The sequence below is a fragment of the Mesorhizobium sp. M0701 genome (assembly GCF_040320365.1).
Classification (GTDB): Bacteria; Pseudomonadota; Alphaproteobacteria; order Rhizobiales; family Rhizobiaceae; genus Mesorhizobium.
In genome coordinates, this window is sequence record NZ_JAMYPO010000005.1 from 111,034 (window position 1) to 222,473 (window position 111,440).

The window sequence follows — 111,440 nt, forward strand, 5'->3', positions numbered from 1 at the left end:
AGTAACTATTCGTTTGAAAGGCTTTTTCGGCCGGGTATCCGCGAGGATGCCCGGCCGATTTCTTGCGCGGTGTCGATGAAGGCGCGGAGCTTCGGGGCCATCGAGGCGCGGCGCGGGAAATAGAGGAACAGTCCCGGTTCCTCGATCGATACCTCGCCAAGGACTTCGACCAACCGGCCTGCCTCGATGTCGGGCTTGACAAGCGGCTCGAACAGATAGGCGAGGCCGATACCGGCAAGCGCCATTTCCCTTGCCGACAGCGGATCGCTGACGACCACGCTGCCGCGTGTCTCGACGCTGATATCCTTGCCCTGATCGGACAGATCCCAGCGATAGAGCGCACGTGATCGCAGCAGCCGATAGCCGATGCAGTTGTGCGCGGCGAGATCGGCCAACGCCCATGGCCGCCCGCGCCGGGCGACATAGGCCGGCGAGGCAACGATGATGCTGCGGAAAGGCCCTGTCAGTCGCACCGTCACCATATCCTCGGCGATCATCTCGCCCAGCCGGATGCCGGCGTCAAAACCCTCGCCGACGATATCGCTCAGACGTTCGTCGGTGACGATCTCCACCGTCACGTCAGGGTAACGTTCCGCCATCGCCGTCAGGATGGGCATCAGCGCCAGAGGCAGCGCCAAACGCGGCGCGTTGATCCTGAGCAGTCCGCTTGCCCGGCCTTTGACAGAGCGGATACGTTCGATCCGGTCGGCAATGTCTTCCAGCGCCGGCTCCGCCGCAGCGACAAGCGCGGTGCCAGCCTCGGTCAGCGAGACGCTGCGCGTGGTGCGGGCAAACAACGGCTGGCCGATTCGCTCCTCTACCAGCCGAACCGCATGGCTGACCGCTGACGGGCTCATGCCGAGCTCGGCGGCTGCCGGCGCGAAGCCGCCACGCCGCGCGACGGCAACGATTATAGGTAGGTGGCTAAGCAGATCGCGGTCCATTCATGCATGATACCGCATAGTCCATTCGGATAATGCAAATCTTATCGGTGGGGAAAGGAGGGCGCATCTTTGGCTGCATCACACGGCAATCGCCGAGCAGCTAAGGAGACGTCTAATGACCGACCTCGATTCCGAACGAACCCGTAATCTCGAGACCGTGCGTAAATTCTTTGATCTGATGCACCGCAACGACATTGAGTCATGGGGCGACCTTTGGGCTGAAGATGGCCGTATACTTGTCTTCTACCCACCGGCAGGATTTGGAAACAGCATCGATGGTAAGGCCGCGATCCTGGCGGCCTTCCGAGGCCTCTTCGGTAATTTCGAATCCTTCGATTCGCAGCTGACAGCCATCTATCCGGCAGCGGATTCGGACGCGATCGTCGTTGAGTACAAGAACCGCGCGGTGCTGATCGGCGGCACTGAATACACCAACAGCAATATCGCGATTTTCCACTTCAAGAGCGGTCTGATCAGCGCCTACCACGATTATTTCGATCCGCGCCGCTTCCAGGTGGTGGTCGATGCGCTGGCCAAGGCCTGACTGCGTATCCCAGGCAAGACCTCAATCCCGCTTTTCAAACTTCAGGAGAAATCCATGACCATGTCCTACTACACGCTCGGCAACAGCGGGCTGCGTGTCACCCGCCTGGCGCTCGGCACCATGACGTTCGGCACGGAATGGGGCTGGGGCGCGGAGAAGGAGACCGCGCGCTCCTTGGTTGATGCCTATGTCGAAGCCGGTGGCAATTTCTTCGATACCGCCGATCTCTATACCGGTGGCACGGCCGAAACCTGGCTCGGCGAATTCATCGCCGAGCGTGGGCTGCGCGACAAGGCGGTGATCAGTACCAAATTCACCTACAACGCCGAACCGGGCAACCCGAACGCCGGGGGCAACGGCCGCAAGAACATCCTGCGGGCGATAGACGGTTCGCTGAAGCGGCTCGGCACCGACTACATCGACCTCTACATCCTCCATACCTGGGACAGGCTGACGCCGCCGGAGGAGGTGATGCGGACGCTGGACGATCTGGTGCGCGCCGGAAAGATCCGGCATGTCGGTCTGTCCGACGTGCCGGCCTGGTACGCAAGCCGGGCGCAGGCCGTCGCCGAGCATCGCGGCTATGAACCGGTTTCGGCGCTTCAGCTCGAATATTCGCTGGCCGAGCGCAACATCGAGCACGAGTTCGTGCCGTTCGGCACGCGCTATGGCGCCGGAATCATGGTCTGGAGTCCATTGGCCAGCGGCCTGCTCAGCGGAAAATACCGTTTCGATACAATCGTCGAGGATGGTGGCCGGCTGGAGACAATGCGTGGTTCGACCAATCCCGGTTTCCAGAAATTCACCGATCGCAACTGGCAAATCGTCGCCGAACTGGAGAGGGTTGCCGGCCAGCTCGGCCGCAGCATGGCCCAGGTCGCCCTGAACTGGACGGCAAACAGGCCAGGCATTGCGTCCGTCATCGTCGGCGCCACCAGGCTTGACCAGCTCAAGGACAATCTCGGCGCGCTTGATTTCGACATTCCCGAAGATCTTCGGGCACGGCTCGATGCGGTGAGCCGGCCGGTCACGCCCTTTCCGTATTCGTTCTTCGGCCCTGAAATACAAGCCGGCCTGACCGGTGGGCAGGCGGTTGGCGGTAAGCCGGCAAGCTATCTGCCGGATCTGCTCATGCGAGGCACTTTTGCCGGCGTGAGCTGACGGCTATCCCGGTCCACGATCTCAACTTTCCGGCTCGAGCGCCGCGTGACATCGCGGCGCCCTTCGTGTATCGGAACGCCCAGTGTTTCGGGGCGCACCGAAACGCGTCACACGCACGATGACGAGGACCAGATGACGGTGAAGCCCCTCTACCGACGTGTCTTGCTGAAAGCGTCGGGCGAAGCGTTGATGGGCGAGCAGCATTTCGGCATCGACGTATCGGTGGTCGACCGCATCGCCGCCGACATCGCCGAGGCCCGCGCATTGGGCATCGAAGTCGGTGTCGTCATAGGCGGCGGCAACATCTTCCGTGGCGTCGCGGTTGCGTCAAAAGGCGGAGACCGCGTCACCGGCGACCATATGGGCATGCTTGCCACGGTTATCAATTCGCTGGCGCTGCGCACCTCGCTCAACAAGATCGGCGTCGACGCCGTGGTGCTGTCGGCGATCGCCATGCCCGAGCTTTGCGAAAGTTTTTCGCAGCGTCAGGCGACCGCCTACATGAACCAGGGCAAGGTCGTCATCTTCGCCGGCGGCACCGGCAATCCGTTCTTCACCACCGATTCGGCTGCAGCCCTTCGCGCCGCCGAGATCGGCGCCGATGCTCTGTTCAAGGGCACCCAGGTCGATGGTGTCTATTCGGCTGATCCCAAGAAGGACCCGCATGCGACACGTTTCGAGCGGATCAGCCATGACGAAGTCATCAAACGCGGGCTTTCGATCATGGATACGGCGGCGATTGCACTTGCGCGCGAAAACAACATTCCGATAATCGTCTATTCGATCCACGAGAAGGGTGGCTTCGGCGATATCCTGAGGGGCGGCGGCCGTTGCACGGTTGTCGCAGACGATTGACCGGACCATGAACCCGAAAGGGACCGGTTGCGGATGAGGCTCGAACAGGGCCTAAGCAGTGAACCCGGGTTAACGGGTCGAGGAGACGATGATGAGTGGCGAGTACGACGATCTCAAACGGCGCATGGACGGGGCGATCGCCGCGTTCAAGCATGATCTGGCTTCGCTGCGCACCGGCCGCGCGTCGAGCAACCTGCTCGATGCCGTCCAGGTGCAGGCCTATGGCACCACCATGCCGATCAACCAGGTGGCAACAGTGTCGGTGCCGGAACCGCGCATGATTTCGGTTTCGGTCTGGGACAAGTCGATGGTCAGCGCAGTCGACCGCGCCATCCGTGAAGCCAATCTCGGCTTCAATCCTATCGTCGACGGTACCAATCTCAGGATTCCGCTGCCCGAGCTCAACGAACAGCGCCGCAAGGAGCTGGTCAAGATCTCGCACGGTTATGCCGAGAATGCCCGCGTCGCCGCACGCCACGTTCGCCGGGACGGCATGGACTTTCTGAAAAAGGCGGAAAAGGACGGCGACATCAGTGAGGACGACCATCGCAAACGGGCCGACCAGGTTCAGAAACTGACCGACGAGACAATCAGCACCATCGACCACCTGCTTTCCGACAAGGAAGCGGAAATCATGCAGGTCTAGGGTCTGGCCACGCCTGGCCCGGAAGCGAGAATATGGCAACGCCCGCGCATGTCGCGATCATCATGGACGGAAACGGACGCTGGGCCAAGGCGCGCGGCTTGCCGCGGCTGGCCGGTCACCGCGCCGGCGTCGAGGCGCTGCGCAAGACAGTGCGCGCCGCCCCCGGCCTCGGCATCTCCTTCCTGACCGTCTACGCTTTTTCGTCGGAAAACTGGTCACGGCCGAAATCCGAAGTCAGCGACCTCATGGGCCTGCTGAAGCTTTTCATCCGACGTGACCTCGCCGAGCTGCACCAGAGTGGGGTGCGGATCAGGGTCATCGGTGACAGGGCAGGGCTGCAGCCCGACATAAGGGGGCTGCTCGAGGAAGCCGAAACGCTCACTCTCGGCAACGAGGCGCTGACACTGGTCATTGCCTTCAATTACGGCGGGCGCGACGAGATCGTGCGCACCGCGCGCAAGCTCGCAGCGGCGGTGGCGCGCGGTGAGATCGAGAGCGAGGCGATCACGGCCGATTCCTTTGCCAGCTCGCTCGATACAGAGGGCATTCCGGACCCGGAACTGGTCATCCGCACCAGCGGCGAGCTTCGGCTGTCCAACTTCCTGTTATGGCAGGCCGCCTATAGCGAACTCGTTTTCCTGCCTTGCTACTGGCCCGACTTCAGTCGCGAGCACCTGTCCGATGCACTGCGCGATTTCGCCGGCCGTGAGCGCCGCTTCGGCGGACTTGCCGCCCAAGATGTCGCCTCAGGCTGAGGAATGAGCAACCTCCAACTCCGGGTCATTTCGGCCGTCGTGCTTGCCATCGTCACGCTTGCCCTGACCTGGCTCGGCGGACTGTCCTTCCGGTTGCTTTGCGCCGCCATGGCGGCGGTGATCTTCTACGAGTGGACGCGGATGAGCCGCCCCGTTGCCCCGGCAGGTGCTGGTGCTACGGCAGGTCTCGGCTTTCTGCCCGAGGCGCTGATCGTGGTCTTTATTGGTGCCCTCGTCGCCGGCCTGCCTGCGTCTTTGCTGCTGCCGCTCGTCGCGGCTCTGGTTGCTGTCACTGCCGTCGCTTCTTCCATGCGCAGGGCAGGACCGTGGGAAGCATCCGGCCTTGCCTATGCGGCCGTGTCCGGCTTGTCGCTGGCCTTCTTGCGTGACGGCGACCATTCAGGGCTGCTGGCCATTCTGTTCCTATTCGCCGTGGTTTGGGCGACCGATATCTTTGCCTATTTCGTCGGCCGCTCCATCGGTGGTCCAAGGCTGGCGCCGTCGATCTCGCCGGGCAAGACGCGGAGCGGGGCGCTCGGTGGGTTGGTCGGCGGCGTAGTGGCCGGGCTGCTTCTGGCCGCCGTAGCCGGAACGGGCAACCTCGTCGTGCTTGGCGTGGTCGCACTGGTGCTTTCGATTGTCGCGCAGGCCGGCGACCTGTTCGAATCATGGGTCAAGCGACGCCACGGCCGTAAAGATTCCGGCACGCTGATACCCGGCCATGGCGGCATCATGGATCGGGTAGATGGGCTTGTCGCGGCGGCTTTCGCCCTATACGTCATCGGCTGGATTTCCGCGACCGCCGACCATCCGGCACAGGGGCTGTTTCCGGTTTGAACGGCATCGTCGGTGGGCCGACGCGGGGCTGCGTCATGGATTCGCCTGGATTGATGTCACAGTCGCGGCGTGATCTGTGCCGTGGATGAATTTGAGGGCATGAATTGAACGAGATTTTTCACGCGGTTTTCAGCACAGAGGGCTTTGTCCTCGGCACGCTGGTGCCTTTCCTGTTCGTGCTGACCGTGGTCGTTTTTGTCCACGAAATGGGCCATTACCTCGTCGGGCGTTGGTGCGGTATCGGCGCAAAAGCCTTTTCCATCGGTTTCGGCCCAGAGATCATCGGCTTCAACGATAGCCGCGGCACGCGCTGGAAGCTTTGCGCCATACCGCTCGGCGGCTACGTCAAGTTCGTCGGCGACATGAATGCGACGTCGAGCCAGCCCAGCTCGGAGGAGATCGAGGCACTGAGCGACGAAGAACGCAAGGTGGCCTTCCACACGCAGCCGATCTGGAAGCGCGCGGCGACCGTCGTGGCGGGGCCGCTGTTCAACTTCCTGCTGACGATCGCCGTCTTTGCCGTGCTGTTTTCCGTCCATGGCCGGCCCGTGCTGGAGCCGATGGTGGCTGAGGTCACCGTCGGCAGTCCGGCCGCCGCGGCCGGCATCATGCCCGGCGACCGATTCGTCAGCGTCGACGGCAGCAAGGTCGAGACCTTTGCCGACGTCCAGCGTCTGGTCTCTGGCCGCGCCGGCGACAGCATCACCTTCGTCATGCTACGCGGCGGCAAGGAAATCACCGTCACGGCGACGCCGCGCTTGATGGAACAACAAGACGCACTGGGCAACAAGGTCCAGGTGGCCGTGATCGGCGTCGTCAACAACAAGGAACTCGGCCAGCCGCGGCTGATCACCTATAGTCCGGCCGGGGCGGTCGGGGCAGCGGTCCAGGAAACCGGACACGTCATCCAGCGTACCGGCCAGTTCCTGCAACGTTTCGTTGTCGGTCGCGAGGACAAGTGCCAGCTGGGCGGGCCCATCAAGATCGCCAAGATGTCGGGTCAGGCGGCAAAGCTCGGCTTTGAATGGCTCGTGCAGCTTGTTGCATTCCTGTCAGTCGGGATAGGGATTCTCAACCTTTTGCCGATTCCCCCCCTCGACGGAGGGCATCTTCTGTTCTACGGCGTGGAGGCTGTCATCCGGCGGCCGGTGTCCGAACGCATGATGGAAATGGCTTACCGAAGCGGACTCATATTGGTGCTCGGGTTCATGGGCTTTGTTTTCTGGAACGATCTGTTTGGGTGCTGAAATCATGAAGGAATTTGGCTTCGGCACGAGCAATGTTGAGACGCCGTTTACCATGCGTGGGGATATGCGTGACGCGAAAGCCACGCCGCAGGGTTAAGTAAATACAAATTAACCAGAAGCCTTGCGTGTAGGGAAAATCCGGTTAATACGGTAGGGGAAATTACCGCACGTCCGGTTTTCTCGCCGTGGGGACTTCGAGAAAAGGTACAAAAGCCCGATGAAGGCAGCATCCAAGTTTCTGAGCGCCGCGTCCGCGGTGGCTATGTCCGCCGCTCTGGTTGTACCAGGCGCGCTCGCAGTGCAGTTCGTTGCCACATCGGCCGCCGAGGCGGCTGTCGTCTCCAGAGTCGAAGTCACCGGCAATCAGCGTGTCGACGCGGACACCATCCGCAATTACGTGACGATCAAGCCCGGCAAGGCGTTTTCCAGTTCGGATATCGACGATGCGGTCAAGGCGCTGTTTGGCACCGGGCTGTTTTCGGATGTGCAGATCAACCAGGTCGGATCGACGCTGGTCATCAAGGTGTCGGAATACCAAGTCGTCAACCAGGTGCTGTTCCAGGGCAACAAGAAGCTCAAGGACAACGCGCTTGAGGCCGCGGTGCAATTGAAGCCGCGCGGCACCTTCTCGCAACAGCAACTCGATGCCGATGTCGAGGCGGTCAAGGCCGCATACCGGCGTATCGGCCGCGACGATGCCGCCGTGACCACCCAGATCATGGATCTCGGCGACAACCGGGTAAACGTGGTCTTCAACATCAACGAAGGCGGCCGCACCCAGATTGCCGCGATCAATTTCGTCGGCAACAGCGCCTATTCGAGCCGCCGGCTGTCGGACATCATCTCCACCAAGCGCTCGTCCTTCCTGTCGTTCGTGCTGCGCGACGATGTTTATGACGAGGACAAGCTGCGCGCCGACCAGGAGCTGCTGCGCCGCTTCTATTATAATCACGGCTATGCCGACTTCCAGGTCGTCTCGGCTGTCGGCGAACTCGACGACACAACCAACAAATACACCGTCACCATCACGGTGCAGGAGGGCGAGCGTTATACGTTCGGGGATGTCAGCGTCGAAAGCACGATCCCCGAGGTCGACGCCAAGTCGCTTGAATCGGTGGTCGAGACCCACAAGGGCGATGTCTACAACGCCAAGAACGTCGAGGACACGATCATCGCCTTGACCGAAAAGGTCGCTGGATCCGGCTATGCCTTCGCCCAGGTGACGCCGCGCGGCGACCGCAACTTCGAGAACCACACGATCTCGGTCGTCTATACGGTCGACCAGGGTACCAAGGCCTATATCGAGCGCATCGAGATTCGCGGCAACGATCGGACGCGCGACTACGTCATTCGCCGCGAGTTCGATGTCAGCGAAGGCGACGCTTTCAATCAGGTCCTCATCCAGCGCGCGAAGAGGCGGCTGGAAGCACTCGATTATTTTGAAAAAGTCGAAATTTCCACCGTTCCGGGTTCTGAGCCGGACCAGGTTGTGCTGGTGGTGGATGTGGTCGAGAAATCGACCGGTGAGTTCACGGTCGGCGCCGGTTATTCGAGCGGCGGTGAAACGTCAGGTCCGTCCGTCGAAGGCTCCATCAGTGAGCGCAACTTCCTCGGTCGCGGCCAATTCATCAAGGTGGCGGCGGGCGGTGGCAAGAACTCGCGCGACTACAGCTTCTCTTTCACCGAACCCTATTTCCTCGGCCGCCGCATCGCGGCCGGCTTCGACATCTACAAGCAGAGCCGAAACTACGACCATTACGACAGCGACACGACAGGCGCGACCGTTCGCTTCGGCCTGCCGATCACAGACAATATCTCGACGCAACTCGCTTATAATATTGCGCAAGAGAAGTACGAGTTCGATGAGGGCTGCGACCCAGCGGCCGGTTGCGACGTGTCCCAGGCGATCCAAAACGGCGTTAACGAGAGCCCATGGCTCAAGTCTTCGGTCAGTCTCGGCCTGATCTACAATACCATCGACGACATGAAGAACCCGCATGACGGTATTTATGCCAATGTCGGCACGGAAGTGGCCGGCCTCGGCGGCGACGCCAAGTTCATCAAGGTCACGGCGCGCGGCAGCATTTATCAGACGCTGTCCGAACAATTGGACCTGGTGGGCCTCATTTCGGGCGGCGCCGGCCATGTCCAAGGCTATGGCAACGGCGATCTGCGCGTCTTCGACCATTTCCAGAGCAGCGACCGTATGATCCGCGGTTTCGAATATGGCGGCATCGGCCCGGTTGCTTCGGACAACAGCAATGACCATCTCGGCGGCACCACCTACTTCAATGCCTCGGCGGAAGCGCAGTTCCCGCTGCCGGTCATCCCCGAAAGCTTCGGTTTGCGTGGCGCTGTGTTCGCCGATGCGGCAACGCTCTACGGCAGCAAAATCGCAAGTGGCCTTGTCAATTCTTCGACAACCGGCATGGAATGGCGCGCTTCCGTCGGTGTCGGTTTGATGTGGGCATCGCCTTTCGGCCCGATCCGCATTGACTATGCGATCCCGGTCAAGAAGGAAAAGACCGACGACGTGCAGGAATTCAACTTCGGCATATCGACCCGCTTCTGATGTGCGGGCAATGATGCTTCCGGCTCGTTTGGGTCCGGATGGCAGTGATCCGACACTACAGCGCAGCGCGTCCTATCGGACGCGCAAAGGACGTTGTAGCACTTTGATTTGCGCATGATCCTTTCCGAGGGTCGATTTCCGATTTTCGGGGTCATGCGCTAGCTGGATATTGCTTCTGGAATGACCGATCCGGTGTTCTTCGCGCCCTCACGCCGGTATACGGCCGGCGAAGTCGCGAATCTGACCGGCTCGACGCTTGTTGATTCCGGTCTCTCCGACGTATCGATCGAGGCTCTGGCGCCCGCCAACGAAGGCGGCGAGAACGCCCTTGTCTTCGTCGATGGCAGGCGCAATTTCGCCCTGATGCAGTCACTGCGGGCGGCGGCGGTTCTCTGCCCTGCCGAATTTGCCGGCAAGGCGCCGGCGGGCATCGCGGTGCTGGTGCATCCGCGCCCGCAGCAGGCCTTCGCAATGGTCGGGCGTCTGCTTTTTCCGGCGGCTGCAACGCCTGGACCGATGACCGGCGAAACCGGTATCTCGCCGCACGCCCATATCGATGCGACCGCCCATGTCGAGGCTGGCGCGATCATCGAAGCGGGTGCGATCATCGGACCTCGCGCTGCCATCGGCAGCGGGACCGTCATTGCCCCGCATGCGGTCATCGGTCCGTCTTCGCAGATTGGCCGCGACGGCTATGTCGGTCCAGGTGCCAGCGTGCAATATGCGTTGATTGGCAATCGCGTCATCATCCATGGCGGTGCCAGGATCGGCCAGGATGGCTTCGGTTTCGTGGCCGGCGCCAAGGGTCCGGAGCGGGTTCCGCAGATCGGCCGCGTCATCATCCAGGACGACGTCGAGATCGGGTCGAATACGACCGTCGATCGCGGCGCCATGTCCGACACGATCATCGGCCAGGGCACCAAGATCGACAATCTGGTGCAGATCGCGCACAACGTTCGCATCGGCCGCAATTGCATAATAGCCGGGCTTTCGGGTATTTCCGGTTCCGTGACGGTAGGCGACAACGTCACCATGGGTGGCGGTGTCGGCCTTGCGGATCATTTGACCATCGGGTCCGGGGCCAAGCTTGCGGCAAGAAGCGGGTTTATGAGCAATGTGCCTGCCGGTGAGATTTGGGGAGGATATCCGGCGCAGCCGATGGCGGAAGCCATGCGCGAGATAGCGGCCTTGCGCAGACTTGCACGGACGCGCAAACAGGGTGAGGGGGGAAATGGCTGACATCGCAGCGGCGACGCTCGAAGCGGTTGACATAATGCGGCTGATGAAGCTCCTGCCGCACCGCTATCCGTTCTTGATGATCGACCGTATTGTCGACATAGATGGCGACGAATCCGCCATCGGCATCAAGAACGTCACCATAAACGAGCCGCATTTCCAAGGTCATTTCCCCGACCAGCCGGTCATGCCCGGCGTGCTGATCATCGAGGCGATGGCGCAGACGGCCGGCGCCATCTGCATCCGCAGCCTTGGTACGGAAAAGCCGTCGCTGGTTTATTTCCTGACCATCGACAATGCCAAGTTCCGCAAGCCGGTCGTTCCAGGCGACCAGCTGAAAATTCATGTGAAGAAAATCAAGAAACGCGGCAATCTTCTCAAATTCGCTTGCGAGGCCCTCGTCGATGGCGCCAAGGCGGCGGAAGCCGAGATCTCGGCGATGATGGTCGCAAGCGGCTGACAAACGAATGCTAATGAAAATCCAGACAGTCATCCATCCATCGTCGGTCATCGAGGCAGGCGCCCAAATCGGCGAAGGCGCCCGCATCGGGCCCTTCTGTCACGTCGGCCCCGACGCCGTGATCGGCGACCGCGTCGAACTGGTCAGCCATGTCTCGGTGATTGGCGCGACCACCATCGGTGCATCGACCAAGGTCTATCCGATGGCGATACTGGGCGGGCCGCCGCAGAACACCAAGCACAAGGGCGGCCGTACCACGCTGGTGATCGGCGAGAACTGCACGATCCGCGAAGGTGTCACCATGCATGTCGGCACCGATTCCAGCCGCGGCGAGACGACGATCGGCGACAACGGCAATTTCCTTGCCTATGCCCATATTGCCCATGACTGCGTGGTCGGCAAGAACGCCACCTTCGCCAATCAAGCGACGTTAGGCGGGCATTGCGAAGTCGGTGACAATGTCTACATCGGCGGCCTTACCGCGGTTCATCAGTTTGTCCGCATCGGCGATAACGCCTTTCTCGGCGGTTGCTCGGCGATCGTCGGCGACGTCATTCCTTACGCCATCGCCGTTGGCAACCGTGCCAGCCTTCGCGGCCTCAACATCATTGGCCTGAAGCGCGCCGGCCTGCCGCGTTCGGAGATCCACTTGCTGCGCAAAGCCTACAAGACGATCTTCGATCGCTCCCGGACTGTCGGCGAAAACATCGAATTCGCCAAGGCGGAATTCGCCTCGTCACCGACTGCCATGAAGATCGTCGACTTCATCGCCGGTCGCGGCAAGCGGCACTACGCCGTGCCGTCGCTCAAGGGTAGCGACGGCGACGATACCGATGATGAAGACTGAGGGCAGATGACGAAAATTGAGGCTGCCGGAAAGGGCCTTGATCTCGCGCCAGATGCCAAGGTCGGCATCATCGCCGGCGGCGGCAGTCTCCCGGTCGAAATTGCCCGAGCGCTCGCCCGGCAAGGCAAATTGCCCTTCGTCGTGATGGCGGCCGGCGAGGTCGATCGCATAGCCGATTTCGAGCCCTATGAGCAGGCAACCTTGAGGCTGGAAGACGTCGGCTCGCTGCTGCCGATCCTTAAGCGGCATCACGTTACGCATCTCGTAACCGCGGGTCATATCACGCGACGCCCCAGGCTGAGCGCCATGCGCCTCAATTTGGGCCTGCTCGCGTGGCTACCCAGCCTCTTCGTCGGTGTAACGCGGGGGGACGATACGGTGCTGAAACTGTTCGTGCGCAGGATCGAGCGCAGCGGCATCAAGGTCGTCGGCGCTCACGAGATCGTGCCGGAGCTGGTCGCCGCCGAAGGCCTGCTGACCAAGGCGGCGCCACGCAAATCCGACTGGCGCGACATCGAGGCGGCGCACGCGGCGGCAAAAGCCATCGGCGCGCTGGATATCGGCCAAGCGGCTGTTGCGGTCGGCGGCCGCGCCATTGCGTTGGAAGGCGTCGAAGGCACCGACGGGCTGCTCGAGCGGACAAGGGAGTTGCGCGGGCACGGCAGGCTGGCCGGCGGGAGCCGCGGTGTTCTGGTCAAATGCGCCAAGCCCGGTCAGGAACTGCGTGCCGATCTGCCCTCCATCGGCCCGCTGACCGTCGAGGCGGCGCATGCCGCCGGACTGGCCGGCATTGCCGTCGAAGCCGGTCGCTCGCTAGTGCTCGAAGGTCCCGCCACCATCGGACGTGCCAATGCGCTCGGCCTGTTCGTAATCGGCCTGCCTGCTGCGGAGCCGGCGCATGGCGAATGAGCGGCCGTTGAAGATAGCCGTCGTCGCCGGCGAGGAGTCCGGCGACCTGCTTGGCGCCGACCTTGTGCAGGCGCTCAAGCGCATGACCGGGCGCGAAGTTCGGCTTGTCGGCATCGGCGGCCGCCATTTGCAGGCGCTCGGCCTGGCGCCATTGTTCGACGGCAGCGAGATCGCACTGATGGGGCTTAGCGCCATCCTGCACGACCTGCCGCGCCTGATGCGGCGGATCGGCCAGACGGCAAACGCGATTGGCGGTGATAAGCCCGATTGCCTTATCACCATCGACAGTCCGGATTTCTCGCTGCGCGTCGCCAAGAAGGTGCGTGCCGCCGATCCGACTATCCCGATCGTCCACTATGTCTGCCCGAGCGTGTGGGCTTGGCGGCCGGGCAGGGCGGCAGCGATGAAGCCATATGTCGATCACATTCTTTGCATCCTGCCGTTCGAGGTGAAGGAACTCGCTCGCCTGGGCGGGCCGCCCGGCACCTATGTGGGGCATCGCCTTGCACACGATCCGGGCATAATCAGTGCCGCCAGGGCGCAGGCGCAGCCGCGTGACCTGTCCGCAGATCACGTCAAAACGTTGCTTGTACTGCCTGGTTCGCGTCGTGGTGAGGTGCGACGCATGGTCGGGCCGTTCGGCGAGACGGTGTCGATCCTGCGGGCGCGCGGGCACCGCTTGCGCCTGCTGTTGCCGACGGTGCCGCACGTCGCCGATCTGGTCAGGACCTCGGTCGCGAGCTGGGACGAGAAGCCGGAGATCATACTCGATGCCGAACGCAAATGGCAGGCCTTCGGCAAGGCCGATGCGGCGCTGATCGCATCGGGGACAGTATCGCTGGAACTGGCACTGGCGAGTGTGCCGATGATCTCCTGCTACCGGCTCGATCCGGTCATGCGCATGGCGCAGCCGCTGATCAAAGTATGGAGCGCAGCCTTGCCCAATCTCATTGCCGACCGGCCCGTTGTGCCGGAACACTACAATCAATATGTGCGGCCGCATTATCTGGCGCGGCAGTTGGAAGCGCTGTTCTCCGATACCGCCTACCGCACCTGGCAGAAGCACGGTTTTGCCGACATTGCCGGGCGTATGGCAACCGCCAAGCCGTCAGGCGAGATTGCCGCGGGTGTGGTGATGGGGATGGGGAGGAAGTGAGTGAATTGTGAATAGTGAATTGTGAATAGTGGTTTCTATGGACAGGGAGCGACGCTTCGCTACTCCCATTCACCATTCACCATTCACCATTCACCATTCACCATTCACCACCTTCACCGCTTCGCGATTGGCACGTAGTCCCGTTCCGGCGCGCCGGTATAGAGCTGGCGCGGGCGACCGATCTTCTGGTGCGGGTCCTCGATCATCTCCTTCCACTGCGCGATCCAGCCGACGGTGCGGGCGACCGCGAACAGCACGGTGAACATGGTGGTGGGAAAGCCCAGCGCCTTCAGCGTGATGCCGGAATAGAAATCGACGTTCGGATAGAGCTTCTTCTCGATGAAATAGGAATCGGTCAGTGCGATCCTTTCCAGCTCCATGGCGATGTCGAGCAGTGGATCGTCCTTGATGCCGAGCTCGCCCAGGACCTCGTGCGCGGTCTTCTGCATGATCTTGGCGCGCGGATCGTAATTCTTGTAAACGCGGTGGCCAAATCCCATCAATCGGAACGGATCGTTCTTATCCTTGGCGCGCGCAATGAATTCCGGGATGTGATCGACATGACCGATCTCGCCCAGCATGTTCAGGGCTGCCTCGTTGGCGCCGCCATGTGCGGGACCCCACAGGCAGGCGATGCCGGCAGCGATACAGGCAAAAGGATTGGCGCCCGACGAGCCGGCCAGGCGGACGGTCGAAGTCGAGGCGTTCTGTTCGTGATCGGCGTGCAGGATGAAGATGCGCTCCATCGCGCGGGCCAGCACCGGATTGATCTTGTATTCCTCGCAAGGCACGGCGAAGCACATATGCAGGAAATTGGCTGCGAAATTCAGCTCGTTCTTCGGGTAAATGAATGGCTGGCCGATGTGGTATTTATAGGCCATCGCCGCGATCGTCGGCATCTTGGCGATCAGCCGCATTGACGCGACCATGCGTTGATAGGGGTCCGAGATATCGGTGGAATCGTGATAGAAGGCCGACAGCGCGCCGACCACGCCGCACATCACCGCCATCGGATGCGCATCACGGCGGAAGCCGGTGAAAAAGCGCGACATCTGCTCATGCACCATGGTGTGGCGCGTCACCCGGTAGTCGAAATCGTCCTTCTGCGCCTTGGTCGGGAGTTCACCATAGAGCAAGAGATAGCAGACTTCGAGGAAGTCGCCGTGCTCGGCCAATTGGTCGATCGGGTAGCCGCGGTGCAAAAGAATGCCGGCATCGCCATCGATGAAGGTGATTTCCGATTCGCAGCTCGCCGTCGACGTAAAACCGGGATCGTAGGTAAAGACGCCGGCGGTGTTGTAGAGCGAACCGATGTCGATGACGTCAGGTCCTACCGAACCACTTCGTATCTTGAATTCATGGGTTTTGCCGCCGAGTTCCAGCTTGGCCGTCGATGCCTGGGTTTTGCCGCCAAATTCCATTTTTGTCGCAGGTTCGGTCATAGCAAACTCCTTTTTGTTTCCTCAGGCCGGCAAAGGCAAAATATCTGAACCCAACACGTCAAAAGCATCGGAATACGCACATTTGCGCCCGCAATTGAATCTGCGCGGCAGATTAGGCCAAGACCCAATGTTGCACTGCGAAACACACCTTTCAATGCCAATCTTCTTGGGCCAGTTTGCTAATCGATTTGATCAGCGATCCGCGCCAGGCTTTCCTCGCGGCCAAGCACGGCAAGCACATCAAAGACACCTGGCGAGGTACTTTTGCCGGTGAGCGCGGCGCGCAAAGGTTGGGCCACGGCGCCGAGTTTATGGCTGGCGGCCTGCGCATAGTCGCGGATCGCGGCTTCGGCTGAGGCGGCAGACCACTCCGAAACCGTGGCTAGTGCCGCATGAGCGCCCCGCAGGATCGCGCGCGCCTCACCGCTGAGCAGCGCCGCCGCCTTCTCGTCGACCGGCAGCGGCCGCTCGACGAAAAGGAATGCAGCCCCTTCAACAAGTTCGACCAGCGTCTTGGCGCGCTCCTTCAGGCCCGGCAAAGCGGCAAGCAGTTGCGCCCTGCGTCTGTCGTCGAGGCGCGCGGCGATTGCCGGGCCGCCTTCAAGATAGGGCAGAGTGGCGATGAAGATGTCGAGCAGCGCCGCGTCGTTCATCCGGCGCATATGCACGCCGTTAAGCGCCTCGAGCTTGGCGAAGTCGAAACGGGCGGCGCCCTTGTTGACGTCGCCAATGTCGAACCATGCAATCATGTCGGCGATCGACATGATCTCATCGTCGCCGTGGCTCCAGCCAAGCCTCGCAAGATAGTTGAGCAGCGCCTCCGGCAGGTAGCCCATGGCGCGATAGGCTTCGACGCCAAGCGCACCGTGCCGCTTCGACAGCTTGGCGCCGTCGGCACCGTGGATCAGCGGGATATGCGACATCGACGGCACCTTCCAGCCCATGGCCTGATAGATTACGGTCTGGCGTGCGGCGTTGGTCAAATGATCGTCGCCGCGGATGATGTGGGTGATGCCCATGTCGTGATCGTCGACGACGACGGCATGCATGTAGGTGGGATTGCCGTCCGAGCGCAGAATAATGAAATCGTCGAGATCCTTGTTGGGAAAGCGCACGTCGCCCTGGACGCGGTCATGCACCACCGTCTCGCCGTCTGTCGGCGCCTTGATGCGGATCGCCCCCTTGGCGCCGGGCGGCGCCTCCGACGGGTCGCGGTCGCGCCAGCGTCCATCATAGCGGGGAGGCAGCCCCTTGGCCCGTGCGCTCTCGCGCATTGCCTCTAGCTCGGCAGGCGTCGCATAACAATAATAGGCCTTGCCCATACGAACGAGCTCCTCGGCCACCTCGCGATGGCGCGGCGCACGCTCGAACTGCGACACCGGCTCGCCGTCCCATGTCAGGCCAAGCCAGGAAAGCCCGTCGAGAATGGCCGCGCTTGCCGCATCGGTGGAGCGCTCGCGGTCGGTGTCCTCGATGCGCAGCAGCATCGTGCCGCCTGTGTGCTTGGCATACAGCCAGTTGAACAGCGCCGTCCGCGCGCCGCCGATGTGCAGGTAGCCGGTGGGCGAGGGGGCAAAACGGGTGACGACCTTATCGGGCATGGAACTCTCAGGCGGGCGAAGGAAGTGGGTTTGCGGACTTTCGCGCGTTGCGCGTTCATGTAGCATAGGAGGTCGAGGGCGCAAGGGGCAGACCCGATGGCTGTGCGAGGCCGTGGTACGGGCGAGGGCGAGGACGTTGGCAGCGGCGTCAGCGAACGCTTGCTGTTTGCCGCTCGCCCGCCTGTCCTGCCGGCACCGGCATTGCTACCTGCTCCGCGCTTCGATGCTCCGTCGCTGCCGGCCAGCGACCGAGCAGCGGTTCTCGTGCCCGCGGGCGAGCCCATCGTACGCCTGCCCAGGCGTTTCCGCCTCCCGTCACCGTCCCGTATCCGCAACAGCGTAACCACGGCAGCCGACCTGGAACTTGACCGCGGCATTGCCTTCCTGCTGGTGCCGGTGTTCCTCGCATGCGGGGTGGTCGTATATTTCGGGCTGTCGGTGGAGCCGGCCTTTCCACAGCCGATCGCAATCGCGCTCCTCGCGGCCCTTTGTGCCGTCGTCTCGCGGTCATGGCCCAGGACGCGCCTGTGCTTCATGGTGGCGCTGCTCTGCGCGCTTGGCGTACTTGCCGCCAAGTTCGAGACATGGCGTGTCGGAATGCATATGCTCGGCTCCGAAATCTCGACGCGGCTGACGGGTCGCGTCGTATCGTACGAGCCCATGGCAAGCGGCCGCATCAGGCTGACAATCGATGTGATCTCAACGGCCAGGCCGACACTGCGCTACATGCCGGAACGGGTCCGCGTTTCGGCGATGAAGATACCGGCTGAGCTGACCGCCGGTTCCGAGATCACCGGCTATGTGCGGCTGCTGCCGCCGACCGGCCCGGTGCGGCCCGACAGCTATGATTTCTCCTTCGACAGCTATTTCGCCGGTATCGGCGGCAGCGGCTTTTTTCTCGGCAATCCGAAAATCGTGTCGTCGGGCAGCATGCCGCTTGGCGCGCAGCTTTCTTCCGCGATCGAAGACGCGCGCGAATCCATCGCCGACCATATCCGCAGCCGCATCGGCGGTGCCGAGGGCGAGATTGCTGCTGCGCTGATCGTCGGCGTGCGCGCCGGCATTCCCGAGGAGATCAACGAAGCGATGCGGCGCACCGGCATCTACCACATCATCTCCATCTCGGGGCTGCATATGGCGTTGGTCGCCGGCACCATCATGGCGCTGCTGCGGGGTGCCTTTGCGCTGTTTCCCGATTTCTCATCGCGACGGCCGGTCAAGAAATATGCCGCGGCCGCCGCGCTTTTTTCGATTGCGGCCTACCTCGTCTTTTCCGGCATTGTCGTGGCGGCCGAACGCAGCTTCATCATGCTGGCGGTGATGCTTATCGCCGTGCTGTTCGACCGGGCCGCGCTCACCATGCGCAACCTGGCGATCTCGGCCATCGCGGTCATCCTGGTGTCGCCGCACGAGGTGGTCGGTCCGAGTTTCCAGATGTCCTTCGCCGCGACGGCGGCCCTTGTCGGCGCCTATGCAGGCTGGTCCGATTACCGCGCCGGCAGGGCCACCATGCCGCCGCCGCGGCTGTCGCCGCTACGCTTTGCCACTCGAAAGGTCCTGCTGGGCATGTGCGGTCTGGCGATGACCTCGATCATTGCAGGGAGCGCCACGGCGCTTTTCGCCATATGGCATTTCCAGCGCGTGGCGCCGCTCAGCCTGTTCGCCAATCTGGCCATCATGCCCATCGTGTCACTGGTCGTCATGCCCTTCGCCGTTCTCAGCGCGCTGGCGATGCCGTTCGGTGCGGATGGCCCTTTTCTCTATGTCATGGGCAAGGGGCTGACGGCGATGATCGCCCTGTCCGGGTGGATCTCGGAGCGCTCGCCGATCGATGCGGTCGGGCTGATTTCGCTGAGATCCGTCCTTCTGGTGACGATCGCCCTCGTCATTGCCAGCATGGCGACGACGTGGTTGCGGCTGGCGGCACTTCCTTTTGCGCTCGCCGGCTTGCTGACGACAACGCAGACACGCATACCCGACGTATTGGTCTCGGAGGACGCACGGCTGGTCGCGCTGCCGATCGGCAGCGGTGAACTCGCGGTCAACCGGGCACGCCCGAATGAGTTCACCATCGACAACTGGAAACGCGCGCTCACATCAGAGGCTATCGTCGCGCCGGAAACACCTGGAAAGAACGACCCGCAATTCGACATTGCCGATCCGGCCGACCTACCGCCGGGCATGCCGTTCATTTGCACGGACGGCCTCTGCCTTGCCAGGCATCCATCCGGCGCGATCATCGCGCAAGCCAAGGACCGCGATACTGCGCGGCCAGCCTGCGCCTTTGCCAGCTTGATCGTCATCGACGACGCCACCGCCCATAACCCCTGCTACTACGACCGGCTGGTCCTCGTCGTCACCAAACGGCAACTGGCGCGCGCGGGAAGTGCCGCCGTCTATTTCGATCCACAAGCGGCAACACGCGCCGAGATCCGCTTCGCCGTCGAAAAATCATACCGGCCCTGGCACGTGCAGCGGAAATTTTCACGCGCGGCACGGGGCCTGCCGCCATACCGCCGGGCCGACAACCCCAAAGCCGGCGCCAAGGGCGGAGCTCAGTAGCGGCGGATCAGTCCGACGAGCTTGCCCTGCACCTTGACCCTGTCTGGTCCGAAGATGCGCGTCTCGTAGGCCGGATTGGCGGCTTCCAGGGCGATCGAGGCGCCCTTGCGGCGGAACCGCTTCAGCGTCGCTTCCTCCTCGTCGACCAGTGCCACCACGATCTCACCGGGGCTCGCCGTATCGGCATTGCGGATGATCACCGTGTCGCCGTCGAAAATGCCGGCCTCGATCATCGAATCGCCTTTGACCTCAAGCGCATAATGCTCGCCGCCCATGATCATATCCGGCGGCACCGAAATCGAATGCGTCTGGTGCTGGATGGCGTCGATCGGCACACCGGCAGCGATGCGGCCCATCACCGGGATCGAAACGGCGGCGACGACATCGTCGTCATTTCCGGCTGCGGGCACGCGCGACGATGTCGGCTTGCCTTGCCGAGGGGCGCCTTGCCCAAGACTGCCCTGGATGACACTCGGCGAGAACTTGCGTGCCGCATTGAGGCCGGGGGCGATCGAGTCAGGCAGGCGTAGCACCTCCAGCGCACGGGCCCGGTTGGGCAAACGGCGAATGAAGCCGCGCTCCTCCAGCGCCGTAATCAGCCGGTGGATTCCGGATTTGGAAGCCAGGTCGAGCGCTTCCTTCATCTCGTCGAATGAAGGCGGGATACCGCTTTCCTTCAACCTTTCGTGGATGAACATAAGCAGTTCGTGTTGTTTGCGTGTCAGCATAGCGACCCCCAACAGAATCAGAAAAACAAACCCAGAACAAACACTATCTGTTCCAGTTGTGTTCCGCAACTGTTTAAAGTTTAATGAATGCGTTAAGGCTCGGGAAACAAACGACGTCCCCTACCGGCGTACCGCATTTTCACCGCCGCGAGCCTCATCGCCTTGATTCTGCTTTCGTTTGCGCCCTTCTGGCCTCCTAGAAGGCGGCACTGGCATCGGCCGTCGGTCGGCAAAAGGCACGGAATTGAACCCGTATCGACTGTGCGGTTTGGTCAATGCACCGTGAACGAAACGAACTCAAAACGCCAACCTCGGGTTAAGTCCCGGTTTCCACCGCCTGGTCAGGCTGCTTCTCGCCGGTGGAGCCTTGCTGCGCGCAACCAAGTAATGGAAGAACAGTCGATGCGTGTCCGGCGTTGCGTTGGATCTTGGGGGAGCAGACAAATCATGACAGGAATTCCCGATCTCGTGGCCATAAAGGCGATGGATGCCGCGGATCCGCTGCGCGCGATGCGCGACCGCTTTGTGTTGCCGCAAGGAGTGATCTATCTCGACGGCAATTCGCTAGGAGCTGCTTCACGTGCCGCTTTCGATGAACTGCACAAGGCCGCGACCGAAGAATGGTCGCATGATCTCATCCGCGCATGGAACACGGCCGGCTGGTTCAACATGCCGCTTGAACTTGGCGACCAGCTCGGGCGCCTGATCGGGGCCGCGGCCGGCCAGACAGTGGTCTGCGACACGACATCGGTCAATATCTACAAGCTGCTGCACGCCGCCATGGCCATGCGACCGGAGCGGCAGGTCATCGTCGCCGAGGGCGATAGTTTTCCGACGGACCTCTACATGGCCGAGGGTGTGGTTTCGACGCGAAAAGATACGCTGCTGCGCCTCTCGGGAGTCGACGCGCCGACCATCGAAGAGCTGATCGACGAACGCACCGCTGTGGTGCTGGTCAACCACGTCAACTATAAGTCGGGCGAACTGCGCGACATGCCGGCGCTGACGCGCAGGGCTCAGGAAGCCGGGGCGATGATCGTCTGGGATCTCTGCCACACCGCCGGCGCGATGCCAGTCGAACTCGACAAGGCAAACGCCGATTTTGCCGTTGGCTGCACCTACAAATATCTGAATGGCGGCCCGGGCGCGCCTGCCTTCATCTATGCGGCTGAGCGGCATCTTTCCGACATCCAGCAGCCGCTCACCGGCTGGTGGGGCCATGCACGGCCCTTCGCCTTCGAGCCAGGCTATGCGGCCGGCACCGGCATCCGCCGGTTTCTGTGCGGCACGCAGCCGGTCCTGTCGATGCGCACGCTGAAGGGCGCGCTCGACATCTGGAACGATGTCGACATGACGGCGGTGCGCAAGAAGAGCATCGCGCTGGCGGATCTGTTCATCGAGCTTGTCGAGGCAAAGTGCGGCACTTACGGGCTCACGCTCGAAAGCACGCGCGATGGGGAAAAACGCGGCAGCCAGATTTCATTCATGCATGAGCATGGCTACCAGGTCATGCGCGCGCTGATCGAACGTGGCGTGATCGGCGATTTTCGCGCGCCATCGACCATGCGCTTCGGCTTCACCCCGCTCTATGTCGGCTATGCCGATGTCTGGCAGGCCGTCAAAGTGCTTGAGGACATCCTGCACACCGGTGCGTGGAAGGATGCGCGCTTCGCCATCAAAGCAGCTGTCACTTGAGATTGATGCGAGAGCTGGAATCGTGAGGCTGGCGACGACGCGCCGCGCGATGCTTACGGCTACGCTGCAGGGCCATATGCCAGGGAGGAGGGCGCAGGGTGTTCGAACGTCACATTGCCGATTGGGACAACGCCTATGCCAACGGCGCCAACATAGCCGGCAGCGATCGCTGGCCGGCGGCCTGGATCGAGCCCGCGCGGGTTTTCCGCGACGTGCTTTCGACCGAGGGCAGGGCGCGGCTCGACATGGCCTATGGCGACAATCCACGCAACCGGCTCGATCTTTTCCTGCCGGCCATCAAGCCTAAGGGACTCGTGGTGTTCGTTCATGGCGGCTACTGGATGGAATTCGACAAGAATTTCTGGTCGCATCTTGCCGCTGGCCCTGTTGATCGCGGCTATGCGGTGGCGATGCCGTCCTACACGCTCTGTCCGCAGATACGCATTGGCGGCATCGTCAAGGAGGTCGGCGCGGCGATCGGCAAGGCGGCGGCGACGGTTGCAGGGCCGCTGATGCTGACCGGGCACTCGGCCGGCGGCCATCTTGTTAGCCGGATGGTTACGGCGACGACGCCGCTGGCGACCGAAGTGGTCCGGCGCGTTCGTCATGTGGTGTCGATCTCGGGGGTGCACGATTTGCGCCCGATCATGCGCACCGGCATGAACGAGACGCTGGCGATCGATGAGGCCGAGGCGCAGGCCGAAAGTCCGGTGCTGCTGCGCCCGATGGACAAGGCCCGCCTGACCTGCTGGGCCGGCGGCGGCGAGCGCGCCGAATTCCTGCGTCAGAGCGCGTTGCTGGCCAACATCTGGATCGGCCTGGGTTCCGCGACCAGCTCGGTGGTCGAACCTGACCGGCATCATTTCAACATCATCGACGGTTTGGCCGATCCAGACCATCCGCTGACCCGGACCTTGATTTCGGAGTGAGGCAGGTTCAGCGTAGCATCAGCACGTCGCAGGGGGAGCCCGCCGCCGCGGCAGGCGCGAACGGCGCGCGAACGATCAGCCCGTTGGCATCGGCCAGCATTTTCAGCATCGAGGAGTCCTGGATGCCGAACGGCGTCGCCACGGGCGTACCGGCGTCATCTATGACAACAGCCCGCACATAATCTTGCCTGAGATCATTGGCCGGCATGGCGGCACCGAGCCGTGCCCGACGTATATCCTGCTGAAAGGCGCGGCCGCCGAGCCGCGCCAGCAGCGGCTTCAGGAAGAGCTGAGTGCAGACCAGGCTTGCCACCGGATTGCCGGGCAGGCCGATGCAGCGAATGTCTCCCAGCCGCCCGAACATCAGTGGCTTGCCCGGCCGCATGGCGATCTTCCAGAAATCGAGCGTCATGCCTTGCCCGGTCAGCACCTCATGGACGAAGTCGTGGTCACCGACCGAGGCACCGCCCAGCGTGACGATGACGTTCGCGCCAGCCTTCACGGCCTTTTCAACCAGCGCAGCGATCGCCTCCCTGCGGTCCGGCGCGATGCCAAGGTCGAGCGCGCGCGCACCGACCGACTGTGCGGCAGCGGCGACACCATAGGCATTGGAGGAGATGATCTGGTCGGGGCCAAGATCGCTGCCCGGCGGCAGCAATTCGTCGCCGGTGGCGATGATGGCGACCAGCGGCCGTTTGACCACGCGCACCTCGGGGTGATTGGCCGATGCCGCCAGCGACAAGGCCGCCGGGTCGAGCAGGCGGCCTTTGGGCAGCAGGACATCGCCCTTGGCGAAATCGAGCCCGAGGCGGCGGATGTTGCGCCCCTGCACCGTCCGTTCCGTCACTTCGACGCTGCCGCCACCGAGATCGCGGACGTTCTCCTGGATGACGATAGTGTCGGCGCCTTCGGGAAGCGGCGCGCCGGTAAAGATGCGCACGGCCTGCCGCTGCTGCACCGTTCCGGCAAAGCCGCGTCCCGCCGGCGCCATGCCGACCACCGAAAGCCTTGCCGGTACGGACGCGATATCGGCCGCCCGCACGGCATAGCCGTCCATGGCGGAGGCGTTGAACGGCGGCTGGGTGCGGAGCGCCAGAACCGGCTCCGCCAGCACGCGGTCGGCGGCATCCAGCAGTGCGACGCGTTCGCCCGGCAGCGCTGCTGCGCCGTCCAGCAGGCGCTCGAGCGCCTCGGCAACTGGGACCAGCGCCATTATCGGCCTGCCTCGGTGGCCCCGTCTCCGGTGATCTTGTAGTCGCCGGATTTGCCGCCGGTCTTTTCAACCAGCCTTATGCCGGAGATGACCATGGCGCGGTCGACCGCCTTGGCCATGTCGTAGATGGTCAGGCAAGCGACCGAGACGGCACTCAGAGCCTCCATCTCAACGCCGGTCTTGCCGGTGACACGGGTCAATGCTGTCACCTTCAGGCCGGGCAGCGCGGCGTCCGCCTCGATATCGACAGATATCCTGGTCAGCAGCAGCGGATGGCAAAGCGGGATCAGTTCATGCGTCTTCTTGGCCGCCATGATGCCGGCAATGCGCGCGGTGCCCAGCACGTCGCCCTTCTTGGCGTCGCCGGCGAGGATCATGTCCAGCGTCTCGGGCCGCATCGCGACAAAGCCTTCTGCGACTGCCGTGCGCACCGTCACAGCCTTGTCGCCGACATCGACCATGTTGGCTTCGCCCTGCGCGCCAAGATGGGTGAGGGTGGCCGCCATCCTCAAACGGCCTCTGCCGGCGCCTTGCCCGTCAACAGCAGGCGCGTTGCCGCGGCCACGTCCTGCTGGCGCATCAGGCTCTCGCCGACCAGGAAAGTCGCAATGCCGCTCTGCTCCAGTCGGCGGCAATCGTCGTGCGAAAAGATACCGCTCTCGCTGACCAGATGGCGGTCGGCCGGCACCCTCGCTGCCAGCCGCTCCGAGGTCTGCAGGCTGGTTTCGAAGGTCCGGAGATTGCGGTTGTTGATTCCGATCAGCCGCGACGACAGCTGCAGCGCGCGTTCCATTTCAGCCTCGTCATGCACTTCGACCAGCGCGTCCATGCCGAGCCCGAACGCTGTCGCTTCGAGTTCTCTTGCCAATGCGTCGTCGACGCTGGCCATGATGATCAGGATGGCATCGGCGCCCCATGCCCGGGCCTCGTAGACCTGATAGGGGTCGAACAGGAAATCCTTGCGCAAGGCAGGCAGTTCGACGGCAGCGCGCGCAGTGGTGAGGAATTCGGGCGCGCCTTGGAAGGAGGGTGCGTCGGTCAGCACCGAAAGGCAGGCGGCACCGCCCTTCGCATAGGCCCTGGCCAGCGCCGGCGGATCAAAATCGGCGCGGATCAGGCCTTTGGATGGGCTAGCCTTCTTGATTTCGGCAATCAGCGCGAACCTGTCGGATTTGCGCTTTGCTTCAAGGGCGGAAAGAAAGCCGCGCGGCGCGTCGGCATCCGTCGCCCGTGCCTTGATCTCGGCCAATGACACGCGTGCCTTGGCCGCCGCGATCTCGTCGCGCTTGTAAGCCTCGATCTTGCGCAGGATGTCGGACATGGTTTTAACCGTTCGAAATCTCGATCAGCCTGTCGAGCACTTTCAGCGCGCGGCCGCTGTCGATGGCCTGCGCCGCCGTTACCATGCCGTCGGCGAGGGTCGTCGCTGTGCCGGCCACCACCAGCCCGGCGCCGGCATTCATCAGCACCGTATCGCGAAAGGCGCCGGCGGCGCCGCCCAGCATGTCGCGCAGTGCCTGGGCGTTGTGGGCGGCGTCGCCGCCGCGCAACTCGTCCTTGGTGTGCCGCTTCAGTCCGACGGCTTCCGGGGTCAGCGTAAAGCTGCGGATCTCGCCGCCGGCCAATTCGGCGACAAGTGTCTCGCCGGTGGTGGTGATCTCGTCATAGCCGTCGCCATGGACGATCCAGGCATGGTCGGCACCAAGTTCCTTCAACGTTTCTGCCACCGGCATGATCCATTCGGGCAGGAACACGCCGACCATCTGCCGTCTGACACTCGCCGGATTGGAAAGCGGGCCCAGCAGGTTGAAGATGGTGCGGGTTCCGAGCTCGACCCGGGTCGGGCCGACATGCTTCATCGCCGGGTGATGCGCCGGCGCGAACATGAAGCCAACGCCGGCCTCGTGGATGCAGCGGCCGATCGTCTCCGGAGGGATGTCGATCTTGACGCCCAATGCGATCAGCACATCGGCGGCGCCGGTCAGCGAGGACAGCCCGCGATTGCCGTGCTTGGCGACGGGCACGCCGCTGCCGGCGATGACGAAAGCGGATGCGGTCGAAATGTTGACGCTGTGCGAATTGTCGCCGCCGGTGCCGACAATGTCGATGGCACCCTCGGGAGCTTCGACACGCAGCATCTTGGCGCGCATGGTGGCGACGGCGCCGGCGATCTCGCTGACGGTCTCACCGCGCACGCGCAATGCCATCAGGAAGCCGCCGATCTGGCCGGGGGTAGCATCGCCGGACATGATGATGTCGAAGGCCTCGCGCGCCTCCTCGAAGGAAAGAGCGCTGCCGGCGGCGACCTTGGCGATGTGGATCTTCAGCGCGCTCATCTGGCCAGGGCTTGGGTTACGGCCGCCTGATCGATGCGGACGTCATATTGCGTCTGCAACTGCGCCACCAACTGGTCGAGCAGGTCGTCGGACATGCCGGAGGTGAAAGACTTCTGTGCGTCCTCGGGTACAGAGCTGGCATCGGCCCCGGCAGGCTCGAACACCTCGGCAACCTTGAACAGGATCTGTCCGTCGCCCGTAGGTGAGGGGATCAGCCCGGTGCCGCCTTCGCCGACGCCGAACATCGCGGCGGCGCCTTCCTTGCCGAAATCGACGTCGTCCGCATCGCGCTTGACGCCGCGCTTGGTCTGCTTTTCGAGCTTGAGCTCACCGGCGATCACCTCAAGCGAGGCGCCAGCCTTGAGACGCTTCTCGAGCTCCTGTGCTTTTGCGGTGAGCCGTTTGGTGGTCTCCGCCGCGGTCCAGTCGGCCACGACCTTCTGGTGGACTTCGTCCAATGTGCGGTCGCGGGCAGGCGTGATCGCGCTCACGTCATAGAAGACGAAGCCGTTATCGGCGGTGGTGAGGCCTTCATTGTCGGTTCCGGGTTCGGATTCGAACACCGCCTTGATGAGTGCCGGCGATTCCGGCAGGTCTTTGACGATGCTTCCATCCGGCCGTTGGCCGGTGCGGTCGATGGCATCGATGGTGACGACCTTCAGCTTCAATTTGGCGGCTGCCTCGGCGAGCGAACTGCCCGAGGCGCGCGTATCCTCGTAATTGTCGTGCACGTCCAGCAAGATGCGGCTTGCCTCGCCCAGTGCCAGGTCCTTGCGTATCTGCTCGGACACTTCGGCCAGCGGCTTCACCACTTCGGGCTTGATCTCGGTGACGCGCAGCAGAACGGGACCAAAGGCGCCCTGTACGACCGGGCTGACCTCATTGACGTTTAGTTTGAAGGCAGCATCGGCGACCGCCTTGTCGGCGATCTTGTCCTTGGCCAGCGTGCCGAGCAGCGTGTCGGCCGGCGTCTTGCCTTCGGCAGCGACGATCTTGTCGAAGGTCGCGCCGGTCCCGAGCGAATCGAGCGCCGCCTTTGCGGCATCAGGTGTCTTGAACACAAGCTGCTCGATGGTGCGCATCTCCGGTGTGGTGTAGCGCGCCTTGTTCTTATTGTAGTCGTCGCTGACCTGTTGGTCGGTCACCGCGCTCAAATCCATGATGTCTTCCGGTTCGAGCCTGACATAGGAGAACTTGCGGTATTCGGGCGCGGCGTAGGTTTTCTTGTTTTCCTCGAAATAGGCCGAAAGCGCGCTGTCGAGCGGCGCTTCTACCGGCTCGACAAGCGATTTCGGCAAGGTCAGGTAGTCGATGGTGCGATCTTCGCCGCGATAGAGCGCGACCGCCTTGAAGAATGTATCCGGGGCCTTGAGGCCGTCCGAAACCGCCTCGACGATCTGCTGGCGGACCGCGACCTGGGCGCGGTTCTTCAAATAGTCTTCCGGCCGCATCCCGATCTGCCGAAGCAGGTACTCGAAGGTCCTCCTGTCGAAGCTTCCGGCAGGCCCTTTGAACGCCGGGTCTTCACGCGTCAGTTCGGCGAGCCGGTCCTTTGACAGGCCGAGTCCGAGCTTGCGGGCCTGCTCGTCGAGGACAGCGCCCGACACGAGTTGCGCCAGCACCTGGTTGTCGATGCCGAGCGCCGTCGCTTGCTCACGGCTGATGCGCTGGCCGAATTGCTGCGACATGACGCTGAGCTGGCGATCGTAGGCGAGGCGGTATTCGTTGATCGAGACCTTGGTGCCTCCGGCCGTGATCACGGCATCATGGCCGGCAAGACCGCCCATCAGGCGGCCCGAGATGCCCCAGACGGCGAAGCTCAACACCAACAATGACAGCAGCAGTTTAGCGACCCAGGTCCCCGCCGCGCTTCTCAACATACCAAGCATGAGTACTTCCGATTTTTGCGCATTTCGCATGCGCCGAGTCTGAAACAAGCGCAATAGCGCCCTTCCTGCCCACTGTCGATTGCTTTGTGGCCTGATTTTGATAGTGAGGGCCAGCTGGAAATTGCCCGGAGAAACAAATCCCATGACCACTGGAATCCGCCCGCTCGTCGCAGGCAATTGGAAAATGAACGGCACCAGCGCCTCGCTCAACGAGCTCAGGATGATCGGCAACGGCTTCATGAGTGGGCTAGACGCCGAGACCGAAGCGGTGGTCTGCGTGCCGGCGACCTTGCTTGCGCACGCCGCCGAGATTCTGTCGCGCACGCCGGTGCGGGCCGGCGGAGAGGATTGCCACACCGAGGAAAGCGGCGCCTATACCGGCTGCATTTCGGCCGAGATGCTGAAGGATGCAGGTGCCAGCCATGTCATCGTCGGCCATTCCGAATGCCGCGCCGATCGCAAGGAGGACGATGCCTTGGTCCAGGCCAAGGCCTCCGCCGCATGGCGCGCCGGGCTGGTGGCCATCATCTGCATTGGTGAGACAAGAGCCGAACGAGAAGCAGGAGCCACGCTCGACGTGCTGTCGCGCCAGGTCGCTGGCTCGGTCCCGCCAAACGCCACGGCTTCCAATACCGTCATTGCCTATGAGCCAATATGGGCGATTGGGACCGGCTTGACCCCGACCGCCGCCGACGTCGCCGAGGCACATGCGCATATCCGCGAAGAACTGGCACGGAAGCTCGGCAATACGGCGGCCAAGATGCGCATTCTCTACGGCGGCTCGGTCAAGCCGTCCAACGCCATCGAGTTGCTCGGCGTCAGGAATGTCGATGGCGCGCTGGTCGGCGGCGCCAGCCTAAAGGCGGCGGACTTCCTCGGCATCGCGGAAGCCTATCGAAACATCGCTTGATACAAGGGCTGGTTGCTGCATTTGAGCGGACGGCCGACGTCGAAATCGTTGCAAAGGACGCATTGCTTCCCATATTCCGGCCACGGGCTTGGAAATGCCGTCAAAGCATTGTATTGAGCCGCCTCCAAATCAGCGGCCGCACAAGGCCTTGCCAGGGTAAATTATGGAAACCGTACTGATCGTCGTCCACCTCATGGTCGTGCTCGCGCTTGTCGGCGTGGTGCTGCTGCAGCGCTCCGAAGGCGGCGGCCTCGGCATCGGCGGCGGATCGGGCTTCATGACCGCGCGTGGCGCCGCCAATGCGCTGACGCGGGCGACGGCGATCCTGGCTGCCGCTTTCTTCGTCACCTCGCTGACACTGTCGATCGTTGCGCGCTATGGCGAGAAGCCGATCGACATTCTCGATCGCGTGCCGGCGACCTCGGACGGAGCAGGCAAGGGCGTACTCAACCAATTGCCTGGAACCACGACGCCGACGCCGCCTTCAGGCACCACGGCGCCGACCCCGCCGTCCGGCAATGGCGCGGCAACGACGCCGCCGGCAACCGCTCCGGCGACGCCGCCAGCGACAAACGGCGCCACCGCGCCGGCCACGCCGCAGGTCCCCAACCAGTAATAGGGCAACTTATGCCGCGATCTGTTGTCGTTTGAACACAGTCGCGGCAAATGCCGCACGATCATGAAGATTCGACTGCGCCTCACGCTTGAGGCGCTTCCGGCTAATCGATTATACGTTGCACGCGGCATTCTCGGCGTCCTTGGGGGGCGCCGGGCGACGCCGTGGGCAACAAGCATTGAACGATCGGATCTTCCCCATGCAGCTTCGCAGCTTCATTTTTGCCGGCCTTTGTGCCGTGCTCAGCCTAGGTGCGCCCGCTTACGCGGCCATGCCGACGGCAAACTCGGCCCACAAAGCCGCAACAACAACCGACGTCGTCAAGGTCGCTGCCAAAAGCGATGCAGCGCAATTGAAGCTTCTCAAGAAGAAGAAAGATCCGACGCCGGACGACCTTGCGCAGATCCGCAAGATCGAAGCCAAGATCGCAGCCGACAAGGACGCCGCTCGCGCCAAGGCACTCGAAGCCAGGAAGCTGGCGATGCGCGAGGCGGCGAAAGCCAAAGCCGATGCGGAACGGCAGGCGTTCCTTGCCAAGAAGAGCCAGCCGCTCGCAACGGCCAAGGTGGCTGACGCCACGCCGGCCAAGAAGAAGACCGTCAACATCATCGGACCGATTACGCCCATTGCGCCGATCCAGTCGGCCGAGCCGATCCCGGCCGAGGCCATGAACGTTGCGCTGACCGGCAACAATGGCGAGTTGCGCAGCGAACCGGTCGGGCAGAAGCCGCAGAGCGTCGGGCTGTTCGCGGGACTGTTCGGCGGCACATCCTCTTCGTCGATGTCGCTGCTTCCGGAAACACGCGCGCTCGACGCCGCGCTCGAAAGGAAGCAGGCCAAGCGGCAGTTCAAGGTCAAGCCGGAATTCGTGCCGCAGGAGGTCGAATTCACCGGCTACAACCCCGGCACCATCGTCATCGATACGAGCGCCCGTCGTCTCTACCTCGTCGAATCATCGTCAACCGCCCGCCGTTATGCCATCGCGGTCGGCCGGGAAGGCCTGCAGTTCAAGGGTACGGTTGCCGTCGGCGACAAGCAGGAATGGCCGCGCTGGATTCCGACGCTGGATATGCAAAAGCGCGAACCCAAGCACTATGGCCAGTACAAGGACGGCATGCCCGGCGGCGGCGACAATCCGCTCGGTGCGCGCGCCATCTATCTTTACGACGGCAAGAAAGATACCCACCTGCGCATTCACGGCACCATCGCGCCGCAGTCAATCGGAACCAGCGCCTCCAATGGCTGCTTCCGTATGATCAACGAGCACGTCATGGACCTTTACCGCCGGGTGAAAGTAGGCACCAAAGTCGTCATCATCTGACGCTTTGACAGATCGTGCCAAAAGGGCCGGCCTCGCCGGCCCTTTTGTTTTGATACGCCAACGACCAGAGCGCCTTCTTGGGAAAAAGCCTTCGCGGCGGTTTTTTCTCTGGCGGAATCAATTCGGCCGCGTTAAGCGATGACTCCCATGGCGCGATATGTATTCATCACAGGCGGCGTGGTTTCCTCACTTGGAAAAGGCATTGCTGCAGCGGCCCTTGGGGCTCTCTTGCAGGCGCGGGGCTATCGCGCACGCATCAAAAAGCTCGATCCCTATCTCAATGTCGATCCCGGCACGATGTCGCCCTATCAGCACGGCGAAGTCTTCGTGACCGATGACGGGGCCGAGACCGATCTCGATCTTGGCCATTATGAGCGCTTCACCGGCCGCTCGGCCAACCAGCAGGACAACATCACCACCGGCCGCATCTATAAGAACATCATCGAGCGCGAGCGGCGCGGCGACTATCTCGGCGCTACCGTGCAGGTCATTCCGCACGTCACCGACGAGATCAAGAATTTCGTCCTCAACGGCAATGACGACTACGATTTCGTGCTGTGCGAGATCGGCGGCACCGTCGGCGACATCGAAGCGATGCCGTTCCTGGAGGCGATCCGCCAGCTCGGCAACGACCTGCCGCGCAACAACGCCGTCTACGTCCACCTGACCTTGATGCCTTACATTCCGACGGCAGGCGAACTGAAGACCAAGCCGACGCAGCATTCGGTCAAGGAGTTGCGCGGCATCGGCATCGCACCCGACATACTGCTGGTCCGCGCCGACCGGCCGATCCCCAAGGAAGAGCGCAGAAAGCTGTCGCTGTTCTGCAATGTCCGCGAAAGCGCCGTCATCCAGGCGCTCGACGTCCCGCATATCTACGACGTGCCGATGGCCTATCACAATGAAGGGCTGGATTCGGAAGTGCTGGCGGCCTTCGGCATCGATCCGGCGCCGAAGCCGCGCATGGAACGGTGGCAAGCGGTGTCCAACCGCATCCACAATCCGGAAGGCGAAGTGACCATTGCCGTCGTCGGCAAATATACCGGCCTCAAGGACGCCTACAAATCGCTGATCGAGGCGCTGTCGCATGGCGGCCTCGCCAACCGGGTCAAGGTCAAGCTCGACTGGATCGAAAGCGAGATATTCGAGAAGGAAGACCCGGCGCCGTGGCTGGAGAAGGTCCATGGCATTCTCGTCCCCGGCGGTTTTGGCGAGCGCGGCTCGGAGGGCAAGATCCTGGCGGCGAAGTTCGCGCGCGAACGCAAGGTGCCGTATTTCGGCATCTGCTTCGGCATGCAGATGGCCTGCATCGAGGCGGCGCGTTCGCTGGCCGGCGTCGAGCACGCATCATCGACCGAGTTTGGTCCAACCGAGGAGCCGGTTGTCGGCTTGATGACCGAATGGCTGAAGGGCAACATGCTGGAAAAGCGCAGGGAAACCGGCGACCTTGGTGGTACTATGCGGCTCGGTGCCTACCAGGCCGACCTCGCCAAGGGATCGAAGATCGCCGAGATCTATGACGATACCCAGATTTCCGAACGCCATCGCCACCGCTACGAGGTCAATGTCGACTATAAGGAGCGGCTCGAGGATTGCGGCCTGGTGTTTGCCGGCATGTCGCCGGACGGCGTGCTACCGGAAACGGTCGAATATCCCGACCACCCCTGGTTCATCGGCGTGCAGTACCATCCCGAGTTGAAAAGCCGGCCGCTCGATCCGCACCCGCTGTTTGCCAGCTTCATCGAGGCGGCGGTAGAGCAGTCGCGGCTGGTCTAACTAGCCGCCCATGCAAACTTACGTCGCGCTGCTCTACAGCATTGTCCTGGGCGAGGGGCGGCGGGTCGTCATGTCCGATCTGAAGGCGATGGCCGAAGGCCTGGGTCTGAATAACCCGCGCACGCTGGTGGCGACCGGCAATCTGGTTTTCGAGGCGCAAGAAACAGAACTTGCGGCGTTGGAGCAGCGGCTGGAGGCGGCGTTCGCAAAGACTTTCGGCCGCCACGTCGACATCATCGTGCGCCGCGCCGACGGCTGGCTAAGGCTGGCGGCCGGCAATCCGTTCCCAGCCGAATCGGCTGAGGCCGCGGACCAGGTGGCGGTGCGCGTGATGCGGGCGCCCGTTCCCGCCGAGACCGCCGCGGCGCTTGAGGCGTATGCCGGCAAGGACGAGAAGCTGCGGATTGTCGGCGGCGACATCTGGATCGTCTTTTCCCGCGAGACGCCGAGTTCGCGGCTGCTTGCGGCGGTCAGTCACAAACGTCTCGGCATCGGCACCTCGCGCAACTGGAATACCGTGCGCCGCCTGGCCGAGATGGTCGCAGAATAAACGGGGCGGCTCGCGCCGCCCCAAATCGCTCAGGCCTTGGCTATCCTGGCTCTGGCACCGAGTGCCATGGTGCGCAGCACGTAGTAGATGACGCCGGCAATTGCCACGCCGAAGAACCAGCCATAGACGCCCCACCATGACGGCAGCAGGCTGTTGAAGTTGGGCAGGATCGAGGAGAAGACCGCGCCGATACCGGCGGCGATGAAGGCATTGACATGCCAGCCGCCCTGAAAGCGGAATTCGCCATTCTCCCTGTAGAGCGCATCGACGTCGACCTCGCCCTTCCGGATCAGGTAATAGTCGACCATCATCACGCCGAAGATCGGCCCCATCGTTGCGCCAATGATGTTGACGAAGGAGGCGGCACTGCCTTCCCAGGGCGCGAATGGATAGAGCACCAGCGCGATCAGCGCCGCGATGTAGCCGCCCTTCTTGAAGTCGATCTGGCGTGGAAAGACATTGGAGAAGTCGAAGGCCGGCGACACGAAGTTCGCCACCACATTGATGCCGAGCGTCGCCACCGCAAAGGTCAGGGCTGCGAGCGCCGCCAGGAACCAGCTGTCGAATTTCGCCGAAATCTGGTCGGGATGCAGCAGCACCTCGCCATAGACGTCGAAGGCGGCGATCGTGGTAACGCCGGCGACCAGCGAGAACAGGATAAGATTGACCGGCAGGCCCCAGATGTTGCCCTTGCGCAGCGATGCCTTGTCGGGGGCGTAGCGCGCGAAATCGCAGAAGTTGAGATAGAGCGCGGAGAAATAGGTCACCCAGATCGCGGCCACCGCAAACAGCGAGGTCCAGGAGCCCGGCGTGCCCGGCACGCCCGCGTCCTTTGTCTTTTCCAGCAGCACATCCATCGGGATGTCGCTGGTGAAAGCGAAGGTGCCTGCCTTGATGCAAAGATAGATCGCCAGGATCAGCATCATCACCCACACCGCCGGTCCGGCCCAATCCTGGAAGCGGCGCACCGTTTCCATGCCTTTCTGGATGATCAGGAGTTGCAGCGCCCAGATGACGGCGAAGCAGATCACCTCGAGCCCGGAATGGCCGAGGAAATGTGTGCTCTGGTTGAAGTCGGCGAACCATTGCGAGCGGATCAGCAGGGCTACGATCGCCCCGGAGGCGGCCGCCGTCTGTGCGCCGTACCAGAAGCAGGCGACGATGGCGCGCACCAGCGCCGGTATGTTGGCGCCCCAGATGCCGAAGGAGGCACGCGCCAGGACAGGGTAGGGCACCCCGGTCTTCACGCCGGCATAGCCGACCATGTTCATCAACGCATAGATGATCAGCGAACCGATACCGATGGCGATGATGAAGTTGACGAAGCCGCCGCAGAACAGGAACAGGCTGGCAGCGAGATAGTAGCCCCACAGGCTGTGGACGTCCGACGTCCAGACGTTGAAGATCGAGAACGGTCCCCAGTTTCGAACCTTCGCCGGAGCGAGATCCTCATTGTACAGGTCCGGTGATGCGCCTTGTATTGTCATTGCTATGTCCTCCCCTTGCAACCGCACGCGCCTCCACGCAGGCACGCAGGTTAAGCCTGACGCAGGGGAACCGGCAAGCAGACGATTTGCCGGCTTTGGGCTTAAAGTCATTCAATGAGAAACGCGCTTATCGGCGTGGCGTCGTTGAGCTTCTAGCGCCGGCGATTCGGTGGGGTGACACCGATCGCTCGACCTAAGCTCCAGGGTCCACCTTGTGCGTGATCAGGGCGGCAAGCTTTTTGGGCGCTTGTGCGCGATAACTCTCATCGAGCCATGACTTCAGTTGTCCGATCGGTGGCAGTTCGTCCGGTGCTGGTTCGAACGTCACCCATCCGCTCTTGCCAAGGCCGTACTCCGTCGGCGACGCATAGTGGAGCTTTCTCGCCTCGTCGCCGCTGTAGGGGAGTTTGAGGGAGATGCTGAACGGTTCGCCTTCAAGGCTCAAATAAGCAAAGGTCTTGCCTTTCACTGCGAGATCGTCGTGACTAGGCCACGGACTCTTTGTCTCGGCGCCCGGATAGGTGAGGCCGAAGGCGCGCAGTTCCTTGAGAACAGCATCGGTCGAAGCACGCGATTTCCTACTCATCAACTCTCCTCCATCGCTGTCAGCGGCTTACGGTCCGGCTTCGAGAAAAGCCCGGGCAAAACCGGGCTGCACGGCTTCTATCGTTCCATCGGGCAACTTCAAAAGCCGGTCGATTGCGATGCCGTAGAGCCGCAATCGGCCCTCGAGCAGCCGCGCTGCTTCGTCGATATTACCCTGTTCGGCCTGTAGCAGGGCGCGGTGCATCACGTCCCGAAAGGTCAGCCGGAGTTGCAGGAACATCTCGGCAAAAGCTTGCGGGTCGGGCACGTCGAGAATGCCTTCCTCGCTTCCCTTCCTGAGCAGATTTGTGATTATCGGCTCGGCCAGTTCCCTGGCCGCCTGGTCGACCCGATGGAAGAGGGCAAGGTTCTCGGGCCGGAACACGACGAAGAACGTTTTTCGCAATTGCGGGGCAAGCTCGATGTTCAGCCGTCGCGAGCCGGCAAAGAGCGCATTGAGCCGGTCAATCCCATCGAGTGACGGGTCGTCGAGGAGGGGTTGCAGCTCGGCAAGGCTGTCACGTGCGAGACGTCTGGCGAGCGCCTCCAGCAGGGCCTCCTTCGACGCGAAATAGTGATAGAACGCACCCTTCGACAAGCCGGCCTCGCGGATGATGTCGTTCACCGTCGTGTTGTCGTAGCCATGCTCGAAGAAAAGCCGCTGGGCACAGTCGAGGAGCTCGGCGGATCGTATCTCCGGCGGCTTTATTACTCGGGGCAAAATCAACCTCAAAAAGTACAGGGGGCAAGAGGAGCACGAACCGTTTCTTTATGCAACTTTTATAGACCGACGGTCGGTCTAATGCTATGTCTGCCACCGCTCCGACGTTCGCATTCGATGGTGGAGGGAGAGCTTCTTGCGACGGATACGTTGGACTGTCGGCATCGTTCTTGTCGCGGCGACTGCTGCTTTCGGCGCTTGGTATGTGTTGCAGCCGGCCAAGGTTTCGGTCGTGACGCCACAACGCGGCGACGCGGCGGAAATTGTCTATGCGAGCGGCTCCGTCGAGCCGCGAACCTGGGCCAAGGTGGCTCCCGTGGTTCGCGAGCGGATCGTCGAGCAATGCAATTGCGAGGGGTCGCGAGTTAGGCAGGGCGACGTACTCGCCAGGCTCGACGACAGTGAAGCGCGGGCGGCGCTTGGCGAACTCGAGGCGCGTCAAGCACTTGCCCAGGAAGAGCTCCGGAGGCTGACCGTGCTTGCCGAAAGGCGTGCGGCAAGCCAGCAGGCGCTCGATCGCGCGCAAAGCGAGCTTGGCCAGATCGAAGCGCTGGTTGCCGGACAGAAAGCGCGGCTCGACACCTACGTCTTACGAGCGCCGAGCGCCGGCGTCGTGCTCAGGCAGGACGGGGAGGTGGGTGAGGTCGCCGAACTCGGCACGGTGTTGTTCTGGGTCGGCGAGCCGAAGCCGCTCCTGGTGGTCGCCGAGGTCAACGAGGAGGACATTCCACGGGTCGAGATCGGCCAGCGCGCGCTGCTTAAATCCGACGCGTTCCCTCGGCAGAATCTGGAAGCGGTGGTCGACAGCATCACGCCCAAGGGCGATCCGGTGACGAAGACCTATCGCGTCCGCTTCCGCCTGCCGGACAATACGCTGCTTCGTATAGGCATGTCGACCGACGTGAACATCGTCATCCGCGTCTCGAAAAACGCGCTGCTGATCCCGTCCGTCGCGATCGAAGGGAACAATGTGTTCATGGTCGAAGGCGGCAAGGCCGGGCGCCGTGAAATCCGCACGGGCATTCGTGGCACCAATGGCGTCGAGGTACGGTCAGGCATCGACGAGAAGGCCAGCATCGTCTCGCCCTATCCCGCTGACCTCGGCGACGGTGCGCGCGTGAGCATCGCCGCCGCGCAGGAGAGATAGGCAACGATGGCGCTGATCGTCGACATTGCCGTAACGCATATCGCCGGCCGCGGCCGCCAGACGCTGGTCGCCATAGTCGGCGTCGCGGTGGGTGTCGGCTTCTCAATTGCGATGGCGGCGCTGATGCAGGGCGGGCAGGACGATTTCGTCAGGCAGCTCGTCGACACGATGCCGCATGTCGACATCACCGACGAGCAGCGCACCGCCCGCCGGCAGCCGGCCGAGGACTACTTCGAGACCGCCGCCATCTCGGGGCTCCGGCCACGCGACGATCGACGCGGCATTATCAACCCGACCGCCGCGACCTCTTGGCTGGAGAGCTGGATTCCCGGCCGGTTCGCAGCAAGCCTCAAGACGCAGGGCGTGATCCGCTATTCCAGCCGCGAAGTGGGCGCAGCTATCATCGGGGTCGATCCGCAGCGCGAGACCGGCGTTTCACCGATCGTCGGAGAGTTCGTCGAAGGCAGCTTTTCGGAACTTGCCGCGGGCGGCAACAACGTGCTGATCGGCAACACGATGGCGAGCCGGCTCGGTGCCGGGTTCGGCGATACGATAACGGCGGTCTCCTCGGAAGGGCTCACGCGCAATTTCAAGATCGCCGGCCTTTTCCACACCGGCACCACCGCGCGCGACGAAGGCGAAGCTTATGTGCTTTTGAAGAACGCGCAGATTCTCTCAGCGCGGCCAAACGCCATCAACGATATCCGCATCAAGCTCGACGACCCCAACCGCGCTCCGGCGGTGGCGCATCGTGCAGAGGCCGAACTGGGCTACAAGGCCGTGGCGTGGCAGGAGGCCAATGAATCGATCCTCGAAGCACTCGTCGTGCGCAACGTCATCATGTACACCGTCGTCGGCGCGATCATGCTGGTTGCTGGCTTCGGCATCTACAACATCATCTCCACCATCACGCACGAGAAGGCGCGCGACATCGCCATCATGAAGTCGCTTGGCTTCCCGGAGTCCGACATGCGCCGGCTCTTTTTGCTGGAAGGCGTGGCGATCGGCGCTGCCGGCTCTGTGCTCGGCGGGGTGCTTGGCTTCTCCATGACCTATGCACTGTCGCTGGTGCGTTTCGAGATCGCCGCGACTGGCCAGGAGATGACCCGGCTGCCGATCGCTTGGAGCTTGATGCACTACGTCATCGCGTCGGCTTTCGCGCTGGGCTCGGCGGCAGTGGCCGGCTACCTGCCGGCGCGCCGTGCGGCGCGCCTGAACCCCGTCGAGATTATCCGAGGCGCGTCATGAGCGCACTCATCGAGACCGAGAGACTGACCCGCATCTTGCCCGAGACGGTCCCCGTTACGCTGGTCAAGGACATCACGCTCACGATCAACGACAACGAATTCGTCGCCGTGACCGGTCCCTCCGGCTCCGGTAAGTCCTCGCTGCTCTATCTGCTTGGGTTGCTCGACCGGCCGACAGGCGGGACCTTGAGGATAGGCGGACGCGATAGCGAGCCTATGAATGAAAGGGAGCGCGCGCAGACACGGCTTTCGACGCTGGGCTTCGTCTTCCAGTTTCATTTCCTTCTGCCGGAATTCACGGCGCGCGAAAATGTCGAAATCCCGATGCGCAAGCTTGGTCGGCTGGCCCGACCCGTGATGCGCGAACGGGCGGGCGAGTTGCTGTCATCCCTTGGACTCGGCGAGCATCTCGACAAGCGGCCTGACCAGCTCTCCGGCGGCCAGCGTCAGCGCGTCGCGGTGGCACGTTCGCTCGCCAACGACCCGCCGCTTATCCTCGCCGATGAGCCGACGGGGAGCCTCGACAGCAAGAGCTCCGAGCAGGTCTTCACGATCCTGCAGAATCTGGTGCGCGAGCGCGGCAAGACCGTCGTGGCGGTTACGCACGATCTCGACATGGCGGCGCGCATGGATCGCCGCATTCACATCGTGGACGGCAAGATCGAATAAGGCGTGTTGATATTCAGATGATCAAGAGACCGGCAAGGCCTCGAAATTGGCCTCGAGCCAGGCTATTGCGCCGGTCACGTCGTCGAGGGCATAGTTTGCGGTCGTCGGTCCGTTCGGCTTCACGCGGATGGAGATGCCGCCAATTTTATTGATCGCCTCGAAACCGTGTTCGTCCGATGTATCGTCTCCGAGGAATATCGGCCGCCCGCCGACAAAGGGCGGAATGTCCATGAAACGCCGGATGGCAGCACCTTTGACGGCTTCCAAAGGCATGAGCTCGACGCCGGCGTTTCCCGGAAGCACCCGATAACCCTTCGGAAGCCGGGCCAATGCCTGTTCGACGAGCTGGATTGCGGGTGCAAGCAGTTGCGGTGCTGCTCTTGTATGAACGGCAAGGACCGGCCCCTTGCGCTCGACATAGACCTTGCCGCTGCCCAGTTCGGCCTCGATCTCGTCCGCAAGGGCGGCGATGTCGGCCGGCGCGTCGGCGGCATCGATCGGACCGCTCGGCGTCAGCCGGTGCTCCAGCCCATACAGTCCGGCGATCCGCAGCTTCAGCGGATGGAACAGTTTGTCCACGGCGGGAATCGATCGGCCGGTGATGAAGGCGACCGCACCATCCAGCCGCCGCTCGATGCGTTCGAGCAGATTGCGCAATTCCTCGCCGACGAACACCGCGTCGGGATGGGCAGCGTGTTCCAGCAGGGTTCCGTCGATATCGAGGAACAGCGCCCATTGCCCTTCCGACAGGTTCAACGCCGGCGGTTGTTCAAAGCTTTTCACGACGCTGCCTTCCGAGCCCGCTCGAACATCGAGATGACGTTGTTGGTGTTCGATGGCGGGCGCTCGCCGGTTCCGGTCACCCTGTCGAGATCGCCGCGTTTGCGCAGGCGCGCGGCGTCCAGCAGCATACTGCCGGCCCAGCGGTAGACATTGTTGTCGCGGACCATCTCGCGCATCGGCCGCAAACGTTCGCGCTGCTCTTCCGGCGTCATCGTCAGCGCCTGCAACAGCGCCTCGCTCATCATGGCCGCATCGTAGGGGTTGACGATCAGTGCTTCCAGCAGTTCGCGCGAGGCACCGGCGAAGGTGCTGAGCAAAAGCACGCCCTGTTCGTCGTCGCGCGCTGCGACGAATTCCTTGGCGACAAGGTTCATGCCGTCATGCAGACTGGTGACCATACAGATGTCGGCGGCGCGATAGACCTCGTAGACCTGCTCCTGCCGATGATGTTCGGCGACCATCAGGATAGGGCTGTATGTCTCGCTGCCATAGCGCCGGTTGAGCTCCTCGGCACAGCGGCGGCATTCGTCGTGGAGTTGCTGGTAGGCGGGCAATGTCCCCCGGCTCGGCGCGGCGATCTGCAGGAAAACCACCTTGCCTATCCATTCGGGATATCTCGTGAACAATTCGTCCAAGGCATGGAAGCGATCGAGAATGCCTTTCGTGTAGTCGAGGCGCTCGACGCCAACGCATAGTTTGGTATCCGCAGACAGGCCGAATCTGTCGCGCACGCTGGCGCGGCACTCCTCCACAGACGGCAGTTTTGCCAGCAATTGGGCCGGCCATTCTATGGAAATGGGATAGGCGTGGACCAATGTGGTCTGCCCACCATAGGAGATTGCCGCGTCTGCCCGTTCGATCCGGCTCTCCAGAAAGCGGTCGACACTTTCGGTGAAGTTGTTGGCATGGAATTGGGTATGAAAGCCGATGATCGAACTGCCGAGCAGTCCTTCCAGGATCCGCTCACGCCACGGACAGATGCTGAATACTTCCGAATTGGGCCAAGGGATATGCCAGAAGGTGATGACTATCGCGTCCGGCAGGCGCTGGCGGATCATGCGCGGCAGCAGCGCGAAATGGTAGTCCTGCACCAGCACGATCGGCCGTTCGTTGCGGGCTTCGGCAACCACCGTATCGGCGAATTTGCGGTTGACGGCCTCGTAGGCGTCCCAGTCCGAGGCGCGAAACACGGGGCGGGTGAAGGCGATATGGCAAAGCGGCCATAGGCCCTCATTAGCGAAGCCCAGATAATAGCCCTGATATTCCTCCTCCGTCAGCCAGACCCTGCGCAGCGTGTAGGACGGATTGCCTGGCGGCACCTGCACCCGGTCGTCCTTGTCGACGGTGAGGCGGTCTGCCGTGCCGCCGCCATAGGCGATCCAGGTGCCGGCACAGGCGCGGGTGATGGGCTCGAGTGCCGAAACCAGCCCGCTGGCCGGCACCAAAAGTTGGACCCCGTCGTCCTTGATGTTGTGGATGTAGGGTTCGCGGTTGGACACCACGATGACCTGTGCGTCCGGCAGGTCGTCGGCCAGGATCTTGCGCAACGTGTCGGGCGACCATGTGACCAGTGCCGCATCGGCCGACTGGCCGTTCTTTTCGAACTCGCGCAGCACCTTGCGTGCCGCTTCCGACGCGACATCCTCGCTCGGCGTGTATGCGGCCGCCGTTGCGCGGCCGCGACGCTGGCGGGATATCGACAGGAGAATGGCAAAAGCAGAAAAGCCAAAACTTGCAATCAGCAAAACCCAGAGCAGGTTTACAGTATAATCTGACATGGAATGTGATCTCGCCTCCGGCCGGCCGATAGCCGTTTTTTATTTGTTTTCTGGTTCGCCGCCATATGACAACAACACCATCCCCGCCCCGCCCATTTTTGCAACGCACAAAGAGGCTATCGGTTCCGGACGATTGCAATGCCGCACGTCATTTTCAATGCGCCGCAGCGCGGCGGCATCAAGTGCGCACGATGAGCGGCACCATCCCCTCATGCCGATCGGCGAGAAAGGCAACGACCCGGTCGCCGACACGCTGGAATGTGAGGTCGACCACTGTCGAGCCGACACCTAGATGCCGCAATGTCAGCGTGTCGATGCCGATCGGCAGCCTTGGGCGGGTGACCCGGATTTCGCTGTTCCAGCCGTCGATTTCGAGCCCAAGGCAGGCCTGCATCAGCATGAAGGCCGATCCCGCCGACCAGGCCTGCGGCAGGCACGCGACGGGATAGGCGATGGGCGCTTCGCCCGGCGACCGGGTAAAGCCGCAGAACAGTTCCGGCAGCCGCATGTTGAAATGGACAGCCGATTCGAACGTGCCGCTCATCAGCCGGACCACGCTGTCGCGCACGCCATAACGTGCCAGGCCGGCACCGCACATGGCGGTGTCGTGCGGCCAGATCGAACCATTGTGGTAGGACATCGGATTGAAGAATATCGCATCGTCGGCCAGCGTCCTCACTCCCCAACCAGAGTGGAACGACGCAGAGAGCAGCTGATCGGCGACCATCTGCGCCCGTTCCGGCTCGGGCAGCCCGACAAAGAGAAGATGGCCGGCATTCGACGTCCGTACCTTGCAGAGCTCGCCTGCACCATCGATCGCCAGTGCATAGAAATTGAGATCGTCCATCCAGAAATGGCGTTCCACCGCGGCGCGCATGGTTTCGGCGCGTTCCTCCCAATGATCGGCCTTGTCGTCCTCGCCGCGGCGGCGGGCGAGCGCCGCCAGCCCACGGAACGCGGCAAAGACGTAGCCTTGCACCTCGACCAGGGCGATCGGCCCCTTGGGCATGCGGCCATCGGCATGGAAGACGGAATCGAAACTGTCCTTCCAGCCCTGGTTGGCAAGGCCGGTCTCGGCGCCGCGCTGGTAGGTAACGAAGCCGGTCGCGCGGCTTGTCTCCTCCGTCCATTCGGCCGCTGCACAGAGCGATGGCCACAGGCTGTCGACGAACGCCATGTCGCCGGTACGATCCGCATAGGCGCAAGCGAGATGAATGTAGAGCGGCGTGGTATCGACGCCGCCGTAATAGCGGCCGAACGGGAGCTCCCGCAGTGCCGCCATCTCGCCCTTGCGGGTCTCGTGCATGATCTTGCCCGGCTGCGAATCGCTGAACGGCGACGTTTCGGTCGCCTGATGCTGGGCGAGAAAGGCGAGTACGCCGCGCGCCAGCCCTGGATTCAACCACAGCATCTGCAATGCGGAAATCACCCCGTCGCGGCCAAATGCCGTCGAGAACCAGGGTATGCCGGCATAGGGGTAAGGTCCGGTTGAAAGCTCGGTGGTCAGCAACGCCACGTCCGCGCGCGCGCGTTCGATCCAGTCGTTGAAGACGCGGCCGGAGCTGTGCACCGTCGCGCCGTGGCGGCGTTTGGCGCGCATGCCGAAGCGAGCGCGGGCGGCGGCAGCCCGAAAACGGTCGCGGTCGGGTGTCTCCGCCACTTCCGGGCCGACCTCGATATAGAGGACCTCGCTGCTGCGCTTCGTCACCGCAACCAGGAAATCCGCGCGGCTGGCGGTCAAATTGTCCGGCGCCTGCGAGAACGAGATCGCCGACAGGCGCACGAGCTGGTCCAGCCCGTCATATCGAAGCACCACGGATGTCGGACTGGTCTCGGCGGCGTGGGCTATTCCGCGCTTGAGCCGGGTCGAACCGCGCACCTCGAACATGTCGCGGAAATCTGCTGCGAAATGCAACGAAACCCGAATGGCCGACGATTCCTGGCTGTAGTTGGAAAGGGTGATGCGCTCGAACAGCCGGTCCTGCCAAAGCAGCCTGACGCGTTCTATGTGGATCGCGCCCTGCGGAATGTCGCGGCCACCGACACTCTGGATCGGCAGATTGGTCAGGTTCGAGGTGAAAAGCACATTGTCCTGGCTGAGCGAGGCGCCGAGCAACGACATTTGCCGGCCACCGACCGTCAGCCGGAATTCCGAAAGCACACGCGTGTCGTCTCGGAAAAAGCCATCGCCGGCGCCGCGGATGTCGCCATAGGCGTCGGCCACCGCGAAGCAGTCGGCTTGCTTGAGGGCGAACAGCCGGTGCGGCTCCCGGGGCGCAACCTCGTCGAGGGAAGCAAGGGCTACGGCGGGATCAAGCTTACGCTCGTCGAGTTGATTCATACGTCACAAGCTCTGTCGTTTCGTTCCAACGTCCACAATGACGCCGATCAGGACGCTCTCGCTTCACCGGGAGTACCGATCAGGCGCGCATAGGCAGCCACATAGTCGTGGGCCATTCTCGTGGCAGAAAAACGGTTTTCGAACACGGCTCTCACCTGTCGCCTGTCGAGGCGCAGCAATTCCGGTATCGAGGTGACCGCGGCATCGACCGTATCGACAAGGAAACCGGTCACGCCGTGGTCGATGATCTCCGGCAGGGCACCGCATTTCCAGGCGATTACCGGCGTGCCACAGGCCATAGCCTCTATCGCGGCAAGACCGAACGGCTCCGGCCAATCGATCGGAAACAGCAGGCCGGCCGCCTTGCCGAGGAATTCCGCTTTTCTGTCCTCTTCGATCTCGCCGATATAGTCGACACGGTCGCCGTCGATCAGCGGCTCGACCGTGTCGTGGAAAAAAGCGCGGTCGTCGTCGCCGATCTTTGCCGCAAGCTTCAGTTTCAGCCCGGAGCGCAAGGCGATCTCAATGGCACGCTCTGGGCGCTTGTCGCGCGACAGCCGGCCGAGAAAGGCCAGATACGGCTCGTCCACCTCCGTCTCGAAAGTCGGCTTGTACATATTGATCGGTAGCCCGTGATGGATGGTCGCCAGCCAATTGGCCCTGGGTAGCCCGGTTCTCTGGCTGCGCGAAATCGAGATCATCGGAAAGCGCGGAAAATGTTCGTAGGCCGGGGCCAGGTCGACATAGTCGAGCCTGCCATGCGGTGTCGTCACCGTCCGGTCGGGCATGTGTTCGAAGAAAGGAAAATGCAGGAAGTGGCTGAGATGGAAATGGATGATGTCGAACTGTTGCGCACGGCTCCTCACCTCGGCGAGCATCGAGAGATGCGCCGCGGTTTCGGATTTGTGCGGGCGTGGATCGAGACGGAGCGCGCGCTCGCGACACGCCACCAATTTCGCCGACGTCTTGGTATCGCCGCTGGCGAACAGGGTCACGTCATGGCCAAGCTCGAGCAATCCTTCGGTCAGATAGGAGACGATGCGCTCCGTCCCTCCATAGAACCGGGGTGGCACGGATTCATGGAGCGGCGCCACATGGGCTATTCTCATGTTTTGGCATTTCCCTCAAAAAGACTGCTCGTGGCATCGAAATGCATCAGCCGCGCTAACGTTCCCGTACAATGGCAAGATGTCACCCAATTGGGGCAAGATGTCACCCAATTGAAGCTGCCGGGCGCTTCCACCGCTGCTCGTCTCGTCCAGCCAACATTTTTCAGGCCAAGCCCTCTTTTGCCGGGAACCAAAGTCGGGTTCGCGAGTTTAGTGGGGTTCGATCGCACGCATCCGGTCGACGGGGAGGAAATGATGGACCGCTTGCAATTCTTTTCGCCCGTGCGGATTTTGCGCGGACAGGGACAGCCCGTGGAGGAGATCGACAGCGTTGCCGAAGCAATGGCATTCTTGCGAAAATGGCCGGCCGGGCGGCGCGGGCCGGTTTACCAGTGCGCCGTGAATTGCTGCGCTGCGGCCATGGCCGGCCGGATGTCGGCCGAGGAAGCGCGAAAGGCTTTTGCCGGCTTCGCCCGGATCACCCGCCTGCTCGAGGGCGATCGGCCGTTACCGATGAGCGGCGAGGATCGGCATCGCGATCACGCCTTGAGGCGATAGCACCGACTGCCGCAGATCGTCCGAGCAAGGATGGCATTCAGCCGGAGCACCCGATCGGCGACCGACGAGCAGCGCCGGCAAGGTGTCGTAGAGCGCTGCCCAGTAGGGGGCGTAAAACTCACACCGGTATTCCGGCACTATCCAGTAGTGCCGCTTGAGCTGCTGGCGCCGCTCGATCCGCCGCTGCTTGAGCCGCCGATGGGCCTCTTGTTGACGTTGCGTGGGGAGGGATGGTTGTTAGCGCCCTCGTTTACATTTTCGCAGGTGCACTTGCGCTGATATTTGGTGCCGAAGGCACTGCCTTCATTGCTCGCCTTCTGGCAGACCGACCCATGGCAAATCAAAGTCGCTTCGGTTGTCACGGGGGTAAGGCCCGTGATGACTAGTGCGGTTGTCGTGGCTGCCATGGCCATGATTGTGAACCGGAGTAAATTCCGAAAATTTGCATAGATACCTCGCTTTCTGACGCCTCGCTTCTCGGGCTCACGCCCAAGCGTCCTCGTTGTCGAGTGGGTGTTTGCGACAAGCCCGCATACGGATCGCTTACGCCTCAGCGGTCGGGGCTCAGGGGCGGCATAAAAAGTTGGACGAAGCGCAGACAATGGTGCCGCATTGCGGTATTTCGACCGGAAAAGGCCAAAGATGCACTTTTGGGGGAATGGAAAATGTCGAAACGGCTTAGACTGGTGCTGGGAACGGCCGGCGCAATTGCCGTCGCCATTGTCTGGGGAATCATCGCCACGTCGATGGGTGTGCCATCGATTCTGATCACTCTAGGAGCGGTCGCGATCGGCGCGGGCATCTACAGCTATGTCGATCGAAGCCGAAGCTGATCCGGTTATCAGGTACGGGCATAGCGCAAAAATCCCACGGTCGCAGACTGTCTGTGCCAATGCTCAGTGTACGAAAATTACCAACGACAGCGTTCTGTGGAACGAGTGGCCTGCCGAAGCTATTGTGGTGGCGGTCCGAGACACCCCGCCTCGGGTCATTGGCTCACCCAGCCGAGTGGTCCGCTGCTACCCAATGGCAGCGGACCTTCATCCGGAGGACAGACCCGGAAGACGGACATTGTGCCGAATCGAGGGAGAACGATGGTCGTTGACGAGATTGCCGCGCGGCGCCTGAAAATTCTGCTCGAGCAATACATGGAGACCAGGAAGAGGCGCCACGATGCGGTTTCCACCGCAGCGGCTGAGATCGCGATCAGGGCTGTCATGCCGAATTGCCCGGTCTCCGGAAAAGCCCTGGACGACATGATTGCGGCATGTGCGTTCGAACACGGGCTGGGGGTGCTGTTCGATCAACCTGACGCATGAAGGCCTAAACGCCATGAATCCGAACGCCAAAATCGCACGGTGCTGTCGTGCACAAATCCGACGCTGTTCCTGAGGCGCTCGCCACTAATGCGCATCGCGTCGATCGGCCTCATGCGACGCGCTTTAAGTGCTTGTTTTTGTGCATGTCGTTGCCGCTAAACCGCTGCACAGTTTTGCGCGACATGCATTAGAGAAACCGACCGACCGGAGCAGCCATGCCGAGATATTTTTTCCATTTCCGAAACAATGAGGGCCGCTTGACGGAAGATTTCGAAGGTCAGGAGTTGGACGGTTTGTCCGCGGCTCAGGATAACGCAATGGCTTCGGCCAAGGAAATCCTGGCCGAGGGTCTGCTCAGCGGCGGCCCAGTCCTGACAGGCCTTTCCTTCGAAATCTGCGACGAGAACCGGAAGCTGCTTTTCCGATTTCCATTCTCGGAAGCTGCCGAAAAGGCCGGCGCTCGACCTTGATTGGCCAAAAAGCCCGGCGATGCGGGCTTTGATCGAGCCTGGCTGAAAAACCGCATGTCGTGGCAAGACGGTCGTTGGTGCAAATCAGCACCATAGGCAAATTAGTAGCATAGCTGCCGGCACAAAGCAAGAACAAATATGGCTTGCCTTGCCGACGGGCCATTACTTATGTCCCTGCGTGTGCCGGCCCGGGCTATCGTGCGTTTCAGGAACTCGAGGGCAGGCACGGGTAGGGGGCGCCAAGCGACGTTGCCATTTCCAACCAGTATGTCGATTTGTCGGGGCCGGGTGTTCGTCAACTTACCGAAACGTCTTCGCAGGATGCTGTGATCAGGAGTTCCTTTCTCCCGCGGTTGCGTTTACAGGACGCTCAGGACAGTGTCGTTTGCGCGCCAGCAACTGGACCGAGTTAGGCCGGGCGCACGGTCCCCCTCCGTCAAGGAAACCAGTTCGGCGCCGTTTTTGGAGAACAATGATTTGTGGTGGTCAAATAAGCAAAAGAGATTCAAGGGAACGTGGGACGACAGACTGGACGGCCTATTCTCAGCAGAGGTCGACTACGCCGGGAAATCCATTCTCGATGTTGGCTGCAACATGGGTGTTGTCGCCTATGAGATATCCAAGCTAGGACCGAGTGCGATCCATGGGATCGACATTCTCAAGCCGCATATCGAGACGGCCAGGATGATCTTCCTGGGTTGTCCGGTCCAAAGCCGGTTCGATTGTCTCGATCTTGGCAGCCGGAAGCTGCAAAATGTTCTCCAACCGCAGTACGACATTGTCATGCTGCTGGCGGTCTACCATCACATGCAGTGGAGCCTCGGCGCGGACAAGGCGCGACGCGTGCTGTGCGACATCGCCGGGCGTGCTCAAACGATCGTTGCCCGCGTCCCTCCTGGCAAGGATAAGGAGATGATCGCGGTGCTTTCGGATGTGGGCTTTTCAATCAAAAGCAATCACACATCGCCTCTTGGAAGCCATCTCATGGTCCTCGCGAAACACTGACCAGGCATAGCGCGGCCGACGACGAATGGCGCAAGAGCCGCGTGGCTGGGGTCCGCTATGCTCGCATGCGAGGAACCGACGGTCATAAGCCGATGACGTGCAAGGATCCGGTTCGGCATTGACTGCGGTCGGGAACGAAGCCACAGACAGGTGATCGAAACCGTCTCGCGCTTCAAGATAACGCGAAGACCGGACGGGATCGCAACGGGCGGCGACGAGATGATTACAAAGAAACGAGTGTCAACGGCCCCAGCATATCCGCTGATCAAGCGTCTGATTGGCGAAAATCTGCCGCCGCACAAGATGCTGTATGTGACAGGTTTGCTGTGCTCGATCGCCGCTGCTGCGGCGACCGGCGCGGCGGCCTGGATCATGAAAGTCATGATCAACACCATCTATGTCGAGCGAGACGCTGCCGCTGTATCGGGTATCAGCGCCGTCATCATCGGCATTTTCCTGGTCAAGGGCATAGCTGCCTACTGCCAGACCATCACGACGGGAAAGATTCGCCGGGCTATCGTTTCGGACCTGCAAAACCGGCAATTTTCCCGAATGGTGTATTTCGACATCAGCCGTTTCGCGAACCAGCATCCGGCAAAATTCATCTCCAAAATCATGTTCAACGCGCGCGCCGGGGCGACCGTTATTCTCACCCTCACGAGCAGCGCCGTCTCTGATCTGCTGACCCTGATTGCCTTGGCCAGCGTCATGGTCAAGCAGGACCCGGTGATGTCGCTGATATCCGTGGCGGTTCTGCCGATGCTGTTCCTGTCAGTCGGCGCGATAACAAGGAAGCTCAAGGCGCTGGCGAGGGGCGAGACGGAATTGGCCGCACAAGTCCAGTCGATCGGCACGGAAGCCGTCGAAGGCATCCGCACCATCAAGTCCTTCCAGCTCGAGGACAAGGCCGTCGCCAGCTTTGCAAAGGCCGTCCGCAAGATGGAAAGACGTGGCATCCAGATCAATCGGACGTCAGCATTGATGAGCCCATTGATGGAGACCGGCGGCGGCGTGATCATCGGGCTTTTCGTTATGTACGCCAGCTGGCAGACGCTCGGCAACGGCAAGACGCCCGGCGAATTCATGGCCTTCATTACCGCGTTCCTGCTTGCCTATGAGCCTGCCAAGAGGTTGGCCCGGGTCAATGTCGACATCCAGAAGCAAATGGTCGCCGTCGAGCAGATGTATGATTTGATCGACACGCCCGAGCAGCGGCGACTCGCGATCGCGGGCGAGCGTCTGACCGACGTCGATGGTGGTATCCGCTTTGAAGATGTGGCCTTTTCCTATGACGGCAACAGCCCCGCGCTCGAGGGTGTTTCCTTCGACGTGCGACCTCGTGAGAAGCTGGCGATCGTCGGCCGCTCCGGCGCCGGCAAGACCACCATCGTTAATCTGATCCTGCGCCTGATGGAGCCGGACAAGGGCAGGATCCTGATCGACGGAAAGGACATTTCGAAGATCAGCCTGGCCGACGTTCGCGATAACATCGCACTGGTATCCCAGGACGTCTTCCTGTTCGAAGGCTCGATCCGCGACAACATTCGCGACGGCCGCCCGAATGCCACGGATCAGGAAATCGAGTCCGCTGCGAACCTCGCCCGGGTCACCAGCTTTGCTTCGGCGCTCGAAAACGGGCTCGACACGCTTGTCGGGCCAAGCGGCACCAACCTGTCCGGCGGCCAGAAACAACGCGTTGCCATCGCGCGCGCCCTGCTCAAGAATGCTGCGGTAATCGTCTATGACGAAGCGACATCGGCGCTTGACGGTGAAAACGAACGGGCGGTTATGGAGGCAGCCTTCGACAACACATTTCAGCGCACGGTGATCTGCATTGCGCACAGGCTGTCTACAATCAAGGCGGCCGATCGTATTCTCGTGTTTGACGCCGGACAGCTTGTCGATGCTGGAACGCATGACCAGCTTGCCAAGCACAGCGAGATATATCGTTCGATATTCCACCTGGAGACGCCCGATCCGATGGTCGAAAGCGGCAAAAAGCTGCGGCAGAGCGTATTGCGCTGAAGGCCGATGACCAGCTTTTATCACGGTTCCTATGTCCGGTATGTGATTGGTGGACTGGGCCTTCAGGTGCGCCGGTACAAAAAGGCGGTGCGCAGGTTGTTTTTCAGTCCCAAGCAGCCTCGTTCCATTCTTGAGCTGCAGGCCAAGGTTGAGGCCCTGATCGTGCGCAGGGACTGGAAAGGCCTTGAAGCCGGTACCAACGAGATGGCTGTCACGGCCGATCATAATCGCGACCCGGAGCTGATGCAGAAGGCGGGCCAGGCGTTCGAACGCCTTGGCAACTTTGCGCGGGCAGCTGAGCTTCGGCTTTCCGCTCGCCGGCTGCGGAAAGGGAAAAGCGCCAACGAGTGGACCGGCGAGAATCTCGGATCGGATACACTGCTGATCGATCTTGTGGAGGATGACCCGCGCAGCCTTGGCCGGGTTATCCGCCACGCGCGACTGGCCGGCGCTGCCGCTGCCTATGCCCAAAGCGCAACAATTCGGGTCGAGCCGCGCCTGGTATCAATTCTGCAGCGAACGTTCCCGAAGGCGACCGTGGTCCCGGCGCAGCGGGATGTGGTCGGCGACAAACACGCGACTTTCGAAGATCTCGCCTGGGTGTTCGGACGCGACGCCGAAAAGCTTGCTGCCGACTTCGTACCGCTGCGGGCAGATCCTGAACTCGTCGAGACATTCCGCAAGCGCTATCGCTCGATGACGGATCTGCCGCTGGTCGGCCTCTCCTGGGGCAGCAAGTCCCATACCAAGGACGTGCCTGATTTTCCTGAATGGGCACGGTTCATCGCCCAGACGCCAGCGACATTCGTTTCGCTCCAGTACGGGCAGATCAAGCCGGCGTTGCGGCGCCTTCGCAACGGCAACGACGCGCGTCTGATCTTTGACGACAGCGTCGACCAGATGGTCGACATGGACCGTTTTGCCGCACAGGTCGCCGCACTCGATGCTGTCGTGACGATCAGCAATACGGCGGCCCATCTTGCCGGAGCCATTGGCGTGCCGACTGTTTTCCTCATCGACGATAATTTTCAGACGGCATGGCCGGTGACCGGCGACCGGACACCTTGGTATCCGAAGGGCATTGTCATTCGCAAGGAGGGGCGCCCTTGGTCGCTGGTGCTCGACGAGGCCGGCCGGCGGCTCTCGTCGATCCTGACGACGCTTTCCGACGCTCCCCGGGGACGATAGAACATCGCCGTGCAGAACAGACGAACCATCCTTCAGAAGGCAAAAACCGCCGACCTGCGCCCGCAAGGCGCCGTCGGCAAGCGGCTGCAGAAGGTTCTCGAGCGGGCAAAGGAACTTCTTAGACGTCCTTCGCGCCACACCGACGAAAGTGCCGAAAGGCATATGAGGCTGATGGAGGAAAGCGTGCAGCGTGGTGACTGGCAAACTGCTCGCGACCATGCACTGGCGCTTGGCGCGCTTGGTGAGCAGCTTGGCGATCTCGGCCTGATCAAGAAAGCGGGGCGCGGACTGAGGCGTCTCGACGGAGGAAATCGCATCTGGCAGTTGATGGCGGCGAGCAAGCAGCGCGGCAGACCCGATTGGGATGGCAGTGATCTTGCGGGTCGCACGCTTCTCGTCGATCGTCGCGAAGGCGACCTGGCGATCTTTTTCCAGTTCGCGTCTTTGCTTGGTCCAGCAGCTGCGGCTGCCGGTCGATGCATCGTCTTCGTCGAGCCGCGACTGGCACCGCTTTATCGCAGAACATATCCTGCGCTCGATGTCAGGATTGAAGGGGAAGAGGACATGGCGGCGGTGGACGCCGATGTCGTTGCCGGTTTCGAGACACTCGCAAAGCATTTCTGGCCGGACGACCCGGCGGCACGCGCGCCCTTCGTTCCGCTGGAGCCGGACCGCCGACTGGTTGCCGAGCTGCGCGGTACCTATCTCGATGGCGGCCCAGGTCCCCTGATCGGATTTGCCTGGGGAAGCCTCAACAAGAGCAAGGATCTGCCGGCCCTGGACGATTGGCGGACGCTGTTCAGCAGCCTGCCGGGGCGCCTCGTCAGCTTGCAATATGGCGATGTCGGGCCGGCCCTCTCCGAGTTCGAGCGCCACGCGCCGGGGCGCATCATCCATGACGCTTCCGTCGACCAGTTGACGGACATGGACCGCTTTGCCGCGCAAATTGCGGCGCTCGACGCGGTGGTGACGATCAGCAATACCGGCGCCAACCTGGCCGGAGCGCTCGGCGTGCCGACGATTGTCATGCTCGACGACGGGTTTCGACTATCCTGGCCTGCCTTCGGCGAGACCGTCGCCGCATATCCGAGCGTTCGACTGGCCCGAAAAGGCGGCCGAGCCTGGGCGTCGGCAGTGCAGGAAGCAGGCGGACGGGTCATGCAAATCATCAGCGGAGCTGGCGATGGAAGGTAGCCTACTTCTCGGCCGGTTGCGCCGCGCTGTCGCGCTTGCAGGCTACAAATACAAGGTCTGGTTCCGACGTCACCGCCGGCAGCTCTTCCTTCGCTGGCGCGACGGCGACATTGCCGATCAGATGGCGGATTATCGGCGAAGCGTCGAGTCCCGCGATTGGCCGGCGGCACTGCCGAAAGCCCTGGCTCTTGGATCCATTGCGAAGTCGAGGGGCGAGGTCCACCTGATCGACGAGCTCAGCAAGGCGCTGATGCGGATGGGCGCTTATGGCGCAGCCGCCGAACTCAGGATTGCACGACGCCACATCGTCAACGGCCGCGTCGATGGCGAGTGGCTGGGCCAGGATATTTCGGGCCAGACACTGCTGATCGATCTGATGGAAACCGAAAAGCAGGGTCTGGCCACCGCGATCCATCATGCGAGTTCCGTCGGCTGTGCGCTGGGGCGCGCCGCCCGTTCGATCGTCCTGGTCGAGCGCCGCCTGGTACCGCTCTTTCAGCGCACTTTTCCGACCGCCGATGTGCGGCCGGTCGGCGCTGACGGCAAGGCTGCCTATGGCGAGGCGCAGGCCTTCGCCGGCGTCCAGCATCTGACTGCCGTTTTCGAAACCGACGAGGCGACGATCCGCGAGCATTTCGTGCCCCTTAAGCCGGATCCGGCCCGGGTCGCTGAACTTCGCGCCCGCTACCGGAAGGAAGGACGGCCGTTGGTCGGTATCGCATGGGGCAGCTCCAATCCCGGCAAAGACCTGCCGCCGCTTGCCGCCTGGCGAAACCTGATCGGCCGACCGGACCTCCGGTTCGTCTCGCTGCAGTACGGCCAGATCGAGACCGATCTGAAGATCCTGACCGACGGTGAGCCGGAGCGCATTCTTCATGACAGATCGGTCGATCAGCTCGTCGACATGGATCTTTTCGCCGCGCAGGTTGCCGCGATGGACGCCGTGGTGACCATCAGCAATACCGGAGCGCATCTGGCCGGCGCGCTCGGCATCCCCTCGGTTTTCATTCTGGGCGACGGCTTCAAACGCTCCTGGCCGGTCGAGGGCGACCGCACGCCCTACTATCCATCGGCCGTGCTGGTCTCGAAACGGGAACGCCCCTGGTCCGTGGTGATGGGCGAGGCCGAGGCCATCCTGGCGCCATGGATCACAAAAGTAAGTGGCTAATGCATGTCGTCCGAAAGCGCGTCACTGAATACGCTTCGACGCGATGCGCATTAAGGATTCGGCCGCCGGATCGCGGAACGGAGCGCCCGCGTCGAACAGTCGTCGCAACAGGCCAAAAAACATAAGGCATTCCGAACCGGGATATAGTAAAGGCCAATTCGCCCCGCAGAGGATCGCAATTCTTGCCGGCATTTCTGCCTTGTGTTCGAATCAGCCGTAGGCTTAGGCGCCCAGTAATGGGGTTGGTCTGGCCGGCAGCGGTTCGGGCGCCAGCTCTGATAATCTAAAGGAGGTCTCTCCATGTCCTTTCTAAACATGTCCTTTCTAAAATTTTTCCAGGCCAAAGCGCCGCCTCTTCCTCTTATCGTATCCTTTCCAAAATCGGGGCGCACGTGGCTACGTGTCATGCTGGACGATCTCGGAGTTGAAGTTCAATACATTCACGACGGAACCGACCACAAGTTACTTCGACCGATATCGGGCCTAAAGGAGAATAAATCTCGATACAAGAAGAGAAGAACAATAATGCTTGTTCGCGATCCAAGAGATACGGTGGTCTCAGGGTACTTTCAGGTTCAGAAGCGCCACATGCTTCCAGCGGGATCGTTCAGCGATTTTATCAGAAGCGACAATCATGGGGTTGAAAAGATCATCAGATTTAATCTGCATTGGTTCGCGGCCATGCCCCGGATGCGCGAAATCCGGTATCTTCAATATGAAGATATGCATCGGGATACGGCTGGTGTCCTTCGCGCGATCCTTGGATTCCTGAACCAGCAGGCTGACGATCGGACGCTTGTCGAGGTGGCGAACAACCGAACGTTCGACAAGATGAAAGTGAGTGAATCGACCGGTGATCTGTCCGATCGATACGGCAAGATACTACAGCCGCGCGATGCGAATGATCCCGAAAGCTTCAAGGTGCGCAAGGGCAAGATAGGCGGTTACGGCGAATATCTTTCCGAGGACGACGTGGCCTTTTGTGACGAGCAGTTGGCTAAGTTCGAATATTGGGAGAAGCTGGACAAGGTTTTTAGCACGAACGGCTTGTGCTACGCTCGCGTCGATAACCGCGCCCGGGTCGCCTTGGGTTAGGGAGCATTGCCGACATGGTGATGCGGACCGGATTCATTTGCGGCTGCGGCCATAGCGGGACGACGTTGATTGCGACGATCCTTGCGTCGCATCCCGACGTCTACCTGCCGCTCCAGGAAACCAACATTTTCTTCAAGTGGACGCCACTGGCCATGTTCCGCTTCTGGAAACTGAAGCGGGCGGCGCTCGATGCTGGAAAGAACGTGCTGCTTGAAAAAACACCGCGGCATATCCGCCGTGTCGCCCGCATTCGCCGGCTCGTGCCCGGCGCGCGTTTCGTCATGCCGGTGCGAGATGGGCGCGACGTCGTAGCGTCCCTGATCAAACGACTTGGCGACCCAGCGGAGGCTCTCGACCGCTGGATCAACGACAATGCGCTGGTTCTTGCGGAACGGGGAAAGCCGGATGTGCTGATCTATCGCTATGAGGACCTGGTCGAGAATCCGGCCAAAGTCGTCGAGCAGATATGCGGCTTTCTCGATGTAACCTTCAGCCCGGATCTCCTCGACTATCACAAGAACCCGCAGCAGTGGTTCAAGCCGACCGACGCCAGCGGCGAGACGCCACATGCGGTGCTCCGGAACCAACAGGTCAATCAGCCGATCTATGACGGGAGCGGAAGATGGCGCTCCGAACTTGGAAACGCCGAGCTACAGGACCTGGTACAAGGACGAGGTGCCCAGCTTATGAAAGCATTCGGTTATGCATGATCGGCATCTGCTTGAAATGCCGTCTACCAATCAATTTTGTCGATCAAACCCGTTTTGAACAGGCTGTGAGCTCCTTCGTACAGCATTGACTGTTCGCTCATCGCGCTGAGAGCGGCTTTACCGCTCGATACCTCATGATACTGGCGATATTTGGAAGCGCCGTTCCAATACTGACCTTCCGCCACCGCGACCTGCGCCTTGTCGTTGAAATCGGCGAAGAACTTGAAATGAAGCAGGCCAGCCAATCCCTTTATATAGTTTCGCCAGTAGGGCAGCGGTGAGTGAATCGACGTAAAAATCGTCTGGCGATCAACATATATCAGAGGAAACTTGGTCAACTTGTGCTGCCTGGCGAAAAGCCGGGTTCTCGGGCCGCCTGTGATCTTGAGATGCCGGGGGCTCCTCGTCACCTCATAGCCGCTGCCGTCGAAATGGTCCGCAACTTGCCATGGCGGCACGATGGGATCGAAGGGTACGTCCCAGATGTTTCCGCTCGGATACATGTCGATCATCGGCGCCAGCAGGCGTGTCATTCCGCGCCGCTTGAGCCAGTCGGCCATCGCACCGAGCGGATGCTGATCCATACCGTCATAGACAAGATATTCGTCCGCATCCACGGTTAGATACCAGCGAGGCTGACCATAGATCTGCACAATCCGCTGACGCCAAAGGTTTCCCAGGTCCGACTGTGAATAGGTGATCGGCGAGCTGAATAGATCGACATCTGGCTGCTCGGCCAGAAGCTCAGCTGTTCCGTCTGTCGAGCGATCATCGAGGACGGCGAATCTGGTGACGCCGAGTTCGCGATAGTGCTTCAGGAACGGGCGTAGCCTGTCCGCCTCGTTGCGGATGACGAGGATCAAAGGCAGGTCATTCGCTTTAAGGGGCGTTATCGGCCGCAGCGATGACACTTCTGCCCGTCTTCCGAAAGTGTGTCTCAGCCGATATATGGCGGTGTCGGTAATCGTCCGGCGGACAATGGCGGGCCAGGTTGCTTTGCTCAAGCCATCGATTCCCCTCATGGCGGTCACCGCCCGGCTGGAGCTGGCGCTGATCCGCTGTTTGCAGTTAATTTCTACATGCAGCACCGTTAGGCAAATCGCAAGCAGTTGCGGACAATGGACACAGGCCTGTTCTGAGTTCCGGCGGGTGAGCTTTCCAAGTGTTGCCGATGCGAGCTGGCCTCTATAGACATCGTCAGATGGCAACAAGGCCGGAGCCCAGAGCCCATGCACGCCGGCATTCGTGGCACCGAAAATCAATTCGACAGGCCGCTCCTGTTCGTGCGCCAGCGTTATGCGCCTTTCGGTGGCGGCGAGATCATGTTGGAAAACATCATGGCCGCATTCGCCGCGCGTCAGCGGCGGGTGGCCGTGCTGTCCGGCGACTGGCCGCGTTATGAAGGCATCGAGTTCATCCATTGTGCCGGCCGCCGGTTTCCGCGTTCGCTGCGGGCGACGTCCTTTGCTCAAGCCGCCTGCCGCAAGATCGCCGAGATGCCGCCGGCACTGGTGCAGAGCAACGATCGTCTCCCGTGCTGCGATGTCTTCCGGGCCGGGGAGGGCGTTCATGCCGCCTATCTTGCCGAGCGGCGGCGTTTCGAGACGCGGCTTGGCAGGGCGGCAATGGCGCTGAGCCCCTTTCACCGCCAGACGCTGCGCCTCGAGCGCGCAACCTACGCCAGCCCGAGGCTCAAAGCTGTCATTGCCATTTCGAAGATGGTGGCAGAGGACATTGTCCGTCACTACGATTATCCGGCGAAAAATGTACACCATATTCCCAACGGGGTGGATCTCGACCGCTTCAACCCGCAGCTGCGCCAGCAGCATCGGGCGACAATCCGCGCGCGGCTCGACGTCGACGAAAACAGGCCGGTCGTCCTGTTTGTCGGCTCGGGCTTTGCGCGAAAAGGACTTCTTGCACTGATGAAGGCGGTCGCCAGGCTCGATGGCGAGCCTGAATTGTGGGTCATCGGCCATGATTCGCGCGCCAACGCCTTCAGGCAGGCCGGTGACAGGCTCGGTCTCGGCGCACGGCTCAAGATGCTGGGGCCGCAGAAAGACATGCTGCCGTGGTACGGCGCGGCCGATATTGCCGTGCTGCCTTCCATCTATGATCCTTTCGGCACAGTGGTCATCGAAGCGATGGCCAGCGGCTTGCCCGCCGTGGTAAGCACCGGCTGTGGAGCGCGCGAGCTTGTCGAGCGGTTCGAGCCGACGCTCGTTTGCGATGCGGCCAGCGAAAGCGACCTCGCTGCAGCGCTCGCGCACGCGCTGCGGTTGTCGTCACGACCTGACACCGCGGCCCGGGTGAGAGCGGCGGCCGAACACTATGATTTCAATGTCATGATCAAGCGAATGATGGCGCTTTATGAAAGCCTTGATCTGAAATGATTTTCGACTTTGTTGAATTAGGTTAGTACCCTCAGTGTGCTAACGGGCCGGGAGCCGATGCTGCAGATGCATTCGAATGACAGTGGCAGCTTTGATGCCGGAGCATTCTGACCGTGCCGGCGCTCTCGGTCATTATCATCACCCGCAACGAGGAGGCATCCATCGCGCAATGCCTTCGGTCGGTCCATTTTGCCGATGAGATCGTCGTTCTCGACAACAACAGCAGCGACAGGACCAGGGAGATTGCCGGTGCTCTGGGGGCCAAGGTCCTGATGACCGTTGATTGGCCCGGTTTCGGCGCGCAAAAAAACCGTGCGCTGGCCGCGGCAACGGGGGATTGGATCCTCTCGCTTGATGCCGATGAGTGGGTGGAGGCGCCGCTCGGCGCGGAAATAAGGGCCGCAATCGCCGACCCAAAAGCCAATGACGGCTTCGAAATACCGAGAAGATCGCGCTTTTGCGGGCACATTGTCCGCCATAGCGGCTGGTCGCCCGATCTGGTGCTCAGGCTCTTCCGTCGCCGCTCCGGGCGGTTCAGCGACGACACCGTGCACGAGAAGGTATTGGTGAACGGGAAGGTCAGCCGATTGTCCCAGCCGATCGAGCACGATTCCATTACCGACTTGGCAGATGCCCACGACAAGATCGGCCGGTACGCAGAAGCGTCCGCCGCGCAACTGCTTGCCGAGGGCAAAAAAAGCTCGATAGGCAAGGCGGTTTTGCGCTCGGTCTGGGCCTATGTGCGCAGCTATATTTTCCGGCTGGGATTTCTGGACGGTTCCATTGGTGCGATGGTGGCCGCGTATTCGGCCAGCTACACCTATCAGAAATGGGCCCGTGTCGCATTGGGAATGCGAGGCCCGGTCCACCCAAAAAAGCAACGCTGAGGCCAGGACAAATCTGTGAGAAACCGGCTTGGTTGACCGCAATTGTTGCCGAGCCATCGCCAACTAGTTAGTGTACGACCGTAAAAATCGAAAGCCAGGGTAGTGAATATGACTGATGCGTTTAGGGTATTTATCGGATGGGACAGCCGTGAGCCGATCGCGTACGACGTCGCGCGACACTCGCTGCTCAAACATGCGTCGGCGCCTGTCTCCGTCATTCCGATCAAACAGGACGAGATGCGTGCCCGCGGGCTCTATTGGCGGGAAAAAGATCCGCTCGCCTCAACGGAGTTCACCTACACGCGCTTCCTCACGCCCTTTCTCGCCGACTACACGGGTTGGGCCCTGTTTTGCGATTGTGATTTCCTGTGGCTTGGTGACGTCGCAGGCCTGCTGAAATATACGGACTCGGACAAGGCGGTCTATTGCGTCCAGCATGACTATACGCCGAAGGCCACAACCAAGATGGATGGTGTGGTCCAGACGTCCTATCCTCGGAAAAACTGGTCGTCGCTGATGCTGTTCAATTGCGCGCATCCTTCGGTCAGATCGCTCACGCCAGAGGTCGTGAATCAGGAAAGTGGCGCCTATCTTCACCGAATGCAGTGGGTTGCCGACAAAGATTTGGGCTCATTGCCGGTAGAGTGGAATTGGCTCGAAGGTTGGAATGAAAAGCCTGCGGTCGGCACACCTAAGGCGGTCCACTATACCAGCGGCGGCCCGTGGTTTGCCGAATGGCAGAATGTCGACTACGCCGATTTGTGGATAGCAGAACGCGACGAGTTCCTGGCTTCCGATCAAGCGGAATCTTCTCAGAGCGCCGTTCGATAAGAACATCGTGTTTGGCAGGTGACCTGGGCGCTTCCGAAAGTGGCATTGATTTTCGTGTCGCCAAGGGCGCAGCAACCAGCCGTCAGGCGCGGGGCGTCGACAACAATGGGTGTTGCCGCCTGGGGGCGGGACCGGGGCAGATTGCGCCTACGAATCTGGCGGCTCCGGCCGGGTAAACATGCCGCGCTGAGATAAGGATCAGCTCGCGGCAATATGATCGGTTTTTTGGGTCCGTCAGCTCTTTCATCGGCCTAGCCGGCACGCGAAAGTCGACCATGCCGTCACTGCGAAGACGCCTCGATCGTTTCCTGGAGAACCGCGGGCCTAAAATACCGCGGCTGCAGCTGAACCATGTCGAGCGCCTGGCGCTGGTCCGTCGCCATGGTGATTTTTCCCTTGCCTATTCGACCGCCGTGCAGAAGGGGCTTCACTACTTCGGCGATGCCCAGGGCTACATCGCTTACGGCAGCAAAACGCGACATCATTTCGCGCTCGGTGATCCAGTGGCTGCCCCGGCCGATCGGCGCGACTATATCAGACGTTTCATCGAGGTTGCCGGCAGCCCGTGGTTCGTGCAGATCGGCGACCAGACGGCGCGCGTGCTTGCCGGGCTTGGCTATCAGGTCAACCGCCTCGGCGTCGACACCAGGCTTGTCCTGCCCAGACACGACTTTTCCGGAAAGCGCAATGAGACAGTGCGCTATTCCGAACGCTGGCTCTTGAAGAAGGGTTTTTCCTTCGCGGAGGACAACGGGACTGTCTTCCTCGACGAGATTGCCAGGCTCTCCCAGAATTGGCGGGGCGACCGCATCGTCAAGCGCTGGGAGATGAGATTTCTCAACAGGCCGTTTGCCGATCACCTTGGCGTCGATATGCGCCGTTTCGTCCTGCACGGTCCGGATGGGGAGCTCGTGGCCTTGCTGGATTTCGATCCGCTGTTCAGCGACGGCAAGGTCATCGGCTACACCACCTCGTTCAAGCGCAAGCACATCGATGCCTCGGCGCATGCCGAGATCGGCCTGACCAAATTCGCGGTCGACCGCTTTCGCGATGAAGGTGTTTCCGTCGTCACCCTAGGCCTGTCGCCGCTTGTCGAAATCGGACCTAGCGGGTTTGCCGAAAGCGATTTCTGGCGGCACGCCTTCCAGCGTGCCTATGACTCCCCCTGGGTCAATCGCACCCGCTTCAATCTGCGGGGCCAGGCGGCCTTCAAGCGCCGGTTCCATGGTGTCGAAGAGCCGACCTATCTCGCCTTTCGCAAGGGAACCTTTTTCGAAGCGCTTTCTCTGCTCCGGCTGATCAGGGCCGTCTAGCGCCTAGTGGCTGGGCGCTCGTCGTCTCCTAGCATGGTCGACCTCACACCGGTCAGGCTTGGTTGTTTAGGTGGGAAAGGAATGCCGCGGCGGGAAGCAAAAGACCGGCTGCGAACCGCCGGCCCATTCTGCGGCATCCCCCAGTCCCGCCGGGGCACTTTTGGCAGCCTGAGAACGGCTCCGCGTCAGCGCCAAGGGGTCGGATTCACGGTTGCTGCAGCGTACCGCCAGGAATAACGAGGGTACCCTGGCCTGGCCTTGAGTATCTGAAGCCTATGAAGAACAAAGCAACGATGATCAAACAAATGACGATGACCGCGACGACGCTGCCAGGATGGTGTCCGGTATCTGGCGGTTGGACCATTGCCTTCCCGTATGGCTATCGCCGCTGACCTTCTTCATCTTCCAACCGAGCATGACGACTGTCAATGGATACGGGAGTTGCGCCCGCCATCCAATCAGCCGACTGCAGCGTCGATCACGTTGCGCGCTTGCTGACCGAAGCTGATGATGGACCTAACCACAGCTTGTTCCCAAGCACGCTCCCATCGCTGCGAAGCGTTGAAGGGCGGCGATCCACCGCGGCTTGGTCAGGCCGGAAACAGGAATGCAGCAGCGGGATCGAAAAAGACCTGCCGGCTGCAGGGCCACACATCCTGCGATTGCATGGCGGCGGAGGTCGGCCTGATGTCAACCTCCTGTCCAGCGGCGATGCGCGCAACGATCCGCCGGCGCTCGCCGTAAAATGCGATGTCGACGATCTCGACATTCAGTTCCGCGCTCGCCGGGCTCCGCTCCATGCTAAAGGCTTCGGGCCGGATCATCAGCCTGGTCTTCTGGCCTTTGCCGAACGTGCCGTTGGCCCTGACTCCGGATATGACCGAACCGTCTGTCATGCGGATCGTTGTCGTGCCGTTGGTGGTGCCGAGATGTTCGGCGGCGAGGAAATTCGAATTGCCGATGAAGCCGGCGACGAAATCGGTCGCCGGCCTGAGATAGAGATCCTCGCCGGTGCCGGTCTGCTCGATGCGGCCATCCTTGAACAGGGCGATTCGGTCCGACAGATGCAGCGCCTCTTCCTGATCGTGGGTGACGTAGAGAATGGTGACGCCGGTCTGGCGATGGATGCGGCGGATTTCGCCCTGGATTTCCTCGCGCAGCTTCTTGTCGAGCGCCGACAATGGCTCGTCCATCAAAAGGATCGGAGGATCGTAGGCCAGCGCCCGGGCCAGCGCGACGCGCTGCTGCTGGCCGCCCGACAGCGCACCGGGTAAGCGTCCGGCAAAGCTTTCGAGCCGCACCAGGGCCAGCATGTCGGCGACCTTTTTCGTCACCTCGGCGTCCGGCCGGCGGCGAACCCGCAGCGGAAAAGCGACGTTTTCGGCCACCGTCAGATGCGGAAACAGCGTGTAGCGCTGGAAGACCATGCCAATGTTGCGCTTATGCGGGGGCACCGCAAGCAGCGACTTTCCTTCCAGCAAGACATCGCCGGAAGTCGGGTCCTGAAAGCCGGCGATCGCGTAGAGCGTCGTCGATTTTCCCGAACCGGAGGGCCCGAGGAAGGTCAGGAACTCGCCCCTGGGAATGTCCAGCGTGACGTCGTGCACGGCGACGATCGCCCCGAACGCCTTGCGCAGATTGCGGATGGAGAGGAAAGGGTGGGTCATGTCCGGAACTTTCGCTGCAGCAGCGCCGTCATCACCATCAGGGCAAGCGTCAGCCCGACCAGCAGGCTGGAGGCAGCGGCGATCACCGGACTGAGATCCGACCGCAGACTGCCCCAGATCTTGACGGGCAAGGTTTGCAAGCTGGGGCTGGCCATGAAGATCGCCACCACGACTTCGTCCCACGAGGCGAGGAAGGAAAAGATCGCGGCGGAGAAGATGCCGATCCGGATCGACGGCAAGGTGATCCTGAGCCTGGCCTCGAGCGGGCTTGCCCCGCAGACGATTGCCGCGTCCTCTATCGACTTGTCGAACCCTTCGAGCGCGGTCGCGATCGGAATGATGGCGAAGGGCAGCGCCAGCACGGTGTGGGCGATGACGAAGCCGATGGTGGTGCCGCCGAGGCCAAGGCGAAGGAAGAAGGCGTAGATGGCGATGGCGAAGACAACGACGGGCAGAACCATCGGCGTCAGCAGCAGGCCGCGCAGGATCTCACGTCCGGCAAACCTTCCGCGAACCAGGGCAAAGGAGGCGAGCAGGCCGATCGCTACTGCCAGGATCGCCGTCATGGTGGCGATCCGAGCGCTGGTCAGCGCGGCGTCGAGCCAGGCCGGATCGGCAAAAAGCTCCTGGTACCATTTGAGCGTCCAGCCGGGCGGCGGAAAAGCCAGCCAGCGCGACGAGCCGAAGGAGAGCAGAACAATGAAGACCACCGGCAACAGAAGAAAGCCAGCGACCAGCGCGGTGAAGCCGAGCAGGGCAACCCGTAGCCAACCCATGCGGTCATAGTCGAGCAGCATCTCAGATGCCTCCGCTCGTGCGCCTGGCACCGACAAGGCGCAGTTGCAGTGCGTAGAGAACCATGGTGACGACAAGCAGGATGAAGGCAGCGGCGCTGCCGAGCCCCCAGTTGAGCAGCGACTGGACCATCTGCGCGATCATTTCGGCAAGCATCATGTTCGACGTGCCGCCGAGCAGTGCCGGCGTTACGAAGTAGCCGAGCGACATGACGAAGACCATCAGGCCGCCGGCGGCGACGCCGGGCAGCGACAGCGGCACGAGGATGCGGCGGAACGCCTGGAAAGGGCTTGCGCCGCACAGCGACGCCGCACGCAGCGTCATCGGATCGATCGCCCGTAACGTGCCGACCAGCGGCAGGATCATGAAGGGCAGCATGATATAGACCATGCCGATAGTGACGCCGGTGAGATTGTTGATGAGCGGCAGCGGGTGGTCGATGACGCCGATGATCATCAGCGTCCGGTTGATCACGCCGGTACGCTGCAGGAGCACCATCCAGGCATAGGTGCGGGTGAGCAGGTTCGTCCACATCGACAGAATGATGATGCCGAAGATGATCGAGGCCAGTCCCGAAGGCATGATCGCCAGCATCCAGGCGACCGGAAAGGCGACAAGGACCGTGACGATGGTGACCAACGCCGCGACCAGGAATGTGTTGAAGAACACCCGCGCATAGGTGCCGTCACCAAGCAGGGCAGCATAGTTCTGCAAGCCTGGCTCGGGCTCCGTGACACTGCGCAAAAGCAGCGCCAGCACGGGGACGATGAAGAACAGCATAATCAGAATCAGGGCCGGCAGCAGGCCATTGAGACCTGCCGGCACCCGCACCGTTCCAAAGTTCCGGCGTGTTTCGACCGACATGACAGCGACCCGGCTAAGGGACGAGACGGCGCGAACCGTCTCGTCCATTGCGGTTCAAGGGCGGGCTTATTTCGCCTGCCAGGCATACCAACGCGCGGCGATGGTGTCGCGATTGGCGGCCCAGTAGTTCATGTCGAGATTGATCTGTCCGTCGACATGAGCGTCCGGCAGCGATTTCACGGCATCGGCCGGCATCTCTGCCTTGGCCTTGGTGTTGATCGGCGCATAGCCGCTGGCTTCGGCAAATTTGGCCTGGCCGGCGGGGCTGCTCGCCGCGGCGAGGAATTTCATCGCCGTATCCTTGTTCTTGGCACCCTTCGGTACCACCAGAACGTCGGCTGCGGTCAGGTTCTGGTTCCAGGAGACGCCGACATCGGCGCCATCCTTGTCCAGTGCGAAGACGCGGCCGTTCCAAAGCTGGCCGAACGTTGCTTCGCCGGATGCGATCAATTGCTGCGACTCCGCCCCGCCGCCCCACCAGACGATGTCCGACTTGATGGTATCGAGTTTCTTGAAGGCGCGATCGAGATCCAGCGGATAGAGCTTGTCCGCCGGAACACCATCGGCCAGCAGCGCGATCTCGATGACACCGGGCGCCGACCATTTGTAGAAGGTCCGCTTGCCCGGGAACTTCGTCAGGTCGAACATGTCGGCCCAGCCGGCCGGTTCACCCGAAATCGCGCCCTTGTTCCAGGCGAGAACGAAGGAATAGTAGAAACTGCCGACGGCGTGATCGGTGGTGAAGCGCGGATCGAGGTCGGCCTTCGGCACGGTCTTGAAGTCGATCGGCTCGAGCAGACCGTCCTTGGCCGCCTTGATGGCGAAATCCATCTCGACGTCGACGACGTCCCAGTTGACACTGCCGCTGTCGACCATCGCCTTCAGCTTGCCGTAGTCCGTCGGGCCGTCCTGCATGACCTTGATGCCGGATGCAGCGGTGAACGGCTCGGCCCAGGATTTGGTCTGCGCTTCCTGGGTCGTCCCGCCCCAGCTGGTGAACACCATGTCCTCGGCCTTTGCGGCCGTCGTTGCCAGAACTGTCGTTGCAATAAAGCCGGCAAGGAAGCCGGTGATGATCAGTTTCATGTCGTTCTCCTCTGTTGTTTTCGTTGTTGTCTGTTCGCGATCGGTCGTTTTCGCCTTGATCGCGCATCTCCGGCCGGCGGCGGCTACCGCATGACAAAAGGATCGGGAATCGGGTCGTCGGAGGTGCGTATCCACACCGATTTCGAACGCGTGTAGTCGCGGATCGCATCGAGGCCGCCCTCGCGGCCGAGCCCGGATTGGCCGTAGCCGCCAAACGGAACCAGCGGCGAGACCGCCCGATAGGTGTTGATCCAGACCACGCCGGCATGGATGCCGCGCGCCATGCGGTGGGCTTTTGCCAGATTGGTGGTGAACACGCCGGACGCCAGGCCGAACTTCGTGTCGTTGGCGAGCGAAAGCGCTTCAGCTTCGCTGTCGAAGGCTAGCACACAGAGCACCGGGCCGAAGAGCTCTTCGCGCACGCAGGCAAGGGTCTGATCAGGCGCGTCGATAATCGTCGGCGCGTAATAGAAGCCGTCCGCCATGCCCGCGGGGCGGATGCCGCCGGTGACCAGTTGCCCGCCCGCGGCCAGGCTTTCAGCAATGATCCTCTCTATCCATTCGCGCTGGCGCGAGGTGGCGAGCGGTCCCATTTCGATCGCGGGATCCTGCGGATCGCCAATCCTGATCGCCTCGGCCTTGCGCTTGAGCCGGGCGAGGAATTCGTCCTTCACGGAGCGCTGGACCAGCAGCCGCGAGCCGGCGACGCAGCTCTGGCCGGTGGCAGCGAAGATGCCGGCAACGACCGCGTTGGCGGCGCTGTCCAGATCGGCATCGGCAAACACCACGACCGGGCTTTTGCCGCCGAGCTCGAGCGTCGTGAAGGCGAGGTTTTCCGCCGTATTCCTGACGATCTGCCGAGCGGTCGAGGGACCGCCGGTGAAGGCGACGCGGGCGACGAGCGGATGACTGGTCAGCCGGTGACCGCAATCGTGGCCGAAGCCGGTCAGGATGTTGACGGTCCCGGCGGGAAATCCCGCCTCATGGACGAGTTCGGCGAAGGCCAGCAACGGGGCAGGGCCGTCTTCCGATGCTTTCAGAACGATGGTGCAGCCGGCCGCCAGCGCCGGCCCGAGCTTGACGGCGGACAGGAAGAGCTGCGAATTCCACGGCACAATGGCGGCGACGACGCCAATTGGCTCCGGCCGGATGGTCACTTCCATGTCGGCCTTGTCGATGGGGACAAACGAACCCTCGTGCTTGTCGGCCAGCCCGCCATAATAGCGGTAATAGTCGCCGACATAGGCAATCTGGGCGCGGGTCTCGCGGATGATCTTGCCGGTATCGCGCGTCTCGAGTTCCGCCAGCCGGTCGGCATTGGCGACCACCAGATCGCCGAGCCGCACCAGAAGCTTGCCGCGTGCCGTTGCCGTCATTGCCGGCCACGTGCCGGAGCCAAGCGCCCGGTGAGCAGCTTCGACGGCGCGGTCGACGTCATCAGACGATGCAGCGGGCATCTTCGCCCATGGCGCGCCCGTCGAGGGATCGATGCTGTCGAAGGTCGCCGCCACTTCGACGAAGCTGCCGTCAATATAGTTCCTGAATTGAGTAGTGCTCATCGCAATCCAGCTTTCGGCTCGGAAAAGGCCGGCATCACCCTGTCGATGAAGAGCTGCAGCGATTTCTTCTTGCGCCGATGGGAAAGGCCGCTGTCGATCCAGATCGAATACTGATCGTAGCCGAGCGCTTCGTAGGCCTTCAGCCTGGCGATCACCTCGTCGGCTTCGCCAATGACCAGGTTCTGCTTGATCTTGTCAGGCGCATATTGCGGCATGGCCGCGATCTCGTCTTCGGTCAGCGCTTCCATTATGCCCTGGTGCACCGGCTTCTTGTTCTGGAACCAGGCGCCGAACTGGCAGTAGAACTGCGACAGATCCTGCGCGAGCCGGTCAGCCTCCGCGGCATCCTCGGCGACGAAAGTATGCATCAGCAGCATGATCGCCGGCCTTGGTACGTCGGGGTGGGCATTACACGCCGCATTGAAACGCTCCATCAGGCTGGCCACTTCGTCATCGCCCGAGGCGAGCGGCGTAACCTGGACGTTGCATTTGCTGGAAACCGCAAAGTCGTGCGAGTTCGGATCGCGTGCGGCCACCCAGATCGGCGGATAAGGCTTTTGCAGCGGCTTGGGCGACGAGGTGGTTGAAGGAAACGACCAGAACTCGCCGGCGAGTTCGAAATCACCATCCCATAGGCCGCGGATCGCCGGCACCATCTCGCGCATACGCTGGCCGGCACTCCAGGCCTCGAGGCCTGGGAAAAGTCGCTGGTATTCGTAAGCGTAGGCGCCGCGCGCAATGCCGATGTCGAGACGGCCGCCGGTGATGACGTCGGCCATCGCTGCTTCGCCGGCAAGCTTGATCGGGTGCCAGAACGGCGCGACGATGGTTCCGGTTCCGAGCCGGATGCGCCTGGTTTTGGCGGCGAGCCACGCGATGTTGATGAACGGGTTCGGCGAGATGGTGAATTCCATCCCGTGATGCTCGCCGATCCAGGCAGTCTCGAATCCTGCCTCTTCCGCCTGCAGCACCAACTCCTCCAGCTCGCCGACAAGCTCGGAATGCGGCTTTGCCAGATCCGATCGCTCCATGTGCACGAAAAGCGAAAACTTCATCGGTTTCACCCGCGGCCGGAAAGAGGAATTTGAGAAGGCGAGGGCTTGGCGAGCGGCCGGACTTCGCCTTCGACCTCGTTGCCGACATAGACGCCGAATGCATCTTCCGTACGTTCGCGCGCATAGCGGGCAAGCATCGAACGCACCGCGGGATCGGCGATCTTCAGATCGGCGATCTTCTCGATGTCGACAAGCCGCATCTGGCGATCGTCGGAATAGGATCCCTCGACCGTTCCGCGATAATAAACATGCGTGCGCCAGGGTTCGGCGGCATCGTCCCACACCGCGAACAGGAAGCCGAGCTGGGCGTCTATGGCCCTGGCGGCAAGGCGCCCATTGAGGCTGCGCGCATCGTTGGGCGTGCCCAGTCCGCGCCCCGCAGGCAATTCATAAATCCCGTCGGCCGTTTCGACGAACAGCACACGGCCCTCGTTCTCGAGAATGGCGCCGACCTCCGTATCGGGGGGCGCCGCCGCCAGCGCCTCCTGGCTAAGGCCAGGCGTGACGTAGGTGCCTCTGCAATAACCGAGGGGCTGGGCTCCGTTGTGGCTGAAGTCGCGGACGCGGCCGATGAGGATCGAGTGATCGCCAGCATCGACCAGCTGCTCCATGCCGCAATCGAACACCGCAACGGAGCCGTCGATCAGCGGATTGCCGGTCCGGCCCGGTTGCCAGCTCACGGCCGCGAACTTGTCCGCTGCTTTGGAAGCGAAGATGCCGGAATGGGCCTTTTGGTCCTCTGACAGGATGTTGATGGCGAAACCTCTCGACGTCGAAAAAGCACTGTGCCCCAGCGCCCTCTTGGCGATGCAGACAAGCACCAGCGGCGGCTCGAGTGAGACCGAGGTGAAGGAGTTGGCGGTGAAGCCGCGCGGTTCGCCTTCCACTCCGATCGTTGTGACGATGGTGACGCCGGTCAGGAAGGAGCCGAGCGCGCGCCGGAATTCGCCGCTGTCAAAGACTGCATCCGTCTCCGGCTTCACGCCAGCGTCTCCTGCCGTGTCGAGAAATTCCATGATGTGTTTGGTCACTTTTTCAGGTGAAGCCATTGCCATCATGTGCCTTTCTCCATTGAGCACGAGGCATTGGCCGTGCGGCGCAAGCCTCGCCATCGCCGCCGACATGGCCGGGGTCGAATTGCTGTCCTGCGACCCGGTCATGAACAGGGCCGGCGCGGCAAGACCGGGGAGAGCATCGGCGTGCTCAGCATCGGCATGGGCAAAGAGGCGATAGGTGCGCGCGTAGCCTTCGGGGTCGACCCTTTCAAGGGCGGTGCGCGCTGTGGTGGCCGCCCCGATAAGATTCGCCGGCAGCGGGTCGCCGAACCAGCGGGCGAGCGTAGCCGCAATGGCGGAAGGGTTGCCATGGGTGCCGAGCGCGGCCGCACGCTCGCGTACGGCCTGCGCCAAGGCCGCGGGGCGGCGGAATACCGCATTGAGACAGACGATGGAGCGAACGCGCGAAGGGGTGCGAAGGGCGGTCTCCAGAGCGACCAGCGCGCCCATCGAATGGCCAACGATCGACACCGACGCCACGCCAAGATGGTCGAGCAGGCGGACCGCCTGATCGGCGAAATCCGACAGGCTGGCTTCTTCCGGCGGCAGCGGTGAAACGCCGTGGCCGAGCATGTCGATGGCGATCAGGTCATGATGGTCTTTCATCGTCGCGATCTGATCGTGCCAGATCGCGGCGTTCATGCCGACACCGTGAATGAACAGAACCGGCGCGCCGGAGCCGGCGCGGATGAAGCCGGTGCCGTCCGGAGCCGTGTCCCGGACCCATGCGGTGGCAGCGACGTCAGCCATGCAGGTCTCCGACCTCCTTGAGGTCCTGATAGCGGTCGCCGATACGATGGTGCGGGCGGCCGCCAATCGAAGCGCCAAGCGCCACCACCAGCTCGTCGGGCGCGGGCGCGTCGCCGATTTGGAAATGTACGGTCAGATAGTGGGAGCGGCGGCCTTCGTCGTTCTTGTCCATCAGCGGGATCATGATCGGGGTGTTCGGCCCTCCGCGCAGATTGGTGAAGGCGAGATAGGTCTTGGCGCCGACCGCGCGACGGTAATGGTTGCCGAAATGCAGCGTATGGATCAGCGCCGATGCATGCTCGATCTCGCCCGCCGTGCCGCAGACCGCGGCTTTGCCATAACCATCTATTGCCTCGCCGGAACCGGCAACGGCGATAATCTCGCGGGTCAGCAGTTCGCCGAGGACGGGAGCAATGACGCGGATCTCCGGCGACAGGTCGTCGGTGAAACCGCGGCCCGCCCAAGGGTTTGTCAGCACGGCGGCGACGCCGATCAGGCGCAACGGTTTTGGGGCTTCCTTGCCGCCCTCGATTAGCGTGTTCTCGATGTAAGTGACGATCTTTCGAATGGCTGGTTTCATGAGGTCCTCGGTCGCCACGGCGTCGTGCAACGCCGAAATCTTTAGATCATCTTATGGTATACCATATTATGGAGCACCAGAAGCCTTGTCAATCAGCTATGGAATCTGTTTTGTGGCCGGATCGGGGTAGGGAGAGAAAATGTCAGTCGATACGCTGCGGATCGACCGCTCTGCCAAGACGCTGAGGACGCTGGCGCTGGAGCGCATGCGTGAAGCGATCATGGGCTTCCATTTCCAGCCTGGTGAAAGGCTGGTCGAGCGGCCGCTATGCGATCAGCTCGGGGTGAGCCGTTCCGTCGTGCGCGAGGTGCTGCGGCAGCTGGAGGCGGAAGGCCTGGTGCAGATGATACCGGGCCATGGACCCGCCGTGGCCAAGCCGGATCTCGGCCGCACCGACGAAATCTATGAATTGCGGGCGCTGCTCGAGGGCATCGCGGCGCGGGCTTGCGCCCTAACGGCCACGGACGCGCAGATCGCATCGCTCGATGCCGCCTTGACGAACCTGCTTGAGGCGTGGGCGTCCGGTGCGCCTGTCGAAGTGATGCGGGCAACGACCAAGTTCTACGAAACGCTGTTCGAGGCGGCGGACAAGCGCATTGCCTGGGAAATCGTGACGGGGTTGAATGTCCGCATCAACCAGCTCCGCTCAATGACGATCGCGTCGGAGAACCGCCGCGAGCCGGCGATCGCCGAAATGACCGAAATCATGGATGCAATCCGGTCGCGCAAGCCGGACGAGGCGGAGGAGGCGGCGCGGCGGCATGTCGAATCCGCGTGGCAGATCGCCCGCAACACGCTTCGCCTTGGCTGACTGGTATGCCGCCGGCGGTCCATCGTTCCACGGCAGGCATCTAACTGGTGCGTACAGTGACATGTGTAACATGCCAATTTGCTTTCAGTTGCGGCGGCAAAATCGTATATCGGGTTAGCTGGGTGTGCATCTCTTGCCAAATTGCTCTGTCATTCGAACGGAGTATCGGACGGACTGAGACAGAAAAAATAGTAAAATGAATATGTTACGCCACAAAGTTGCCGTGGCGCCGATGATGGATTGGACGGACCGGCACTGCCGGTTCTTCCATCGCCAGCTGACGCGCGAGGCGCTGCTCTACACCGAGATGGTGGTGGCCGATGCGGTCATCCACGGCGCACGCGAGCGGCTGCTCGGCTTCGACGACAGCGAACATCCGGTGGCGCTGCAACTCGGCGGCGCCGATCCGGGAAAGCTGGCCGAGGCGGCGCGCATCGGCGAAACCTTCGGCTATGATGAAATCAACCTCAATGTCGGCTGCCCGTCCGACCGCGTCCAGTCGGGCACCTTCGGCGCCTGCCTGATGAAGACGCCCGTGCTCGTCGCGGATTGCGTCGCGGCAATGAAGGCGGCGGTGAAAATACCGGTTACCGTCAAGTGCCGCATCGGCGTCGATGAGCAGGATCCGGAACCGGCACTCGATGCGTTGGCCGATGGTGTTTTCGCGGCCGGCGCCGACGCGCTGTGGGTGCACGCCCGCAAGGCCTGGCTGGAAGGACTGAGCCCAAAGGAAAATCGCGACATCCCGCCGCTCGACTATGGCCGCGTCTATCGGCTGAAAGCCAGAAAGAAAAACAAATTCATCGGCATCAATGGCGGCATTCAATCTCTCGCAGAGGCGCTGACGCATCTCGACCATGTCGATGGCGCCATGCTCGGCCGCGCCGCCTATCGCACGCCAGGGATACTGACCGGCATCGATGCCGCGTTTTACGGCAGCACAGCTGAGTCGTTCGATTTTGCCGCACTGATCGATGCCATGGCGGATTACGCGTCACGCCATATCGAGCAGGGCGGACGCCTCGGGCATGTCACCCGGCACATGGTCGGGCTGTTTCACGGCCTGCCCGGTGCACGCCGCTACCGGCAGATCCTCTCCACCGAGGCGACACGGCCGGGTGCCGGAGCGGAGGTGCTGAAGTCAGCCTTCGCAGAGGTCGATTTCGGCCGGACCGCAGAGGCGGCCTGAGGAAAAACTTAATCCCGTAAAATCATGCGATCGCCACGGACGTCGAAGCCCGATAGCGAGCCGATGAAATTCATGCCGAGAAGGCTCTGGCCGAGCGTGCCTGGTGCGGCGATCATGATGGGCATGTCCTTGCGCACGATGCCGCCGATCGACAGTTCGTTGGTTCGCACCGCCGCCGCGCGTGTCATGCCGTTGGCGGTAGAGATCGGTATGGTGAAGCGGAGAGCCGCCGAATTGAACCCGACCGCCAGAGCGTCCTCGGCGGTCAGCACGGTGCTGGTCGCGCCGGTATCGACAACCGTCAGGATCGGCGTGCCGTTGATCGTGACGCGCGCTTCGAAATGGCCGCTGCCGGCCTTGTCCAGGGTGACGGTAGCATGGCCTTCTTCCACGCCCAGTGCCAGCGGACTGCCGGGAACAAGGCCGGCGGTGACGCGGCTGGCGAAATCCTGCAACTCATAGCGGTACTGATAGCCGGCGATCAGCGCCAGCACGATGGCACCCCAGGCGCCGAGGCTGCGGGCCATGGTGCCTAACGGCCTGCCCGATCTGAGCAGTCCGGCGCCGACGAGCGCCGCTAAAGCGCCAAGCCAGATCAGCTGGCTGAAATCGTAATTCTCAATGCCGAATGTACTGCCGGCGGAATCGTTGAGCATGAGCAGGAATACACCCGCCCCTATCGCGACGATCAGAATCCACAGCAGTCGGTTCATCTCTGCGGCCGGTTCACGAGAGGGCGTCGCGTTCGCGTGCCATGCGGCTGCGACGGGTTTCCCGGCGGGGGCGTCGCTCGACCGTTTCCAGCCTTGCCGGCAGCTCGGCCATGACGCTGCGGCGGGTTTGCGGGGTCATGTCGATCCAGGCGGCGATTTCCTCGCGCGTGCGCCCGCAACCGAAACAGAAGCCGGTTTTCATATCGATCGAGCAGACCAGGACGCACGGGGATTCAATGGCCGTCATAAGGATTTCCTTGGCTAGCCTCCACATGGTGCAACGACAAAGTCAATGCAAGCCCTCCGGGAAGCGCCGCCAACGAATGCTTTCGCGTCAATACCGCCAAGTTGTACCAGGCCTGGAGGTTGTGCCGGCTTGAGGTTGTGCCGGCTGGCCAAGGCGGCTATGCCGCTCACCAATTCACACGGATGATCGCCATCGACATGACCAGCGCGCTGCCTTTCGACGATTTTCGCGACCTCCTGGTGAGCCTGCCGCCGGGAGATATGGCGGCCAAGGCCCGCGTGCGCCAGTTGTTTGCCAAGGCAGACAAGCCCAAAGGCTCGCTTGGCCGCATCGAGGACATCGCCGCCTGGCTCGCCGGCTGGAGCGGCCGCGCGCCGCCGGCGGTGACGCGGCCATTGGTGGCGATCTTTGCCGGCAATCATGGCGTCACCCGCCACGGCATTTCGCCGCGCCCCGCTGCCGCCACGGCAAATGCAGTCGAGCTCTGCGCCGCCGGCGGTGCAGCAATCAACCAGATCTGCATCGCCAACGATCTCGGCTTGAAGGTGTTCGATCTGGCCCTGCACATTCCGACAGCCGACATTACCGAGGATGCGGCACTGGACGAGCGCGGTTGTGCCGCTACCATGGCCTTCGGCATGGAAGCGATTGCCGGCGGCACCGACCTGCTTTGCCTTGGCGACCTCGGCGTCGGCAATTCGACTGTCGCCGCGGCCCTTTGCACGGCACTGTTCGGCGGCACCGGCGCCGACTGGGTCGGTCCTGGATCAGGGGCGGGCGCGGCGATGCAGAGGCGCAAGGCGGAGGTGGTCGATGCCGCGGTCGCGTTGCACGGCGCGAGCCTCAAGGACCCGCTGGAAGCGCTGCGCCGGGTCGGCGGGCGGGAATTCGCCGCGATCTGCGGCGCCATTCTGGCGGCGCGGATGCAGAAGATCCCGGTGCTGCTCGATGGGTTTGCGGTGACTGCCGCCGCTGGTGTCCTACATACCGCCAACCCCGCGGCGCTCGATCATTGTCTCCTCGCAAGCCTGTCGCCGGAGTCTGGCCATGCCAAGGCCGCCGAGCGCCTCGGCCTTCGCCCGCTGCTCGATCTGGGCGTCAGTCAAGGCGAGGGGGTAGGGGCGGCGCTTGCCGCTGGGCTGGTCAAGGCCGCCGCGCTGACCAGCTCCGGCATGGCAGCCGCGGTCCGCGGTTAAGCATTCAGCGCCGGCGCGAGGCAACCGCCTTGGTCGGCAGCGCCGGCAGTTCCTCCATCACCCGGCTCAGCGGGAAGATGGCGATCGCCTCGGTGCCTTCGCGTAGCCTGGAATGGAGCTGGAATTCGCCACCATGCATGGCCAGCAAGCCTTGCACGATCGGCAGGCCAAGCCCGGTGCCCTGTTCGGCGCTCTTGATGGCGATCGAGCCCTGGCCGAAGGCCGAAAGCACGATCGGAATCTCGTCTTCCGGTATGCCCGGCCCATTGTCCTTGACGGAGAGATATTGCCCGCCGCCCGCCGTCCAGCCGACGCGCACGCGGATTTCGCCGCCGGTGGCGGTGAACTTGATGGCATTGGACAACAGATTGAGCGCAATCTGCCGCACCGCGCGTTCGTCGGCGAACAAGCGCGGCAAGGCGTTTTCGAAATGCTGGACGATGCGGATGTCCTTGTTGCGCGCCTTCAGCTCCATCATGTGGCAGCAATCCTCGACGACGGAGAGCAGCATCATCGGCTCCTCGTTGAGCTGGTAGCGGCCCGCTTCGATGCGCGACAAATCGAGAATTTCGTTGATCAGGTCGAGCAGATGCTGTCCGGAGTCGTGCACGTCACGGGCATAGTCGCGATAGGTCGGGTTGCTCATCGGGCCGAGCACCTCGTTGGCCATCACTTCGGAAAAGCCGAGAATGGCGTTGAGCGGTGTGCGCAGCTCGTGGCTCATCGAGGCCAGGAAACGCGATTTCGCCAGATTGGCGTCTTCCGCCCGCCGCCGTGCCTCGTCCGACATCGATTTCGCCGTCTCCAGTTCGGCAATCAGCGCATCCTTTTCGGAGCGGAACGACAGCAGCATCAGCGAGGAACGGTTGAGCTGGCGCGCTACATAGGCGAAGAAAGGCAACGAGGCGATCAGCAAGCCTGCCATGATCACTTCGACCGGCATCCATAATTTCGCACTGGCATAAGCATAGATGGCGACCGGGAGGGCGAAGGTCGCCAACAGCGCACCGCGCAGGGACGAGGCCAGGATCGCGGTTGCCGACATGGCGAGCAGCAGCACCACCGCCTTGGCGACCTGGAACTGATCCATTTGGCAAGTTTCGCAGCCGAGCCATGCGAACCAAGCCCAGCCAAGCCCGCACAGAAAATGGCCGATCAGGAAATCCCTGTGCGTCTCCAGCGGGTTGAGCTCGGACGCTTGAGTGACGCGTCTGGCCATGAATGCAACGATGGTATAGCAGATGAATGTGAACAGCGCCCAGACGCCGATCTCCTTGCCGATGCCCGCGAACAAGCCTGCCGCGGCCGTTGCCAGAACGAGCAGCGGAATGACGATCACGCCGCCGGTCATCGACAGCGCGTGGAGCTTCAACAGCTCGCGGTCGAAGTCGGGATTTCCGGCTTGCTGCGAAAGACGGTCGCGCGTCTTGCGCACCGCGCGCGCGACATCGCTGTTGCGATGGCGTTTCCTGCGGTCCACAATAAACTTGTCTGCCATGGTCGAGCGTTGCAGGGGCATGAAGTCTTCAATTTACGCGGGCAGCAATTTCAAATCGTTAAGCTACGTTCGAATGATTAACCAACGGTTTGCCATATGAGCCGTTCGTGGTCGCGATGGCCGCGCCAGCGATACTATGCGCCGCGTCCGCGAAGCCTGTGGCGCCGACTGATGGACTATGGGCTGACACTCATCGTGCTCGGCCTGCTGATCCTCCTGGCGGCGCGCCTCGACCGGGTGGAGACGCGCAAGACGGAGGGCGCGGCCACTGTCAATGACGGCGATAGCATCACGCTCGGCGGCGAGCGCATCCGCATGCGTGGCATCGACGCGCCGGAATATTCGCAGATCTGTCGCAAGGACGGTGCCGACTATCCTTGCGGCAAGCTCGCACGGCAGTCCCTGGTGCGGTTGATCGCCGGCAAAGCCGTCTCCTGCAGCGGCTGGCAGCGGGACCGCTACGGCAGGCTGCTCGGCGACTGCAAGGCCGGCGGCAAGGATCTCAACCGCGCACAGGTCGAGGCCGGCTGGGCGGTCGCCTTTGGCGATTTCGAGACCGAGGAAGCTGCTGCGCGCGCGGGCAAAGCCGGCATCTGGGGCGGAACTTTCGACGAGCCGAAGAACTGGCGCGAGAGCCACGGCCATGAGCTGGTCGAAAGAAAGCACGGTACCTTGGCGTCCATCGGCGACGCCTTGCGCGAAATTTTTCGCTTCTGGTGAGCTGTGCCTATAGTTCGTCGGGACGGACGAGGAAGGATAGAGATGAAGCTGTTCGACGGCGGGCGCGCGCCCAATCCACGCCGGGTTCGGATTTTTCTGGCCGAAAAGGGACTTCAGGTTCCGCTGGTGCCCGTCGACATGGGCGCGCTGGAGCACAAAGAGCAGCCGGTCAGCTCGCGCAATCCGCTGAAGCGTCTGCCGGTGCTCGAGCTCGACGACGGCACAGTCATCACCGAATCCGTCGCAATCTGTCGTTACTTCGAGGAACTGCACCCCGAGCCGGCTTTGTTCGGGCGTGGCGCGCTCGGCAAGGCGATCGTCGAGATGTGGCAAAGACGTGTGGAGTTCAATCTGTTCGGCTGCGTCGCTGCGGCGTTCCGGCACATCCACCCCGCAATGAGGGAATGGGAGATCCCGCAAATCCCCGAATGGGGCGAGGCCAACAAGCCGAAGGCGATCGAATTCCTGAGATTTCTGGACACTGAGCTCGCCGGCAGGGAATTCGTCGCCGGCGATGCCTATTCGATCGCCGACATCACCGGGCTGGTCGCCATCGACTTCATGAAGCCGGCTCGCATCAAGGTACCCGAAGAGTGCACGAACGTGCTGCGTTGGCATCGGGAAATCTCCAGCCGGCCGAGTGCCGCCGCCTGACAACGAGTTCCGAATGAGCGAAGAGCTGGAAGCCTTGGCGGCGAGGGTACGCGCCTGCCGCATCTGCGTCGATAACCCGGCCGGCAGGCCGTTGCCGCACCAGCCGCGTCCGGTGCTCAGGCCATCGTCGAATGCGCGTATCCTGATCGCCAGCCAGGCGCCGGGTACCAAGGTTCACATCACAGGGATGCCGTTCACCGACGCCTCCGGCGACCGGCTGCGAAGCTGGCTGGGCGTCGGCAGCGAGGAATTCTATGACACGGACAAGTTTGCCATCGTGCCGATGGGCTTTTGCTTTCCCGGTCAGGACGCCAAGGGCGCCGACCTGCCGCCGCGCCGCGAATGTGCGCCGGCGTGGCGCACATCGCTGATGGCGCTGATGCCACAAGTCGATCTGGTGCTGACGATCGGCATCTACGCGCAAAGCTGGCATATGGGCGCGGCGCGCCGTCCCTCGCTGACGGAAACGGTCATGGATTGGCGTGCCATCTGGGCGGCGCCGACCGACCCGAAAGTCCTGCCGCTGCCGCACCCGTCCTGGCGCAACACCGGCTGGCTGAAGCGCAATCCATGGTTTGAAATGGATTTGCTGCCCTTTCTGAGATCGGAAATCCGCTATCGCCTCGGCTAGGCATTCAGCAAGAAATCACTCGCTTTCGCGCTATCCAACAGAATTTCTTTCTTGTAAAAGGCCATGACAAGAGGGATTATGGTAATCCATTCCTCGAAGCGCGCCGCGCATGAGGGGACGCGCGTTAAATTCTTGTTTTTATGCATGTCGTTGTGCCAACGCCGCTGCGCACTTGGACGACTTGCATCAGGGGAGCACCCAATGGACCGCCTTGATAGAAAAATTCTCCGCCTCCTGCAGGAGGATGCGACGCTTGCAGTCGCCGACGTCGCCAAGAAGGTGGGCCTGTCGACGACGCCGTGCTGGCGGCGCATCCAGAAGCTCGAGGAAGAGGGCGTCATCAAGCGGCGCGTCGCCATCCTCGATCATGAAAAGGTCAATGTGCGGGTCACGGTGTTCGTCTCGATCCGCACCAATTCGCACAGCCATGAATGGCTGCGGCGCTTTTCGGAGGTCATTCAGGAATTCCCGGAAGTGGTCGAATTCTATCGCATGAGCGGCGACGTCGACTATCTCTTGCGCGTCGTGGTGCCCGATATCGCCGCCTACGACGCCTTCTACAAGCGGCTGATCGCCAAGATCGAGATCCGCGACGTGTCGTCTTCCTTCGCCATGGAGCAGATCAAATATACGACCGAGATGCCGCTGGATTACATGATGCTCGACAAGGAGTCCGGCGCCAACGCCGCCTGAGATTCGTCTGTTTAGTTCTTCTTTTTGTTCAGGAAAGTCCATGGCGAGTTGACCGGCAGCGTGATCGTGTCCGGCACCGTATCGACGTTGACCACCTCGGCCTTGTGCACGGTGTAACCCGACTGGATGACGCTGACGCCGTCAAGAATGAAAAGCTGGCTCTTCTCCATACCCGGTTGCAAGGCGCCGGTCACCGAAACCGGCTGGTAGGCCTCGGACATCCTGTAAGGGTGTGCAGGCGTGACGAGGACGATCTGGTTGGGCGGCGGCGTCGGCATGTGGCTGCAGGCTCCCGTCCACGGCACCAGCAGGAACTGGTAGACGAGATCGCCGTCGCGATCGACTGGCAGCGCATAGCCTGCGAGTTGCACGGTCTTGTCCTGCAAGTTGAGTGAGAGCGTCTCGCCATGATCCGGCATTTTGGCCGCGATCATTGGCAGTCCGACGCTTTCGGCGGCTGCCTGGGTCGCCGGGCGCAGATCCTTCCAGAAAATATGCACGGTCCCGGCGGAAGCGCTTGCCGCGATCGCGGACGCCAACAAGGCAGTTGCCATGATCGTGCCTGATTTAAAACGGTTGCTCATCGCTGCTCCGCCGTTGAGCCTTGATCTGCGGACATCAAGTAAAGCTGCCGCTGCCTCACAGGTCAACACTCAAGCCGCATCACATGCCGGCGCGAGCCGGTCATGCCGATCTCGCGAAAGCCGCGGGCGACGAACATGTCGCGAAAACCCATGAAGCTGTAGCTCGGCGAAGCCTGGTCGACGGGATAGGCTTCGATCGTCCTGGCGCCTTTGGCAAAGGCGTGATCGATGGCCGCGTCGAGCAATGCGCTTGCCAGCCCGCCGCCGCGCAGCGCTCTCGGTACATAGAAGCAGACGATCGACCAGATGCCCATCTCGCTATCGTCCTGCTGCCGTGACAGCTTGCGGTAGGTCTCGCGCGGCGCAATCGAGCACCAGCCGACGGTCCGGCCATCGATCTGGGCGACAATGCCGACCGGCGTGCCGGCGTCTATCAGCGTCATCATCGCGCGTTTCTTCTCGTCGTTCTCGACATGCTCGCGGCGGTCGAGATTGCGCCAAGCCATACACCAGCAGTATTTCGGCCCACCGGGTTGCTCGAACAGGTTTTCGAAATCGGCGCGCGTCGATTGCGTCACCTCCGTGAAGCGCACTTCGCTCAGGTCAAGCTTTTCTGGCGGCGAGCCGCTCGAGCGTCTTGGCATCGGAAAGTTCCTTCACGACGTCCTTGCCGATCCAGCGTGCGGTCCTGTCTGTCGAGGCCGCCAATTTTAGCGCCACGGCAAGGGCAGGGCCGTGCAAATTCATCGATCGCTTGCCGATCGAACGAAGCGCCCAGTTCACGGCCTTCTTCACAAAATTGCGGCCGTCGGTCGCATGCGCCTCGATGATCGACAGGAATTCGAGGAAGGTCGTCTCGGGTTCCTTCTTCCGGTGGACCACCGACCAAGCCATCATCGCAAAAGCCGTGCGTCGAACGAATTCCCGTTCGTCGACCGCGAATTCGGCGATCAATTCCTTCCAGCAATCCGTATCGACAAAGAGATCGGAGACCCCGTCGACGATATCCCACGAGTCGAAAGTCGCCGCCCATCGTCTTGCATCCGCGGCGGAGAACCGCTCCGGATCGGCTGTCACGGAAGCGATGAACTGCGCCTCCATGATGCCTGTCTGCCAAAGCTCGAAGGCACGCTCATGGTTGCGCTTGATTTTCTTGGCAATCTGCCGCTGCACGCCATGCGAGATACCGAGCGCACGTTCGATCTTGATGCCGTAGCGCAGCATGCCAAGTCGATTTTCCTCCGAGGCGATCGAGCGCAGATGAGCGACGATTTCATCGGCGCTGGATTGAGGCGAAAGCTCGGCCACGGTGAAATCCTATTTCTCCAGCCGCGCCAGCAGCGAGGACGTGTCCCAGCGCTTGCCGCCCATCGCCTGCACGTCCTTGTAGAACTGGTCGACAAGTGCCGTCACCGGCAGTTTGGCGCCGTTGCGGTCGGCCTCGGCGAGGCAGATGCCAAGATCCTTGCGCATCCAGTCGACGGCGAAGCCGAAATCATATTTGCCGGCATTCATCGTCTTGTGGCGGTTCTCCATCTGCCAGGAACCGGCGGCGCCCTTGGAGATAACCTCGATCACCTTTTCGATGTCGAGCCCAGCCTTCTTGCCGAAATGGATGCCCTCCGCCAGGCCCTGAACGAGGCCGGCGATGCAGATCTGGTTGATCATCTTGGTGAGTTGGCCAGCCCCGGCCGATCCCATCAATCCGACCATGCGGGCATAAGCATCTATGACTGGCTTGGCCCTGTCGAAGGCGTCGGGCTCGCCGCCGACCATCACGGTCAGCATGCCGTTCTCGGCGCCTGCCTGACCGCCGGAGACCGGGGCGTCGAGGAACGCAAACCCGAGCGCTTGCGACTGCTGCGCCAGTTCGCGCGCGACCTCCGCCGATGCCGTGGTGTTGTCGATGAAGATGGCGCCTTTCTTCATGGAATTGAAGGCGCCTTCGGCACCGGTCGTCACCGAGCGCAGATCGTCGTCATTGCCGACGCAGGAAAAGACGAAGTTCTTGCCCGCGGCCGCCTCTGCTGGTGTCGCGGCGAAGCTGCCGCCATGCTGGGCAACCCACTGCTCGGCCTTGGCCCTGGTGCGGTTGTAGACGGTGACGTCGTGACCACCCTTGTTCTTGAGATGTCCGGCCATCGGATAGCCCATGACGCCAAGACCAAGAAATGCCACCGAAGCCATGTTTTCGAATCCCTTAGAAGCCTGCTTTGCGGTCTTCTTACCGGATCAGGCAATGCGATGGGAGTCAGCGGTGCAGATGGATGGTGATGCGCCGTTCGATCCATTCGACCGCGTGACGCAGGATCTCGACAATGATCAGATAGATGATCGCCGCCCAGATAAAGGACTGGAAGTCGAAAGTGCGCGCATAGGTGAGCTTCGTGATGCCCATCAGATCATAGACGGTGATGATGGCAACGATCGCCGAGCCCTTGATCATCAGGATGATCTCGTTGCCATACGGGCGCAGCGCCACGATCAGCGCCTGCGGCAGGATAATTTTCCGTAGGATTTGCACTTTGTGCAGGCCGAGCGAGGCGGCACCTTCCCATTGGCCCCTCGGCACGCTCTCGATTGCGCCACGCAAAATCTCGGCCTGGTACGCGGCCGTATTCAGCGAAAAGGCGAAGATCGCGCAGTTGAACGCTTCGCGGAAGAAGCCCCACAGTCCGACCATCTCGAGCTCCGGCCGGAAGGAGCCGACCCCATAGTAGACCAGGAAGGTCTGCGCCAACAGCGGCGTGCCGCGAAAGAAATAGACATAGGCATAGGCGAACCCCGAAAGGATCGGGTTCTTCGACATGCGTGCATAGGCGATCGGCACCGACAGGATCGCGCCAAGCACAATCGAGATGGCAACCAGCAACAGGGTGATGCCGAGGCCGGATATGTAGCCGGGTGCATATTTCTGGAAGAACTCCGGGTTCCACGCAGCGACCAGGTAGACGACCATGCCAATGCCGAGAGCGATCCACAGGCCGACTAGGACATGGCCGAGGATGCGTTGACGCGACCAGCCGCGTGCGGGCGGCGGCGGCCGGTCGACCTTCAGCGTGTCGGTGGCAAGGCTCATCTCTTGACCTCGCTGCCGCCGACCGCTCGTTCGATCGCGTTGATGCCGAAGGAGGAGACGATCGCCAGCAGGAGATAGATGAGGCCGGCGAAACCGTAAAACAGGAACGCGTGCTTGGTGACGCGAGCGGCAACCCCGCTCTGCCGGAGGATCTCGTTGAGGCCGACGGCCGAGACGAGCGCGGTGTCCTTGAGCAGGATAAGCCAGAGATTGGCAAGTCCGGGCAACGCGATGCGGATCAACTGCGGCAGCACGATCAGCCGCATCGTCTGGCCGCTGGACAGGCCAACCGAATAGCCTCCCTCATATTGCCCTTTTGGAATGGCGCGGAAGGCGGATAAAAACACCTCGCTGGAATAAGAGGAGAAAATGAAGCACAGCGCGATCATGCCGGCGACGAAGCTGTTGACGTCGGCGGACGTTCCGGGGCTCACCAGCTGGACAATGTACTGCAGGATCAATGGGATGCCGAAGAAGATCAGAAACAGCGTGAGCAGCTCGGGTATTCCGCGAAAAATCGTGGTGTAGATGTTCCCGGCCAGTCTCAGCGACGGCTCTTCCGATTGTTTGGCCAGCGCCACGAAAAAGCCGAGCGTCAGCCCGAAGGGCAGAGTGGCCAGCGCAAGACATACCGTGACAAACACACCCGCGGCGATGTCGTCGAGCCAGCCTTCGGGTCCCCAACTGAGAAGCGTCAGTGCGCTCTGCATCCGCCTGCCTGTTCTCCTTGAGGCTCTTTGGGACCCGTGCCGCGTCACCCCTCGTGCGCGGCATCCTTATAAGAACGGCGGGAATCTCCCGCCGTTCAAGTCCTCGCATGTCGGTCGATCAGGACTCGCCGCCATAAACGTCATATTTGAAGTATTTGTCGTTGATTTCCTTGTACTTTCCGTTTGCTCGGATGGCGTCGATCGCCGCATTGAACTGGTTGACCAGATCGGTCTCGCCCTTGCGCACGGCAATGCCGGCGCCCGGACCGTGGATTTCGATGACCGGCTTGATTGTGCCGACCAGCTTGCAGCAGGCGCCGTCCGGCGAATCCAGCCATTGCTGCAGCACGACGATGTCGTCATTGGCGGCATCGAGCCGGCCATTGGCCAGATCGAGCTGGTATTCCTGTGCGGTCGGGTACGGCTTGACGGTGCTGTCGGTATAAGTCTTGGTCGAATAGTTGAAATGCGTGGTGGACGCCTGCACGCCGATCGTCTTGCCGGCCAAATCTTCCTTGGTTACACCCTTGATGTCAGTGTCCTTGGGGGCGGCGATCGCCGGCGGCGTATTGTAATATTTGTGGGTGAAGTCGACCTTCTCGGCGCGTTCCGGCGTGATCGACATCGACGCGACGATGGCGTCGAACTTGCCTGCCTGAAGGGCGGGAATGATGCCGTCCCAGTCCTGCGCGACAAAGGTGCACTTCACCTTCATCTCGTCGCAGAGCGCCTTGGCAATGTCGATATCGAAGCCTACGAGCTGGCCGTCGGCTGTCAGATTGTTGAATGGGGGATAGGCTCCCTCGGTGCCGATCCTCAAGGTCTTTTCCTGGGCCTGGGCAACGCCAAGCGTCAGCAGCGCAGCCGAAGCGGCAAGCGCGATACGCAGTGCAATACGCATAATGGTCCTCTCTGTTGGTCCCGGCCGTCGTTCCCGAACGGCTCTGTGGGCGGTGCTTTTGACCGCCCGCTGATGCGATACTCCCATTCTTTCCCAAGAAAAAGCAACTGCAAAACCGTCGCTTGAGGGAAGGTCATGTTCAGAAAGCGATGACGCTGGGTCAGACGCCTAAATTGGAAAGCAAGTGGGCGGAAACTGTCTTCTGCCGCATTTTCAGCGCGACAGGCTTGTGGCGCGCTCGATGAAGTCAGCTATCGAATTCGTGTCGTCGAGATCGAAGGCCGGCAGGTCTTCGCCGACAATGGGGAAGTCGGAGGCGATGGCGACAATGTGTGGATCGCCTGCCGAGAGCGGTGTCCGGTCCTTGGCCTCGAGCCGTCTCGTCTCGATTTTCTTGTGCGCTTCGCGCTTGTAACCCTCGACCAACACGATGTCGCACGGTGCCAGCCGTGACAGGATCGCGTCTAGCGTCGGCTCGTCCTCGCCGCGCAATTCGCGCATCAGCGCCCAGCGCCTGCCCGACACGACCGCGACCTCCATCGCTCCCGCCTGCCGGTGGCGAAAGCTGTCCGCCCCTGGTTTGTCGATGTCGAAATCATGATGGGCGTGTTTTATCGTCGACACTTTCCAGCCGCGCCGGACGAGCTCGGCCACCAGCTTTTCGGTCAATGTCGTCTTGCCGGAGTTCTTCCAGCCGGTGATGCCGAAGATACGTCTTTTCATGGTTCGATGCTCCGCAACAGATGCGCGGCCTGGGCAAGGTCGTCGGGAGTGTTGATGTTGAAGAACGGATCGACCTCGGCCCCGCCCGATTTCAGGATGGGAAATTCCACCTCGACAAAACCGTGCCGGTCGATGAACGCCGCAACGCGCCGGTTGTCTTCCTCGACGAGAAATTGTCGCAAGGCCTGATCTAACCCTAGCGGCCAGAGTGCAAAGGTCGGATGCCGTTTGCCGCCGGAACAAGCAACGGCGATCGAGCCAGAGCGCGCATAGGCTGCCGCGAGCAGCCGCTCGACCATGTCCCTCGGCAGGAAAGGCGTATCGCCGGCAGCCGTGACCAGCGCCTGGCAGGTCGTGTCGGAAGCCCATTCGAGGCCGGTCAGGATCCCGGCAAGCGGCCCGGCATAACCTTTGACGGTATCGGCAAGCACCGGAAGCCCCGTCGCGGCAAACCGTGTCGGATCGCCATTGGCGTTTAGCGCAAGCGGTCCGACCTGCGGGCCAAGGCGCGAAACGACACGGTCGAGCAGGGTGCCGTCGCCCAGCGCAAGCAGCGTCTTGTCGCCGCCGCCCATCCGGCTCGACCGGCCGCCGGCCAGAATGATCCCTGCGATATGTCGGCCCATCGTTTGCTGCCTAGACCCAAAATCCAGTTTTCAAATCAGACAGTCGTCGACAGTCACTCTATATGCCGTCCGGCGCCATGTCCGGTCCAGTGCTTTCGGCGGCTGTCTTTCGCCGGCCGACGATCCGTTCGCGGTAGAGTGCATAGAGGCCCGACGCGATGATGATCGTGGCACCGACGATCATCGGCAGATCCGGGACGTCGCCGAAGATCGTGAAGCCAAGCAGGATCGACCAGAGCAGGGCGGTGTAGCGGAACGGCGCGATGAAGGAGATATCGCCCACCCGCATCGCCGTGATGATGAAGTGGTAGCCGATGAGCACGAGCACCGCCGCCAGCGCCAGGAACGCCGTGCTTTGTCCTGTCATCGGTGTCCAACCGCCCATCGGTGAAAGCAATGCCGCGCCCAGAACCGTCATGGCAAGCGCGGTGGCGCTCGACACCAGCAATGTCGGAATTGCCTGCGGTATCCGCTTGGTAGCGAGATCGCGCACCGCGCAGCATGCGACGCTGGCCAGCGCCAGCAGAGAAAAGACGCTGAACCCTTCGAAGCCCGGCCGCACGATGATCAGCATGCCGGCAAAACCGACGGCAATAGCCAGCCAGCGCCGCCAGCCGACGCCCTCGTTGAACACAAGTGCTGCGCCCATCGTCACCGCCAGCGGCAGCGCCTGCAGCACGGCGGAGACATTGGCGATCGGAAGATGTGCCAGAGCAACCAGGAACGACACGGTGGCGCCGGCCTCGCCGGCGACGCGCAGCGCAACGGTCGGCTGCAGCATCGAACCTGGCCGGGCAAGCGCGCCCCGTTGCCACGCAAGCAGGCCAACGAAAAGCGAAGCGAAGGCGCCGCGGATCAGCATGACCTGCGCCATGTTCATCGATTCCGATGAGAATTTGGTGATCGCGTCGTTGAGAGTGAAACCAGCCATGGCCACCATCATGAACAACGCGCCGCGGAGGTTTGGCGAAAGAGGCAAGGCGATTACCGGGTGAGTCCTGCAGCAAGCGTCTAGCAGGCACCCACAAGACAGCAACGTCAAAGGGCTGGGCCACAGCCTTTCTGTGGACCGTGACATCTGCCGCGCAAGAGCGGCAGGGCTTATTTGGGCGTCAGTACCTCGGTGCCGTTGCCTTCCTTGCCGGCAATCGTCCACAGGCCACGCAGCGAGCCGTCGTCCTGCACCTTGTAGACGACTAGACCGACCGCCTTGCCCATGACATAGCCGGCGGAGAAGGCATCGTCGTTGCGCATGCAGATACCGTCCGAGGACGAGCCGCCTGTCTCCCAATGGATCGTGCAGGTCGTCTCGCTGGTCAGCGTGATCGTCGCGTCGCCACCATAGGACGACCCATCGAAATTGGTGCCGGCCACGGCATAGGTGCCGCCGATCGACTGGGCCGCCGCGGGCAGGGCCGCGAGGCTGAGCAATGCAAGAGAAAGAATGAGTTTGCGCATATCGTATTCCCCCACTGGGCGAAGAACCGCTCCAGAGCAGAGGCTAGGCCCGAATGGGCTTGCGGTAAATCCGGTGACCGTTTGCGGACAAGACCTTTTCTGGGTGTGACCCCAAAAAAGGTGCCGTTCTAAAGGATGGGTCCGGAGGGCAAATTTATCACACTGCGGCGCGAGGAAATTTTTCGACGAGATCAAATTTGCTCGGCAAGATTCACCAAATTGGTCATTGTAAGCTTCTGATCGTGTTGGGGAGATGGTCCATGATGAATGCACGAGGCAATGCGGACTGGCTTGGCACAGGCAGCAGGCGGCATGTTTCGTCGGCTTTCCGGTTCTCTTCTGCCCTGGCGGTCATCCTCATGGCGATAGCGCCTGCGTTCGCCGAGAACGGCGCTTCGGCGTCGGCAGTCGAACGGATGTCCACGCCGGGTCACGAAGCGGATGAGCTCGCTCGCCGCGTCGGGAAATGGTCCGTCGTCAACACGATCTGGCCAACGCCCGGTGCGCAGCCGATCGTCATGACCGGGCTGGTGGCCGAGCGCACGATGATCGGTCCCTTCATGCAGGAGGTGATGCGCCCGGCGCCCGGGTCGAAAATGCCGGACTTCCAGCGGATAGCCTATTTGAGCTATGACCGGGTGGAGGGCCGCTGGAAGTATGTCTCCATGGACACCCGTTTCCCGGCAGGGATCATGCCCGCCTGGAGTTTTGGTGGCGAGGAGGACGGCAAGATTTCACTCCTGTTCGAGCCGCTTGGTTTCGTCGGCTTCGGGCCCGAGGTCGAAGGGCGGTTCACGGCCTCCGATTTCACCATTTCCAGAGATGGCGATAATCACGAGGTGGCCGAGCAGCATTTCCTGCAGGCCAATGGCAGCGGCAAGAAATGGCTTGCCGTGCGGTATGACTACACGCGCCAACAACCGTGACTCGCTAGCAAAAACAATAGGCTGCCAATAAGTTCTGACGTCGCCGGATGCTCACGGTCCCCTGAGGCTGCCGGCGATCGCATCGACGAGCGGGTCGTATTTCGATTTCAGGGCTGGCGGGTAGTCGATCCAGACCGTGCGGATGACACCGTCTTTTCCGAACAGGCAGCGTTCATAGAAGATGTTCCCGCCTTTGATGCCCGACAGCACCGCCCAGTCCTTGCCGGTCTTGCTGTAGGTGATCCTGTAGCCAGGTTCCTTGCCGGCCCTCTCGGCGGAGACGAAGGCTGTCGGGGTGTCATCATCGATGTTGAGGATACCCGAACAGATCAGGCTGGCGCCATCGGCAGTGAGCCATTGTTGTCCATCGCCATTGTCCGGCTCAGGCTGGCGAAGAGTGAAGATTTCATCCGGAAAGGTGCAGATGGTACCGAAGCGCTCGTTCGTGTAGGTAAATGGCGCGGCAACTGCCGTGGTCCCCGCCATCACTCCGAAAAACGTCAGGACTGCAAAAAACCGCTGCACGCCTTGCCTCGCGCCGGTGCCAAGGCGATTATTCTTGCACGAAATCGGCCAAAAATCAGCCGCCGGTGACGCTCATATGCCGCGACACCGACGGACGGTTGGTGCGGCGATCGATGATGAAGTCGTGGCCTTTGGGCTTGCGGCCGATTGCTTCGTCGATGGCACCGGCGACCAGCTCGTTGCCTTCCGACGCACGCAGCGGCGCGCGCAGGTCGGCCGCATCTTCCTGGCCGAGGCACATGTAAAGGGTGCCGGTGCAGGTCAGCCGGACCCGGTTGCAGCTTTCGCAGAAATTATGCGTCATCGGTGTGATGAAGCCCAGCCGCCCGCCGGTCTCGGCGACTTGGACATAGCGGGCCGGGCCACCGGTCTTGTAGGGAATGTCGCTTAGCGTGAACTGGCGTTCGAGAGCCGCGCGCAGCAGCGACAGCGGCAGATACTGGTCGGTGCGGTCGGCGTCGATCTCGCCCATCGGCATGGTTTCGATGACCGTCAGATCCATGCCGCGGCCATGCGCCCAGCGCAGCATTTCCGGCAATTCGGCGTCATTGAAGTCCTTCAACGCCACGGCGTTGAGCTTTACCTTTAGCCCGGCCGCCTGCGCGGCGTCGATGCCGTCCATGACCTTGTCCAGATTGCCCCAGCGGGTGATCTGGCGGAATTTGTCGGCATCGAGGGTATCGAGCGAGACGTTAATGCGCTTGACGCCGCAGTCGGCGAGCTCGGTGGCAAAGCGGGAAAGCTGCGATCCGTTGGTGGTCAGCGTCAGCTCTTCCAGTGCACCACTCTCGAGATGCCGCGAAAGCTGGCGTACTAGGTGCATGATGTTCTTGCGCACAAGCGGCTCACCGCCGGTGAGGCGGAGCTTGCGCACACCCTTTTCGATGAAGACCGTGCAGAGCCGGTCGAGCTCTTCCAGCGACAGCAGGTCCTTCTTCGGCAGGAACGTCATGTCCTCGGCCATGCAATAGGTGCAGCGGAAATCGCAGCGGTCGGTGACCGATACGCGCAGGTAGGTGATCGTGCGACCGAAAGGATCGATCATATCCATGCTTATGCGCTTCCCGTGGCCGTGAACGGCTTCGTTATACATGGCTATGTGATACGAACCAACTTGCCATTCAAGATAGAAGCTCGCGATCATCGGTAACATTCCGACGCCGACAGATCATGTCGGAACTTTCCATGCGGCCTTTTCCCTCGACGCGAAGCGGCGTAGGAAGGGCGGTTCTCCGCAGGATCCACCACCATGACAGCGCCAAAGGAACTCAGGGTCTCGAAGGACCGCAAGCTGCTTTCCGTGACTTTTCCGGGACATCAGCCGTTCCAGTTGCCGGCTGAGCTTCTGCGGGTCGCCTCGCCATCGGCCGAGGTGCAGGGCCATTCGCCCGAACAGCGCGTCACCGTTCCCGGCAAGCGCAATGTGGCGATCCTGAAGATCGAGCCGGTCGGCAATTATGCCGTGCGCATCACCTTCGACGATTTCCACGACACCGGTATCTTCACCTGGAACTACCTGCATACGCTGGGTCATGAGAAGGATGCACGCTGGGCCGCCTATCTCGCCGAACTGGAAGAGAAGGGGCTGAGCCGCGACCGTTGAAATGGATCCCGCAGGACTCTCAGGTCAACGCAGATCGCCAGTATCTCGCTGGTGTCGTAACAAAACGGCGTGCCTTCGATCAGCCGGTCATTCTTGAAGCGCAAGACTTCGGCAAACGGCTGTTTGATGGTTGCACCATTGGCCCGCGACGTCAGCGAAAGCGAGCAGCTCATGAATACCGTGTCATCGTTTTGGGCGACCTGAAGGTCCTCCACCGCCACGTCGCTCCAGATTTCCCGCATTTTGCGGAAAAGGGCGCCAACGCCGTCGAGGCCGCTCCAGTCACCGGCATAGGGCAGGGAGCGCGGCTCATGCACGACAATCTCGGCATGAAATGCGCCGGCAAGCACATCGAGGCTCTCCGGCCCTGATTGCAGGAAAGGCATTTCAACATTGAACATGTTTTCAATAAGTTCCATGGCGGTGCGTCGCCGGTCGAGCGGTTTATCCATTTTTGACCTCCGTATCCGTTGGCACGATCATGCAGGTAAAGCGGTTTGCCCTTGTTTGCGTTGCCTCGACACCCGTTTCCTGATGACCGGCAAACGGGCACTTGTCGTGAAAACGTCATCCATCTGGAGTAGCGCCGGCAACGGTTTGGAGACGAAAACATGTCGATAATCACCAGCGTCGAACAGCTCGAAGCGCTCTATGGCCTGCCTGGTGAAGCGTCAGTGGTCAAGGAACTCGACCAGCTGATTCGCGAATACGCAGCTATCATCGAGGCTTCGCCGTTTGCCGCGCTCGCAACCTGCGGGCCAGAAGGGCTGGACTGCTCGCCGCGCGGCGATCTCGCCGGCTTCGTCCGCATCCACGATCCGAAAACGCTGATGATGCCGGACCGGCGCGGCAACAACCGTGCCGATTCGCTAAGCAACATCCTTCGCGATCCGCGCATCGCGCTCCTGTTCCTGGTGCCGGGTTCCGGCACGACGCTGCGCGTCAATGGCCGCGCCCACATCACCACCGATACCGGGCTCTGCGCCTCGTTCGCTGTCGAGGGCAAGCCGGCGCGCTCGGTGACGATCATCGAGATCGATGCGGTTTATTTCCAGTGCGCCCGCGCCATCCACCGATCGGAACTGTGGAATCCGGCAAGGCATGTCGACCCGAGATCGCTGCCGACTCCCGGCCAAATCCTGGAAATCACCAGCCGCAAGAACATTGACGGCGAGGTCTACGACAAGGAATGGCCCGAGCGCGCGAAAAAATCGATGTGGTGAAGCATTTGGTGGTGGAGCACTGGGCTGTCAGGCGGTCTTCAAAACCTCGGCAATCCTACGCATCTGTTCGCCGATCATGTCACATTGTTCCGGCGTCGACTGGCTCATCGCCTTCTCGATCAGCGCCATATGGACCTTCAGCGCCTGCATCAGCAGTGCCTCGCCGGCCTCTGTCAACGTCAGCCTCAGCACGCGCTTGTCCTTCTCGTCGCCCTCGCGGCGCAGCAGGCCACGGGTCTCCAGCTGAGGCAAAAGCATGGTGATGTTGGAGCGGCCGACCAGCAGCCGACGAGCAAGGTCGTGCTGCGACATGCCGGGATGACGGTAGAGGTTCATCAGCACGTCGAGCTGCGCCGGCTTCAGGTCGAGCGGCGCAAGCTTCACCGCCAGGGTGCGTTCCACCACATGGCAGGCGCGCGCCACCGCGACCCAGTTGCGAAAACGCGGGTTGTCCCAGGGCAGGTCTTGCTTAATGTTCATGTTTGAACTATTATGTTCATGCTTGAACCAATGAATGGATCGCCACTATGGCATCATTTGGACTGAAGGTCATCCGCGGCACGTTCGGCGTGGCTGAGCATGTGGCACCGCGACTCACCGGGCGTGCTGCATTCGAGCTGTTCTGCCGCACGCCGCACGAGAAGAGCTTGAGCAAAGGCGAGCGCCGCGCAATTGATCGCGCCGCCGATTTCATGACCCAGGCACGCCATCACCGGCTAAAGACCAGAACCGGCTGCGTCATGGTGCATGAATTCCGGCCCGAGCCGGGCAGGGCGACTGCCGGCACCGTGCTCGTCATCCATGGTTGGCGTTCGCGCACCGAATACATGCGCACGCTGATCGAAGCCTATCGCGATGCCGGCTACAAGGTGGTCTCGCTCGATCTGCCGGGCCACGGCCAGTCGCAGGGCCGCCGGCTTACCCTGGTCAGTGCGGTCGATGCGGCACGGGTTGCCGGCGAATGGTTCGGCCCGTTCGCGGCAATTGTCGGCCATTCCTTTGGTGGTGCCGTTGCCGCCAACGCCGTCGCCGGTTCGATCAGGAACATCCCGCGATTGGCGGCCGGGCGGCTGGTGCTTATCGCCGCGCCGAGCTCGCTGCCGGCGATCTTCGCTGATTTCAGCCGCATGCTGAATGTCGGCTCGCGCTCGCAGGCCGCCATGGCCGACCGGGTCGAGCGCATCGCCGGCCGGCCGTTGCACGAGTTCACCGGTGACCGCCAGCTCGCAAGCACGCCGCTGCCGACGCTGGTGATCCACGCGCCGGACGACCGCGAAGTGTCCGCCGAGCATGCAAGGCTCTACACGCGCGCCGGCGACCATGTGCGGCTTTACTGGGCCGAGGGGCTCGGCCACCGCCGCATTCTCGCCGACAGGGGTGTGGTGGAGCGTGCCGTTGGCTTCGTTGCCGGCAGGCTGGAGTCGTCTCTGCAGTGACCTGAATATCGTTCTTGTCAGCCGGGTTCGACCGTCACGCTGCCCCGGTGCTGGCCATCGCTATCCAAGCTGCCATTGCCCCGGCCACCGTCGCCAGAAGAGCCGAGCGCGACGCGCCGTCGCGCGCCTGGATCGACATGCCGTGCTGCACGGTCGCGTAGAAGGTCGCGGCCGTACCGCAGTCGAAATCGGCCGGCAACTCTCCCTCGGCCACGCCACGCTCGAGGCGTCTCAGCAAGGCTTCGCGGTTTTCGGCACGGCGACGGCGCAGATCATCGCAGATGGCGCCGCGGCTTGAGTCCTGGTGCAATGCGCCGAGCGCGATAAGGCAGCCTTGCGGACGACCGGTCTGTGAATAGGCCCCGGCAGTCTGCCGCAGGAACCGTTCGACGGCCTGACGCGCGGTCGGCGCCTTTTCCAGCGCAGACCAGATCTCGGTTCCCTCGACCCGCGTGTAAAGCTCGGTTGCCTCGAGAAACAGCGCTTCCTTGCTGCCGAAGGCGGCATAGAGGCTGGGAGAGTTGATGCCCATTGCAGCGGTCAGGTCGCTTATCGACGCGCCCTCATAACCCTTGGCCCAAAACACTTCCATTGCGCGCCGCAAGGCGGCGGCTCGATCGAAGGTGCGGGGGCGACCTCGTTCCGGCATGGCATCCTTTCTGTATTGATCGATACATAATTCGGTTGACGTGGTTCAGCAAGGCTGGCAGATATTTATGTATCAATCACTACAAAATGGAGAAGCAGATGTCATCCAGAAGCTTGAACGGCAAGGCCGCCCTCGTCACCGGCGGCAGCCGCGGCATTGGTGCGGCGATCGCAAGAAGGCTCGCGGCTGACGGCGCAGGCGTGGCGATCACCTATGTGAATGGCGAGGAAGGGGCGCGTGCGGTGGTCAGGGAAATCGAGGCGGGCGGCGGCCGGGCCTTTGCCATCAAGGCCGACAATCGCGATGCTGGGGCGATCGAGGCGGCGGTCGATGAGGCAGCAACAGCCTTCGGACGGCTCGACATCCTGGTCAACAGCGCCGGCATCTGGCGCGCTGCGCCGATCGATGCCCTGTCGCTTGCCGATTTCGACGAGACGATGGAGGTCAACCTCAGAGCCCCGTTCGTCGCCGCCAAGGCGGCAGCAGCGCATATGGGCGAGGGTGGCCGGATCATCTCGATCGGCAGCAATCTGGCCGAGCGTGCCACGGACGCCGGCCTGAGCGCCTACTCGGCCAGCAAGGCTGCCTTGGTTGGCCTGACCAAGGCCTTTGCACGCGATCTCGGTCCGCGCGGAATCACCGCCAATGTCGTCCATCCTGGGTCGACCGATACCGACATGAATCCGGCAGCCGGCCCGCACGCCGAGCATCAGCGTCAGAGGATGGCGATGCCTCGCTTCGGCACGGCCGACGAGATCGCCGGCATGGTCGCCTGGCTTGCCGGCCCCGAAGGGCGCTTCGTGACAGGCGCTGCATTGACCATCGACGGCGGCGCCAACGCTTGAGGCTTGGCTCACGGGCACTACCATTGGTCGGGAGCGACGGTGGATTCGCTCCCCCGTCACGACGTTGTGAAACCGTTCTGCAACAGACGTTCCGAAATTTATGAAAGCTTAACGAAATCAGTATGAATCAGTGTAGTCACGCCTTACATCCGCCATGGGGTGGGCGAGACCGTGAAAGCGGTGCGGAACGGGATCCGGTTCAACCGGAGCGGGTGATCCATGAAACTCCTTGGAAACAAAGCAACCGTGCTGCCGTTTGCGGTGGCCGCGGCAATGCTGGCCTTCGGGGCGCCGAAGGCTGAAGCGCAAGGGTTCTTCGACATGCTTTTCGGCGGCGGCGTCAAACACGCACCGCCGAAAGGTAACTTTCCGCCGCCACCGTCAAAATACAAGCCGAAGCCCAGGGCGCCGGCCGCTTCCGGTGGTGGGGGCGGTGGTGGTGCGCAAATCAGCGGCCCGTCCTATTATACCTACAAGAGCGATCCGCTGGTGCGCGTCGATTTTTCGGCACTGTCGGCAGCGCCTGAACCAGCAACGCCTCAGGACGCTGCTTTCGAGCCGGCGGCCACCGGGGCTGCATTCCGCGAAGCCATTGCCGGCCTCGACGGCTATGATCTCTACGCCGAGAAGGACATCGCCAAGGCGCTGATCGCCTATTACTCGGCCAATCCGGATTTCATCTGGGTGACGGGAACCAGTCCCAGCAGCCGTGCCCAGGATGCCGTGCGGGTGCTGGGCGAGGCCGCGAGCTACGGCCTGACGCCCGCCGACTACACCGTCGAAGTTCCGGCAGCAGGCACATCGGCGGGCAATGTCGATGAACGCCTGAAAGAGCTGGTCCGCTTCGAGATGGCGCTGTCGGCGCGTGTCCTGCGCTACGCCCGTGACGCACAAAGCGGCCGCGTCGATCCCAACCGCATGACCGGCTACTACGATTTTCCGCCGAAGCCGCTCGACATGGAAGGGGTGCTGACGACGCTGGCCCATACCCAGCAAGTGCGCACTTATCTCGAATCACGGCACCCACAGAATTCCGAGTATCAGGCGCTGCGCGTCGAACTGGAAGCGCTCCAGGCCAGCGCCGAAGACGAAATCACCATCGATCCCAATCTGCTGTTGAAGCCGGGGCAGACCAGCCCCGAGCTGCCGAAGCTTTTGACAAAGATCGCGCGCAATCTCGATGACGAGATGGGCGGCGCCTATGGCGAGGTCTTGGCGAGGCTCGCTACCAGCGAGGTCTACGATCCGGAGCTGGTGCCGGTGATCAAGGCGGTGCAGAAACGGGCCGGCATGAAAGGCGACGGCGTCATCGGCCCGCGTACCGTTGCATCGTTGGCCGGAACGTCCAAGGCCGACAAAATTCAGAAGGTTCGGGTTGCGCTCGAAGAGTTGCGCTGGTTGCCTTCCGACCTTGGCAGCCCGCGCGTCTTCATCAACCAGCCGGCTTTCACCGCGAGCTATATCGATGATGGCGAGGAGAAGCTGAAGACCCGCGCCGTGGTTGGCAGGCCCACCAACCAGACTGCTTTCTTCTATGACCAGATACAGCAGGTCGACTTCCATCCCTATTGGGGCGTGCCGCAATCGATCCTGGTCAACGAGATGCTGCCGCGGCTGCGCCGGGATCCTGGCTATCTCGACCGCGCCGGCTACGAGGTGGTCAATGCCCGCGGCAAGCGCATTCCCTCGTCCTCGGTCAATTGGGGCGCCTACGGCGCAAAGATACCCTACGGCGTGCGCCAGCTGCCGAGCGAGGCCAATGCGCTGGGCGAGCTGAAGATATTGTTTCCCAACAAGCACGCCATCTACATGCACGACACACCGCAGAAGTCGTTTTTCCAGCGCGACATGCGTGCGCTCAGCCATGGCTGCGTTCGCTTGCAGGATCCGCGCGGCATGGCCGCTGCCGTGCTCGGCACCTCGGTCGACTACATCGAGGACAAACTGAAACACGGACATTCGACCGAGGACGTGACACGCAAGATCCCGGTCTATGTCGCCTATTTCACCGCGTGGCCGGACCTGTCCGGCACCGTCGAATACTTCAACGACGTCTACGGCCGCGATACAAGGCTGCAGCAGGCGCTCGACAGCACGGAAGCGGTGCGTTCGCCGGCAAGCTGACGAATGCGGTTCTAGCGCTGAAACAGTGGACGCCGGAAACCGGCATCGCGTCCGGCGATGAGCCAATAGACCAAGCCCGCGACAACGCCTGCGGCGGCAATGATGCCGATATCGGCCCAGCGCTCCGCGTTCGTGTCATCCGGTACACTTGGCCAGATCAAGGCGAAGCCGCCAACCGCGGCCGCCGCGCCGAAGACCATGTGCAGCCAAAAACTGCGCAGCGAGAAAAACTCGGCAATCAGTGCGAAGATCAGCGTCTGCAGGCCGGTCAGCACGATCGTCAGAAAATAGATGAACATGCCGAGCGGCGGCAACAGCAGCACCGCAACGGGGGTGACACCCATGACGTCGAAATAATTCGGCGCATTTGGCAGCGAACTCAGCCCGCCATAGATCGCCGCCACCGCGATCAGCCCAACCAGTACCGCTATGAAATAACCCGCGAGCATCATCAGAAAGCGTTTCAATACGTGCTTTACCGTCGCCATGCCCACCCCCGCGCGCAATGATAGCACTCAGTCAGCCATCAAAGTCATATCTACGCAAGGGTGTGCCGAAGGCCGGGGGCCTTCGAGGCGCGCCATTTTCGAATGCTAACCTTTGCAGGCAGCGACTATTTCGGCGCGGCTGTCACCGGATCGTAGGTGATTTCGACTTTGGCCTTGTCGCTCGTGTAATAGGTGACGGTGTAGCCATCGCTGTCCCAATCGACCTCCTTGATGTAGCGGAAGTCGTCGCGCTGCTCGACCTTGGCAATGATTTCCGACAGCTTCTTGGCATTCTGCGGCGGCAGCGGATCTTCGCCTGCGGCAAAGGCCGATCCGCCGACAAGCAGCACGACGGTCGCCAAAACAAGTCTGGACATGGCTTTCCCTCACATTTCGATGAGCAGAAACTCGTTTCCAGGCAGGTTTGTTCCGGGATAGCGGACCGTTGCGCTACAAGGAGGCGCCGTCCGTAGCTGATTTATGGCTGCCGAAAGAACACGGCGACTGCTTGAAATCATGATGCGGCGAGGGGGCGACCTGCAGCTGCGAGGTAAGCCGGGTCATAGGCCGTGTAGCGCTCCGTAACGCCCGGCCGCCTGTGTCCGAGCTGGGTGGCGGTGTCTCACTCACTCACGCCCTCTCGGCGCATCCAGCGGGCCGCTGTGTGCCTCAGGCTGTAGGGATTAACCTTGTCATCCAGTCCCGCAGCAACGCGGGCAGCACGCCACTCAGTTTTGACATCCTGCACCGGCGCTGTCTTGTAAGGCAGAATAAATACCACCCAGAGAATCATCTGGCAAAGCCCACTTCTTGACCAGCGATTTCGAGCGTGAGCGTGTATAAGCGCTCTAGGGAAGAGCTTGGGAGGATGGTTTGGCGGCAAACCCGGTCGGTACTATTGAAATCAATGTCGACGGCGCTTGGGATATTCAGGACTTGTTTCATCTGTCCGAGAGCCTGACTGAGAGTTACGGCTACTTCCTGCCGTTAGTGGCGCAGGATGAGGACACGCGGGCTCAGCTGCATTCCATCGTTCAGGCGCAGTTTTGGCGCGGCGACATCGAGACCCGGCGCTTTGGGCTGTTTCTCTATCGCCAAATCCCGAAGGACGACGGCCTACGCATCAAGTCCTTCCACTACTCTTCGCCAGGCACCCTGATATTGGTCGGCATCCTGCCGGCACTCTTGCTTGCGGCGCGCGTGGCCAGCAAGTGGCTGGACGTGTCGGAGAAGCTGTTCGACCTCTACGCCAAAATCGAAAAATACTTCCTGAAGCGGAAGAACCTAGTCAAGCCCGGCCGTAAGACAGAGGTAGACGACCAAATGGGGTTCGACCTGGACGAAGCCCGCGTGTTGCTCTTTCAGCTTTCCGAATGCCTTGGCTTTGACGAGGAATCGACGGAGCGGATTTGTGCCATCGTTGGCAATCCGGTGTCGGCCCTGAAATTCATGGTGGCGATGTGCAACGAGGCGCGCAAGCTGTCCGCGCTAGAGCGGGAAGGCCTGTTGAAGCTCCCGCGCATCGGTAACGACAACATCAAAGTGCTGCCCCCGGTAAAGGCACTGGACGGGCGCCAGAACACGCGGAGCGGGGTTGTGGTGCAGACCCGGAAGCGCCGGAAGGTCAAGAAGCCGGGCGCCGCTTGACATTCTTCCGCCACTTATCCCAGCCGCTGCCTTTGCTGCGGTCGAGCGCATAGTAGGTTTCGTCGCCGAACACCCACGCCATCGCCTCAGCATGCTCCGGCTCCTTGAACCGGAAGCCGAGGTATTCCCGGTAATCGCGCCGGATGAAGGCGTGGCGCTCGGCACACGCCATCTCATGCGCCCGGCCATGCGCGGGGTCATAGTTGTGGTGGGGAGCACGTGACCTTCTGATGGTTTAGGAATATATTCTCCGCCCATTCAGCAGAGTCAAATTGCCGGAATTGCGGAAAGTGCCGTGCCAGCTATTTCGAGAAAGACCTGCACCCAAGGGTGTATGACTTCTACATCGACAGGGATGGGAACCCGGTGCCGGTGATGCCGCCACCCAAACGGATTGACGGCGTTCGCCAGTTTGTTCTGGAAGGCAGCAGGCTCACCACTAAACAAGCGGTCACCATGCGGGACGCGCTGCAAAGGCGCCCGAACTGGATACCGTTCTCCTTCTTCGAAGAATGCCCCTTCTGACGGAGGGGCATTTTTCCGGAGTGTATCCGCCTTAAGTGAACATAATGCTAGTAACTGTCAGTCCTAGGTCATTCGCGGCCTTTGAGAGGCGCGTGAAGTTGTCGGACGAGGCATCAACGGCGTCCACATTTAGAATCACTCGTTCCGTCTCGATGAAGGCCTGAACAAGGGTTGGGAAGATTGTACGGACTACCTTGTTTACAAGAACCTCGATCTCTCTATCGCCAGCCCCTTGAGCAAATGAGATGGCAACTTTCACCCGGCCGACTTTGGGAGATGTAGGATCTGTGGCTACCCGACGCTGAATGGTACTCACTGCGTAACTCTCGAGTTCATTCATGCGACGCTTAATCGCTTCCAATTCGTCAATGACAACCAAGTCGCCGGGCGTGGCGGTCTTTTCAAATTCCACCTTTCCTCGGGAGAAGGTGACCGGATTGTCGACCTCATACTCCTCAGCTTGGATTGCCGTGATTGCCGCTTTGAGCGCAGTTCGCGCAGCTCGGATGTCGCGGGGACGTTTTCTAGAGAATTTGATAGAACGAAAGTTGGCAACGTCGAAGGGCAGCCGCTGACCCTCTAGATGCATGTGTATAATAGGCTTTTGTATCGTGTGCCGTATTCCGATCTCATAGAACGCATTCGGATTGAGCGTGCTTAGGTCTGCCACTACCAAATCTGCATTCAGCAGTGCGTCGATTATCTGTGTGTTGATTTGGCCAGGTTCAGAGATGGTGTCCGCGCGTTTTACAACAAACTCGGCAAAATGTTCCTCGAAGACCGGCTGGATGATATCTTCCAAAAGCCAGTCGGCGTGGGTGCGATCATCGCTTTCGTCATCACCTATCGGTCCGACAACAAAACAAAGCTTTGGTTTCGTGGGTAACTTTGCCATTTGTTCTCCCCCAATCATGCGCTCCCATTGCAGCTAAGGCTGGCGGGATGTCAACGTCGAGCAGTCGCCGCAACCCCTGATTTCAGACTCAACTGCATTTTCAACCCTGGCCCCGATTCACAGCGATTCATTGACCCTTTACGGCGGGAGATTCACGCCGGATTGGGGGAACGCTGCCGATACACCCTTGGGTACCATCACCGCTGGTGGGGTGGTAAGGCCGCCGTCGTTACGGCATGGCTTGCGAAACATTGCACCGGGGTCGTAGGGCAGGAAGCAGATTCACCTCTAGGTACAATCACCACCATTGACCACCACGCGCTAGTCACCGGAAAATTGGAAAAGGTCGAGCAGCCGGTTAACGATCACCGCGAGAAGGGTGCATGCCTTCTTGATCAAACACCAGATTAAACACCAGGGGACCGACCAGGATCCTCGGCTGACGAACCTTTGCATACCATAACACCATTTCGGCCTCGTGACCGTTCATGGCGAGCTTTACCGAATAGTCGATATTCGAATGCGTATGCTCAAGCCGACCGAACTTTATCTAGCGAACAGCTTCCCGGCTGTTTACATCATCGACCACACTGCGATGGGAAGCTCGGTATCAAAAAGCAGGTGCAGATGTGCGGCAACGTGTCCCGCCAAAAATGGCCGAGGCCGTTATAGCTTGCAATGTCGCGCAGAGCTGCCTGTACGAACAGGCTGCCTGACATGGACCAGCTTTCGTTCATTTCAGCCCTACTGCCGAAGGGGCGGAAGCCGCGCCGCTTTCAAAAATGGAGTTGCTGGCGCGAGGACTGAAGCGAGACAGAATGGGGGCGGTGGACCGGCAAGAGTTTCTTGCCGAGCAGATAGACAGGGTAAGGGATCTATCCGCGCCCGTGCTTCGCACCCCCAACCCGCCCTCCCAATAGGCGCGAGTTGGAAAACCGTGGCCACGTTGGAGCTATTTCGGCCAGATTCTGCACTTGCCGGAGAGTTGCGCGCCAGTGCCGATTTTCGGTGATTTCGGCGGAAGCTAAATCATCCAACCATTTCTGTACGTTAGATGGTGGGCGATGCAGGGATTGAACCTGCGACCCCACCCGTGTGAAGGGTGTGCTCTCCCGCTGAGCTAATCGCCCGCTCGTTGCCCGAAGGCCAAGCGCGCCGCGATATAAGGGAGGCCGGCCTGCGAAGTCAACCACTTGTCGGTCGGCATCTGCGGCCGCCTGAGGTCCGGCTTCAGCCTTCTGCCGCGGCCATCAGCCCTTGGACCAGATCAAGCGTCAGCGAATCGAAATGCGAGATCACCGCCGACGGTTCGAACTCTCGCACATGACGGTCGGTGTAGCCGAAATCGACTGCCACTACCGGAATCCCGGCGGCCTTTGCCGTGTCGATGTCGGTCTGCGAGTCACCGACCATCAGTGCACGGTGCGGGTCGCCGCCGGCGCGCGCGATGGTCTGCGTGAGATGGCGCGGGTCGGGCTTGCGGAACGGAAAACTGTCCTGGCCGCAGATCGCCGCGAAATGCCTGGTCATGCCGAGCGCCTCGATCAATGCCACTGAATTGGCCTCGTATTTGTTGGTGCAGATGGCCAGCAGGTAGCCGGCCGCCTCGAACCGCGCGATCGCCCCGGGGACGCCGGGGTAGGGGCGCGATTTGCCGGGAATGTTAACGGTGTAATGGTCCAGAAACAGCTTGAGCAGGCGGTCGTGCTCCTCCACTGCCAGCGACCTGTGCTGCGCTGCGTGAGCGCGCTCGATCATTACCCGGCCGCCATGGCCGACGAAGCGCTTGAAGCCGGCTTCGTCGACGGCCGCGAGCTGGCTGGCGGCAAGACTGTGGTTGAGACTGTCGAGCAGGTCCGGCGCCGTGTCGATCAGCGTCCCGTCGAGGTCGAACACGATGATCGGTCGGGTCATGGCCTGTCCTGTAACGATTTGATTGCCGGCAGGCGATAACCGCTGCGGCCCGTTCAGGCAAGCCGGCTTATCCACCGCGGGCAAGGTCCTTTGACCAGCCCGGCAAAAATGCTACGAGCGCCGAAACAAATCTCGGGACCCGGCATGGATGCGAGGCAATTGAAGGTTGAGGCCGCGCGGGCAGCGCTTGCCCATGTCACGGATGGCATGCGGCTCGGCATCGGCACCGGCACCACAGCGGACGAGTTCGTGCGGCTGCTCGCCGACAAGGTCGCCACCGGCCTGACTGTCATCGGCGTTCCGACCTCGGAGCGCACCGCCGTCCTTTGCAGCGAGCTTGGTGTGCCGCTGTCGACCCTTGAGGAAACGCCCGAGCTCGACCTCACCATCGACGGCGCCGACGAGATCGATCCGGCGCTGACATTGGTCAAGGGCGGCGGCGGCGCGCTGCTGCGCGAAAAGATCGTCGCGGCGGCCTCCGCCCGCATGATCGTCATCGCCGACAGCTCCAAGATGGTCGAGATGATCGGCCGTTTTCCGCTGCCCATCGAAGTCAACCGGTTTGGCCTGCGCGCCACCGAAATTGCGGTCGGCGCGGCGGCTGCAAACCTTGGCCTTTCCGGCCCTGTTACATTGAGGATGACGGGGAGCCAGCCATTTGTTACAGACGGCGGCCATTTTATCCTCGATGCATCTTTTGGCCGCATTCCGGATACAAGAGCGCTTTCGAATGCTCTCCACGCCATTCCGGGCGTGGTCGAGCATGGTCTTTTCATCGGGCTGGCATCAACGGCCATCATAGCCGGCGGCGACGGCATCCAAACCGTCCATGCCGCCCGAAAATCAGGGAGTTTTACCGATCATGATGTTGCATAACCGGGTTGGCCGCTTTTTTGCCATTCTGGCGGCCTCGGCCGTTTTCGCGTTTTCGTCGCCTGCGTTTTCGCAGGACGTCACCGATGCGCATTTGAAGGCGGCGCGCGCCGCCGTCGCGGCGATCCATGCGACGGATACGTTCGACAGCATCCTGCCGCAAGCGGCCGCGGCACTGGAGCAGCAGCTGATTCAGAAGAACCCGGATATGCAGGAACTGATCGCCAAGACGATCAACGAGAAGGCGATGGCCTTGGCATCGCGCCGCGCCGACCTGGAAAAGGAAGCGGCGCTCGCCTATGCAAAGGTATTCTCGGAAAAGGAACTCAATGAAATCGCCGCCTTTTACAATTCCGATTCCGGCAAGAAGCTGCTCGACAACGGCCCGATCGTGACGCGCGAACTGGTGAAGGCTGCCGAGATCTGGCAGAACGGCCTGGCTCGCGATCTCGCCCAGCAGGTCGGCGAGACCCTGGGTGCAGCGGCGAATGCCAAGGCGCCGGCTGCACCTGCCGACGGTACCGCTCCGGCCGATGGCGCAGCTCCCGCGGACGCTACACCGAATTGATTGCGGACTTCCGAGCCGCCTGACCGCCACTGGACCAAAAGCCCGGCAAGTCCGGGCTTTTCTTTTGATAGTCGGCAGCCTACCTGTCTCGGGGTTTGAGGGGCAAGGAGTTCAGCCATGGCCGGTTACGACTACGATCTTTTCGTCATCGGCGGCGGCTCCGGCGGGGTGAGGGCGGCGCGCGTCGCGGCCGCACTCGGCAAGCGTGTCGGCATTGCCGAGGAATACCGCTATGGCGGCACATGCGTGATCCGTGGCTGCGTGCCGAAGAAGCTCTATGTCTACGCCTCGCAATTCCCCGAGCATTTCGCCGACGCCGCCGGTTATGGCTGGACGGTGCCTGAGGCGCGTTTCGACTGGCAGACGCTGGTCGCCAACAAGGACCGCGAAATCAGCCGGCTGGAGGCCATCTACAAGAAGAACGTGCAGGGCGCCGGCGGCGAGGTCTTTCATTCGCGCGCCACCCTGGTCGATCGGCATGTGGTGCATCTTCTCGGTGAGGATCGCACCGTTACCGCCGACCAGATCCTGATCGCTACCGGCGGGCGACCGGCGCCGCATCCGGCATTGCCCGGCCATGAGCACTGCATCTTTTCCAACGAGGCCTTCGACCTCAAGGAACTGCCGAAGGCAATCATGATCGAGGGCGGCGGCTATATCGCCGTCGAATTCGCCAACATCTTTCACGGCCTCGGCGTCGACACGACGCTGGTCTACCGCGGCAAGGAGATCCTCAGCCGTTTCGACATGGACCTCAGACGCATGCTGCACGACACGATGGAAAAGAAAGGGATAAAAATCCTCTGCCACGCCGTGTCCGAGTGGGTCAGGAAGCGGCCTGACGGCCGGCTCGACGCGCTTGTCACCGGCGGCACGGTGCTGACGGTCGACCAGGTCATGCTCGCCATCGGCCGCATTCCCAATACCGAGAACATGGGCCTGGAAGGCGTCGGCATCGAGATGACCAAAACCGGGGCAATCCACGTCGACGAATACTCCCGCACGAACATCGACAACATCTGGGCAATCGGTGACGTCACCCATCGCGTGCAATTGACGCCGGTGGCAATCCACGAGGCGATGTGCTTCGTCGAGACCGCCTTCAAGGACAAGCCGACGGCGCCCGACCATGACACGATCGCTACCGCAGTCTTTTCGCAGCCCGAGATCGGTACGGTCGGCCTGTCGGAGGATGAGGCGGCAAAGCGCTTTTCGAATGTTGAAATCTACCGCGCCACCTTCCGGCCGATGCGGCACACACTTTCCGGCCGCGACGAAAAGATGCTGATGAAGCTGGTCGTCGACGGCGCCTCGAAAAAGGTCCTCGGCGCCCACATTCTCGGGCCGGATGCCGGCGAAATGGCGCAGCTTCTCGGCATACCGCTGAAGGCCGGCCTGACCAAGGATGATTTCGATCGCACCATGGCGGTGCATCCGACTGCCGCGGAAGAACTCGTCACCATGTACAAGCCGACTTACCGGGTGAGAGATGGTGAGCGCGTCTGACGCGACGACAACCCATCGCGGCAACGAAATTGCCGCGATGGAAGTGCGTGAGTTTTCTTACAGCAACGTTCCGCGCAGGATCGCCAGCGCCACAGAAAAATAGATCACCAGCCCGGTGACGTCGACCAGCGTGGCGACGAACGGGGCCGATGCGCTGGCCGGGTCGAAGCCCATGCGCTTCAGGGCGAACGGCAGCATCGATCCAGACAACGAGCCGAAGGTGACGATGCCAACCAGCGTGGCGCCGATGGTCATTGCGATCAGCGGCCAGTGCGGGCCGTAGTCGTAGAAGCCGAGATACTGCCAGAGCGCGATGCGGCAGACGCCGACCACGCCAAGAATCGAGCCAAGCACCAGGCCGGTGGGCAGCTCGCGCAATGCCACCCGCCACCAGTCGCCAAGGCCGATCTCGCGCAGCGCCAGCGCCCGGATGACGAGCGAGGTCGCCTGCGAGCCGGAATTGCCGCCGGAGCTCATGATCAATGGAATAAATAACGTCAGCACGATCGCCTTTTCCAGCTCGCCCTCGTAGCTCTGCATCGCGTTTGCGGTCAGCATCTCGCTGATAAACAGCGCGCACAGCCAGCCGGCGCGTTTCTGGATCATCGCCAGAAAGCCCATCTTCATATAGGGCTCGTCGAGAGCCTCCATGCCGCCGAAACGATGCACATCCTCCGTCGTTTCGTCGATCATCGTGTCGATAATATCGTCGATGGTAACGATGCCGAGCAGTTTGCCGTTGTCCACGACCGGAACGGCGAGCAGATCATATTTCGAGATCAACTGAGCAACCTTTTCACTATCGGTCAGCGGTGAAACGGTGATAGGCGCACGATCCGGCGCGATTGCCATGATCAGCTCGTCGGGCCCGCCAGCGATAAGTCGACGCAGGCTGGTCGAGCGCAACAGGACATGCGTTTGCGGATCGACGATGTAGATCGCGTAGACGGTTTCGCGCGTCCGCTCCACCTTGCGGATATAATCCAGCGTGCGGGCCACGCTCCAGTCCGGCGGCACGCTGACATATTCGGTCGTCATGAGCGAGGCGGCGCTGCCTTCGGGATAGCCGAGAATGGCAAGCAGCGTCGCGCGCAGCGGTGGCGCCAGGCCACCAAGCAGTTCGGAACGAGCCGGCTCGTTCAGATCGCGCAGTATGTCGGCGGCGCGGTCGACCGACATGGCGGCAAGCAGTCTGCCTGCCTTGATGCGGGGCAGCGCCTCGACCAGTTCGGATGCGCCGTCGAGTTCAGGCTGGTCGAAGATCTCGACCAGCCGCTCGAACGGCACTTCGCAAAGCAGCTCCGATGCCGTCTCGCGGGGCTCCTGGTTCAAGGCCTCGACGATGTCGGCGACGTGTTCGTTGGCAAGTACGCGAGCGATGGCGATGGCATCGCCGCCCGCGACAGGGGAAAACTCGTTCATGGCTCACTCCTTGCCGTCCGGCAGGACGTGAGCCTGTCAGGCCACGTCAAGCGGACGGCGGTTGCGTTCGACTGTGACTGTCGCCAGGCATGGCGCGGTGACCTTTCTGCTCGCGGGTTCGAGTTGAGATTCTGCAAGCCGGCGCAACATAGGAGCGCGCCTTGCCGAGTCAATCGCGAGAGCGGGTTAAAACGGCGGCAAACCGGCGGATCGCGAGACTGTGATCGGGCGACGTGGCAGGCTGGCTGGACGCTGGCAATGGTGCCCGCGGCTATCTCTGCTTCAGCCGGCGGGGAAAGCGCAGCCATTTGTCCTCGGCCGGCCGTGTCGGCTGCGTGAGGATGGTGGTGAGCTCGACCGGCAAGCTCGGAACCAGCGGCTTCTTGGTAGCGACGCCGTCGGCGATCGCAACCACGCTGTGGTAGAATTCGGTGCCCGCGAGCGATCTCGGCGGCGTCGCCTCATGCATGATCGAGATCACCGTTGCATCAGGGCAATTGTCCTTGATCGCCTGATGGAAGGCGATCCGTCCTTCGGGATCGAGCGCGCCGGTGGCTTCATCGAGGAACAGCAATCCCGGCTGCTGCAGCACGATGCGGGCGACAACCAGCTTCTGCTTCTGCCCACCCGAGAGAACCTGATCCCAGATCTTTCCTTCACGGCTCTCATCAGCCAGATGCTCGATGAAGTCGCCGAGACCGGCCTTGTGCAGGGCGGATGCGACCTGCACGTCGGCGTAATCATGCTCGGAACCGGGCAGGCAGACCAGTTGCTTCAGCGAAACCTGCTGCAGCTTCACCTCCTGAGCGGCGTAGAAACTCCTGACCCCTTCCGGGAAGACGATGGTGCCGCGGCCATAAGGCCACAGGCCGTTGATCGCCTTGATCAGCGAGGTCTTGCCGCAACCGGATTCGCCCTTGAGGAAAGTCCACTCGCCACGCCGGAAGCGCAAGTTCGCGGCACTCAGGAAGGGCGTTGCGTCCTCGCCCTGATGCGCCAGTTCGAGCTTCTGGATGGTCAGGCCGAACACCGGGTTCTGGTGGTCGTAGCGGAACTCGGATCGGCCGGTCTGCTGATAGAATTCCTGCGGGTGCTGGACGTTTTCGATTGCCTGCGCCAATTCGATGACGCGCTGGCTGTTGGCGCGCAAGGTGGCGATCTCCGGCATCACATGGATGAACCACGAACAGTTGCTGATCAGCTTATCGACCTGGCCGGAAGCTGTCAGATAACCCTTGAGGTCGAGGCCGTTGTGGATGAAGGGCACCAGCCCGGGCCCGAAAGCGACAATCTTGGCACCGATGAAATTATAGATCAGCTCGAACGAGGTGTAGCCGGTATTGACGATGTTCAGTCTGGCCCAGGTACGGTCAATGTCTGCATAACGCTGGCTGTGTACAGTCTTCTGCACATTCTCGCCCTGCGATGCGGCGACATGAAAACTGCGGCGCAGGAACGTGATCAACTCGCTGCGGTAATTGCCTTCGGCCTGCTGCATTCTGACGTTTAGCCACTCCAGCATTCGGCCGAGTTTCAACGCGATCCAGGTGTTGAACGGCACATACACAGCGATTGCCAGGAGAGCAAGGACGGCGCTGCCGTAGCTGCCGAGAAACTCCAGCCCCTTCACCTCGACAGAGTTTTTCAGCAATTCGCCGCCGAGAAAGTAGAACGAAGCGAAGACGCCTAGCACACCCGAAGCAAGCCCGATGGCTCCACCGGTCATGGCCTTGATGGATTCCTGCACGCGCTGGTCGATATTGTCGGGAGCTGCATTCCCGGAAGAGCCATGCTGGGCATGGAAATGCGAATGATTGGAGTCGAGCAAGGCCTCGTTGAATCGGCTATCCAGCCAGCCACGCCATTTGCGATGCAATGTCTTGGAAACAAGGTTGCGAATGCCGGCAATAACCAAGTCCTTGAGCACGACCAGCAGCACCAGCCAACCGGCGTTGGTCAGTATTGCCTTAAGTGGCGTCGTGTTCGCGGCATCGTGGAAAAAAGCGATCGAAGCCGCCAGCTCGGCCCCAGCCACCGTAAACCAGACGTCGGCTTTGCTGGACAGCGCGATGATCAGCGCGATCACCAGCGTCAGCGTCCAGGCTTCCCTCCAGCGGTCCGAGAACCAGTAGACCCGCATCAGCCCCCAGAAGCTGCGCATCGAAGATACGGGCGTCAGGGGCGACTGCCTTGCGGCACCGCGGAGCCATTTTTCCGATATTGAATGTCGCGTTGGTCTGTCGACCCGAATCACTATCCCGCCCAAACGATTTTTCTTTTGTTACGGACAGTAACACCAATTGATCATTTTCCATTAGCTTTTCACCAGTCGCAGGTTGCTTAGCTTGCCGGCCGTTGCAGTGGAGCAACAGAATGAATGATCACGGCGCCGTGCCGTCACGTTTCGAGGGGCGGAATACCAACGCAATTTCAAATAGTTACTTGCCTGCGCCCGAGCAAGTAGAGATCTTCCCCAAGGGAAGGTCTTCACACAGCTTTGTGAACATAGAAGCGCCTTCCAGCGGCCGATCTTCACAGCCTGAACCGCCTTCACGGCCAGTCCGGCCTCGTCGGCGGCCAGGACGTGACCGTATGATTCGTGTTTGAAGCCGCCTTGTCAGGAACCCGTAATCGGCCAAGCAATGACTTTGCCGACACAGTCCAGGATGCGGATCAATATCAATTGGCCCGTGCTTTTTTAAAAGCGCGCCCAAACCTCGTTTGACAAAGATGCGCTTCGGATCGAACCTGCCGGACGCATCCAGGTTTGAACCGGGGGGAAGTTCTTCATGCTTGCACGGACATTGTTTGCGGCGATGCTCGCAACGTTCGCCTGGCTGCCGCAAACATATGCCGGCAGCCAGGCCGTTCCCGCAAACGCCGAGGGACAGATCGAGTTCAACACGCCGTCCGGCAATATTGGCTGCATCTACACACCGAAGGGCGGCACCAGCACCTACGAGCCGCAGGATGGCGGACCGGAACTGAGTTGTTCGCGCGTCGAGCCCAGCTACGTCACGATCATCCTCGGCCCGAAAGGCCCGGCGACGCTGATCAAGAATCCGGGCGAGCAAGGCTGCTGCGGCGGCGTCACCAGGCTGGCCTACGGCAACAGGTGGAGCAAGGGGCCATTTTCCTGCCAGTCATCCACCAAGGGATTGACCTGCACCGGCAAGCATGGCCATGGCTTTTTCGTCAGCAAGGCCAAGGTGACCGTGAAATAGTCCGACTCAGTTCGCTGTTTCCAGTTCGCCGCGTGCCTTGGCCGCGGCGACCTGGCGGAGTGCATCGGCGAGCGTATCGGCGTCCTGGGCACCCATCACCGCATATTTGCCTTCAAGCAGAAAGCACGGCACACCCGATATGCCCATGCGCGAAGCGGTGGCGATTTCGGTGCGCACGGCCTCTACATCGGCGTCGGTCGGCAGAAGCGTTTCGACCACGGACGCATCCATGCCGGCCTCGCGGGCGGCTTCGATCAGCACGGCATGATCGCCGAGATTGGCGCCTTCCTCGAAATTCAGCTGGAACAGCCGGCGCACCAGCCGGTTCTGAATGGCCTCGCCGGCCGTGCCGGCCCAGCGAATGAGACGGTGCGCATCCAGCGTATTGGGCGCGACCTTGATGGCGTCGAATGCGAAGGAGATGCCTTCAGCCTCGCCCAGCGGTTCGATCCGGGCATGGATTTCGCGGATGCGTTGCTCGCTGCCGAATTTCGCCACCATATAGTCGCGGCGGTTCTTGCCTTCGGGCGGGATTGTTGGGTCGAGTTGGAAGGGCCGCCAGCGTATGTGAACGTCGATATCGACGGCGGCAATCGCCTTGTCGAGCCGTTTCTGGCCGATAAAGCACCAGGGACACACGACGTCGGAGACCACATCGACGGTAATCGAGCTCTCGTCGTTCATCTTGATCTCCTGTTGTGAAGAGGTCACTTCGGTTTGCGCCACCAGGTCGGCAACTGATAACCGTATATGGGCGTCTTTTGCGGATGTTCCAGATAGTTCCAATAAGCGAGCCATTGCTGGTTGTTGTGCTGCGTCGGCACCATGTAATTGCCGGAGATCAGCAGCCGGTCGAGAACGCGGACGGCCGCTACATAGTCCTCCTTCGAACGAGCTCTCAGCATCGCCTCGATCGCCGCATCCACTGCGGGGTCGGCGACACCCGCCAGGTTGAACGAGCCTTCGGCCTTGGCGGCAGCGGATCCCCAGCGCCCGGTTTGCTCGATACCGGGCGACAGCGAGTTGTTGAAACCGGTCGAGCCGACCAGCACCTCGAAATCGAAACGCTGCTTGCGCGACTGGATCTGATCACCGTCGAGGCTGCGGATGCCGACATCGATGCCGAGCTTCTCAAGGGTGCGCTGATAGATAGTGGCAAGTCGCTCTTCGTCCTGCGAGGCGGTCAGGATCTCGAAACCGAACGGCTTTCCCTCGGGATCGAGCATCGCGCCGTCCTGCACCGTATAGCCCGCGCTCTTCAGCAGCTCGAATGCCGCCTTCAGCACCTTGCGGTCCTGGCCGGAGCCGTCGGTAGCGGGCGGCCTGTAGGTGCCGTCCATGACATCTGCGGGCACTCGGCCGGGGTAGGGGGCCAGCAGGGCCTTTTCCTTTTCGCTGGCCGGGTGGCCGAGCGCGGACAGCTCGGAATTCTGCCAAAAGCTC

At 61.8% G+C, this 111,440-nt stretch carries 110 protein-coding genes, 1 tRNA gene and 2 pseudogenes (2 of these 113 only partly in view); 59 read left to right on the plus strand and 54 right to left on the minus strand.

Annotated features, from left to right (window positions below; genetic code table 11):
- Positions 1–5, plus strand: partial view of a translation elongation factor Ts gene (tsf, locus tag NKI24_RS07140; RefSeq protein WP_352448815.1) — the 3' portion only. 919 nt of this gene lie to the left of the window's left edge; only the last 5 of its 924 coding nucleotides appear in the window; its start codon lies beyond the left edge, outside the window; the stop codon is at positions 3–5.
- Here tsf and NKI24_RS07145 read toward each other — a convergent pair whose 3' ends face one another.
- Positions 6–944, minus strand: a complete 939-nt coding sequence (locus NKI24_RS07145; RefSeq protein ID WP_352448816.1) for a LysR family transcriptional regulator — start codon at positions 942–944, stop codon at positions 6–8.
- Between the two features lie 115 nt (positions 945–1,059).
- Here NKI24_RS07145 and NKI24_RS07150 point away from each other — a divergent pair, with 115 nt between their 5' ends.
- From NKI24_RS07150 to lpxB, 13 genes are all read left to right on the plus strand, one after another.
- Positions 1,060–1,488, plus strand: a complete 429-nt coding sequence (locus tag NKI24_RS07150) for a nuclear transport factor 2 family protein (protein WP_352448817.1) — start codon at positions 1,060–1,062, stop codon at positions 1,486–1,488.
- Positions 1,489–1,542: 54 nt separating this feature from the next.
- Positions 1,543–2,649, plus strand: coding sequence for an aldo/keto reductase (locus NKI24_RS07155; protein WP_352744125.1), 1,107 nt, complete (start codon positions 1,543–1,545; stop codon positions 2,647–2,649).
- 132 nt (positions 2,650–2,781) lie between these two features.
- Complete coding sequence (gene pyrH, locus NKI24_RS07160; RefSeq protein WP_023674934.1) at positions 2,782–3,504, plus strand: UMP kinase; 723 nt, start codon at positions 2,782–2,784, stop codon at positions 3,502–3,504.
- A gap of 91 nt (positions 3,505–3,595) precedes the next feature.
- Positions 3,596–4,150: a ribosome recycling factor gene (gene frr, locus NKI24_RS07165; RefSeq protein WP_084640965.1), complete on the plus strand. Its 555-nt coding sequence runs from the start codon at positions 3,596–3,598 to the stop codon at positions 4,148–4,150.
- Positions 4,151–4,182: 32 nt separating this feature from the next.
- Positions 4,183–4,905 (plus strand): isoprenyl transferase, encoded by a 723-nt coding sequence (locus tag NKI24_RS07170; protein ID WP_352448819.1) that lies wholly within the window; start codon positions 4,183–4,185, stop codon positions 4,903–4,905.
- A 3-nt stretch (positions 4,906–4,908) separates the two neighbouring features.
- Complete coding sequence (locus NKI24_RS07175) at positions 4,909–5,742, plus strand: phosphatidate cytidylyltransferase (protein ID WP_352448820.1); 834 nt, start codon at positions 4,909–4,911, stop codon at positions 5,740–5,742.
- Between the two features lie 104 nt (positions 5,743–5,846).
- Complete coding sequence (rseP, locus tag NKI24_RS07180) at positions 5,847–6,989, plus strand: RIP metalloprotease RseP (protein ID WP_352448821.1); 1,143 nt, start codon at positions 5,847–5,849, stop codon at positions 6,987–6,989.
- Positions 6,990–7,206: 217 nt separating this feature from the next.
- Entirely contained in the window at positions 7,207–9,561 is a 2,355-nt protein-coding gene (gene bamA, locus NKI24_RS07185) for an outer membrane protein assembly factor BamA (RefSeq protein WP_352448822.1), read from the plus strand.
- Positions 9,562–9,741: 180 nt separating this feature from the next.
- A complete protein-coding gene (gene lpxD, locus NKI24_RS07190; protein WP_352448823.1) occupies positions 9,742–10,800 on the plus strand; it encodes a UDP-3-O-(3-hydroxymyristoyl)glucosamine N-acyltransferase in 1,059 nt (352 codons plus the stop codon).
- Entirely contained in the window at positions 10,793–11,257 is a 465-nt protein-coding gene (gene fabZ, locus NKI24_RS07195) for a 3-hydroxyacyl-ACP dehydratase FabZ (protein ID WP_023674942.1), read from the plus strand. The genes lpxD and fabZ overlap by 8 nt, the downstream gene beginning before the upstream one ends.
- Positions 11,258–11,270: 13 nt before the next feature.
- Positions 11,271–12,104, plus strand: a complete 834-nt coding sequence (gene lpxA, locus NKI24_RS07200; RefSeq protein WP_352474276.1) for an acyl-ACP--UDP-N-acetylglucosamine O-acyltransferase — start codon at positions 11,271–11,273, stop codon at positions 12,102–12,104.
- A 6-nt stretch (positions 12,105–12,110) separates the two neighbouring features.
- A complete protein-coding gene (locus tag NKI24_RS07205) occupies positions 12,111–13,013 on the plus strand; it encodes an LpxI family protein (RefSeq protein ID WP_352448825.1) in 903 nt (300 codons plus the stop codon).
- Entirely contained in the window at positions 13,003–14,169 is a 1,167-nt protein-coding gene (lpxB, locus tag NKI24_RS07210) for a lipid-A-disaccharide synthase (RefSeq protein WP_352744130.1), read from the plus strand. The genes NKI24_RS07205 and lpxB overlap by 11 nt, the downstream gene beginning before the upstream one ends.
- Positions 14,170–14,282: 113 nt before the next feature.
- Here lpxB and gltA read toward each other — a convergent pair whose 3' ends face one another.
- Both gltA and gltX read right to left on the minus strand, forming a co-directional pair.
- Positions 14,283–15,611, minus strand: a complete 1,329-nt coding sequence (gene gltA / locus NKI24_RS07215; protein ID WP_023674946.1) for a citrate synthase — start codon at positions 15,609–15,611, stop codon at positions 14,283–14,285.
- 179 nt (positions 15,612–15,790) lie between these two features.
- Positions 15,791–17,212, minus strand: coding sequence for a glutamate--tRNA ligase (gene gltX / locus NKI24_RS07220; protein ID WP_352448827.1), 1,422 nt, complete (start codon positions 17,210–17,212; stop codon positions 15,791–15,793).
- 96 nt (positions 17,213–17,308) lie between these two features.
- Here gltX and NKI24_RS07225 point away from each other — a divergent pair, with 96 nt between their 5' ends.
- Positions 17,309–19,774: a ComEC/Rec2 family competence protein gene (locus NKI24_RS07225; protein WP_352744132.1), complete on the plus strand. Its 2,466-nt coding sequence runs from the start codon at positions 17,309–17,311 to the stop codon at positions 19,772–19,774.
- On the opposite strand, the gene lexA is transcribed toward NKI24_RS07225, so the two are convergent.
- Complete coding sequence (gene lexA / locus NKI24_RS07230) at positions 19,768–20,502, minus strand: transcriptional repressor LexA (RefSeq protein WP_023674949.1); 735 nt, start codon at positions 20,500–20,502, stop codon at positions 19,768–19,770. The two genes, NKI24_RS07225 and lexA, sit on opposite strands and share 7 nt — an antisense overlap.
- Positions 20,503–20,949: 447 nt before the next feature.
- Here lexA and kynU point away from each other — a divergent pair, with 447 nt between their 5' ends.
- Positions 20,950–22,197, plus strand: a complete 1,248-nt coding sequence (kynU, locus tag NKI24_RS07235) for a kynureninase (RefSeq protein ID WP_352685766.1) — start codon at positions 20,950–20,952, stop codon at positions 22,195–22,197.
- Between the two features lie 98 nt (positions 22,198–22,295).
- Positions 22,296–23,126, plus strand: a complete 831-nt coding sequence (locus NKI24_RS07240) for a hormone-sensitive lipase (RefSeq protein WP_352685764.1) — start codon at positions 22,296–22,298, stop codon at positions 23,124–23,126.
- Positions 23,127–23,133: 7 nt separating this feature from the next.
- Here the strand turns inward: NKI24_RS07240 and NKI24_RS07245 are convergent, their stop codons facing one another.
- Genes NKI24_RS07245 through NKI24_RS07265 form a run of 5 tightly spaced genes read right to left on the minus strand, consistent with a single transcriptional unit; the run spans position 23,134 to position 28,564 of the window.
- The gene (locus tag NKI24_RS07245) at positions 23,134–24,339 is read right to left on the minus strand and encodes a molybdopterin molybdotransferase MoeA (protein ID WP_352744135.1); all 1,206 of its coding nucleotides are present in this window, start codon (positions 24,337–24,339) and stop codon (positions 23,134–23,136) included.
- A complete protein-coding gene (gene moaC / locus NKI24_RS07250; protein WP_352474267.1) occupies positions 24,339–24,845 on the minus strand; it encodes a cyclic pyranopterin monophosphate synthase MoaC in 507 nt (168 codons plus the stop codon). Before moaC ends, NKI24_RS07245 begins: the two co-directional genes overlap by 1 nt.
- Before the next feature lie 2 nt (positions 24,846–24,847).
- Positions 24,848–25,660, minus strand: a complete 813-nt coding sequence (trpC, locus tag NKI24_RS07255) for an indole-3-glycerol phosphate synthase TrpC (protein ID WP_352744137.1) — start codon at positions 25,658–25,660, stop codon at positions 24,848–24,850.
- Positions 25,661–25,664: 4 nt separating this feature from the next.
- Positions 25,665–26,675 carry an anthranilate phosphoribosyltransferase gene (trpD, locus tag NKI24_RS07260; protein ID WP_352474265.1) on the minus strand — a complete coding sequence of 337 codons (1,011 nt, stop codon included), beginning with the start codon at positions 26,673–26,675 and terminating at the stop codon, positions 25,665–25,667.
- Complete coding sequence (locus NKI24_RS07265) at positions 26,672–28,564, minus strand: SurA N-terminal domain-containing protein (protein WP_352744139.1); 1,893 nt, start codon at positions 28,562–28,564, stop codon at positions 26,672–26,674. The genes trpD and NKI24_RS07265 overlap by 4 nt, the downstream gene beginning before the upstream one ends.
- A 142-nt stretch (positions 28,565–28,706) precedes the next feature.
- Here NKI24_RS07265 and tpiA point away from each other — a divergent pair, with 142 nt between their 5' ends.
- The 5 genes from tpiA to NKI24_RS07290 all read left to right on the plus strand — a co-directional run bounded on the left by tpiA (position 28,707) and on the right by NKI24_RS07290 (position 33,737).
- Entirely contained in the window at positions 28,707–29,474 is a 768-nt protein-coding gene (gene tpiA, locus NKI24_RS07270; RefSeq protein WP_352613710.1) for a triose-phosphate isomerase, read from the plus strand.
- 163 nt (positions 29,475–29,637) lie between these two features.
- Positions 29,638–30,090, plus strand: a complete 453-nt coding sequence (secG, locus tag NKI24_RS07275; protein ID WP_254817294.1) for a preprotein translocase subunit SecG — start codon at positions 29,638–29,640, stop codon at positions 30,088–30,090.
- A 199-nt stretch (positions 30,091–30,289) separates the two neighbouring features.
- Positions 30,290–31,411, plus strand: a complete 1,122-nt coding sequence (locus NKI24_RS07280) for a L,D-transpeptidase (RefSeq protein ID WP_352744141.1) — start codon at positions 30,290–30,292, stop codon at positions 31,409–31,411.
- A 147-nt stretch (positions 31,412–31,558) separates the two neighbouring features.
- Positions 31,559–33,187: a CTP synthase gene (gene pyrG, locus NKI24_RS07285; protein WP_352744143.1), complete on the plus strand. Its 1,629-nt coding sequence runs from the start codon at positions 31,559–31,561 to the stop codon at positions 33,185–33,187.
- A gap of 10 nt (positions 33,188–33,197) precedes the next feature.
- On the plus strand, positions 33,198–33,737 hold the full coding sequence (locus tag NKI24_RS07290) for a DUF1697 domain-containing protein (RefSeq protein WP_352744144.1): 540 nt from the start codon (positions 33,198–33,200) through the stop codon (positions 33,735–33,737).
- A gap of 29 nt (positions 33,738–33,766) precedes the next feature.
- On the opposite strand, the gene NKI24_RS07295 is transcribed toward NKI24_RS07290, so the two are convergent.
- The 3 genes from NKI24_RS07295 to NKI24_RS07305 form a co-directional block, all read right to left on the minus strand.
- Positions 33,767–35,224 carry an NCS1 family nucleobase:cation symporter-1 gene (locus tag NKI24_RS07295; RefSeq protein WP_352744146.1) on the minus strand — a complete coding sequence of 486 codons (1,458 nt, stop codon included), beginning with the start codon at positions 35,222–35,224 and terminating at the stop codon, positions 33,767–33,769.
- Between the two features lie 193 nt (positions 35,225–35,417).
- The gene (locus tag NKI24_RS07300; protein ID WP_352744148.1) at positions 35,418–35,810 is read right to left on the minus strand and encodes an MmcQ/YjbR family DNA-binding protein; all 393 of its coding nucleotides are present in this window, start codon (positions 35,808–35,810) and stop codon (positions 35,418–35,420) included.
- Between the two features lie 27 nt (positions 35,811–35,837).
- Positions 35,838–36,530, minus strand: coding sequence for a TetR/AcrR family transcriptional regulator (locus tag NKI24_RS07305; protein WP_352744150.1), 693 nt, complete (start codon positions 36,528–36,530; stop codon positions 35,838–35,840).
- 136 nt (positions 36,531–36,666) lie between these two features.
- Here NKI24_RS07305 and NKI24_RS07310 point away from each other — a divergent pair, with 136 nt between their 5' ends.
- The 3 genes from NKI24_RS07310 to NKI24_RS07320 are packed head-to-tail and all read left to right on the plus strand — an operon-like array spanning position 36,667 to position 39,593.
- Complete coding sequence (locus NKI24_RS07310) at positions 36,667–37,677, plus strand: efflux RND transporter periplasmic adaptor subunit (protein WP_502894916.1); 1,011 nt, start codon at positions 36,667–36,669, stop codon at positions 37,675–37,677.
- A 6-nt stretch (positions 37,678–37,683) separates the two neighbouring features.
- Positions 37,684–38,925 carry an ABC transporter permease gene (locus NKI24_RS07315; RefSeq protein WP_352744152.1) on the plus strand — a complete coding sequence of 414 codons (1,242 nt, stop codon included), beginning with the start codon at positions 37,684–37,686 and terminating at the stop codon, positions 38,923–38,925.
- A complete protein-coding gene (locus NKI24_RS07320; protein ID WP_352448845.1) occupies positions 38,922–39,593 on the plus strand; it encodes an ABC transporter ATP-binding protein in 672 nt (223 codons plus the stop codon). Before NKI24_RS07315 ends, NKI24_RS07320 begins: the two co-directional genes overlap by 4 nt.
- 21 nt (positions 39,594–39,614) lie before the next feature.
- On the opposite strand, the gene otsB is transcribed toward NKI24_RS07320, so the two are convergent.
- The 4 genes from otsB to NKI24_RS07340 form a co-directional block, all read right to left on the minus strand.
- The gene (gene otsB / locus NKI24_RS07325) at positions 39,615–40,376 is read right to left on the minus strand and encodes a trehalose-phosphatase (protein ID WP_352448846.1); all 762 of its coding nucleotides are present in this window, start codon (positions 40,374–40,376) and stop codon (positions 39,615–39,617) included.
- A complete protein-coding gene (locus NKI24_RS07330) occupies positions 40,373–42,154 on the minus strand; it encodes an alpha,alpha-trehalose-phosphate synthase (UDP-forming) (RefSeq protein ID WP_023674969.1) in 1,782 nt (593 codons plus the stop codon). Before NKI24_RS07330 ends, otsB begins: the two co-directional genes overlap by 4 nt.
- Positions 42,155–42,332: 178 nt before the next feature.
- Positions 42,333–44,495, minus strand: a complete 2,163-nt coding sequence (locus tag NKI24_RS07335) for an amylo-alpha-1,6-glucosidase (RefSeq protein ID WP_352744155.1) — start codon at positions 44,493–44,495, stop codon at positions 42,333–42,335.
- A gap of 47 nt (positions 44,496–44,542) precedes the next feature.
- Positions 44,543–45,604: a glycosyltransferase family 4 protein gene (locus NKI24_RS07340; protein ID WP_352742733.1), complete on the minus strand. Its 1,062-nt coding sequence runs from the start codon at positions 45,602–45,604 to the stop codon at positions 44,543–44,545.
- 255 nt (positions 45,605–45,859) lie between these two features.
- On the opposite strand from NKI24_RS07340, the gene NKI24_RS07345 reads away from it, so the two are divergent.
- From NKI24_RS07345 to NKI24_RS07395, 11 genes are all read left to right on the plus strand, one after another.
- Positions 45,860–46,162 (plus strand): DUF982 domain-containing protein, encoded by a 303-nt coding sequence (locus tag NKI24_RS07345; RefSeq protein WP_352474284.1) that lies wholly within the window; start codon positions 45,860–45,862, stop codon positions 46,160–46,162.
- Between the two features lie 665 nt (positions 46,163–46,827).
- Positions 46,828–46,995 carry a hypothetical protein gene (locus NKI24_RS07350; protein ID WP_352448851.1) on the plus strand — a complete coding sequence of 56 codons (168 nt, stop codon included), beginning with the start codon at positions 46,828–46,830 and terminating at the stop codon, positions 46,993–46,995.
- A gap of 261 nt (positions 46,996–47,256) precedes the next feature.
- Positions 47,257–47,481 (plus strand): hypothetical protein, encoded by a 225-nt coding sequence (locus NKI24_RS07355; RefSeq protein WP_352742735.1) that lies wholly within the window; start codon positions 47,257–47,259, stop codon positions 47,479–47,481.
- A 215-nt stretch (positions 47,482–47,696) separates the two neighbouring features.
- Positions 47,697–47,951 (plus strand): DUF6894 family protein, encoded by a 255-nt coding sequence (locus tag NKI24_RS35935; protein ID WP_502893791.1) that lies wholly within the window; start codon positions 47,697–47,699, stop codon positions 47,949–47,951.
- A gap of 462 nt (positions 47,952–48,413) precedes the next feature.
- Positions 48,414–48,956: a class I SAM-dependent methyltransferase gene (locus NKI24_RS07365; protein ID WP_352448853.1), complete on the plus strand. Its 543-nt coding sequence runs from the start codon at positions 48,414–48,416 to the stop codon at positions 48,954–48,956.
- Positions 48,957–49,193: 237 nt separating this feature from the next.
- The gene (locus tag NKI24_RS07370; protein WP_198023529.1) at positions 49,194–50,981 is read left to right on the plus strand and encodes an ABC transporter ATP-binding protein; all 1,788 of its coding nucleotides are present in this window, start codon (positions 49,194–49,196) and stop codon (positions 50,979–50,981) included.
- A 6-nt stretch (positions 50,982–50,987) separates the two neighbouring features.
- The gene (locus NKI24_RS07375) at positions 50,988–52,169 is read left to right on the plus strand and encodes a glycosyltransferase family 9 protein (protein ID WP_352742739.1); all 1,182 of its coding nucleotides are present in this window, start codon (positions 50,988–50,990) and stop codon (positions 52,167–52,169) included.
- Between the two features lie 9 nt (positions 52,170–52,178).
- The gene (locus tag NKI24_RS07380; RefSeq protein ID WP_352448855.1) at positions 52,179–53,363 is read left to right on the plus strand and encodes a glycosyltransferase family 9 protein; all 1,185 of its coding nucleotides are present in this window, start codon (positions 52,179–52,181) and stop codon (positions 53,361–53,363) included.
- Positions 53,353–54,531, plus strand: a complete 1,179-nt coding sequence (locus tag NKI24_RS07385; RefSeq protein ID WP_352448856.1) for a glycosyltransferase family 9 protein — start codon at positions 53,353–53,355, stop codon at positions 54,529–54,531. The genes NKI24_RS07380 and NKI24_RS07385 overlap by 11 nt, the downstream gene beginning before the upstream one ends.
- A gap of 300 nt (positions 54,532–54,831) precedes the next feature.
- On the plus strand, positions 54,832–55,626 hold the full coding sequence (locus NKI24_RS07390) for a sulfotransferase domain-containing protein (RefSeq protein WP_352448857.1): 795 nt from the start codon (positions 54,832–54,834) through the stop codon (positions 55,624–55,626).
- Between the two features lie 14 nt (positions 55,627–55,640).
- The gene (locus NKI24_RS07395; RefSeq protein ID WP_352448858.1) at positions 55,641–56,336 is read left to right on the plus strand and encodes a sulfotransferase family protein; all 696 of its coding nucleotides are present in this window, start codon (positions 55,641–55,643) and stop codon (positions 56,334–56,336) included.
- 23 nt (positions 56,337–56,359) lie between these two features.
- Here the strand turns inward: NKI24_RS07395 and NKI24_RS07400 are convergent, their stop codons facing one another.
- Positions 56,360–57,757 (minus strand): glycosyltransferase family 2 protein, encoded by a 1,398-nt coding sequence (locus NKI24_RS07400; protein WP_352448859.1) that lies wholly within the window; start codon positions 57,755–57,757, stop codon positions 56,360–56,362.
- On the opposite strand from NKI24_RS07400, the gene NKI24_RS07405 reads away from it, so the two are divergent.
- The 4 genes from NKI24_RS07405 (at position 57,674) to NKI24_RS07420 (ending at position 61,760) form a co-directional block, all read left to right on the plus strand.
- A complete protein-coding gene (locus NKI24_RS07405) occupies positions 57,674–58,729 on the plus strand; it encodes a glycosyltransferase family 4 protein (RefSeq protein WP_352744159.1) in 1,056 nt (351 codons plus the stop codon). The genes NKI24_RS07400 and NKI24_RS07405 overlap by 84 nt on opposite strands.
- 113 nt (positions 58,730–58,842) lie before the next feature.
- Positions 58,843–59,616 (plus strand): glycosyltransferase family 2 protein, encoded by a 774-nt coding sequence (locus NKI24_RS07410; protein ID WP_352471919.1) that lies wholly within the window; start codon positions 58,843–58,845, stop codon positions 59,614–59,616.
- A 108-nt stretch (positions 59,617–59,724) separates the two neighbouring features.
- The gene (locus tag NKI24_RS07415) at positions 59,725–60,447 is read left to right on the plus strand and encodes a glycosyltransferase (RefSeq protein WP_352448862.1); all 723 of its coding nucleotides are present in this window, start codon (positions 59,725–59,727) and stop codon (positions 60,445–60,447) included.
- Between the two features lie 275 nt (positions 60,448–60,722).
- A complete protein-coding gene (locus tag NKI24_RS07420) occupies positions 60,723–61,760 on the plus strand; it encodes a phosphatidylglycerol lysyltransferase domain-containing protein (RefSeq protein ID WP_352448863.1) in 1,038 nt (345 codons plus the stop codon).
- A 590-nt stretch (positions 61,761–62,350) separates the two neighbouring features.
- On the opposite strand, the gene NKI24_RS07425 is transcribed toward NKI24_RS07420, so the two are convergent.
- From NKI24_RS07425 to NKI24_RS07460, 8 genes are all read right to left on the minus strand, one after another.
- A complete protein-coding gene (locus NKI24_RS07425; protein WP_352448864.1) occupies positions 62,351–63,427 on the minus strand; it encodes an ABC transporter ATP-binding protein in 1,077 nt (358 codons plus the stop codon).
- Positions 63,424–64,224: an ABC transporter permease gene (locus tag NKI24_RS07430; protein WP_352448865.1), complete on the minus strand. Its 801-nt coding sequence runs from the start codon at positions 64,222–64,224 to the stop codon at positions 63,424–63,426. The genes NKI24_RS07425 and NKI24_RS07430 overlap by 4 nt, the downstream gene beginning before the upstream one ends.
- A 1-nt stretch (position 64,225) precedes the next feature.
- The gene (locus NKI24_RS07435) at positions 64,226–65,086 is read right to left on the minus strand and encodes an ABC transporter permease (protein WP_352744259.1); all 861 of its coding nucleotides are present in this window, start codon (positions 65,084–65,086) and stop codon (positions 64,226–64,228) included.
- A 66-nt stretch (positions 65,087–65,152) separates the two neighbouring features.
- Positions 65,153–66,172 (minus strand): ABC transporter substrate-binding protein, encoded by a 1,020-nt coding sequence (locus NKI24_RS07440; protein ID WP_352448866.1) that lies wholly within the window; start codon positions 66,170–66,172, stop codon positions 65,153–65,155.
- An 83-nt stretch (positions 66,173–66,255) separates the two neighbouring features.
- The gene (locus tag NKI24_RS07445; protein WP_352448867.1) at positions 66,256–67,731 is read right to left on the minus strand and encodes an aldehyde dehydrogenase; all 1,476 of its coding nucleotides are present in this window, start codon (positions 67,729–67,731) and stop codon (positions 66,256–66,258) included.
- Complete coding sequence (locus NKI24_RS07450) at positions 67,728–68,786, minus strand: LLM class flavin-dependent oxidoreductase (RefSeq protein WP_352448868.1); 1,059 nt, start codon at positions 68,784–68,786, stop codon at positions 67,728–67,730. Before NKI24_RS07450 ends, NKI24_RS07445 begins: the two co-directional genes overlap by 4 nt.
- Positions 68,787–68,791: 5 nt before the next feature.
- Positions 68,792–70,591 (minus strand): alpha/beta fold hydrolase, encoded by a 1,800-nt coding sequence (locus NKI24_RS07455; protein ID WP_352744164.1) that lies wholly within the window; start codon positions 70,589–70,591, stop codon positions 68,792–68,794.
- A complete protein-coding gene (locus NKI24_RS07460; RefSeq protein WP_352744166.1) occupies positions 70,584–71,171 on the minus strand; it encodes an amino acid synthesis family protein in 588 nt (195 codons plus the stop codon). The genes NKI24_RS07455 and NKI24_RS07460 overlap by 8 nt, the downstream gene beginning before the upstream one ends.
- Before the next feature lie 139 nt (positions 71,172–71,310).
- Here NKI24_RS07460 and NKI24_RS07465 point away from each other — a divergent pair, with 139 nt between their 5' ends.
- Together NKI24_RS07465 and dusA are read left to right on the plus strand one after the other, a co-directional pair.
- Positions 71,311–71,982: a GntR family transcriptional regulator gene (locus tag NKI24_RS07465; RefSeq protein ID WP_352744168.1), complete on the plus strand. Its 672-nt coding sequence runs from the start codon at positions 71,311–71,313 to the stop codon at positions 71,980–71,982.
- A gap of 196 nt (positions 71,983–72,178) precedes the next feature.
- Entirely contained in the window at positions 72,179–73,171 is a 993-nt protein-coding gene (gene dusA, locus NKI24_RS07470) for a tRNA dihydrouridine(20/20a) synthase DusA (protein ID WP_352744170.1), read from the plus strand.
- 8 nt (positions 73,172–73,179) lie between these two features.
- Here the strand turns inward: dusA and NKI24_RS07475 are convergent, their stop codons facing one another.
- The gene (locus NKI24_RS07475; RefSeq protein WP_352744172.1) at positions 73,180–73,884 is read right to left on the minus strand and encodes a TIGR02281 family clan AA aspartic protease; all 705 of its coding nucleotides are present in this window, start codon (positions 73,882–73,884) and stop codon (positions 73,180–73,182) included.
- Between the two features lie 13 nt (positions 73,885–73,897).
- A complete protein-coding gene (locus NKI24_RS07480) occupies positions 73,898–74,131 on the minus strand; it encodes a DUF1289 domain-containing protein (protein WP_352744174.1) in 234 nt (77 codons plus the stop codon).
- A gap of 197 nt (positions 74,132–74,328) precedes the next feature.
- On the opposite strand from NKI24_RS07480, the gene NKI24_RS07485 reads away from it, so the two are divergent.
- Positions 74,329–75,327 carry a nicotinate-nucleotide--dimethylbenzimidazole phosphoribosyltransferase gene (locus NKI24_RS07485; RefSeq protein ID WP_352744261.1) on the plus strand — a complete coding sequence of 333 codons (999 nt, stop codon included), beginning with the start codon at positions 74,329–74,331 and terminating at the stop codon, positions 75,325–75,327.
- A gap of 4 nt (positions 75,328–75,331) precedes the next feature.
- On the opposite strand, the gene NKI24_RS07490 is transcribed toward NKI24_RS07485, so the two are convergent.
- The gene (locus NKI24_RS07490) at positions 75,332–76,846 is read right to left on the minus strand and encodes a sensor histidine kinase (protein ID WP_352744176.1); all 1,515 of its coding nucleotides are present in this window, start codon (positions 76,844–76,846) and stop codon (positions 75,332–75,334) included.
- A 75-nt stretch (positions 76,847–76,921) separates the two neighbouring features.
- Here NKI24_RS07490 and NKI24_RS07495 point away from each other — a divergent pair, with 75 nt between their 5' ends.
- The 4 genes and pseudogenes from NKI24_RS07495 (at position 76,922) to NKI24_RS07510 (ending at position 79,523) form a co-directional block, all read left to right on the plus strand.
- The gene (locus NKI24_RS07495) at positions 76,922–77,545 is read left to right on the plus strand and encodes a thermonuclease family protein (RefSeq protein ID WP_352744177.1); all 624 of its coding nucleotides are present in this window, start codon (positions 76,922–76,924) and stop codon (positions 77,543–77,545) included.
- A gap of 42 nt (positions 77,546–77,587) precedes the next feature.
- Positions 77,588–78,199 (plus strand): glutathione S-transferase, encoded by a 612-nt coding sequence (locus NKI24_RS07500; protein WP_352540524.1) that lies wholly within the window; start codon positions 77,588–77,590, stop codon positions 78,197–78,199.
- Positions 78,200–78,212: 13 nt separating this feature from the next.
- Positions 78,213–78,830, plus strand: a pseudogene (locus NKI24_RS07505) (uracil-DNA glycosylase family protein); the annotation flags it as partial.
- Between the two features lie 201 nt (positions 78,831–79,031).
- Positions 79,032–79,523, plus strand: a complete 492-nt coding sequence (locus tag NKI24_RS07510) for an Lrp/AsnC family transcriptional regulator (RefSeq protein WP_023675006.1) — start codon at positions 79,032–79,034, stop codon at positions 79,521–79,523.
- 11 nt (positions 79,524–79,534) lie between these two features.
- On the opposite strand, the gene NKI24_RS07515 is transcribed toward NKI24_RS07510, so the two are convergent.
- The 11 genes and pseudogenes from NKI24_RS07515 to NKI24_RS07565 form a co-directional block, all read right to left on the minus strand.
- The gene (locus tag NKI24_RS07515) at positions 79,535–80,107 is read right to left on the minus strand and encodes a DUF3299 domain-containing protein (RefSeq protein WP_352744180.1); all 573 of its coding nucleotides are present in this window, start codon (positions 80,105–80,107) and stop codon (positions 79,535–79,537) included.
- 62 nt (positions 80,108–80,169) lie between these two features.
- The gene (locus tag NKI24_RS07520) at positions 80,170–80,751 is read right to left on the minus strand and encodes a GNAT family N-acetyltransferase (protein ID WP_352744182.1); all 582 of its coding nucleotides are present in this window, start codon (positions 80,749–80,751) and stop codon (positions 80,170–80,172) included.
- The gene (locus NKI24_RS07525; protein ID WP_352744184.1) at positions 80,711–81,415 is read right to left on the minus strand and encodes a DNA alkylation repair protein; all 705 of its coding nucleotides are present in this window, start codon (positions 81,413–81,415) and stop codon (positions 80,711–80,713) included. The genes NKI24_RS07520 and NKI24_RS07525 overlap by 41 nt, the downstream gene beginning before the upstream one ends.
- 9 nt (positions 81,416–81,424) lie before the next feature.
- A pseudogene (locus tag NKI24_RS07530) lies at positions 81,425–82,300 on the minus strand (NAD(P)-dependent oxidoreductase); the annotation flags it as partial.
- Between the two features lie 58 nt (positions 82,301–82,358).
- Entirely contained in the window at positions 82,359–83,186 is an 828-nt protein-coding gene (locus NKI24_RS07535; protein WP_352744186.1) for an ABC transporter permease, read from the minus strand.
- Positions 83,183–83,896 (minus strand): ABC transporter permease, encoded by a 714-nt coding sequence (locus NKI24_RS07540; RefSeq protein WP_352744189.1) that lies wholly within the window; start codon positions 83,894–83,896, stop codon positions 83,183–83,185. The genes NKI24_RS07535 and NKI24_RS07540 overlap by 4 nt, the downstream gene beginning before the upstream one ends.
- 118 nt (positions 83,897–84,014) lie before the next feature.
- Positions 84,015–84,797 carry an ABC transporter substrate-binding protein gene (locus tag NKI24_RS07545; protein WP_023717637.1) on the minus strand — a complete coding sequence of 261 codons (783 nt, stop codon included), beginning with the start codon at positions 84,795–84,797 and terminating at the stop codon, positions 84,015–84,017.
- Positions 84,798–85,010: 213 nt separating this feature from the next.
- A complete protein-coding gene (mobB, locus tag NKI24_RS07550) occupies positions 85,011–85,520 on the minus strand; it encodes a molybdopterin-guanine dinucleotide biosynthesis protein B (protein ID WP_352744191.1) in 510 nt (169 codons plus the stop codon).
- A complete protein-coding gene (gene mobA / locus NKI24_RS07555; protein ID WP_352744194.1) occupies positions 85,517–86,146 on the minus strand; it encodes a molybdenum cofactor guanylyltransferase MobA in 630 nt (209 codons plus the stop codon). The genes mobB and mobA overlap by 4 nt, the downstream gene beginning before the upstream one ends.
- A 58-nt stretch (positions 86,147–86,204) precedes the next feature.
- Positions 86,205–87,125 carry a DMT family transporter gene (locus NKI24_RS07560; protein WP_352744197.1) on the minus strand — a complete coding sequence of 307 codons (921 nt, stop codon included), beginning with the start codon at positions 87,123–87,125 and terminating at the stop codon, positions 86,205–86,207.
- Between the two features lie 122 nt (positions 87,126–87,247).
- Positions 87,248–87,604: a hypothetical protein gene (locus tag NKI24_RS07565; protein ID WP_352448884.1), complete on the minus strand. Its 357-nt coding sequence runs from the start codon at positions 87,602–87,604 to the stop codon at positions 87,248–87,250.
- Positions 87,605–87,801: 197 nt separating this feature from the next.
- Between NKI24_RS07565 and NKI24_RS07570 the strand changes: the two genes are divergently transcribed.
- Complete coding sequence (locus tag NKI24_RS07570) at positions 87,802–88,530, plus strand: hypothetical protein (RefSeq protein ID WP_352448885.1); 729 nt, start codon at positions 87,802–87,804, stop codon at positions 88,528–88,530.
- A gap of 51 nt (positions 88,531–88,581) precedes the next feature.
- On the opposite strand, the gene NKI24_RS07575 is transcribed toward NKI24_RS07570, so the two are convergent.
- Both NKI24_RS07575 and moaA read right to left on the minus strand, forming a co-directional pair.
- The gene (locus NKI24_RS07575; protein WP_352744201.1) at positions 88,582–89,055 is read right to left on the minus strand and encodes a hypothetical protein; all 474 of its coding nucleotides are present in this window, start codon (positions 89,053–89,055) and stop codon (positions 88,582–88,584) included.
- A gap of 55 nt (positions 89,056–89,110) precedes the next feature.
- On the minus strand, positions 89,111–90,106 hold the full coding sequence (gene moaA, locus NKI24_RS07580) for a GTP 3',8-cyclase MoaA (RefSeq protein ID WP_352744204.1): 996 nt from the start codon (positions 90,104–90,106) through the stop codon (positions 89,111–89,113).
- Positions 90,107–90,304: 198 nt separating this feature from the next.
- Between moaA and NKI24_RS07585 the strand changes: the two genes are divergently transcribed.
- Positions 90,305–90,658, plus strand: coding sequence for a gamma-butyrobetaine hydroxylase family protein (locus tag NKI24_RS07585; RefSeq protein WP_352448888.1), 354 nt, complete (start codon positions 90,305–90,307; stop codon positions 90,656–90,658).
- On the opposite strand, the gene NKI24_RS07590 is transcribed toward NKI24_RS07585, so the two are convergent.
- Positions 90,613–91,110: a nuclear transport factor 2 family protein gene (locus tag NKI24_RS07590; RefSeq protein WP_352448889.1), complete on the minus strand. Its 498-nt coding sequence runs from the start codon at positions 91,108–91,110 to the stop codon at positions 90,613–90,615. The genes NKI24_RS07585 and NKI24_RS07590 overlap by 46 nt on opposite strands.
- A gap of 159 nt (positions 91,111–91,269) precedes the next feature.
- Here NKI24_RS07590 and NKI24_RS07595 point away from each other — a divergent pair, with 159 nt between their 5' ends.
- The gene (locus NKI24_RS07595; protein ID WP_352744209.1) at positions 91,270–91,881 is read left to right on the plus strand and encodes a pyridoxamine 5'-phosphate oxidase family protein; all 612 of its coding nucleotides are present in this window, start codon (positions 91,270–91,272) and stop codon (positions 91,879–91,881) included.
- Positions 91,882–91,908: 27 nt separating this feature from the next.
- Here NKI24_RS07595 and NKI24_RS07600 read toward each other — a convergent pair whose 3' ends face one another.
- Positions 91,909–92,361 (minus strand): MarR family winged helix-turn-helix transcriptional regulator, encoded by a 453-nt coding sequence (locus NKI24_RS07600; protein ID WP_352448891.1) that lies wholly within the window; start codon positions 92,359–92,361, stop codon positions 91,909–91,911.
- A 47-nt stretch (positions 92,362–92,408) separates the two neighbouring features.
- On the opposite strand from NKI24_RS07600, the gene NKI24_RS07605 reads away from it, so the two are divergent.
- The gene (locus tag NKI24_RS07605) at positions 92,409–93,317 is read left to right on the plus strand and encodes an alpha/beta hydrolase (RefSeq protein WP_352744212.1); all 909 of its coding nucleotides are present in this window, start codon (positions 92,409–92,411) and stop codon (positions 93,315–93,317) included.
- 34 nt (positions 93,318–93,351) lie between these two features.
- Here NKI24_RS07605 and NKI24_RS07610 read toward each other — a convergent pair whose 3' ends face one another.
- Complete coding sequence (locus NKI24_RS07610) at positions 93,352–93,966, minus strand: TetR/AcrR family transcriptional regulator (RefSeq protein WP_352744215.1); 615 nt, start codon at positions 93,964–93,966, stop codon at positions 93,352–93,354.
- A 98-nt stretch (positions 93,967–94,064) separates the two neighbouring features.
- Between NKI24_RS07610 and NKI24_RS07615 the strand changes: the two genes are divergently transcribed.
- A complete protein-coding gene (locus tag NKI24_RS07615) occupies positions 94,065–94,811 on the plus strand; it encodes a 3-oxoacyl-ACP reductase family protein (RefSeq protein WP_352744218.1) in 747 nt (248 codons plus the stop codon).
- Positions 94,812–95,030: 219 nt separating this feature from the next.
- On the plus strand, positions 95,031–96,935 hold the full coding sequence (locus NKI24_RS07620; protein WP_352744221.1) for a L,D-transpeptidase family protein: 1,905 nt from the start codon (positions 95,031–95,033) through the stop codon (positions 96,933–96,935).
- Between the two features lie 11 nt (positions 96,936–96,946).
- On the opposite strand, the gene NKI24_RS07625 is transcribed toward NKI24_RS07620, so the two are convergent.
- The gene (locus tag NKI24_RS07625; protein WP_352744224.1) at positions 96,947–97,423 is read right to left on the minus strand and encodes a hypothetical protein; all 477 of its coding nucleotides are present in this window, start codon (positions 97,421–97,423) and stop codon (positions 96,947–96,949) included.
- 125 nt (positions 97,424–97,548) lie between these two features.
- Entirely contained in the window at positions 97,549–97,800 is a 252-nt protein-coding gene (locus NKI24_RS07630; RefSeq protein WP_352744226.1) for a PepSY domain-containing protein, read from the minus strand.
- Between the two features lie 496 nt (positions 97,801–98,296).
- Here NKI24_RS07630 and NKI24_RS07635 point away from each other — a divergent pair, with 496 nt between their 5' ends.
- Entirely contained in the window at positions 98,297–99,070 is a 774-nt protein-coding gene (locus NKI24_RS07635; protein WP_352744229.1) for a hypothetical protein, read from the plus strand.
- On the opposite strand, the gene NKI24_RS07640 is transcribed toward NKI24_RS07635, so the two are convergent.
- A complete protein-coding gene (locus NKI24_RS07640) occupies positions 99,048–99,242 on the minus strand; it encodes a hypothetical protein (protein ID WP_352744231.1) in 195 nt (64 codons plus the stop codon). The two genes, NKI24_RS07635 and NKI24_RS07640, sit on opposite strands and share 23 nt — an antisense overlap.
- Positions 99,243–99,400: 158 nt before the next feature.
- Here NKI24_RS07640 and NKI24_RS07645 point away from each other — a divergent pair, with 158 nt between their 5' ends.
- Positions 99,401–99,595 carry a hypothetical protein gene (locus NKI24_RS07645; RefSeq protein ID WP_352744233.1) on the plus strand — a complete coding sequence of 65 codons (195 nt, stop codon included), beginning with the start codon at positions 99,401–99,403 and terminating at the stop codon, positions 99,593–99,595.
- A 31-nt stretch (positions 99,596–99,626) separates the two neighbouring features.
- Here the strand turns inward: NKI24_RS07645 and NKI24_RS07650 are convergent, their stop codons facing one another.
- The 3 genes from NKI24_RS07650 to NKI24_RS07660 all read right to left on the minus strand — a co-directional run bounded on the left by NKI24_RS07650 (position 99,627) and on the right by NKI24_RS07660 (position 102,404).
- Positions 99,627–100,490 (minus strand): hypothetical protein, encoded by an 864-nt coding sequence (locus NKI24_RS07650; protein ID WP_352744236.1) that lies wholly within the window; start codon positions 100,488–100,490, stop codon positions 99,627–99,629.
- 1,055 nt (positions 100,491–101,545) lie between these two features.
- Positions 101,546–101,620: transfer RNA gene (locus NKI24_RS07655), tRNA-Val, on the minus strand.
- Between the two features lie 100 nt (positions 101,621–101,720).
- Entirely contained in the window at positions 101,721–102,404 is a 684-nt protein-coding gene (locus NKI24_RS07660) for a phosphoglycolate phosphatase (RefSeq protein WP_352744237.1), read from the minus strand.
- A 144-nt stretch (positions 102,405–102,548) separates the two neighbouring features.
- On the opposite strand from NKI24_RS07660, the gene rpiA reads away from it, so the two are divergent.
- The 3 genes from rpiA (at position 102,549) to gor (ending at position 105,351) form a co-directional block, all read left to right on the plus strand.
- Complete coding sequence (gene rpiA, locus NKI24_RS07665) at positions 102,549–103,280, plus strand: ribose-5-phosphate isomerase RpiA (protein ID WP_352448900.1); 732 nt, start codon at positions 102,549–102,551, stop codon at positions 103,278–103,280.
- The gene (locus NKI24_RS07670) at positions 103,267–103,845 is read left to right on the plus strand and encodes a DUF2059 domain-containing protein (protein WP_352448901.1); all 579 of its coding nucleotides are present in this window, start codon (positions 103,267–103,269) and stop codon (positions 103,843–103,845) included. Before rpiA ends, NKI24_RS07670 begins: the two co-directional genes overlap by 14 nt.
- A 117-nt stretch (positions 103,846–103,962) precedes the next feature.
- Positions 103,963–105,351: a glutathione-disulfide reductase gene (gene gor, locus NKI24_RS07675; protein ID WP_352448902.1), complete on the plus strand. Its 1,389-nt coding sequence runs from the start codon at positions 103,963–103,965 to the stop codon at positions 105,349–105,351.
- Between the two features lie 57 nt (positions 105,352–105,408).
- Here gor and mgtE read toward each other — a convergent pair whose 3' ends face one another.
- Together mgtE and NKI24_RS07685 are read right to left on the minus strand one after the other, a co-directional pair.
- Positions 105,409–106,773 (minus strand): magnesium transporter, encoded by a 1,365-nt coding sequence (mgtE, locus tag NKI24_RS07680; protein WP_352448903.1) that lies wholly within the window; start codon positions 106,771–106,773, stop codon positions 105,409–105,411.
- 271 nt (positions 106,774–107,044) lie between these two features.
- On the minus strand, positions 107,045–108,934 hold the full coding sequence (locus tag NKI24_RS07685; RefSeq protein WP_352744241.1) for an ABC transporter ATP-binding protein/permease: 1,890 nt from the start codon (positions 108,932–108,934) through the stop codon (positions 107,045–107,047).
- 628 nt (positions 108,935–109,562) lie between these two features.
- On the opposite strand from NKI24_RS07685, the gene NKI24_RS07690 reads away from it, so the two are divergent.
- Positions 109,563–109,997 (plus strand): hypothetical protein, encoded by a 435-nt coding sequence (locus NKI24_RS07690; protein ID WP_352448905.1) that lies wholly within the window; start codon positions 109,563–109,565, stop codon positions 109,995–109,997.
- Positions 109,998–110,003: 6 nt separating this feature from the next.
- Here NKI24_RS07690 and NKI24_RS07695 read toward each other — a convergent pair whose 3' ends face one another.
- Both NKI24_RS07695 and NKI24_RS07700 read right to left on the minus strand, forming a co-directional pair.
- Positions 110,004–110,681 carry a DsbA family oxidoreductase gene (locus tag NKI24_RS07695; protein ID WP_352471875.1) on the minus strand — a complete coding sequence of 226 codons (678 nt, stop codon included), beginning with the start codon at positions 110,679–110,681 and terminating at the stop codon, positions 110,004–110,006.
- A gap of 23 nt (positions 110,682–110,704) precedes the next feature.
- Positions 110,705–111,440: the 3' portion of an extracellular solute-binding protein gene (locus NKI24_RS07700; RefSeq protein ID WP_352744244.1), read on the minus strand. Its footprint extends 1,085 nt past the window's final position; the window shows 736 of its 1,821 coding nt (coding positions 1,086–1,821); its start codon lies beyond the right edge, outside the window; its stop codon occupies positions 110,705–110,707.

Excerpts from the sequence above, each read along its gene's own strand:
- NKI24_RS07515 (WP_352744180.1), bottom strand. The coding sequence starts at position 80,107 with ATGAGCAACCGTTTTAAATCAGGCACGATCATGGCAACTGCCTTGTTG.
- NKI24_RS07245 (WP_352744135.1), bottom strand. The coding sequence starts at position 24,339 with ATGGCGCTGGTCCCAGTTGCCGAGGCGCTCGAGCGCCTGCTGGACGGC.
- NKI24_RS07600 (WP_352448891.1), bottom strand. The coding sequence starts at position 92,361 with ATGAACATTAAGCAAGACCTGCCCTGGGACAACCCGCGTTTTCGCAAC.
- NKI24_RS07640 (WP_352744231.1), bottom strand. The coding sequence starts at position 99,242 with ATGGCGTGTGCCGAGCGCCACGCCTTCATCCGGCGCGATTACCGGGAA.
- NKI24_RS07170 (WP_352448819.1), top strand. The coding sequence starts at position 4,183 with ATGGCAACGCCCGCGCATGTCGCGATCATCATGGACGGAAACGGACGC.
- NKI24_RS07335 (WP_352744155.1), bottom strand. The coding sequence starts at position 44,495 with ATGAATCAACTCGACGAGCGTAAGCTTGATCCCGCCGTAGCCCTTGCT.
- NKI24_RS07350 (WP_352448851.1), top strand. The coding sequence starts at position 46,828 with ATGTCGAAACGGCTTAGACTGGTGCTGGGAACGGCCGGCGCAATTGCC.
- NKI24_RS07345 (WP_352474284.1), top strand. The coding sequence starts at position 45,860 with ATGGACCGCTTGCAATTCTTTTCGCCCGTGCGGATTTTGCGCGGACAG.
- NKI24_RS07445 (WP_352448867.1), bottom strand. The coding sequence starts at position 67,731 with ATGAGCACTACTCAATTCAGGAACTATATTGACGGCAGCTTCGTCGAA.
- NKI24_RS07150 (WP_352448817.1), top strand. The coding sequence starts at position 1,060 with ATGACCGACCTCGATTCCGAACGAACCCGTAATCTCGAGACCGTGCGT.
- NKI24_RS07510 (WP_023675006.1), top strand. The coding sequence starts at position 79,032 with ATGGACCGCCTTGATAGAAAAATTCTCCGCCTCCTGCAGGAGGATGCG.
- mobA (WP_352744194.1), bottom strand. The coding sequence starts at position 86,146 with ATGGGCCGACATATCGCAGGGATCATTCTGGCCGGCGGCCGGTCGAGC.
- NKI24_RS07685 (WP_352744241.1), bottom strand. The coding sequence starts at position 108,934 with ATGCGCAGCTTCTGGGGGCTGATGCGGGTCTACTGGTTCTCGGACCGC.
- NKI24_RS07590 (WP_352448889.1), bottom strand. The coding sequence starts at position 91,110 with ATGGATAAACCGCTCGACCGGCGACGCACCGCCATGGAACTTATTGAA.
- NKI24_RS07290 (WP_352744144.1), top strand. The coding sequence starts at position 33,198 with ATGCAAACTTACGTCGCGCTGCTCTACAGCATTGTCCTGGGCGAGGGG.
- NKI24_RS07610 (WP_352744215.1), bottom strand. The coding sequence starts at position 93,966 with ATGCCGGAACGAGGTCGCCCCCGCACCTTCGATCGAGCCGCCGCCTTG.
- trpC (WP_352744137.1), bottom strand. The coding sequence starts at position 25,660 with ATGTCCGACATCCTGCGCAAGATCGAGGCTTACAAGCGCGACGAGATC.
- NKI24_RS07420 (WP_352448863.1), top strand. The coding sequence starts at position 60,723 with ATGCCGTCACTGCGAAGACGCCTCGATCGTTTCCTGGAGAACCGCGGG.
- NKI24_RS07175 (WP_352448820.1), top strand. The coding sequence starts at position 4,909 with ATGAGCAACCTCCAACTCCGGGTCATTTCGGCCGTCGTGCTTGCCATC.
- gltX (WP_352448827.1), bottom strand. The coding sequence starts at position 17,212 with ATGCCCGATAAGGTCGTCACCCGTTTTGCCCCCTCGCCCACCGGCTAC.
- NKI24_RS07415 (WP_352448862.1), top strand. The coding sequence starts at position 59,725 with ATGACTGATGCGTTTAGGGTATTTATCGGATGGGACAGCCGTGAGCCG.
- NKI24_RS07300 (WP_352744148.1), bottom strand. The coding sequence starts at position 35,810 with ATGAGTAGGAAATCGCGTGCTTCGACCGATGCTGTTCTCAAGGAACTG.
- NKI24_RS07395 (WP_352448858.1), top strand. The coding sequence starts at position 55,641 with ATGGTGATGCGGACCGGATTCATTTGCGGCTGCGGCCATAGCGGGACG.
- NKI24_RS07405 (WP_352744159.1), top strand. The coding sequence starts at position 57,674 with ATGGCCGCATTCGCCGCGCGTCAGCGGCGGGTGGCCGTGCTGTCCGGC.
- NKI24_RS07330 (WP_023674969.1), bottom strand. The coding sequence starts at position 42,154 with ATGTCAGATTATACTGTAAACCTGCTCTGGGTTTTGCTGATTGCAAGT.
- NKI24_RS07440 (WP_352448866.1), bottom strand. The coding sequence starts at position 66,172 with ATGAAACTGATCATCACCGGCTTCCTTGCCGGCTTTATTGCAACGACA.
- NKI24_RS07375 (WP_352742739.1), top strand. The coding sequence starts at position 50,988 with ATGACCAGCTTTTATCACGGTTCCTATGTCCGGTATGTGATTGGTGGA.
- NKI24_RS07650 (WP_352744236.1), bottom strand. The coding sequence starts at position 100,490 with ATGGCAAAGTTACCCACGAAACCAAAGCTTTGTTTTGTTGTCGGACCG.
- NKI24_RS07535 (WP_352744186.1), bottom strand. The coding sequence starts at position 83,186 with ATGAGCCTTGCCACCGACACGCTGAAGGTCGACCGGCCGCCGCCGCCC.
- NKI24_RS07390 (WP_352448857.1), top strand. The coding sequence starts at position 54,832 with ATGTCCTTTCTAAACATGTCCTTTCTAAAATTTTTCCAGGCCAAAGCG.
- NKI24_RS07605 (WP_352744212.1), top strand. The coding sequence starts at position 92,409 with ATGGCATCATTTGGACTGAAGGTCATCCGCGGCACGTTCGGCGTGGCT.
- NKI24_RS07455 (WP_352744164.1), bottom strand. The coding sequence starts at position 70,591 with ATGGCTGACGTCGCTGCCACCGCATGGGTCCGGGACACGGCTCCGGAC.
- NKI24_RS07690 (WP_352448905.1), top strand. The coding sequence starts at position 109,563 with ATGCTTGCACGGACATTGTTTGCGGCGATGCTCGCAACGTTCGCCTGG.
- NKI24_RS07155 (WP_352744125.1), top strand. The coding sequence starts at position 1,543 with ATGACCATGTCCTACTACACGCTCGGCAACAGCGGGCTGCGTGTCACC.
- NKI24_RS07475 (WP_352744172.1), bottom strand. The coding sequence starts at position 73,884 with ATGAACCGACTGCTGTGGATTCTGATCGTCGCGATAGGGGCGGGTGTA.
- NKI24_RS07205 (WP_352448825.1), top strand. The coding sequence starts at position 12,111 with ATGACGAAAATTGAGGCTGCCGGAAAGGGCCTTGATCTCGCGCCAGAT.
- bamA (WP_352448822.1), top strand. The coding sequence starts at position 7,207 with ATGAAGGCAGCATCCAAGTTTCTGAGCGCCGCGTCCGCGGTGGCTATG.
- lpxB (WP_352744130.1), top strand. The coding sequence starts at position 13,003 with ATGGCGAATGAGCGGCCGTTGAAGATAGCCGTCGTCGCCGGCGAGGAG.
- NKI24_RS07450 (WP_352448868.1), bottom strand. The coding sequence starts at position 68,786 with ATGAAGTTTTCGCTTTTCGTGCACATGGAGCGATCGGATCTGGCAAAG.
- moaC (WP_352474267.1), bottom strand. The coding sequence starts at position 24,845 with ATGGCGGCCACCCTCACCCATCTTGGCGCGCAGGGCGAAGCCAACATG.
- NKI24_RS07630 (WP_352744226.1), bottom strand. The coding sequence starts at position 97,800 with ATGTCCAGACTTGTTTTGGCGACCGTCGTGCTGCTTGTCGGCGGATCG.
- tpiA (WP_352613710.1), top strand. The coding sequence starts at position 28,707 with ATGACCACTGGAATCCGCCCGCTCGTCGCAGGCAATTGGAAAATGAAC.
- NKI24_RS07145 (WP_352448816.1), bottom strand. The coding sequence starts at position 944 with ATGGACCGCGATCTGCTTAGCCACCTACCTATAATCGTTGCCGTCGCG.
- lpxD (WP_352448823.1), top strand. The coding sequence starts at position 9,742 with ATGACCGATCCGGTGTTCTTCGCGCCCTCACGCCGGTATACGGCCGGC.
- NKI24_RS07490 (WP_352744176.1), bottom strand. The coding sequence starts at position 76,846 with ATGCCCCTGCAACGCTCGACCATGGCAGACAAGTTTATTGTGGACCGC.
- NKI24_RS07695 (WP_352471875.1), bottom strand. The coding sequence starts at position 110,681 with ATGAACGACGAGAGCTCGATTACCGTCGATGTGGTCTCCGACGTCGTG.
- NKI24_RS07315 (WP_352744152.1), top strand. The coding sequence starts at position 37,684 with ATGGCGCTGATCGTCGACATTGCCGTAACGCATATCGCCGGCCGCGGC.
- NKI24_RS07595 (WP_352744209.1), top strand. The coding sequence starts at position 91,270 with ATGTCGATAATCACCAGCGTCGAACAGCTCGAAGCGCTCTATGGCCTG.
- NKI24_RS07435 (WP_352744259.1), bottom strand. The coding sequence starts at position 65,086 with ATGTCGGTCGAAACACGCCGGAACTTTGGAACGGTGCGGGTGCCGGCA.
- fabZ (WP_023674942.1), top strand. The coding sequence starts at position 10,793 with ATGGCTGACATCGCAGCGGCGACGCTCGAAGCGGTTGACATAATGCGG.
- NKI24_RS07500 (WP_352540524.1), top strand. The coding sequence starts at position 77,588 with ATGAAGCTGTTCGACGGCGGGCGCGCGCCCAATCCACGCCGGGTTCGG.
- lpxA (WP_352474276.1), top strand. The coding sequence starts at position 11,271 with ATGAAAATCCAGACAGTCATCCATCCATCGTCGGTCATCGAGGCAGGC.
- NKI24_RS07485 (WP_352744261.1), top strand. The coding sequence starts at position 74,329 with ATGACCAGCGCGCTGCCTTTCGACGATTTTCGCGACCTCCTGGTGAGC.
- lexA (WP_023674949.1), bottom strand. The coding sequence starts at position 20,502 with ATGCTGACACGCAAACAACACGAACTGCTTATGTTCATCCACGAAAGG.
- NKI24_RS07430 (WP_352448865.1), bottom strand. The coding sequence starts at position 64,224 with ATGCTGCTCGACTATGACCGCATGGGTTGGCTACGGGTTGCCCTGCTC.
- pyrG (WP_352744143.1), top strand. The coding sequence starts at position 31,559 with ATGGCGCGATATGTATTCATCACAGGCGGCGTGGTTTCCTCACTTGGA.
- NKI24_RS07480 (WP_352744174.1), bottom strand. The coding sequence starts at position 74,131 with ATGACGGCCATTGAATCCCCGTGCGTCCTGGTCTGCTCGATCGATATG.
- NKI24_RS07625 (WP_352744224.1), bottom strand. The coding sequence starts at position 97,423 with ATGGCGACGGTAAAGCACGTATTGAAACGCTTTCTGATGATGCTCGCG.
- NKI24_RS07280 (WP_352744141.1), top strand. The coding sequence starts at position 30,290 with ATGCAGCTTCGCAGCTTCATTTTTGCCGGCCTTTGTGCCGTGCTCAGC.
- NKI24_RS07355 (WP_352742735.1), top strand. The coding sequence starts at position 47,257 with ATGGTCGTTGACGAGATTGCCGCGCGGCGCCTGAAAATTCTGCTCGAG.
- NKI24_RS07585 (WP_352448888.1), top strand. The coding sequence starts at position 90,305 with ATGACAGCGCCAAAGGAACTCAGGGTCTCGAAGGACCGCAAGCTGCTT.
- moaA (WP_352744204.1), bottom strand. The coding sequence starts at position 90,106 with ATGGATATGATCGATCCTTTCGGTCGCACGATCACCTACCTGCGCGTA.
- NKI24_RS07320 (WP_352448845.1), top strand. The coding sequence starts at position 38,922 with ATGAGCGCACTCATCGAGACCGAGAGACTGACCCGCATCTTGCCCGAG.
- mobB (WP_352744191.1), bottom strand. The coding sequence starts at position 85,520 with ATGAAAAGACGTATCTTCGGCATCACCGGCTGGAAGAACTCCGGCAAG.
- NKI24_RS07545 (WP_023717637.1), bottom strand. The coding sequence starts at position 84,797 with ATGCGTATTGCACTGCGTATCGCGCTTGCCGCTTCGGCTGCGCTGCTG.
- NKI24_RS07540 (WP_352744189.1), bottom strand. The coding sequence starts at position 83,896 with ATGCAGAGCGCACTGACGCTTCTCAGTTGGGGACCCGAAGGCTGGCTC.
- NKI24_RS07670 (WP_352448901.1), top strand. The coding sequence starts at position 103,267 with ATGATGTTGCATAACCGGGTTGGCCGCTTTTTTGCCATTCTGGCGGCC.
- NKI24_RS07265 (WP_352744139.1), bottom strand. The coding sequence starts at position 28,564 with ATGCTTGGTATGTTGAGAAGCGCGGCGGGGACCTGGGTCGCTAAACTG.
- NKI24_RS35935 (WP_502893791.1), top strand. The coding sequence starts at position 47,697 with ATGCCGAGATATTTTTTCCATTTCCGAAACAATGAGGGCCGCTTGACG.
- NKI24_RS07520 (WP_352744182.1), bottom strand. The coding sequence starts at position 80,751 with ATGCCAAGACGCTCGAGCGGCTCGCCGCCAGAAAAGCTTGACCTGAGC.
- NKI24_RS07385 (WP_352448856.1), top strand. The coding sequence starts at position 53,353 with ATGGAAGGTAGCCTACTTCTCGGCCGGTTGCGCCGCGCTGTCGCGCTT.
- pyrH (WP_023674934.1), top strand. The coding sequence starts at position 2,782 with ATGACGGTGAAGCCCCTCTACCGACGTGTCTTGCTGAAAGCGTCGGGC.
- rpiA (WP_352448900.1), top strand. The coding sequence starts at position 102,549 with ATGGATGCGAGGCAATTGAAGGTTGAGGCCGCGCGGGCAGCGCTTGCC.
- frr (WP_084640965.1), top strand. The coding sequence starts at position 3,596 with ATGAGTGGCGAGTACGACGATCTCAAACGGCGCATGGACGGGGCGATC.
- trpD (WP_352474265.1), bottom strand. The coding sequence starts at position 26,675 with ATGAGCGCGCTGAAGATCCACATCGCCAAGGTCGCCGCCGGCAGCGCT.
- NKI24_RS07465 (WP_352744168.1), top strand. The coding sequence starts at position 71,311 with ATGTCAGTCGATACGCTGCGGATCGACCGCTCTGCCAAGACGCTGAGG.
- NKI24_RS07565 (WP_352448884.1), bottom strand. The coding sequence starts at position 87,604 with ATGCGCAAACTCATTCTTTCTCTTGCATTGCTCAGCCTCGCGGCCCTG.
- kynU (WP_352685766.1), top strand. The coding sequence starts at position 20,950 with ATGACAGGAATTCCCGATCTCGTGGCCATAAAGGCGATGGATGCCGCG.
- gor (WP_352448902.1), top strand. The coding sequence starts at position 103,963 with ATGGCCGGTTACGACTACGATCTTTTCGTCATCGGCGGCGGCTCCGGC.
- gltA (WP_023674946.1), bottom strand. The coding sequence starts at position 15,611 with ATGACCGAACCTGCGACAAAAATGGAATTTGGCGGCAAAACCCAGGCA.
- NKI24_RS07425 (WP_352448864.1), bottom strand. The coding sequence starts at position 63,427 with ATGACCCACCCTTTCCTCTCCATCCGCAATCTGCGCAAGGCGTTCGGG.
- NKI24_RS07460 (WP_352744166.1), bottom strand. The coding sequence starts at position 71,171 with ATGAAACCAGCCATTCGAAAGATCGTCACTTACATCGAGAACACGCTA.
- NKI24_RS07620 (WP_352744221.1), top strand. The coding sequence starts at position 95,031 with ATGAAACTCCTTGGAAACAAAGCAACCGTGCTGCCGTTTGCGGTGGCC.
- mgtE (WP_352448903.1), bottom strand. The coding sequence starts at position 106,773 with ATGAACGAGTTTTCCCCTGTCGCGGGCGGCGATGCCATCGCCATCGCT.
- NKI24_RS07295 (WP_352744146.1), bottom strand. The coding sequence starts at position 35,224 with ATGACAATACAAGGCGCATCACCGGACCTGTACAATGAGGATCTCGCT.
- NKI24_RS07400 (WP_352448859.1), bottom strand. The coding sequence starts at position 57,757 with ATGGATGAACTCGATGCCTTCATAACGCGGCCAGTCGCCGGACAGCAC.
- secG (WP_254817294.1), top strand. The coding sequence starts at position 29,638 with ATGGAAACCGTACTGATCGTCGTCCACCTCATGGTCGTGCTCGCGCTT.
- NKI24_RS07495 (WP_352744177.1), top strand. The coding sequence starts at position 76,922 with ATGAGCCGTTCGTGGTCGCGATGGCCGCGCCAGCGATACTATGCGCCG.
- NKI24_RS07225 (WP_352744132.1), top strand. The coding sequence starts at position 17,309 with ATGGCTGTGCGAGGCCGTGGTACGGGCGAGGGCGAGGACGTTGGCAGC.
- dusA (WP_352744170.1), top strand. The coding sequence starts at position 72,179 with ATGAATATGTTACGCCACAAAGTTGCCGTGGCGCCGATGATGGATTGG.
- NKI24_RS07660 (WP_352744237.1), bottom strand. The coding sequence starts at position 102,404 with ATGACCCGACCGATCATCGTGTTCGACCTCGACGGGACGCTGATCGAC.
- NKI24_RS07615 (WP_352744218.1), top strand. The coding sequence starts at position 94,065 with ATGTCATCCAGAAGCTTGAACGGCAAGGCCGCCCTCGTCACCGGCGGC.
- NKI24_RS07340 (WP_352742733.1), bottom strand. The coding sequence starts at position 45,604 with ATGAGAATAGCCCATGTGGCGCCGCTCCATGAATCCGTGCCACCCCGG.